Annotated in this window: 118 protein-coding genes (2 of these 118 only partly in view); 45 read left to right on the top strand and 73 right to left on the bottom strand. The window is 67.8% G+C overall.

From position 1 onward, the window contains the following. Positions 1-186, bottom strand: partial view of a pantoate--beta-alanine ligase gene (gene panC / locus AC07U0_RS16390; protein ID WP_494721187.1) — the start only. It extends 672 nt beyond the left edge of the window; the window shows 186 of its 858 coding nt (coding positions 1-186); the start codon lies at positions 184-186; the stop codon falls past the left edge of the window. Between the two features lie 111 nt (positions 187-297). Between panC and AC07U0_RS16395 the strand changes: the two genes are divergently transcribed. The 4 genes from AC07U0_RS16395 to AC07U0_RS16410 all read left to right on the top strand — a co-directional run bounded on the left by AC07U0_RS16395 (position 298) and on the right by AC07U0_RS16410 (position 2,676). Continuing rightward, complete coding sequence (locus AC07U0_RS16395; protein ID WP_494721047.1) at positions 298-975, top strand: SPOR domain-containing protein; 678 nt, start codon at positions 298-300, stop codon at positions 973-975. 116 nt (positions 976-1,091) lie between these two features. Beyond that, complete coding sequence (locus tag AC07U0_RS16400) at positions 1,092-1,934, top strand: division plane positioning ATPase MipZ (RefSeq protein ID WP_494721048.1); 843 nt, start codon at positions 1,092-1,094, stop codon at positions 1,932-1,934. A gap of 9 nt (positions 1,935-1,943) precedes the next feature. Then, on the top strand, positions 1,944-2,387 hold the full coding sequence (locus AC07U0_RS16405; RefSeq protein ID WP_494721049.1) for a J domain-containing protein: 444 nt from the start codon (positions 1,944-1,946) through the stop codon (positions 2,385-2,387). A gap of 79 nt (positions 2,388-2,466) precedes the next feature. Further along, on the top strand, positions 2,467-2,676 hold the full coding sequence (locus AC07U0_RS16410) for a hypothetical protein (RefSeq protein ID WP_494721050.1): 210 nt from the start codon (positions 2,467-2,469) through the stop codon (positions 2,674-2,676). A 102-nt stretch (positions 2,677-2,778) separates the two neighbouring features. On the opposite strand, the gene AC07U0_RS16415 is transcribed toward AC07U0_RS16410, so the two are convergent. Beyond that, positions 2,779-4,314: a D-alanyl-D-alanine carboxypeptidase gene (locus AC07U0_RS16415; protein WP_494721051.1), complete on the bottom strand. Its 1,536-nt coding sequence runs from the start codon at positions 4,312-4,314 to the stop codon at positions 2,779-2,781. Positions 4,315-4,669: 355 nt separating this feature from the next. On the opposite strand from AC07U0_RS16415, the gene AC07U0_RS16420 reads away from it, so the two are divergent. Further along, entirely contained in the window at positions 4,670-5,140 is a 471-nt protein-coding gene (locus tag AC07U0_RS16420) for a phasin family protein (RefSeq protein WP_494721052.1), read from the top strand. Between the two features lie 66 nt (positions 5,141-5,206). On the opposite strand, the gene AC07U0_RS16425 is transcribed toward AC07U0_RS16420, so the two are convergent. The 5 genes from AC07U0_RS16425 to AC07U0_RS16445 all read right to left on the bottom strand — a co-directional run bounded on the left by AC07U0_RS16425 (position 5,207) and on the right by AC07U0_RS16445 (position 7,607). Continuing rightward, positions 5,207-5,737: a nuclear transport factor 2 family protein gene (locus AC07U0_RS16425; protein WP_494721053.1), complete on the bottom strand. Its 531-nt coding sequence runs from the start codon at positions 5,735-5,737 to the stop codon at positions 5,207-5,209. 124 nt (positions 5,738-5,861) lie between these two features. After that, positions 5,862-6,584, bottom strand: a complete 723-nt coding sequence (locus tag AC07U0_RS16430) for a DUF4386 domain-containing protein (RefSeq protein WP_494721054.1) — start codon at positions 6,582-6,584, stop codon at positions 5,862-5,864. A gap of 36 nt (positions 6,585-6,620) precedes the next feature. Next, positions 6,621-7,067, bottom strand: a complete 447-nt coding sequence (locus tag AC07U0_RS16435) for a hypothetical protein (protein ID WP_494721055.1) — start codon at positions 7,065-7,067, stop codon at positions 6,621-6,623. Next, on the bottom strand, positions 7,067-7,282 hold the full coding sequence (locus AC07U0_RS16440; RefSeq protein ID WP_494721056.1) for a hypothetical protein: 216 nt from the start codon (positions 7,280-7,282) through the stop codon (positions 7,067-7,069). Before AC07U0_RS16440 ends, AC07U0_RS16435 begins: the two co-directional genes overlap by 1 nt. Before the next feature lie 10 nt (positions 7,283-7,292). Then, a complete protein-coding gene (locus AC07U0_RS16445; RefSeq protein ID WP_494721057.1) occupies positions 7,293-7,607 on the bottom strand; it encodes an ArsR/SmtB family transcription factor in 315 nt (104 codons plus the stop codon). Positions 7,608-7,829: 222 nt separating this feature from the next. Here AC07U0_RS16445 and clpS point away from each other — a divergent pair, with 222 nt between their 5' ends. From clpS to AC07U0_RS16460, 3 genes are all read left to right on the top strand, one after another. Further along, entirely contained in the window at positions 7,830-8,162 is a 333-nt protein-coding gene (clpS, locus tag AC07U0_RS16450) for an ATP-dependent Clp protease adapter ClpS (RefSeq protein ID WP_207932384.1), read from the top strand. 12 nt (positions 8,163-8,174) lie between these two features. Continuing rightward, a complete protein-coding gene (gene clpA, locus AC07U0_RS16455; protein ID WP_494721058.1) occupies positions 8,175-10,484 on the top strand; it encodes an ATP-dependent Clp protease ATP-binding subunit ClpA in 2,310 nt (769 codons plus the stop codon). Positions 10,485-10,626: 142 nt separating this feature from the next. Further along, a complete protein-coding gene (locus AC07U0_RS16460; protein WP_494721059.1) occupies positions 10,627-11,535 on the top strand; it encodes an intradiol ring-cleavage dioxygenase in 909 nt (302 codons plus the stop codon). Between the two features lie 57 nt (positions 11,536-11,592). On the opposite strand, the gene AC07U0_RS16465 is transcribed toward AC07U0_RS16460, so the two are convergent. Then, entirely contained in the window at positions 11,593-11,901 is a 309-nt protein-coding gene (locus AC07U0_RS16465; protein ID WP_494721060.1) for a CsbD family protein, read from the bottom strand. A gap of 128 nt (positions 11,902-12,029) precedes the next feature. On the opposite strand from AC07U0_RS16465, the gene AC07U0_RS16470 reads away from it, so the two are divergent. The 3 genes from AC07U0_RS16470 (at position 12,030) to AC07U0_RS16480 (ending at position 14,471) form a co-directional block, all read left to right on the top strand. Further along, on the top strand, positions 12,030-12,383 hold the full coding sequence (locus AC07U0_RS16470; RefSeq protein WP_494721061.1) for a phage holin family protein: 354 nt from the start codon (positions 12,030-12,032) through the stop codon (positions 12,381-12,383). Positions 12,384-12,386: 3 nt separating this feature from the next. Beyond that, positions 12,387-12,959: a DUF4287 domain-containing protein gene (locus AC07U0_RS16475; RefSeq protein ID WP_494721062.1), complete on the top strand. Its 573-nt coding sequence runs from the start codon at positions 12,387-12,389 to the stop codon at positions 12,957-12,959. Between the two features lie 78 nt (positions 12,960-13,037). Further along, on the top strand, positions 13,038-14,471 hold the full coding sequence (locus AC07U0_RS16480) for a M20/M25/M40 family metallo-hydrolase (RefSeq protein ID WP_494721063.1): 1,434 nt from the start codon (positions 13,038-13,040) through the stop codon (positions 14,469-14,471). A 49-nt stretch (positions 14,472-14,520) separates the two neighbouring features. Here the strand turns inward: AC07U0_RS16480 and AC07U0_RS16485 are convergent, their stop codons facing one another. Beyond that, the gene (locus tag AC07U0_RS16485; protein WP_494721064.1) at positions 14,521-15,825 is read right to left on the bottom strand and encodes a UDP-glucose dehydrogenase family protein; all 1,305 of its coding nucleotides are present in this window, start codon (positions 15,823-15,825) and stop codon (positions 14,521-14,523) included. A gap of 144 nt (positions 15,826-15,969) precedes the next feature. Here AC07U0_RS16485 and AC07U0_RS16490 point away from each other — a divergent pair, with 144 nt between their 5' ends. Then, positions 15,970-17,757, top strand: a complete 1,788-nt coding sequence (locus tag AC07U0_RS16490; RefSeq protein ID WP_494721065.1) for a copper resistance system multicopper oxidase — start codon at positions 15,970-15,972, stop codon at positions 17,755-17,757. After that, positions 17,757-18,743 (top strand): copper resistance protein B, encoded by a 987-nt coding sequence (locus AC07U0_RS16495; protein ID WP_494721066.1) that lies wholly within the window; start codon positions 17,757-17,759, stop codon positions 18,741-18,743. Before AC07U0_RS16490 ends, AC07U0_RS16495 begins: the two co-directional genes overlap by 1 nt. On the opposite strand, the gene tipF is transcribed toward AC07U0_RS16495, so the two are convergent. Next, on the bottom strand, positions 18,740-20,014 hold the full coding sequence (gene tipF, locus AC07U0_RS16500) for a flagella assembly cyclic-di-GMP phosphodiesterase TipF (protein WP_494721067.1): 1,275 nt from the start codon (positions 20,012-20,014) through the stop codon (positions 18,740-18,742). The genes AC07U0_RS16495 and tipF overlap by 4 nt on opposite strands. A 157-nt stretch (positions 20,015-20,171) precedes the next feature. Between tipF and AC07U0_RS16505 the strand changes: the two genes are divergently transcribed. Both AC07U0_RS16505 and AC07U0_RS16510 read left to right on the top strand, forming a co-directional pair. Beyond that, positions 20,172-20,942 carry an SDR family NAD(P)-dependent oxidoreductase gene (locus tag AC07U0_RS16505; protein WP_494721068.1) on the top strand — a complete coding sequence of 257 codons (771 nt, stop codon included), beginning with the start codon at positions 20,172-20,174 and terminating at the stop codon, positions 20,940-20,942. Positions 20,943-20,991: 49 nt separating this feature from the next. Continuing rightward, positions 20,992-21,861 carry a lysophospholipid acyltransferase family protein gene (locus AC07U0_RS16510; RefSeq protein WP_494721069.1) on the top strand — a complete coding sequence of 290 codons (870 nt, stop codon included), beginning with the start codon at positions 20,992-20,994 and terminating at the stop codon, positions 21,859-21,861. On the opposite strand, the gene AC07U0_RS16515 is transcribed toward AC07U0_RS16510, so the two are convergent. The 4 genes from AC07U0_RS16515 to xseA all read right to left on the bottom strand — a co-directional run bounded on the left by AC07U0_RS16515 (position 21,858) and on the right by xseA (position 25,075). After that, positions 21,858-22,355 carry a response regulator gene (locus AC07U0_RS16515; protein ID WP_494721070.1) on the bottom strand — a complete coding sequence of 166 codons (498 nt, stop codon included), beginning with the start codon at positions 22,353-22,355 and terminating at the stop codon, positions 21,858-21,860. The genes AC07U0_RS16510 and AC07U0_RS16515 overlap by 4 nt on opposite strands. 113 nt (positions 22,356-22,468) lie before the next feature. Further along, positions 22,469-23,338 carry a M23 family metallopeptidase gene (locus AC07U0_RS16520; RefSeq protein ID WP_494721071.1) on the bottom strand — a complete coding sequence of 290 codons (870 nt, stop codon included), beginning with the start codon at positions 23,336-23,338 and terminating at the stop codon, positions 22,469-22,471. After that, positions 23,335-23,541 carry a DUF2093 domain-containing protein gene (locus AC07U0_RS16525; protein WP_494721188.1) on the bottom strand — a complete coding sequence of 69 codons (207 nt, stop codon included), beginning with the start codon at positions 23,539-23,541 and terminating at the stop codon, positions 23,335-23,337. Before AC07U0_RS16525 ends, AC07U0_RS16520 begins: the two co-directional genes overlap by 4 nt. A 49-nt stretch (positions 23,542-23,590) precedes the next feature. After that, entirely contained in the window at positions 23,591-25,075 is a 1,485-nt protein-coding gene (xseA, locus tag AC07U0_RS16530) for an exodeoxyribonuclease VII large subunit (protein ID WP_494721072.1), read from the bottom strand. Positions 25,076-25,116: 41 nt separating this feature from the next. Between xseA and AC07U0_RS16535 the strand changes: the two genes are divergently transcribed. After that, complete coding sequence (locus AC07U0_RS16535; RefSeq protein WP_494721073.1) at positions 25,117-25,293, top strand: hypothetical protein; 177 nt, start codon at positions 25,117-25,119, stop codon at positions 25,291-25,293. Positions 25,294-25,362: 69 nt separating this feature from the next. Next, entirely contained in the window at positions 25,363-26,640 is a 1,278-nt protein-coding gene (gene purD / locus AC07U0_RS16540; RefSeq protein ID WP_494721074.1) for a phosphoribosylamine--glycine ligase, read from the top strand. Positions 26,641-26,643: 3 nt separating this feature from the next. Here purD and AC07U0_RS16545 read toward each other — a convergent pair whose 3' ends face one another. After that, the gene (locus tag AC07U0_RS16545; protein ID WP_494721075.1) at positions 26,644-27,294 is read right to left on the bottom strand and encodes a murein L,D-transpeptidase catalytic domain-containing protein; all 651 of its coding nucleotides are present in this window, start codon (positions 27,292-27,294) and stop codon (positions 26,644-26,646) included. Between the two features lie 168 nt (positions 27,295-27,462). Between AC07U0_RS16545 and AC07U0_RS16550 the strand changes: the two genes are divergently transcribed. Continuing rightward, on the top strand, positions 27,463-28,779 hold the full coding sequence (locus AC07U0_RS16550; RefSeq protein WP_494721076.1) for a metal-dependent hydrolase family protein: 1,317 nt from the start codon (positions 27,463-27,465) through the stop codon (positions 28,777-28,779). On the opposite strand, the gene lpxK is transcribed toward AC07U0_RS16550, so the two are convergent. From lpxK to AC07U0_RS16580, 6 genes are read right to left on the bottom strand one after another with little or no spacing between them, the layout of a single operon-like run. Further along, on the bottom strand, positions 28,764-29,771 hold the full coding sequence (gene lpxK / locus AC07U0_RS16555; RefSeq protein WP_494721077.1) for a tetraacyldisaccharide 4'-kinase: 1,008 nt from the start codon (positions 29,769-29,771) through the stop codon (positions 28,764-28,766). The genes AC07U0_RS16550 and lpxK overlap by 16 nt on opposite strands. Next, positions 29,768-31,057, bottom strand: coding sequence for a 3-deoxy-D-manno-octulosonic acid transferase (locus AC07U0_RS16560; RefSeq protein WP_494721078.1), 1,290 nt, complete (start codon positions 31,055-31,057; stop codon positions 29,768-29,770). Before AC07U0_RS16560 ends, lpxK begins: the two co-directional genes overlap by 4 nt. Next, entirely contained in the window at positions 31,054-31,749 is a 696-nt protein-coding gene (locus AC07U0_RS16565) for a lysophospholipid acyltransferase family protein (protein WP_494721079.1), read from the bottom strand. The genes AC07U0_RS16560 and AC07U0_RS16565 overlap by 4 nt, the downstream gene beginning before the upstream one ends. A 1-nt stretch (position 31,750) precedes the next feature. After that, positions 31,751-33,586 carry an ABC transporter ATP-binding protein gene (locus AC07U0_RS16570; protein ID WP_494721080.1) on the bottom strand — a complete coding sequence of 612 codons (1,836 nt, stop codon included), beginning with the start codon at positions 33,584-33,586 and terminating at the stop codon, positions 31,751-31,753. Between the two features lie 49 nt (positions 33,587-33,635). Further along, on the bottom strand, positions 33,636-34,205 hold the full coding sequence (locus AC07U0_RS16575; RefSeq protein ID WP_494721081.1) for a COG3650 family protein: 570 nt from the start codon (positions 34,203-34,205) through the stop codon (positions 33,636-33,638). Further along, entirely contained in the window at positions 34,202-34,852 is a 651-nt protein-coding gene (locus AC07U0_RS16580) for a hypothetical protein (protein WP_494721082.1), read from the bottom strand. The genes AC07U0_RS16575 and AC07U0_RS16580 overlap by 4 nt, the downstream gene beginning before the upstream one ends. A gap of 92 nt (positions 34,853-34,944) precedes the next feature. Between AC07U0_RS16580 and AC07U0_RS16585 the strand changes: the two genes are divergently transcribed. Both AC07U0_RS16585 and AC07U0_RS16590 read left to right on the top strand, forming a co-directional pair. Continuing rightward, the gene (locus AC07U0_RS16585; protein WP_494721189.1) at positions 34,945-35,610 is read left to right on the top strand and encodes a fused DSP-PTPase phosphatase/NAD kinase-like protein; all 666 of its coding nucleotides are present in this window, start codon (positions 34,945-34,947) and stop codon (positions 35,608-35,610) included. An 80-nt stretch (positions 35,611-35,690) separates the two neighbouring features. Continuing rightward, a complete protein-coding gene (locus AC07U0_RS16590; RefSeq protein WP_494721083.1) occupies positions 35,691-36,086 on the top strand; it encodes a hypothetical protein in 396 nt (131 codons plus the stop codon). An 18-nt stretch (positions 36,087-36,104) separates the two neighbouring features. Here the strand turns inward: AC07U0_RS16590 and AC07U0_RS16595 are convergent, their stop codons facing one another. The 5 genes from AC07U0_RS16595 to AC07U0_RS16615 form a co-directional block, all read right to left on the bottom strand. Next, positions 36,105-36,347 carry a hypothetical protein gene (locus AC07U0_RS16595; RefSeq protein WP_494721084.1) on the bottom strand — a complete coding sequence of 81 codons (243 nt, stop codon included), beginning with the start codon at positions 36,345-36,347 and terminating at the stop codon, positions 36,105-36,107. Then, a complete protein-coding gene (locus tag AC07U0_RS16600) occupies positions 36,344-36,679 on the bottom strand; it encodes a hypothetical protein (RefSeq protein WP_494721085.1) in 336 nt (111 codons plus the stop codon). Before AC07U0_RS16600 ends, AC07U0_RS16595 begins: the two co-directional genes overlap by 4 nt. Before the next feature lie 81 nt (positions 36,680-36,760). Continuing rightward, positions 36,761-37,006: a DUF4170 domain-containing protein gene (locus AC07U0_RS16605; protein WP_207932357.1), complete on the bottom strand. Its 246-nt coding sequence runs from the start codon at positions 37,004-37,006 to the stop codon at positions 36,761-36,763. 27 nt (positions 37,007-37,033) lie between these two features. Continuing rightward, a complete protein-coding gene (locus AC07U0_RS16610) occupies positions 37,034-37,828 on the bottom strand; it encodes a 3'(2'),5'-bisphosphate nucleotidase CysQ (protein ID WP_494721086.1) in 795 nt (264 codons plus the stop codon). Then, positions 37,825-39,168: a TldD/PmbA family protein gene (locus AC07U0_RS16615; protein ID WP_494721087.1), complete on the bottom strand. Its 1,344-nt coding sequence runs from the start codon at positions 39,166-39,168 to the stop codon at positions 37,825-37,827. Before AC07U0_RS16615 ends, AC07U0_RS16610 begins: the two co-directional genes overlap by 4 nt. A gap of 127 nt (positions 39,169-39,295) precedes the next feature. Between AC07U0_RS16615 and AC07U0_RS16620 the strand changes: the two genes are divergently transcribed. Beyond that, positions 39,296-40,783 carry a DUF1254 domain-containing protein gene (locus tag AC07U0_RS16620; RefSeq protein ID WP_494721088.1) on the top strand — a complete coding sequence of 496 codons (1,488 nt, stop codon included), beginning with the start codon at positions 39,296-39,298 and terminating at the stop codon, positions 40,781-40,783. A 113-nt stretch (positions 40,784-40,896) separates the two neighbouring features. Here AC07U0_RS16620 and AC07U0_RS16625 read toward each other — a convergent pair whose 3' ends face one another. The 4 genes from AC07U0_RS16625 to AC07U0_RS16640 all read right to left on the bottom strand — a co-directional run bounded on the left by AC07U0_RS16625 (position 40,897) and on the right by AC07U0_RS16640 (position 46,282). After that, complete coding sequence (locus AC07U0_RS16625; RefSeq protein WP_494721089.1) at positions 40,897-41,532, bottom strand: hypothetical protein; 636 nt, start codon at positions 41,530-41,532, stop codon at positions 40,897-40,899. Positions 41,533-41,574: 42 nt separating this feature from the next. After that, a complete protein-coding gene (locus tag AC07U0_RS16630) occupies positions 41,575-44,049 on the bottom strand; it encodes a TonB-dependent receptor (protein WP_494721090.1) in 2,475 nt (824 codons plus the stop codon). Positions 44,050-44,249: 200 nt separating this feature from the next. Beyond that, on the bottom strand, positions 44,250-44,906 hold the full coding sequence (locus AC07U0_RS16635) for a DUF2306 domain-containing protein (RefSeq protein WP_494721091.1): 657 nt from the start codon (positions 44,904-44,906) through the stop codon (positions 44,250-44,252). Next, positions 44,903-46,282 (bottom strand): alpha/beta hydrolase family protein, encoded by a 1,380-nt coding sequence (locus AC07U0_RS16640; RefSeq protein ID WP_494721092.1) that lies wholly within the window; start codon positions 46,280-46,282, stop codon positions 44,903-44,905. The genes AC07U0_RS16635 and AC07U0_RS16640 overlap by 4 nt, the downstream gene beginning before the upstream one ends. Positions 46,283-46,425: 143 nt before the next feature. On the opposite strand from AC07U0_RS16640, the gene AC07U0_RS16645 reads away from it, so the two are divergent. Together AC07U0_RS16645 and AC07U0_RS16650 are read left to right on the top strand one after the other, a co-directional pair. Then, complete coding sequence (locus AC07U0_RS16645; protein WP_494721093.1) at positions 46,426-47,169, top strand: LytTR family DNA-binding domain-containing protein; 744 nt, start codon at positions 46,426-46,428, stop codon at positions 47,167-47,169. Between the two features lie 121 nt (positions 47,170-47,290). After that, entirely contained in the window at positions 47,291-48,595 is a 1,305-nt protein-coding gene (locus AC07U0_RS16650) for a cation:proton antiporter (protein WP_494721094.1), read from the top strand. On the opposite strand, the gene AC07U0_RS16655 is transcribed toward AC07U0_RS16650, so the two are convergent. The 15 genes from AC07U0_RS16655 to folE form a co-directional block, all read right to left on the bottom strand. Beyond that, positions 48,592-48,930 (bottom strand): hypothetical protein, encoded by a 339-nt coding sequence (locus AC07U0_RS16655; protein ID WP_494721095.1) that lies wholly within the window; start codon positions 48,928-48,930, stop codon positions 48,592-48,594. The two genes, AC07U0_RS16650 and AC07U0_RS16655, sit on opposite strands and share 4 nt — an antisense overlap. A 299-nt stretch (positions 48,931-49,229) precedes the next feature. Continuing rightward, entirely contained in the window at positions 49,230-49,640 is a 411-nt protein-coding gene (locus AC07U0_RS16660) for an MAPEG family protein (RefSeq protein WP_494721096.1), read from the bottom strand. Positions 49,641-49,642: 2 nt separating this feature from the next. Next, positions 49,643-51,424, bottom strand: a complete 1,782-nt coding sequence (locus AC07U0_RS16665) for a M14 family metallopeptidase (RefSeq protein ID WP_494721190.1) — start codon at positions 51,422-51,424, stop codon at positions 49,643-49,645. 128 nt (positions 51,425-51,552) lie between these two features. After that, complete coding sequence (locus AC07U0_RS16670; protein ID WP_494721097.1) at positions 51,553-52,185, bottom strand: hypothetical protein; 633 nt, start codon at positions 52,183-52,185, stop codon at positions 51,553-51,555. Further along, a complete protein-coding gene (locus tag AC07U0_RS16675; protein ID WP_494721098.1) occupies positions 52,182-52,811 on the bottom strand; it encodes a hypothetical protein in 630 nt (209 codons plus the stop codon). The genes AC07U0_RS16670 and AC07U0_RS16675 overlap by 4 nt, the downstream gene beginning before the upstream one ends. Before the next feature lie 86 nt (positions 52,812-52,897). Continuing rightward, positions 52,898-54,427 carry a UbiD family decarboxylase gene (locus AC07U0_RS16680; protein WP_494721099.1) on the bottom strand — a complete coding sequence of 510 codons (1,530 nt, stop codon included), beginning with the start codon at positions 54,425-54,427 and terminating at the stop codon, positions 52,898-52,900. Between the two features lie 108 nt (positions 54,428-54,535). Further along, a complete protein-coding gene (locus tag AC07U0_RS16685; protein ID WP_494721100.1) occupies positions 54,536-54,682 on the bottom strand; it encodes a hypothetical protein in 147 nt (48 codons plus the stop codon). Between the two features lie 30 nt (positions 54,683-54,712). Then, on the bottom strand, positions 54,713-55,360 hold the full coding sequence (locus tag AC07U0_RS16690) for a Pr6Pr family membrane protein (protein ID WP_494721101.1): 648 nt from the start codon (positions 55,358-55,360) through the stop codon (positions 54,713-54,715). Further along, complete coding sequence (locus AC07U0_RS16695; protein WP_494721102.1) at positions 55,360-55,608, bottom strand: helix-turn-helix domain-containing protein; 249 nt, start codon at positions 55,606-55,608, stop codon at positions 55,360-55,362. The genes AC07U0_RS16690 and AC07U0_RS16695 overlap by 1 nt, the downstream gene beginning before the upstream one ends. Positions 55,609-55,655: 47 nt before the next feature. Beyond that, positions 55,656-56,504, bottom strand: a complete 849-nt coding sequence (locus AC07U0_RS16700; protein ID WP_494721103.1) for an aldo/keto reductase — start codon at positions 56,502-56,504, stop codon at positions 55,656-55,658. Positions 56,505-56,546: 42 nt separating this feature from the next. After that, positions 56,547-57,428 carry an alpha/beta hydrolase family protein gene (locus AC07U0_RS16705; protein WP_494721104.1) on the bottom strand — a complete coding sequence of 294 codons (882 nt, stop codon included), beginning with the start codon at positions 57,426-57,428 and terminating at the stop codon, positions 56,547-56,549. 51 nt (positions 57,429-57,479) lie between these two features. Further along, on the bottom strand, positions 57,480-57,833 hold the full coding sequence (locus tag AC07U0_RS16710; protein WP_494721105.1) for an MmcQ/YjbR family DNA-binding protein: 354 nt from the start codon (positions 57,831-57,833) through the stop codon (positions 57,480-57,482). Position 57,834: 1 nt separating this feature from the next. Next, positions 57,835-58,251, bottom strand: a complete 417-nt coding sequence (locus AC07U0_RS16715) for a biopolymer transporter ExbD (protein ID WP_494721106.1) — start codon at positions 58,249-58,251, stop codon at positions 57,835-57,837. Between the two features lie 124 nt (positions 58,252-58,375). Further along, positions 58,376-58,825: a biopolymer transporter ExbD gene (locus tag AC07U0_RS16720; RefSeq protein WP_494721107.1), complete on the bottom strand. Its 450-nt coding sequence runs from the start codon at positions 58,823-58,825 to the stop codon at positions 58,376-58,378. A 148-nt stretch (positions 58,826-58,973) separates the two neighbouring features. Beyond that, positions 58,974-59,591, bottom strand: a complete 618-nt coding sequence (folE, locus tag AC07U0_RS16725) for a GTP cyclohydrolase I FolE (protein WP_494721108.1) — start codon at positions 59,589-59,591, stop codon at positions 58,974-58,976. A 132-nt stretch (positions 59,592-59,723) separates the two neighbouring features. On the opposite strand from folE, the gene cysS reads away from it, so the two are divergent. Then, positions 59,724-61,133, top strand: a complete 1,410-nt coding sequence (cysS, locus tag AC07U0_RS16730) for a cysteine--tRNA ligase (protein ID WP_494721109.1) — start codon at positions 59,724-59,726, stop codon at positions 61,131-61,133. A gap of 167 nt (positions 61,134-61,300) precedes the next feature. Here cysS and AC07U0_RS16735 read toward each other — a convergent pair whose 3' ends face one another. Both AC07U0_RS16735 and AC07U0_RS16740 read right to left on the bottom strand, forming a co-directional pair. Next, a complete protein-coding gene (locus AC07U0_RS16735) occupies positions 61,301-62,296 on the bottom strand; it encodes an SPFH domain-containing protein (RefSeq protein WP_494721110.1) in 996 nt (331 codons plus the stop codon). 24 nt (positions 62,297-62,320) lie between these two features. After that, positions 62,321-62,560, bottom strand: coding sequence for a hypothetical protein (locus AC07U0_RS16740; protein WP_494721111.1), 240 nt, complete (start codon positions 62,558-62,560; stop codon positions 62,321-62,323). 209 nt (positions 62,561-62,769) lie between these two features. On the opposite strand from AC07U0_RS16740, the gene AC07U0_RS16745 reads away from it, so the two are divergent. The 3 genes from AC07U0_RS16745 to AC07U0_RS16755 all read left to right on the top strand — a co-directional run bounded on the left by AC07U0_RS16745 (position 62,770) and on the right by AC07U0_RS16755 (position 66,100). Further along, the gene (locus tag AC07U0_RS16745) at positions 62,770-63,465 is read left to right on the top strand and encodes a hypothetical protein (protein WP_494721112.1); all 696 of its coding nucleotides are present in this window, start codon (positions 62,770-62,772) and stop codon (positions 63,463-63,465) included. A gap of 83 nt (positions 63,466-63,548) precedes the next feature. Further along, positions 63,549-65,456 carry a S9 family peptidase gene (locus AC07U0_RS16750; protein WP_494721113.1) on the top strand — a complete coding sequence of 636 codons (1,908 nt, stop codon included), beginning with the start codon at positions 63,549-63,551 and terminating at the stop codon, positions 65,454-65,456. A 41-nt stretch (positions 65,457-65,497) separates the two neighbouring features. Continuing rightward, positions 65,498-66,100: a hypothetical protein gene (locus tag AC07U0_RS16755; RefSeq protein ID WP_494721114.1), complete on the top strand. Its 603-nt coding sequence runs from the start codon at positions 65,498-65,500 to the stop codon at positions 66,098-66,100. On the opposite strand, the gene AC07U0_RS16760 is transcribed toward AC07U0_RS16755, so the two are convergent. Both AC07U0_RS16760 and AC07U0_RS16765 read right to left on the bottom strand, forming a co-directional pair. Then, entirely contained in the window at positions 66,097-66,441 is a 345-nt protein-coding gene (locus AC07U0_RS16760; RefSeq protein WP_494721115.1) for a hypothetical protein, read from the bottom strand. The genes AC07U0_RS16755 and AC07U0_RS16760 overlap by 4 nt on opposite strands. 58 nt (positions 66,442-66,499) lie before the next feature. Next, positions 66,500-66,670: a hypothetical protein gene (locus AC07U0_RS16765; RefSeq protein WP_494721116.1), complete on the bottom strand. Its 171-nt coding sequence runs from the start codon at positions 66,668-66,670 to the stop codon at positions 66,500-66,502. Between the two features lie 217 nt (positions 66,671-66,887). Here AC07U0_RS16765 and AC07U0_RS16770 point away from each other — a divergent pair, with 217 nt between their 5' ends. Then, on the top strand, positions 66,888-67,442 hold the full coding sequence (locus AC07U0_RS16770) for a GNAT family N-acetyltransferase (protein WP_494721117.1): 555 nt from the start codon (positions 66,888-66,890) through the stop codon (positions 67,440-67,442). Positions 67,443-67,711: 269 nt separating this feature from the next. Here AC07U0_RS16770 and AC07U0_RS16775 read toward each other — a convergent pair whose 3' ends face one another. Beyond that, positions 67,712-68,986 carry a lytic murein transglycosylase gene (locus AC07U0_RS16775; RefSeq protein ID WP_494721118.1) on the bottom strand — a complete coding sequence of 425 codons (1,275 nt, stop codon included), beginning with the start codon at positions 68,984-68,986 and terminating at the stop codon, positions 67,712-67,714. A 382-nt stretch (positions 68,987-69,368) separates the two neighbouring features. On the opposite strand from AC07U0_RS16775, the gene AC07U0_RS16780 reads away from it, so the two are divergent. The 4 genes from AC07U0_RS16780 to AC07U0_RS16795 all read left to right on the top strand — a co-directional run bounded on the left by AC07U0_RS16780 (position 69,369) and on the right by AC07U0_RS16795 (position 70,985). After that, a complete protein-coding gene (locus AC07U0_RS16780) occupies positions 69,369-69,842 on the top strand; it encodes a hypothetical protein (RefSeq protein ID WP_494721119.1) in 474 nt (157 codons plus the stop codon). A 140-nt stretch (positions 69,843-69,982) separates the two neighbouring features. Beyond that, positions 69,983-70,108, top strand: coding sequence for a type B 50S ribosomal protein L36 (gene ykgO, locus AC07U0_RS16785; protein WP_008263184.1), 126 nt, complete (start codon positions 69,983-69,985; stop codon positions 70,106-70,108). 179 nt (positions 70,109-70,287) lie between these two features. Next, positions 70,288-70,563, top strand: coding sequence for a nucleoid-associated protein GapR (gene gapR, locus AC07U0_RS16790; protein WP_492032370.1), 276 nt, complete (start codon positions 70,288-70,290; stop codon positions 70,561-70,563). Positions 70,564-70,721: 158 nt separating this feature from the next. Continuing rightward, entirely contained in the window at positions 70,722-70,985 is a 264-nt protein-coding gene (locus AC07U0_RS16795) for a hypothetical protein (RefSeq protein WP_494721191.1), read from the top strand. Between the two features lie 38 nt (positions 70,986-71,023). Here the strand turns inward: AC07U0_RS16795 and AC07U0_RS16800 are convergent, their stop codons facing one another. From AC07U0_RS16800 to AC07U0_RS16895, 20 genes are all read right to left on the bottom strand, one after another. Beyond that, complete coding sequence (locus AC07U0_RS16800) at positions 71,024-73,666, bottom strand: TonB-dependent receptor plug domain-containing protein (protein ID WP_494721120.1); 2,643 nt, start codon at positions 73,664-73,666, stop codon at positions 71,024-71,026. A gap of 212 nt (positions 73,667-73,878) precedes the next feature. Then, a complete protein-coding gene (locus AC07U0_RS16805; protein WP_494721121.1) occupies positions 73,879-75,348 on the bottom strand; it encodes a sigma-54-dependent transcriptional regulator in 1,470 nt (489 codons plus the stop codon). Between the two features lie 123 nt (positions 75,349-75,471). Continuing rightward, positions 75,472-77,319: a DUF4153 domain-containing protein gene (locus tag AC07U0_RS16810; RefSeq protein ID WP_494721122.1), complete on the bottom strand. Its 1,848-nt coding sequence runs from the start codon at positions 77,317-77,319 to the stop codon at positions 75,472-75,474. Between the two features lie 48 nt (positions 77,320-77,367). Then, positions 77,368-77,787, bottom strand: coding sequence for a DUF1801 domain-containing protein (locus tag AC07U0_RS16815; protein ID WP_494721123.1), 420 nt, complete (start codon positions 77,785-77,787; stop codon positions 77,368-77,370). A 33-nt stretch (positions 77,788-77,820) separates the two neighbouring features. Further along, complete coding sequence (locus AC07U0_RS16820) at positions 77,821-78,990, bottom strand: acyltransferase family protein (RefSeq protein ID WP_494721124.1); 1,170 nt, start codon at positions 78,988-78,990, stop codon at positions 77,821-77,823. Further along, entirely contained in the window at positions 78,965-80,551 is a 1,587-nt protein-coding gene (locus AC07U0_RS16825; RefSeq protein WP_494721125.1) for a GMC oxidoreductase, read from the bottom strand. Before AC07U0_RS16825 ends, AC07U0_RS16820 begins: the two co-directional genes overlap by 26 nt. A 10-nt stretch (positions 80,552-80,561) precedes the next feature. Then, positions 80,562-81,386 (bottom strand): SDR family NAD(P)-dependent oxidoreductase, encoded by an 825-nt coding sequence (locus AC07U0_RS16830; protein ID WP_494721126.1) that lies wholly within the window; start codon positions 81,384-81,386, stop codon positions 80,562-80,564. 71 nt (positions 81,387-81,457) lie between these two features. Then, positions 81,458-81,877: a cupin domain-containing protein gene (locus AC07U0_RS16835; RefSeq protein WP_494721127.1), complete on the bottom strand. Its 420-nt coding sequence runs from the start codon at positions 81,875-81,877 to the stop codon at positions 81,458-81,460. A 32-nt stretch (positions 81,878-81,909) separates the two neighbouring features. Then, on the bottom strand, positions 81,910-82,605 hold the full coding sequence (locus tag AC07U0_RS16840) for a hypothetical protein (RefSeq protein ID WP_494721128.1): 696 nt from the start codon (positions 82,603-82,605) through the stop codon (positions 81,910-81,912). A gap of 83 nt (positions 82,606-82,688) precedes the next feature. Continuing rightward, the gene (locus AC07U0_RS16845) at positions 82,689-83,585 is read right to left on the bottom strand and encodes an alpha/beta hydrolase (protein ID WP_494721129.1); all 897 of its coding nucleotides are present in this window, start codon (positions 83,583-83,585) and stop codon (positions 82,689-82,691) included. Positions 83,586-83,656: 71 nt separating this feature from the next. Beyond that, the gene (locus AC07U0_RS16850) at positions 83,657-84,703 is read right to left on the bottom strand and encodes an alpha/beta hydrolase (RefSeq protein ID WP_494721130.1); all 1,047 of its coding nucleotides are present in this window, start codon (positions 84,701-84,703) and stop codon (positions 83,657-83,659) included. A gap of 32 nt (positions 84,704-84,735) precedes the next feature. After that, entirely contained in the window at positions 84,736-86,151 is a 1,416-nt protein-coding gene (locus tag AC07U0_RS16855) for an NAD(P)(+) transhydrogenase (Re/Si-specific) subunit beta (RefSeq protein WP_494721131.1), read from the bottom strand. 46 nt (positions 86,152-86,197) lie between these two features. Beyond that, positions 86,198-86,485, bottom strand: coding sequence for a hypothetical protein (locus AC07U0_RS16860; protein WP_494721132.1), 288 nt, complete (start codon positions 86,483-86,485; stop codon positions 86,198-86,200). Position 86,486: 1 nt separating this feature from the next. Beyond that, entirely contained in the window at positions 86,487-86,780 is a 294-nt protein-coding gene (locus AC07U0_RS16865; protein ID WP_494721133.1) for a hypothetical protein, read from the bottom strand. After that, the gene (locus tag AC07U0_RS16870; protein ID WP_494721134.1) at positions 86,780-87,118 is read right to left on the bottom strand and encodes a proton-translocating transhydrogenase family protein; all 339 of its coding nucleotides are present in this window, start codon (positions 87,116-87,118) and stop codon (positions 86,780-86,782) included. Before AC07U0_RS16870 ends, AC07U0_RS16865 begins: the two co-directional genes overlap by 1 nt. Next, positions 87,118-87,369: a hypothetical protein gene (locus tag AC07U0_RS16875; RefSeq protein ID WP_494721135.1), complete on the bottom strand. Its 252-nt coding sequence runs from the start codon at positions 87,367-87,369 to the stop codon at positions 87,118-87,120. Before AC07U0_RS16875 ends, AC07U0_RS16870 begins: the two co-directional genes overlap by 1 nt. Beyond that, positions 87,366-88,499 carry a Re/Si-specific NAD(P)(+) transhydrogenase subunit alpha gene (locus AC07U0_RS16880; protein WP_494721136.1) on the bottom strand — a complete coding sequence of 378 codons (1,134 nt, stop codon included), beginning with the start codon at positions 88,497-88,499 and terminating at the stop codon, positions 87,366-87,368. The genes AC07U0_RS16875 and AC07U0_RS16880 overlap by 4 nt, the downstream gene beginning before the upstream one ends. Before the next feature lie 156 nt (positions 88,500-88,655). Next, positions 88,656-88,913, bottom strand: coding sequence for an aa3-type cytochrome c oxidase subunit IV (locus AC07U0_RS16885; RefSeq protein ID WP_494721137.1), 258 nt, complete (start codon positions 88,911-88,913; stop codon positions 88,656-88,658). 90 nt (positions 88,914-89,003) lie between these two features. Next, positions 89,004-90,809: a M3 family oligoendopeptidase gene (locus AC07U0_RS16890; protein ID WP_494721138.1), complete on the bottom strand. Its 1,806-nt coding sequence runs from the start codon at positions 90,807-90,809 to the stop codon at positions 89,004-89,006. Between the two features lie 42 nt (positions 90,810-90,851). Continuing rightward, complete coding sequence (locus AC07U0_RS16895; RefSeq protein WP_494721139.1) at positions 90,852-91,088, bottom strand: hypothetical protein; 237 nt, start codon at positions 91,086-91,088, stop codon at positions 90,852-90,854. Positions 91,089-91,204: 116 nt separating this feature from the next. Between AC07U0_RS16895 and AC07U0_RS16900 the strand changes: the two genes are divergently transcribed. Together AC07U0_RS16900 and AC07U0_RS16905 are read left to right on the top strand one after the other, a co-directional pair. Then, positions 91,205-92,191 carry a helix-turn-helix transcriptional regulator gene (locus tag AC07U0_RS16900; RefSeq protein WP_494721140.1) on the top strand — a complete coding sequence of 329 codons (987 nt, stop codon included), beginning with the start codon at positions 91,205-91,207 and terminating at the stop codon, positions 92,189-92,191. Between the two features lie 95 nt (positions 92,192-92,286). Further along, complete coding sequence (locus AC07U0_RS16905; RefSeq protein ID WP_494721141.1) at positions 92,287-93,726, top strand: hypothetical protein; 1,440 nt, start codon at positions 92,287-92,289, stop codon at positions 93,724-93,726. On the opposite strand, the gene AC07U0_RS16910 is transcribed toward AC07U0_RS16905, so the two are convergent. After that, entirely contained in the window at positions 93,723-95,165 is a 1,443-nt protein-coding gene (locus AC07U0_RS16910; RefSeq protein WP_494721142.1) for a helix-turn-helix domain-containing protein, read from the bottom strand. The two genes, AC07U0_RS16905 and AC07U0_RS16910, sit on opposite strands and share 4 nt — an antisense overlap. Before the next feature lie 153 nt (positions 95,166-95,318). Between AC07U0_RS16910 and AC07U0_RS16915 the strand changes: the two genes are divergently transcribed. Next, complete coding sequence (locus AC07U0_RS16915; protein ID WP_494721143.1) at positions 95,319-95,537, top strand: hypothetical protein; 219 nt, start codon at positions 95,319-95,321, stop codon at positions 95,535-95,537. Positions 95,538-95,612: 75 nt separating this feature from the next. Here the strand turns inward: AC07U0_RS16915 and AC07U0_RS16920 are convergent, their stop codons facing one another. After that, on the bottom strand, positions 95,613-97,895 hold the full coding sequence (locus AC07U0_RS16920; protein WP_494721144.1) for an ATP-binding protein: 2,283 nt from the start codon (positions 97,893-97,895) through the stop codon (positions 95,613-95,615). Between the two features lie 199 nt (positions 97,896-98,094). On the opposite strand from AC07U0_RS16920, the gene AC07U0_RS16925 reads away from it, so the two are divergent. From AC07U0_RS16925 to AC07U0_RS16955, 7 genes are all read left to right on the top strand, one after another. Continuing rightward, on the top strand, positions 98,095-99,498 hold the full coding sequence (locus AC07U0_RS16925; RefSeq protein WP_494721145.1) for a sensor histidine kinase: 1,404 nt from the start codon (positions 98,095-98,097) through the stop codon (positions 99,496-99,498). Between the two features lie 146 nt (positions 99,499-99,644). After that, positions 99,645-101,081, top strand: coding sequence for a phosphate ABC transporter permease subunit PstC (gene pstC, locus AC07U0_RS16930; RefSeq protein WP_494721146.1), 1,437 nt, complete (start codon positions 99,645-99,647; stop codon positions 101,079-101,081). Further along, positions 101,074-102,375: a phosphate ABC transporter permease PstA gene (gene pstA / locus AC07U0_RS16935; protein WP_494721147.1), complete on the top strand. Its 1,302-nt coding sequence runs from the start codon at positions 101,074-101,076 to the stop codon at positions 102,373-102,375. Before pstC ends, pstA begins: the two co-directional genes overlap by 8 nt. 4 nt (positions 102,376-102,379) lie before the next feature. Next, complete coding sequence (gene pstB, locus AC07U0_RS16940; protein WP_494721148.1) at positions 102,380-103,321, top strand: phosphate ABC transporter ATP-binding protein PstB; 942 nt, start codon at positions 102,380-102,382, stop codon at positions 103,319-103,321. After that, a complete protein-coding gene (gene phoU, locus AC07U0_RS16945) occupies positions 103,318-104,049 on the top strand; it encodes a phosphate signaling complex protein PhoU (protein ID WP_494721149.1) in 732 nt (243 codons plus the stop codon). Before pstB ends, phoU begins: the two co-directional genes overlap by 4 nt. A 40-nt stretch (positions 104,050-104,089) precedes the next feature. After that, positions 104,090-104,779, top strand: coding sequence for a phosphate regulon transcriptional regulator PhoB (phoB, locus tag AC07U0_RS16950; RefSeq protein WP_492948245.1), 690 nt, complete (start codon positions 104,090-104,092; stop codon positions 104,777-104,779). A 145-nt stretch (positions 104,780-104,924) separates the two neighbouring features. After that, positions 104,925-105,212: a hypothetical protein gene (locus tag AC07U0_RS16955; RefSeq protein ID WP_494721150.1), complete on the top strand. Its 288-nt coding sequence runs from the start codon at positions 104,925-104,927 to the stop codon at positions 105,210-105,212. Here AC07U0_RS16955 and AC07U0_RS16960 read toward each other — a convergent pair. After that, positions 105,209-106,132, bottom strand: coding sequence for an Hsp33 family molecular chaperone (locus tag AC07U0_RS16960; RefSeq protein ID WP_494721151.1), 924 nt, complete (start codon positions 106,130-106,132; stop codon positions 105,209-105,211). The genes AC07U0_RS16955 and AC07U0_RS16960 overlap by 4 nt on opposite strands. 143 nt (positions 106,133-106,275) lie before the next feature. On the opposite strand from AC07U0_RS16960, the gene AC07U0_RS16965 reads away from it, so the two are divergent. The 3 genes from AC07U0_RS16965 to AC07U0_RS16975 all read left to right on the top strand — a co-directional run. Then, positions 106,276-107,730, top strand: a complete 1,455-nt coding sequence (locus AC07U0_RS16965) for an SDR family oxidoreductase (RefSeq protein WP_494721152.1) — start codon at positions 106,276-106,278, stop codon at positions 107,728-107,730. Between the two features lie 59 nt (positions 107,731-107,789). Next, positions 107,790-109,682 (top strand): phosphoglycerate dehydrogenase, encoded by a 1,893-nt coding sequence (serA, locus tag AC07U0_RS16970; protein WP_494721153.1) that lies wholly within the window; start codon positions 107,790-107,792, stop codon positions 109,680-109,682. Between the two features lie 95 nt (positions 109,683-109,777). Then, on the top strand, positions 109,778-110,166 hold the start of the coding sequence (locus AC07U0_RS16975; RefSeq protein WP_494721154.1) for an autotransporter domain-containing protein. Its footprint extends 1,417 nt past the window's final position; 389 of the gene's 1,806 nt are visible here — the first part of the coding sequence; its start codon is at positions 109,778-109,780; its stop codon lies off the right edge, out of view.

Here is a 110,166-nt window from a genome sequence, read left to right on the forward strand (position 1 = left end):
GAATTGGGTCGGATTGACGAAGACGCTGGTCACGACGCGATCGGTGCGGCGCAGCGCTTCCTTCACCAACGTCAGGTGGCCCTCGTGCAGGGCGCCCATGGTGGGAACCAGACCGACCGTCAGACCTTCCTTGCGCCAGCCCCGCACAACAGCACGCAATTCACTCACAGTGCGGATGATCGGCAGGGTCTCAGGGTTTTCGGGGATGGTTATGACGTTAACCCTTCGCTTTAAGCGTGTTCGTGAACGGCGTTTCAAAGCCTGTTTTGTAGGGTTGCGCTTATGACGCCCAGCAGAATGCTTCGTCCAGTCCTGGTTTCGCTCGCCCTGTCGGGTGTCGGTCTCACGACCGCCTCCTGCGGCATGGTGGATGCAGACCCGCACCGGTTTGAGTCCATGGCCCAGAAGGTCGCCGACATCCGTCTGGATGGATCGGAGGCCCCGGCTTCGCCGACACCGGCTCCGGCGCCCCTGACGGGAACCGCCGCCGCCTCCGGGCTTCGGTCCGGCCTGCGGGTCGAGGTCATGGATCCGCATGAGTTGTGGGACGCCCGCGACGGCCTGACCCATGCTGTCCGGCAGGAGAGCGCCGCCGTCGTCGAGGCCGCCGCGCCCGTTGTGGCGCATGCGGCCATGGGCGCTGTCGTGCAGCAGGTCTCGACCCGCGCCGCCGAGGTCGCCCGTCCGGCCCGCACCGACGGTCTGCGTTCAGGCCTCGCCGCCGCTCCGGCCGCCACACGCACCACCATCCAGCTCGGCGCCTATTCCAGCGAGGCCGCGGCGCGGTCGGCCTGGAGCACGGTCAAGGCCGGCGCCGCCCGCAACGCCCTGACCGGCCTGTCGCCGGTGTTCGAGCGGGTGACGGTCAACGGCCGGGCCCTGACGCGGCTGAAGGTCGCGGCCCCCACGGCCGCCGCCGTCGCCATCTGCCGCGCGGCCCAGGTCAGCGACCCGTGGTGTGCGCGTCAGGCCTGAGGCCCTCGTCCACAGCTACGCATTAACCCTTCATTGACGTTCGTCGGAAGGCGCCCGAGTCTGCAAGCCATTGACGACGCGTGAGTGAGTCGTCGCCAGCATCGGGTCATCGCAACATGGCGCAGCCTCAGGTCGTCGTCGTCGGCAATGAAAAGGGCGGGGCGGGCAAGTCCACCCTGGCCATCCACATCGTCGTGGGTCTGCTTCACGCGGGCCACAAGGTGGCGATCATCGACCTGGACCTGCGCCAGCGGTCCCTGTCCCACTTCTTCGCCAACCGCGCCGCCTGGACCGCCGCCAACGGCCACAGCCTGCCCATGCCGATCGAGCCCGATCTGGGCGACGGCAAGGCGCTGGCCAAGGCGTCCGAAGACGACCAGATGGCGATCTTCGAGGCCGCCTACGCCCAGTGCGGCGAGGTCGACATCATCCTGATCGACACCCCCGGCGGCGACACCGCCCTGTCGCGCGCTGCCCACGCCCGCGCCGACCAGATCGTCACCCCGATGAACGACAGCTTCGTCGACTTCGACCTGCTGGGTCAGGTGGATCCGGTGACGCTGGAGTTGCTCAAGCCCTCCATCTATTCCGAGAGCGTCTGGGAGGCCCGCAAGCAGCGCGCCATCAAGGAAGGCCGCCACGCCGCCATCGACTGGCTGGTGGTGACCAACCGCCTGGCCGTCGCCGAAGCGCGCAACCGCCGCCGTCTGGAAGAGCGGATGGCCAAGCTGGCCAAGCGCGTAGGCTTCCGCGTCGGGCCAGGCCTGCGCGATCGGGTCATCTATCGCGAGCTGTTCCCCTTCGGCCTGACGGTCGCGGACCTGTCCAACGACGTGCGCCCCGTCGCCGTGTCGCTGGCCCACGTCGCGGCGCGTCAGGAGATGCGCAACCTGATGCTGGCCATGGGTCTGGATCAGGCCTCGCTGGACAATCTGTCCGCGCTGGACGCGGCGGCCTAAGCGAACCTTATGGGCCTGATCTGGCTGGCTCTGGCGGCGATCGCCGTCTGGGCCCTGGTCCGGCTGGGCCGACAATCCGAGAGGCTGACCCGATCCGGTCGGGCCGGGGGGCAGTGGCGTATCGCCGCGACCATCCTCGGCGCCGTCCTGCTGGCCGGGGCGGTTCTGGCGGGTTCGCACGGAGCCTGGTTGGCGACGGCCGGGATGGTGGCGGCGGGCGCCTATCTGATTTTCAGCTCCCGCATCCGCCCGGCGCCCCCGAGAGCAGCGAAGTCCGAGCCGCTGTCGGAGGCCGAGGCGCGGGCCATCCTAGGCATCGGTCCGACTGCGTCAAAGGCCGAGATCAACGAGGCCTGGCGTCGCCTGATGGGCCGCGCCCATCCCGATCAGGGGGGCACCGAAGGGCTGGCCGCGCGGGTCAATGCGGCGCGGGATCGGTTGCTGAAGCGCTAGGGGCATTCGGCCGGGAGCGGACGTTTCTAACGTCGCCCAAGGGTGGGAAGCAGAGCTTTTACGTGGGATAGCAAAGGCCATGAAAGCCAAAGAACGCTCCGTCTTTCTTGACCCGTGGTTCCTCGGCCTATCCGTGGCGACCGTGCTCTGTTTTTTGGTGTGGCTTTTGATCGACTTCCACATTTTGCCGGTGACTTTCGACATCGCCATTTACGCAGCAAAGCCCCTCGCCCTTTTCTCGCTCTCTCGGTTGGTGTGGGTCTGCCGAGGCATTTTTGGCAAAAGCTAACCTGCGAGCTAATGTCCGCAACGGGTCGTAAGCCCGCGTTGAACGTTATGCGGGAACCGGACGTACAGGCCCGTCCCTTCAATGCGGCCGAGCGACCGCCCGCTATGCCCCCGGGCGGATCACCGAACAGGTCACGCGGCGCGCGGCCAGGGCCTCGCAGGCGTCTTGCGCCTTTGCTTCGGTCATGCCGGTGAAGCGCGAGCGGAACCAGCCGTCGTTCGACTGCACGGCGCGCTCGGCGTCGGTGAACTGGGCGCGGAAGCGGCGGTTGACCTCGGTCAGCCAGTCGCGGGCGACGGACTCGCTGCGGAAGGCGCCGACCTGAACGGCCCAGCGGCCTGCGGGCGCGCGCGCCGGGGCGGCGGGACGCGTCGCGGGCGGAGGCGTGCGGGCCGGGGTGGTCGTGCGGGGCGCAGCGACCCCGCCGTTCAGCGAGGCGGTCAGATTGGTCGGATCGTTCGCGACGGCGCGGTTCTCGGCGCGGGGCGCGGGAACCGGCGGCGGCTGGTTGGCGACGGCGGCGTAGCTGCGGGCGGTGGCGGATGGTGCGACTTCCGGTGAGGAGACCGGGACGGTCGGACGCGGCTGCGGACGCGGGGGCAGGGCGGTATAGGCCACAGCCGTGCCACCCTCGCCGTCCTCGTCGTCACGCACCGGAGAGCCGCGCTCGCCGTTGAGCGAGGCGTAGGCGATGGGGGCCGTGCCGTCGGACAGACCCGCGCCGTCGACGCCGAAGCCGCGCTGTTCGAAGAAGGTCTGGGCGACCTGGATGTTTTCGCCCTGGGCGCGGCGGTTCTCGACCTCGAAGCCGGTGTTCATCAGCTCGGCGACGTGGGCGTTGCGGGTGGCGCTGGAGCGGCCGCCCATGACGATGACGATGATGCGGCGATGGTTGCGCACGGCCGAGGCGGCGAGGTTGTAGCCCGAGGCGTTGGTGAAGCCGGTCTTGATGCCGTCATAGCCTTCGCCGCCCAGCAGCAGGCCGTTGGTGTTGCGATAGTCACGGCCCTGGAAGGCCCAGTCGTGCAGGCCGAAGTAGCTGTAATACTGGGGGTAATCGCGCATGATGGCGCGGGCCAGGATGGCCAGGTCGCGGGCCGAGGTGACCTGGCGGCTGTCGGGCAGGCCGTTCGGGTTGACGTAATTGGTCTGGGTCATCCCCAGCTGGCGGGCCTTCAGCGTCGCCATGGCCGCGAACCGGGCCTGGGAGCCGCCGACGTGCTCGGCCAGGACCATGGCCATGTCGTTACACGAGCGGACGGTGGTGGCGCGCATGGCGTCGTCGAAGCGGATGGTCTGGCCGGCGGCGAGGCCCAGCTTGGACGGCGGCTGGGAGGCGGCGAGGGGAGAGACGGTGACGATGTCGTCCAGCTTGACGCGTCCGGCCTCCAGCGCCTCGAACGTCAGATACAGGGTCATCATCTTGGTGACCGAGGCGGGATAGCGCGGGCTGTCGGCGCGGCGCGCGAACAGGACCTCACCCGTCTGGGCGTCGACCACGATGGCGGCGTAGCGGGCGTTGTCCGACGACTGCGCCTCGACCATCGACGAGATCGGCGACAGGGGCGAAACCGAGACGGCTGTCACCGCCAGAACGGCCATGACGCCGACGGCGATGCGACGGAAGAAAGCGGTCATCGGCAACCGAATAGCCTCGTAACTGTGACGTCCCTGTGGCCAGAGACGCAACGCGAATGTTGGGCGGCCCCCCGGCGCGACGGGTAGGAGCCTAGCATGCGAGTTTCGGGTTTCACGGTGGTTAACGAGGTCTCAACGGAGATTTGAACGTTTCGCCCCTGAAGCGAAAGCTTAGCCGTTTTCGTCGCTTGTCAGGTTATCGGCGTTCATATTGTGCGCTGCACAAAAATCCTTGACCCGTGTTCGCACATGCACCATATGAGCCCTGTCGCGAGGGAGTATTCCGTCGCGAGAGCAATCATCACGGGTCCGTCGAAATGAACGGGGCCCGATCACCGGGTTCAGGAGACTTCACATGGCCGACACCGCCGAAGCCGTCAAAAAGACCGTCGAACAAACCGCCGCCAGCACCAAGGCCCAGGCCGAGAAGGTCCAGGCCGCCGGCGCCCAGGCGTTCAAGGACGGTCTGGAAAAGACCACCGCCTCGCTGACCGAGCTGGGCGCCCAGTCCAAGCTGAACCTTGACGCCGTGGTCGCCTCGACCACCGCCGCCCAGAAGGGCGCCGAGGCCCTGTCGGCCCAGGCCCTGTCCTACGGCAAGTCGAGCTGGGAAAACGGCGTCGCCGCCGCCCAGACCTTCGCCAAGGCCCGTTCGGTCCAGGAACTGATCGAGCTGCAGACCAGCTTCACCAAGTCGGCCATGGAGGTCTACATGGCCGAAATGACCAAGATGACCGAGACCCTGACCTCGTCGGTCAAGGACAGCTTCAAGCCGATCAACGAGCGCGTCACCGCCTCGGTCGAAAAGTTCCAGGCCGCCCGCTAAGCGACCTGACACTGCAGTAGCGTACCATCAGGGTCCGGCGCGAAGGCGCCGGGCCCTTTTGCTTGTTCAGTTGGCAGGCGGGGGTTCCGACGCTGCCGCATGGTCGATGCTGAAGGCGCGCGACAGCCGCCACTGGCCGTCGGCGTCCAGCTTCCAGAACATCGAGAACCGCGCCCGGCCGACCAGCTTTTCGGGCCCATCGCCCTGGCGTTCGTAGAAGAGGTGGGTTCCTTCCTCGACGGCGCCCGCGCCGGGGATGGCGTAGACCCGCATCGAACCGGGTACGAGCACGCGCCGTGAGCGATATGCGTCAGAGGCCTTCTTCGCCTCGCAGCCCTTTTGATAGTCCGCGACGAAGGCCGTCCGCGTCGACATCAGCCCGCCGCGGTCGTGGTAGAATTCGATGTCGTCGGTCACCAGATCGGCCAGGGCCGCCGGGTCGCACTCGTCGAACATGACACGGAACAGGACGGTGTCGCGCTCGCCGATGGCGGCGCTCAGGGCCGGCTCGGCCGGGACGGTTACGACCGCAGTCGTGAGGGTTTCCTGACCGGGCAGGGCAAGCGTCAGGGCGAGAAAAACAGTGGCAATGGTCATCGGTTCGTCTCCGCCGTCGCAGCTCCCGGCCAGACTCACGATGTGTCCGTGGGGCGCCGGAGTCCCGTGAATCTTTGGTCATGGCCGGCCCTGGGGGCGACCTGAGCGTGACCTCGGCCCGCCGTCAGGCCTGGCCGCGCACGATCGAGTCCTGACGCTCGTTCCACTTGCGGACGTTCACGCCGCGGATCAGCAGCCACAGGCAGAAGCTCGTCTCACCCACCAGGACGGGAAGCAGGATGGCCGGGCTGATCATGCGGGCGAACGACGGCGCCAGCAGTTCGGCGAAGGACGCGACGAGGTAGCAGAGACCGGCGACCTGCATCAGGACGCCGATGAACCGCGGCAGATAGCCGGACCGCCAGATCAGCGTCCCGCTGACAAGACAGGCCGCGCCGAAGAAGATCAGGGCGATGTTGAACGCCACGCCGTGGGCGGTCAGGGCGAAGGTCGCCATGGCTTCGGACAGGGCGCCGCCGGGGCCGCCTGAGGCGAGCGGCAGGACCATCAGCTGGAACATCTTGCTGACCGCCTCCACCGCGAGGGAGGCGAGGTTGAGGAGCAGGAACAGCAGGGCAAGCCCCCGCCCTGCCGGCCGAAGCAGCATGTATTCGATCCAGAGCTGGACCACGGCGATCAGGGGGATGACGAGGTTCGCCGCCAGCCCCCAGGTCCAGAGCGAGGAGTGGGCGAGAATCGCCCGGATCGTCCCGGCGTCGTCGCCCGGAACTGTCACGGTGTTCATGACGATGCCCTCGGCGAGCGCCCCCGCCACGATGACGACGAGATAGATGGCCCCGGCGAGGCGGGCGTAGGCGAGCGGACGGGTGCGGATATCAAAGGGCATGAAACGGTCCGGATCGGGGAGGCGGCGGGGTCTGGCTCAGCGCCAGCGGTCGCCACGCGCCGTGATGAAGAGGGAAACGACCCGGGGCCAGGGCGTCACGATGGGGAAGACGACGACCAGCAGACAGGCCGACAGGGTGGACCAGGCGCCGTCGTCCATCCGGCCCTCGATCAGGCGTGGGGCGGCGACGAAGCCCAGCCAGAGCGCTTTCCAGAGCATCTCGAAGAACAGAAGCGGCAGCATGCGGACGGGGTAGCGAAGGCCGAGAAGCGCCAGCAGGCCGATCGCGCCCAGCATGCACTGGACCACGCCTTCCATCAGCTCCCAGTCCGAATGGTCGGTCAGGATCCCGGGCCAGACCTGAACGCCCAGTCCCACCGCAAGCAGCAGATAACCGGCGCGCAGTCCATATAGCCGCCAGAGGGGCAGGGGCGCGTCTTCAGGGCGGGCGACGGCGCCGGGCGCGACAGCGGCGTCGGTCACTATTCGACGTCCTTGAGGATCTTCTCGATGCCCTCGAGTCGCGCCTGCATCTCGGCCAGGGCGGCGCGGGTGCTCTCGGCCAGGGCCCTGTAGGCCTCGTCCTGATCCGTCTTCGCCTTGGCTTGGCGGACCAACGCGAGATAGCGCATCCCGAACACCAGAAGGATGGTGCCGAGCGGCAGGCAGATCGTCAGGAGGTAAAGATCTTCCGACACGGGTGGTCTCCTATTTTTCAGTCTTGGCCGTCAGGGAGGCGGCGGCGTCCACGATGGACAGGGGTGTGATTTCCAGGTGGAAGGGCGCGATCTCGAAGTAGTTGAGCGCCTTGCCCTCCGACGAGAGTTCGAGGTGGCTCTTCACGAGGCCGGCGTCTTCCAGCTTGTTCAGATGCAGATGCAGCAGGGGGCGGCTGATGCCGATCTCCCGCGCCAGCTGGCTGACATAGTTGCGGCCCCCGGCCTGCAGGGCGGCGAGCACCCGCAGCCGGTGCGGGTTGTCCAGTGCCGACAGGACGGCCAGCAAACGATCACCAGGGGTCATAAGATTGTCCGTCCTTTCACGTGTAAGAAATACCTGACGCATGAAAGGTGTCAAGCGGCTTTCGGGCGCTCGGCATCAGTGGGGGGAGGGTCCGCAGGACACGCCGGCGGGCGAGTTTCAGGGCCCTGAAGGGTGTTCACGAAACCCGTGACTGGACGAGGCTTAAAAACCGTCGAACACTGCCTATCTAGTGTTTCGACTCCCCGAAACTCCGGAATGCGAATGCCGTCACAAAGGCCAGGTGATCAACAGGGTGGAGGCCTCGGCGCCACCACGATCACCGAAACAAAGCCCAAGCTTCAGAAGCCCTCGCTCTATCGGGTGCTGATCCTGAACGACGACTACACGCCCATGGAATTCGTCGTCTATGTGCTGGAGCGGTTTTTCCAGAAGAGCCGCGAAGACGCGACCCGCATCATGCTGCATGTGCACCAGCATGGCGTCGGGGTGTGCGGCGTCTTCACCTACGAAGTGGCCGAAACCAAGGTCGCCCAGGTGGTCGAGACGGCGCGCCGTCACCAGCATCCGCTGCAATGCACGATGGAAAAAGACTGAGAGGATCTCCCCATGCCCTCATTTTCACGTCCTCTCGAAGACACGCTGCAACGTGCCCTGGTTTACGCCAACGAGCGCCGTCATGAGTACGCGACGCTCGAGCACCTTCTGCTGGCGCTGATCGACGACCCCGACGCCACGGCGGTGATGTCCGCCTGCAACGTCGACCTCAAATCCCTCAAGACCGCCCTGACGCTCTACGTCGACACCGACCTGGCGGCGCTCGCCACCTCGGACGGCGACGACGCCAAGCCGACGGCCGGCTTCCAGCGCGTGATCCAGCGCGCGGTGATTCACGTCCAGTCCTCGGGCCGCGAAGAAGTGACCGGCGCCAACGTCCTGGTCGCCATCTTCTCCGAGCGCGAAAGCCACGCCGCCTACTTCCTGCAGGAGCAGGACATGACGCGGTACGATGCGGTCAACTTCATCGCCCACGGCATCGCCAAGAAGGCCGGGTCCGCCGAGGCCCGTCCGAACAAGGGCTCCTCACCCGAGGAGGCCGAGGACGCGGCCGCCGTCAAACAGGGGGGCGAGGCGCTGGAAGCCTATTGCGTCGACCTCAACGAGAAGTCGAAGAAGGGCAAGATCGACCCGCTCATCGGCCGTCACGCCGAGGTCGAACGCGCCATCCAGATCCTGTGCCGGCGCACCAAGAACAACCCGCTGCTGGTCGGCGAACCCGGCGTCGGCAAGACCGCCATCGCCGAGGGTCTGGCCCGCAAGATCGTCAACCACGAGGTCCCGGCCGTGCTGGAAGGCGCGACCATCTACAGCCTCGACATGGGGGCCCTGCTGGCCGGGACGCGCTATCGCGGCGACTTCGAGGAGCGGCTGAAGCAGGTCGTCAAGGAACTCGAGAACCACGAGAACGCCATCCTGTTCATCGACGAGATCCACACGGTGATCGGCGCCGGCGCGACCTCGGGCGGGGCGATGGATGCGTCCAACCTGCTGAAGCCCGCTCTGGCTTCGGGCAGCCTGCGCTGCATGGGCTCGACGACCTACAAGGAATACCGCCAGCATTTCGAGAAGGACCGGGCCCTGGTCCGGCGCTTCCAGAAGATCGACGTCAATGAGCCGACGGTCGAGGACTCGATCAAGATCCTGCGCGGCCTCAAGGCCTCGTACGAGAGCCACCACAAGCTGCGTTACACCGAGGCGGCCATCCGCTCGGCGGTCGAGCTGTCGGCCCGCTACATGACCGACCGCAAACTGCCGGACAAGGCGATCGACGTCATCGACGAGGCCGGCGCCTCGCAGATGCTGCTGGCCGAGTCCAAGCGGAAGAAGGTCATCGGCCAGAAGGAGGTCGAGGCCGTCATCGCCAAGATGGCCCGCATCCCGCCGAAGTCGGTCTCCAAGTCCGACGTCGAGGGCCTGCGCGAGTTGCAGACCGATCTGAACCGGGCCGTCTTCGGTCAGGACGCGGCGATCGAACAGGTCTCCTCGGCCATGAAGCTGGCGCGGGCCGGTCTGCGCGATCCGCAGAAGCCCATCGGCTCCTTCCTGTTCGCCGGCCCGACCGGCGTGGGCAAGACCGAGGTGGCCAAGCAGCTCGCTTCGACCCTGGGCATCGAGATGCTGCGCTTCGACATGTCCGAGTACATGGAGCGGCACACCGTTTCGCGTCTGATCGGCGCCCCTCCGGGATACGTTGGCCATGACCAGGGCGGCCTGCTGACCGACGCCGTCGACCAGCACCCGCACGCCGTGGTCCTGCTGGACGAGATCGAGAAGGCCCACCCCGACGTCTACAACATCCTGCTTCAGGTGATGGACAACGGGATGCTGACCGACGCCATCGGCAAGAAGGTCGACTTCCGCAACGTGGTCCTGATCATGACCACCAATGCGGGGGCCGCCGACAACGCCCGGGCCTCGATCGGCTTCGGCCGCGGCAAGGTCGAGGGCGAGGACGACAAGGCCATCCAGCGCCTGTTCGCGCCGGAGTTCCGCAACCGTCTGGACGCCATCGTCAGCTTCAAGCCGCTGCAGCCCGAGACCATCCGTCAGGTGGTGACCAAGTTCGTCCTGCAGCTGGAAGCCCAACTGGCGGATCGCAACATCACCATCGAACTGTCGGACGACGCGGCCGACTGGCTGGCCAAGAACGGCTTCGACGAACTGTACGGCGCGCGCCCCCTGGGCCGGGTCATTCAGGAGAACATCAAGAAGCCGCTGGCCGACGACATCCTGTTTGGACGCCTCACCCGCGGCGGCCACGTCAAGGTTCTGCTCAAGGACGGCAAGATCGCTTTCGACATCGCCTCGGCGAGCGGCGAAGCGGTCAAGGAAGCCGCCGACGAGGAACCGGCGGTCTAGGGACCGTTACAGGCTGAAAGTTGAAGGCCCCGGCGGAAACGCCGGGGCCTTTTTCTTCGTTTGTCGCGGGCGTTTCAGCGCTGAAACACGCGCGGCTCGCAGGGTCTTTAAGGCTCGGGTCCTTGCCGTGAGAGAGACGCCCGTGCCTGAAGAGACGAAGATCAACATCGCCCTGTCCCGCCGTCACGCCCTGACCGCCGGCCTGTTCGGAGGGCTCGCCGTCGTCGCCGGGCCGGTGAGCGCGCGCACGCCGACAGCCGCCGGCGAGGTCTGCCTGATCACGCCCCAGGCGACCCAGGGACCCTACTGGTTCGATCCGAAGCTGGAGCGGGCCGACATCACCGAAGGCCGCAAAGGTCTGCCGCTCAGGATCGCGATCAGGGTGCTGGAGGGTGCGACCTGCGCGCCGATCCGGGACGCCCGCGTCGACGTCTGGCACTGCGACGCGCAGGGGATCTATTCCGGATACGAAGGGCAGGGGCCGACGGGGACGACCAGGGGCGAGACCTTCCTGCGCGGGCATCAGCCGACGGGCGCGGACGGCGTGGCGAAATTCCTGACCGTCTATCCGGGCTGGTATCAGGGCCGCACGCCTCATGTGCATGTGAAGGTGTTTCTGAATGAGGAAGGGACCACCAACGTCCTGACCTGTCAGCTCTTCTTCCCCGACGCGCTCAGCGAATGGCTGTTCTCAAACGCGCCGGACTATGTGCGCGAGGGCCAGACGCGCGACACCCTGAACCGCACCGACGGCATCGCCCAAGAGCAGGGGTATTCGACCTTCGGCGCCATCAGCGAACAGGCCGACCACTATGCGATGACGGTGACCCTCGGCGTCGACCGCGCAGCGCGGTCGGAGGAGACAGGCTTTGGTCCCGGCGGTCCGGGCGGTCCGCCGCCGGGAATGATGGGGCCGCCTCCGGGCACGAATGGCCGCCCGCTCGGTCCGCCGCCCGGCGGCTTTGGCCCCGGCGGTCCTGACGGCCCGCCGCATCAGGACATCCTGACCGGCGCCGAACGGACCGCGGCCATCCTTCCGAAGAGGGCCTGAAACGCAAAAGGCCCGGACGTCGCCGTCCGGGCCTTTTCTCGTGTCTTCAGACAGACCCTAGCGGCGACGGCGGCCCGCGCCGGCCAGCAGCAGGCCGATGCCCGCGACGATGGCGGTGGTCAGGAAGGGCTTGCGGCGCGCGAAGTCGAGGCCGACGCGAGCCGGCTCCTGCAGGTCGCTCGGAGCCTTGCCGACGAAGCCGTCCAGGCCGTCGATGACCTTGCCGTAGCCGTCGAGGTATTTGCCCTTCACCTGATCCAGCTTGCCGTCGAGTTGCAGTTTGGAATCGCCGGTCAGCTTGCCCAGACCTTCCTGCAGCTTGCCGCCGAGGTTCGAGAGGCCGCCGTTGATGCGCTGATCGGTCATGGGACTGTCCTTTGGGAGAGAGGGTTCGCACCCATAGTGCACGTGAACGGTCGCGGTTCCAGCGCCGGTGAAGACGCCGCACGAGATCGGTGGCAAAGTGTCGGAACCACCACAGACAGGCGCCTTCCATGCTGCGTTTCATCGCCCAGTTCCTCGTAACCGCCCTCGGCCTCTGGCTGGCCTCGCGGATCGTGCCGGGGGTCGAATTTACCGACACCGGAACCCTGCTGCTGGCGGCGATCCTGCTGGGGATCGTCAACGCCATCGTGCGGCCGATCCTGACGGTTCTGACCTTCCCGATCACCGTCATCACCCTGGGCCTGTTCCTGCTGGTCGTGAATGCGGCGATGATCGGCCTGGTGGCGGTGCTGCTGAACGGCTTCGTCGTGAATGGCCTCGGCGCCGGGATCGGGGCGGCGATCATAACCGGCATCGTCAGCTGGCTGGCCGGCGCCTTCATTGGCGACGACCGGAAGGCCTGAGCCATGGCCGCCGTTCTGACCGAACGCCAGCAGAAGTGGTTCGCCACCGTCCGCGAGAATTTCGAGAAGAACACCGGCAGGCCCATGGCCGAATGGCTCGAGATCATGAAGACCTGCCCGGAGACGAAGCCGAGGGCGCAGATGGCCTGGCTGAAGGCCGAGCACGGCGTCGGCCAGAACGGCGCGGCCTTCATCCTAGACAGCATGAAGCCTGAGCAAGGCATGGGCTGGGACGAGCCCGACCTGCGCGCGGCCCTGTGGAAGGAGCCCGGCTCTCTGACGGTGCTCGAGGCGATCGAGGCCGTGGCGGGCAAGCTGGAGGGCGTCATCTCGGGCCAGAGGAAGAGCTTCACCAGCTTCTCGCGCACGGTGCAGTTCGCCGCGGCGCGGCCGCTGAAAGGCGGCGGCCTGGTGCTGGGGCTGAAGCTCGACCCCGCCCTGTCGCCGCGCCTGTCGGCATCGGTGAGGAAGGAAAGCTGGTCCGAGCGGCTGTCGGCCGTGGTCGAGCTGACCGCGCCGGATCAGGTCGATGCGGAGCTGGCTGACCTGTTCGGACAGGCTGCTGACAACGGCTGACACCGGCGGCGTTCGGACGCCTTGCCGGATGCGGCTGAGCCGTTAGGGTCACGCTTCCCGTTTGTCCGGAGTCGTCCCATGTCCCGCCGTCTGCTCGCCGCCAGCGCCCTTGTGCTTGCCTTCGCCGCCGCCCCCTTTGCGGCTTCCGCACAGGACGAGGCGACCATCCGTCAGGCCGAGCAACTGCGCGACAAGGCGATGTCGTCCAACGTCGCCCTCGACTACGTCACCCAGCTGACGACCCGGTTCGGACCGCGCCCGGCGGGCTCGCATTCGGAACAGGCCGCCGCCGCTTGGGCCGCCGACTATCTGAAAAAGCTGGGCTTCCAGAACGTCCACATCCAGGAATTCCCGCTGGTCGGCTGGGAGCGGGGGCAGGACAGCGGCGCCATCCTCGGCGACAATCCGCAGCCGCTGGCCGTCGCCGCGCTCGGCCATTCGCCCGCCACCCCCGAGGGCGGGATCGAGGCCGAGGTGGTGCGCTTCACCAGTTTCGAGGCCCTGCAGGCCGTTCCCGACGGCTCGCTGGCTGGCAAGATCGCCCTCGTCGACGTGGGTCAGATGCACGCCATGCAGGACGGCTCGGGCTATGGTCCCCAGACCCGTATCCGCGGCGCGGGTCCCGATGTGGCGGCGAAGAAGGGGGCTGCGGCCTTCCTGATCCGTTCGGTCGGCTCGGATGAGAACCGCCTGCCGCACACGGGCACGACCCGCTATGTCGACGGCAAGGTGGCTATCCCGGGCTTCGCGGTCTCGGCTCCCGACGCCGACCAGATCGCTCGCCTGATCGCGCTGGGCCAGACGGTGCGGGTGCATCTGTCCTCGACCGCCCATCTGTACGAGACCCACTCCCAGAACGTCATCGCCGACCTGCAGGGCCGGACGCATCCGAACGAGGTCATCGTTCTGGGCTCGCACATGGACAGCTGGGATCTGGGCACGGGCGCCATCGACGACGGCGCGGGCGGGGCCATCACCCTGGCGGCGGCCAAGGCCATCGCCGAGGGTGGTCAGCGCCCCGAGCGCACCATCCGCGTGATCCTGTACGGGTCGGAAGAAGTGGCCCAGCCGACCAACACCGGCAACGGCGGCGGCGCCTATGTGCGCGATCAGGGCGAGGCGAAGGTCGCTGACCACATCATCGCGGGCGAGAGCGACTTCGGCGCCGACCGCGTCTTCGCCTTCGCCCTGCCGCCAGGCTCACAGGGGTCGGAGTTCCAGCGGATCGCGGCGCGCGTCCTCTATCCGATCGGCGTCCTGACCTCGGCGCGGCCGGAGACGGAGGGCGGTTCTGACATCGCGCCCCTGGCCGAGGCGGGGGTGCCGGTGTTCGGCCTCAAGCAGGACGGGACCCGCTACTTCGACCTGCACCACACGGCGAACGATACGCTGGACAAGATCGACCCGGCCCAGCTGAACCAGAACGTCGCCGCCTGGACGGCGCTGGTCTGGCTGATCGCCAATTCGAACGTGGAGTTCCGCTCGGCCATGCCGAAGCCGACCGCGCAGTAAGGCTCGCGATCTCAGACCGGCCTGCGACGGGCCGGTCTGAGGGCTGGGCTCAGGCCCGGCCGATCGACGAGTATTTGAAGCCGCGGGCGCGCATGTCGTCCGGGCGATAGACGTTACGCAGGTCGACGACGGTCGGGGTCTTGAGCAGCAGCTTGACCTTGTCGAGGTCCAGGGCGCGGAACTGGTCCCACTCGGTCAGGATGACCAGGACGTCGGCGCCGGTGATGGCGGCGTAGGGGTCGTCCTTGAACTCGACGCCGGTCAGCATCTTGCCGGCCTCATGCATGCCTTCCGGATCGAAGGCCTGGACCGTGGCGCCGGCGGCGATCAGGGCGGGGACGACGTCCAGCGACGGGGCGTCGCGCATGTCGTCGGTGTTCGGCTTGAAGGTCAGGCCCAGGACCGCGACGGTCTTGTTCTTCAGATCGCCGTCCAGCGCCTTCTCGACGCGGCCGGCCATGGCCTTCTTGCGCGCGTCGTTCACGGCGACGGTGGTCTCGACCAGCCTGACCGGGGTGCCGGCGTCGCTGGCCGTGCGGACCAGGGCGAGGGTGTCCTTCGGGAAGCAGGAGCCGCCGTAGCCCGGGCCGGCGTGCAGGAATTTCGAGCCGATCCGGTTGTCCAGACCGATGCCGCGCGCGACCTGCTGGACGTTGGCGTCCACGGCCTCGCACAGGTCCGCCATCTCGTTGATGAAGGTGATCTTCAGCGCCAGGAAGGCGTTGGCGGCGTATTTGATCAGTTCCGATGTGCGGCGCCCGACGAACAGCAGCGGGCTCTCGTTGAGGTTCAGCGGGCGATATATCTCGGCCATGACGGCGCGGGCGCGGTCGTCCTCGACGCCGACCACGACGCGGTCGGGGCGTTTGAAGTCGTCGATGGCGGCGCCTTCGCGCAGGAACTCGGGGTTGGAGACGACGGCAAAGTCGGCGTCGGGGCGGATCTCGCGGATGATGCGTTCAATCTCGTCGCCGGTGCCGACCGGCACGGTCGACTTGGTCACCACGACGGTGAAACCGTCCATCAGCTCGGCGACCTCTTTGGCCACCGCATAGACGAAGCTCAGGTCGGCGTGGCCGTCGCCGCGGCGCGAGGGGGTGCCCACGGCGATGAAGACAGCGTCGGCGGCCTTGATGGCCTCGCTGCCGTCGATAGCGAAGGACAGGCGTCCGCCGGTGACGTTGGTCTCGACCAGACGGTCCAGGCCGGGCTCATAGATGGGCATGATGCCCTGGTGCAGGCGCTCGATCTTGCCCGCATCCTTGTCGATACATGTAACGTCATGACCGAAGTCGGCGAAACAGGCTCCGGACACCAGACCCACATAGCCGGTGCCGATCATCGCAATACGCATCGAGACTTCCCCTCCTGAGACATCAGGGACTTAGCCCGACCGGTTTTGCAGTGCAACAAACTGGCCATGGAGGACACGGTCAAGGTGCGTTACGTCCCATGTCCGGGACACCTATAGTCTCCGGCGGGGTCAGGCCCGTCGTTTGTGAACAAGGCTCGTGAATTGGCGTCTCCTGGTGGTCTGAATCGTCGTGCGGCTCTTCGGGGAGGGTTGCTGGGCGGCGGTCTTCTCGCGCTTCAGGGCGCGACGCCGGCCTGGGCGAGGACGATTTCGGCGGGTTCGACCCGCGACATGTCGTCCCGGGATGGGACGCTGAGCGGCCCCGATATCGCGCTCAGCATCGGGCATCAGATGTTTTCGGCGGGTGGCAAGACGGCCCATGCGGTGACGGTCAACGGCAGTCTGCCGGCGCCGTTGATCCGGCTGCGCGAGGGTCAGACGGCGCGGCTGTCGGTGACCAACACCCTGGACGAGGACACCTCAATCCACTGGCACGGCCTGCTGCTGCCCTTCCAGATGGACGGGGTGCCGGGGATCAGCTTCCCCGGCATCAAGCCGCGCCAGACCTTCGTCTATGAGTTCCCGGTCCGCCAGCACGGGACCTACTGGTATCACAGCCACTCCAACATGCAGGAGGCGATCGGCCTCTACGGCCCTCTGATCATCGACCCCCTGACCCCCGATCCGGTCGAGTACGACCGCGAGCATGTGCTGGTCCTGTCGGACTGGAGCGCGCTTCATCCGCACCAGATCCTCGACCGGCTCAAGAAGAGCCCCGGCTATTTCAATCACCAGCGCACGACGCTCTCGGGGCTGATCGATGGCTCGGACCGGATGGATCTGGCCGAGCGGCGGATGTGGGGATCGATGCGGATGGATCCGCGCGACATCCTCGACGTCAACGGGACGACCTACAGCTATCTGATCAACGGCCATGCAACGGACCAGAACTGGACCGGCCTGTTCAGGGCGGGGGAGCGGGTGCGGCTGAGGATCATCAACGCCTCGGCCATGTCGATCTTCAACTTCCGGATTCCCGGCCTGCCGATGACGGTGGTGTCCGCCGACGGCTGCGACGTGCGCCCGGTCGAGACTGACGAGTTCCAGATCTCGGTCGCCGAGACCTATGATGTGATCGTCCGGCCGACGGAGGACCGCGCCTTCGCCCTCGTCGCCGAGGCCATCGACCGGTCGGGCATGGCGGTGGCCACGCTCGCACCCCGTGCCGGGATGCGGGCCGAGGCGCCGCCGCTGAGGCCGGTTCCCAACCTGACCATGAGGGACATGGGGATGGGCGGTATGGGCGATATGGCCGGCATGGACCACTCCGGCATGGCGGGGATGGATCATGGCGCGATGAACCATTCGCCCGGCGCCATGCGCGATCCGGACAACGCTCCCGCAGAGATGGCGGTCGGGGTCGGGGTCGACATGATCGCGCCCGATCCGGCCAACCGGCTGGGCGAGCGGCCGCTGGGACTGGCGGACGTCGATCACCGGGTGCTGGTCTATACGGACCTCGTCGCCCTGACCGCCAACCGGGACCAGAGGCCGCCGTCGCGGTCGCTGGAAATCCACCTGACCGGAAATATGGAACGGTTCATGTGGGGCTTCGACGGGCGGAAATTCTCGGAGCTGGTCGAACCGATCCGGTTCGAGCGCAACGAGCGGGTGCGGGTGACCCTGGTCAACGACACCATGATGTCCCACCCGATCCATCTGCACGGCCATTTCTTCGAACTGGTCACCGGCGGGCCGCGCGGGCGTCAGCCGCTCAAGCACACGGTCAATGTCGCGCCGGGATCGAAGGTGACCTTCGACCTGACCGCCGACGCCCCCGGCGACTGGGCCTTCCACTGCCACCTGCTGATGCACATGCACGCCGGGATGTTCAACGTCGTCACCGTGCGGCCGCTGGAGGGAGAGGCCTGATGCGCGCCCTGCTCCCGATCCTGCTGCCACTGGCGGTCGCGACCCCGGCCTTGGCCCAGACGGCCGATCCCCATGCGGGTCATGACATGAGCGGGATGACGATGGCCCCCGCGACCCAGACGCCCGCCCAAGCCCCGGCCAAGCCGGCACAGGCGGATCCTCACGCCGGTCACGACATGAGCGGGATGAGCATGCCCGGCATGACCATGGGCCCGCCCGACGTCCCCACCAGCGCCGACGACACCGGGCGTCCGCCGCGTCAGCTCACCCCGGCCGCCGCCCTGACCGGCCCGGCTCATGCCGCCGATCGCTACTTCGACCCGGCAGCCATGGCTGAGGCGCGCGACGCCATGCTGGCCGAGAATGGCGATGTGCGCACCACCGGGGTGGTCATCGACCGGCTGGAGGCCGGTTTCGGCGATGGGCAGACGACATACCTCTGGGACGCCCAGGGCTGGACCGGGGGGGACCTCAACCGCTTCTGGTGGAAGTCGGAGGGGGAGGGCGGTTCGAAGCTGGAAGAGGCCGAGGTTCAGGCCCTTTACAGCCGCGCCATCCGGCCCTTCTGGGACCTGCAGGCGGGCGTGCGTCAGACCTTCAGGCCCGATCTGAAGGACACCACCGACCTCGTGCTCGGCGTCCAGGGCCTCGCCCCGCACTGGTTCGAGATCGACGCCGCCGCCTTCCTGTCGACCGAGGGCGACCTCTCGGCTCGGATCGAGGCGGAGTACGATCAGAGGCTCACCCGGCGCTGGATTCTGCAGCCGCGCGCCGAGGTCACCCTGGCGGCGTCCGACGTGCCGGAAATCGAGGTGGGATCGGGCCTATCCTCGCTCGAACTGGGTGTGCGCCTGCGCTACGAGATCACCCGCGAGTTCGCGCCCTATGCCGGCGTCGAATGGACACGGCGCTTCGGAGAGACGCGCGATTTGACGGGGGAGGCGGACGAGGTTCGCTTCGTCCTGGGCCTGAAGGCCTGGTTCTAGGCGAACCGGCGACGCTTCTCGGCCGACAGCAGGGTCGAGCGGACGAAGTCGGCGGGCGGGTCGGTCTCGGCCAGCACCTGCTCCTTGATGGCGCGCGGCTCGCCGAACAGGTGGCCCTGGCCCATGGAGATGTCGAGCTCGAGGATATCGACGATCTGGCGCTCGTTCTCGCACTTTTCGGCGATGACCTCGATGCCGTAGCGGCGGGTCAGATGGGCAAAGTCGGCGGCCTGGATGTCGCGCAGGCTCGGGATGGGCGAGCCGCCGTCCAGATCCAGCAGCTGTTCGATCAGCAGGTCGGCAGCCACCTTTACGAAGCGGACGTCGGAGCGCTGCAGGTCGTTGAAGTCGAGATCCAGGGTCTGGACCTTGTCGATCGAGAAGCGGAAGCCGAGGTCGGCCAGACGGGCCATGTTGCGGGCCTCGACCGCGCCGCGCGCGTCGAAATTGGCCTGGCCCAGTTCGAAGATCAGGGCCTGGTTCAGGTCGCGGTTCTCGGACAGGAAGTCGAGGAACTGCGGGAAGAAGGTCTCGTCGCCCAGTGACGACAGGGCCACGTTGCAGAAGACGCCGACCTTGCGGTCCTGACGCGCCAGCCGGCGCACGATCTGGGCGCAGCGGAACAGCAGCAGGTTGTCGATGGCGGGGACCAGACCCTCACCCTCGGCGATCGACAGATATTCGGCCGGCATCATGACGCGATCGGTGGCGTCGCGCAGGCGGGTGAAGCTCTCGTAGAAGATGGTCCGGCGCTGCGGCAGGCTGACGACCGGCTGGAGGTAAAGGTCGACGCGGTTCTCCGACAGGGCGTCGTGAACGGTCTTGAGAAGGATATTGCCCTGCTGGCGGCGGATGGCGTCGGGGCTGTCGGGCGCGACCATCGGGGTGACGGTCAGCCGCTCCTCGATGGACTCGCTCATCTGCTGGATCAGGCCTTCGAGGATGCGGACCTCGCCGGTCAGTTCCTCGGTATTGGTCAGGGCGCCGGCCTCGATGGCCTGGGCCAGTTCGGTCAGGGCGCCTTGGGTCGACTCCATCGCATCGGCCAGCAGGCGGTGCGCCTCACGGACCTGGGCGATCTCGGCGCGCAGGGCCTTGCGCTGCGATCCGCCGGTCAGGAACAGGTGCATTGTCCCCAGCAGGCCGAGGGTGCCGACAGCCGCGGCGAAGGCCGAGCCGCCGCCCAGACCCAGTCGCCACAGGAAGGCGCCCACCGTCATCGCCAGGAAGACGTAGCCGAAGAACAGGAAGGCGGTCGTCAGTGCGCGCATCGGCTGCCAGACTGGGGAGCCCCGACTTGAGGGTCAGGCGAGGTTCCGGGTGGAATCGCCCGAGTATCAGGGTATCAGGACGGAACGGCTAGAGCGTCGCGGAAAGAAACCCGGGACGAAGCCCGCAAACGACAACGAAAACTCAAGGGGATACGCGATGGAACTGTTCGATCTGACCGGCAAGGTCGCGATCATCACCGGCTCGTCCAAGGGAATCGGCAAGGCCATCGCCGAGCGGCTGGCCGAGCACGGGGCCAAGGTGGTCATCTCCTCGCGCAAGGCCGGGCCCTGCGATGAGGTCGCCGGGGCCATCAACGGCAAGTACGGGGAGGGCACGGCCATCGCCGTCCCGGCCAACATCGCCTCCAAGGAAGACCTGCAGCGGCTGGTCGACGAGACCAACTCGGCCTTCGGCAAGGTCGACATCCTGGTCTGCAACGCCGCCTCCAACCCCTATGCCGGGCCGATGGCGGGCATCGCCGACGAGCAGTTCGAGAAGATCTTCCACAACAACGTCCTGGCCAACCACTGGCTGATCAACATGGTCGCGCCCCAGATGCTGGAGCGGAAGGACGGGGCCATCCTGATCATCTCCTCTATCGGCGGCTTGCGCGGCAACGCCCTGATCGGCGCCTATAATGTCTCCAAGGCCGCCGACATGCAGCTCGCGCGCAACCTGGCCGTCGAGTTCGGGCCGTCGAACGTGCGGGTCAACTGCATCGCCCCCGGCCTGGTTCAGACGGACTTCGCCAAATACCTGTGGGAGAACCCCGAGATCCTCGAAAAGACCGTCGAGCCCAATCCGCTGAAGCGGATCGGCCAGCCGGACGAGATCGCCGGCACCGCCGTCTATCTCTGCTCCCCGGCGGCGGCCTATGTGACGGGCCAGACCCTGGTCGTGGACGGCGGACTGACGATTGCCTGGTGAAGACCACAGGATTCCGCTCGGGCAAGACATTGTCTGGCGGATCGAGGCCGTGGCGTTCGCGGCCCTCTTCGCTCTGCTCAGGGCGTTGGGGGTCGAGCGCGCCTCGGACTTCGGCGGCTGGCTGCTGCGGTCCCTCGGGCCGCTGGTCGGCACCCACAAGATCGTCCGCCGCAATCTGAAGATCGCCTTCCCCGACATGCCCGTCGCCGAGCGTGACCGGCTGGCGGTCGAGCAGTGGGACCGGACCGGTCGGACCTTTGCCGAGCTGGCCGTCATGGACAAGCTGACGCCCGAGGGCGGTCGGGTCGAGGTCTTGGGCATCGAGCGGCTGCACGCCGTTCGCGATTCAGGACAGCCCGTGGTGCTGATCTCGGGCCACCTGGCCAATTTCGAAGTCATGGCTGCGGTGATCATGTCGGCAGGCGTGCCGTGCCAGGTCACCTATCGCGCCGCCAATAACCCTTACGTCGACGCCCTGATCCGTCAGAGCCGCGAGCGCTACGGCATCCGCCTGTTCGCGCCCAAGGGCGACGGCACGCGCGAGCTGATGGCCGGGATGAAGCGCGGCGATTCCATCGCCCTTCTGGTCGACCAGAAATACAATCAGGGGCCCGAGGTCCGGTTCTTCGATGAACCGGTCAACGCCTCGCCGGGCGCCGCTCGTCTGGCCCTGCGATTCGGCACGGTGATGCAGCCCCTGTCGGTGGTGCGCCTGCCGGGCGTGCGTTTCCGCGTCACCGCCCATGAGCCGATCGAGGTTCGAGACACCGGCGACAAGACCGGCGACGTCCTGCGCGGCATCCAGGCGGCCAACAGCTTTGTCGAGGACCGGGTGCGCGAGGTCCCAGAGGACTGGTTCTGGGTCCACAAACGCTGGCCCGACAGCGTCTATCAGGCGCTGGGGCCGATCGACGCCTAAGCCTGTTTGCCGTCGGTGATCCGGCGGAATGGCCCCGCATAGCCCGCAGCATTGGCGCGTCGGCGGTCCGGGCCGAAATAGTCGTCGGTCTTCACAAAGGCGCGGGGACGCACGATCACGGCCTGGATGCGGTCGAAGATGGCCTTGGCGGTGATCGGCTTGACCACGAATTCGGTCACCCCGGCATCGCGCGCCGCCATGACCTTATGCCGCTCCGAATGGCCGGTCATCATGATGATCGGCAGATAGCGGTTGGGGCTGTCCGGGCTGTTGCGGACCAGACGCGTGAACTCGACCCCGTCCAGCGGAAACATGTTGAAGTCGACGATGGCGATATCGACCGGCGCCTCGCGCAGGGCCTCGAGCGCGGCGGCGCCGTCGCCGACCTCGCGAATCTTGCGGATGCCGGCGGACTGCAGGATCGCGGATGCGATGGTGCGCATAGGGGCGTTATCGTCGACCAGCAGGACGCTGAGCGCGTTAAGAGATGACATTGAGCTTATTCTGACCGTAGCGCCGAATCCGGCACGCACAGCTGTATGTTAGGCGCCTTAGACGGGCCCGGTCCATCGGGTTGAGAATTCTCAACTCGCTACGGTTAAGCTTCCTAACTCAAGGTTGTGGGCGCCGAGGCCCCGACCATCTGGGACGGGTCCATGTTCCGGTCGCGCCATTTCATCCGCCAGCACAGGTGCGGGCCGGTGGCGCGGCCCTCCATGCCGACCCGACCGATCTCCTGACCCCGCGCCAGCCTCTGGCCCACGGCGACGTCGATCTGCGACTGATGCAGGTAGCAACTGACCAGACCCTGGCCGTGGTCGATCAGAACCAGGCCGCCCTCGAAATGCATGCCCGAGCGGCTGAAGGCCACGACGCCGTCGGCGGGCGCGCGGATCGGCGTGCCCTGGGGCGCAGCCAGATCAATGCCGTAGTGGGGCCGGGCCGGGGTGCCGTTCAGGATGCGCTGCGCGCCCCACAGGCTGGAAATCCGGTAGGTTTCCAGCGGCCAGACGAAGCCGTCGCGGAAGTCGTCGGTGTCGGCCTTGCTGGCGAAGCCCACGGCCTTGAGCGCCGCCTCTTCCTTGATCCGTTCCAGCAGGGCGGGGTCGGTCGGCTCGACCGTCGCGGGCGGCAGGCCGTCGATCCAGCTCTCGGGGAAGGTCCCGGGCGCGATGTCCAGGGTCCGGCTGAGGCTGGTCAGGGCCGAGCGGGCCTCGATGGTGGTCGAGGGGCCGGCGTCGCGGTCGAAGCCGACCACGAAGAGCCCATGCTCCGATGCCGCCGTCAGGGGCTCGCCGTCGACATAGATGGCGGCGCGGGGCCAGGTGCGGCCGAAGGCGAAGCCGCCCTGCTTCCACTGGCCGTTCAACGTCAGGCTGGGTTCGTCGGCGAAGACCGGCGGCGCGACGCCCAGAACCGTGGGGGCCAGCAAGGCCGACCCGGCGCCGACGATCAGACCCCGACGGCTGGGGGTCACTTCCCGGCGACCATGCGGGTCAGGGCCTCGGCGGGACTGGCGTAGGGCTCCTGCCGTTCCGCCGACCAGTAGCGCAGCGCCTCCAGCGGAATGGTTTTGCCCGACACGGCGCAGAGCACATAGGGCCCGGGCTTGAGCACGGCGAACTCGCCGTCGCCGTAGTGGAGTGTGGCCGGGCCGGAGGAGGGATCGATGGCGTTCATGACCGGAAGATAGCGCGGGTCGGAGACCTTCGCCATCAAGACTGCGTCACTAGAACAGGTCGCCCTGATCCGCCGGCGGGACCTTGGGCTTCGGCGCCGGACGGAGAGGGGCCGCGCGGACCGGCTCAAGAGCGGGCGCATCGCCACCGCCGTCGATCCGCGCGCCCTTCGACCCATCGGGGAAGACGAGCGTCACGGCCTGACCCGGCGACAGGGCGGCGGCGCTGGCGATCATGCGGCCGGTATCGTCGTCGATGCGGGCGAAGCCCGGTTTGGGCTTCTTCGGGTCGAGGCTGGCGAGCGCCCGCGACAGGCCGTGCAGTCGGTCCTGCGCCCGCTCGATCCGGCGTGGGATCGGAACCGCCAGTCGGGCGGCGACGCCTTCCAGCCGGTCGCCGCGCCGTTCGATGGCCCGGTCCAGCAGGGCGCGGCTCAGGCGGCCGCCGACGGCGACCAGTCGCCGCTCGTGCAGGTCCGCATTCCTCTGCAGACCCGAGGCCAGACGGCTCGAGGCGTGATCCAGACGCTGTTGGGCCAGGGCCACCAGCTCTTCCGGACGGGCGGGCAGGCCGCGCGCCACGGCGCGGAGACGGGTGCGCCGGTCCTCCAGCAGTCGCGATCCGGCCCGGTCCAGCCGCCGCTCCAGATCGGCGACGGCGAAGCGCAGGTCGGCCAGCACAGGGGTGGCGATCTCGGCCGCGCCTGTGGGCGTCGGCGCCCGCCGGTCCGAGACGAAGTCGATCAGGGTCGTGTCGGTCTCATGCCCCACTGCCGAGATGATCGGGATGGAAGCCGCCGCCACCGTCCGGGCCAGACCTTCGTCGTTGAAGCACCACAGGTCCTCGACCGAGCCCCCGCCGCGCGCCACGATCAGCAAGTCCGGGCGAGGGATGGAGCCGTCCGGCGTCATGGCGTCGAAACCGCGAATGGCGTTGGCGACCTGACCCGACGCCGCGTCGCCCTGGACCACCACCGGCCAGACGACGACCCGACACGGCCAGCGCTCGGCGATGCGATGCAGGATGTCGCGGATCACGGCCCCGGTCGGGCTGGTGATCACCCCGATGGTCGCGGGGAAGGTCGGGATCGGCTTCTTGCGCCCGACGTCGAACAGGCCTTCGCCGCTGAGCTTGACCTTCAGCCGCTCCAGCTGGGCCAGCAAGGCGCCCGCGCCCGCCGCCTCCATCGATTCGATCACGATCTGATAGGACGACCGCGCCGGATAGGAGGTGATCTTGCCGGTGACGATGACCTCGAGCCCCGTCTCAGGCCGCACGCCCAGACCGCGCACCGAACCTTTCCAGATCACGCCGTCGATGGCCGCCTTGTCGTCCTTGAGCGTCAGATAGACGTGGCCTGAGGCGTGGAAATTGACCTTGGACACCTCGCCGCGCAGCCGGACGTGACCGAACCGGTCCTCGAGCGTGCGCTTCAGGGCGAAGGCCAGTTCCGAAATGGTCTGGGGCGGATTGTTGTCCCGCGCGGGTTCGGGCGCCTCGGCCGGACCTTCAAAAACATAGGAGTCGTCGCTCATCGCGACACACTAGCGCGGTCGTGTGATTGGCGGAAACGGCGATGACCGACTATCCTCAGCCCATGGCCGATCCCCCCGGAACCGATCCCGACGACCGCGACCCCTATGAGGAAGAACTGGAGCGCCGCAGCGATGCGCCCGCCGTCAGCCCGTGGCTGATCATCGGCCTGATCCTGATGCTCGGGGTGCTGGTCTATGTGGTGTCGGCGCTCCTGTAACGCCTCGTAAACCCAGTCAGGGCCTGGGGCCCGCTTGACCGAAGCGCCTCAGACGGTCATTGCCCCCGCATGAACATCCTGCTTGTCGGATCGGGAGGGCGCGAACACGCCCTGGCCTGGAAAATCGCCGCTTCGCCGCTGACGAAGCGACTGGTGATCGCGCCCGGCAATCCGGGGATGGAGAAACTCGGTGAGCTGCGCGGCGACCTGAAGGCGGACGACGCCGACGGCCTGGCCGCCCTGGCGCGCGAGATCAAGGCGGATCTGGTCGTGGTCGGCCCGGAAGTGGCGCTGGCCGCCGGTCTCGCCGACCGTCTGGCGGCGGCGGGCATCGCCTGTTTCGGCCCGACCCAGAAGGCGGCCCAGCTGGAGACCTCCAAGGCCTTCTCCAAGGGCTTCCTTGAGCGGCACGAGATCCCGACGGCCGGTTACGGCGTCTATGACCGCGTCGCCGACGCCCGCGCGGCGCTGAACGTCTTCAAGCCCCCCTATGTGATCAAGGCCGATGGTCTGGCCGCCGGCAAGGGCGTGGCCATCAGCCCCGACAAGCCCGACGCCGAGGCCGAGATCGAACGCATGCTGGGCGGCCGCTTCGGCACGGCCGGCGCCCGCGTCGTGATCGAGGAGTTCATGGACGGGGAGGAGGGCTCTCTCTTCGCCCTGTGCGACGGCCAGCGCGCCGTGCTGTTCGGCGGCGCCCAGGATCACAAGCGCGCCTTCGACGGCGACATCGGCCCCAACACCGGCGGCATGGGCGCCTATTCGCCCGCGCCCGTCTTCACGCCCGAGCTGGTCGAGACGGTGGAGCGCGACATCGTCGCCCCGACCATGACCGGCATGGCCGCCGAGGGCGCGCCCTATCGCGGCGTCCTCTACGTCGGCCTGATGGCCACGGCCGAGGGCCCCAAGGTCGTCGAATACAACGCCCGCTTCGGGGATCCGGAGTGCCAGGTCCTGATGATGCGTCTGGCCGGGGACATCGTGCCGGTGCTGCTGGCCTGTGCGCGCGGCGATGTGTCGAAGGTCCAGCCGCCCGCCTTCAAGCCCCAGACGGTGATCTGTGTGGTCATGGCCGCCAAGGGCTATCCCGACAGCCCGCTGGAAGGCTCGATCATCCGCGGCGCCGAACAGGATTTCGGCCCGCACGTCCAGGTCTTCCACGCCGGCACCAAGCGGCGTCCGGACGGCCAGCTGGTCGCCGCCGGGGGGCGCGTGCTCAACGTCTGCGCCGAGGGCGACGACATCGCCCAGGCCCGCGAGCGCGCCTATGAGGCGGTCCGCAAGATCGACTGGCCGGGCGGTTTCAGCCGCTCCGACATCGGCTGGCGCGCGTTGGATAGAGAGTAGAGCCTAGGCCCAGGCGAACAGCAGTCGGCCCGTGCCCATACGCTCGCGCAGGGTGGGCAGGTCGGTGTGGGCGGTGGAGAAGCAGCCGTAGCTGCGGCCCAGCTTGCCTTCGCGAGCCAGGAAGTCCGGATCGGCATAGTTGGCGCCGTGGACGATGATGGCGCGCTCGCGGGCCATATTGTTGGTGTACTCCAGCCCGTCCAGCAGGACGTTCGGGCCCTGGGAAGCGCCCCAGCTGGCGCCGGCGGTCGCATAGGCGCCGACCGAGGACATGTAGCTTTCCGGAGTGTTGGAGAAGTTGCGGGCGTAACCCGAGTGCTGGGGGTCCGAGCCGCGGCCGTGGCAGGTGCGGAAGGCCTTGACCTGACCGCTGTACAGATCGACCTCGTACAGCCGCTCCTCGCCCGAGAATTTCTGGAAGTCGACAAGATACATGCGGTCGCGCAGGGGCAGGCGGTCGTGGTGAACGTCCAGGGCCTGCATGGCGCGCTGCATCAGCTCGGGCCGGACCTGACGGTAGGGATCCAGCGGCGGCGGCGTGTACTGCGTCTGCTGGACGACCACGCGCTGCGCGGGAGGCGGAACCGGGACGGAGGCCTGTGCGAGCTGAACCGGGGCCTGAACGGCCTGGTTGGTGGCGCAACCGGCGAGCATCGCCGATCCGCCCAGAATAAGGCCTCGTCTCGAAAGCCGCATGCGACGCCCCTCGCGCGGTTGATGTTACGCCCTAACGTGTCTCATGAAATTACCCCTCGTCCAACCTTGGCCTTGGCTCGGGAACCATTCCGCCTATGGTGAAGCCGCTGTTTCCGGGAGGGGTTTATGACCAAGGTGAGCGTAGCCTTAGGGCTAATGTGTCTGGCGTTTGGCGGAAGCGTGGCCGCGCAAACCCCCACGGTCGCGGCCAATTCCCCCGATACGGGAACCACGTTCGTTCAAGTCGGGCGGCTTTTGGCCGATCCGTCCACCGGTGTTGTGCAGCGCGATAAAACTCTCGTGATCGCAGGGAACAAAGTCGTCGAAATCCGCGACGGCTTCGTGGGTGAGGGCCATATCGTTGATCTGCGGGACGAATTCGTCCTGCCGGGACTCATCGACAGCCACGTCCATCTGACCGGCCAGCAAGGCTCCAACAGTCGGCTGGATGAGGTGACCCGGTCCAACGCGGATCAGGCGATGGTCGGCGCCGGATATGCGCGCAAGACCCTGATGGCCGGCTTCACCACGGTCGCGGACCTCGGCGCCTCCAACGAGTCCATCTTCGCCCTCAGGGACGCCATCAAACGCGGCGACGTGCCGGGACCGCGCGTGATCGCCGCCGGGTCGGCGGTGTCGATCCATGGCGGCCACGGCGACGTCAACGGCTTCAGCGACGACGTCATGCATCTGCTGTCGCCGGAAAGCGTCTGTTCGGGCGCCGACGACTGCATGCGCGCTGTGCGGCTTCAGGTGCGGTCGGGCGCCGACATCATCAAGATCACCGCCACGGGCGGGGTCCTGTCCAACACCGCCGCGGGCCTGGCCCAGCAGTTCACTGAGGCCGAGCTGGCCGCCATCGTTGAGTCCGCCCACCGCATGGGCCGCCAGGTCACCGCCCACGCCCACGGTACGGACGGCATCAACGCCTTCCTGCGCGCCGGCGGCGACTCGATCGAGCACGGCACCTATCTGGACGATGAGTCGATCCGTCTGTTCCATCGCGAGGGCGTCTGGCTGGTCCCGACCCTGCTGGCGGGCGACTTCGTTTACCGGATCGCCTCGGGCCCCAACAATTTCCTGACCCCGGCCCAGACCGCCAAGGCGCTGGAGGCGGGGCCGAAGATGCTCGACATGGCCCGCCGGGCGCATGAGGGCGGGGTGCGGATCGCGTTTGGCACAGATACGGGCGTTTCGGCGCACGGCGATAATGCGCAGGAGTTCGCGCTTCTGGTCCGGGCCGGGCTGACGCCGCTGGAGGCGGTGCAGGCGGCGACGGTCGGGGCGGCCGAGCACCTGCGCATCTCGAACGAGGCTGGCAGGATCGCGGTCGGCATGCCGGCGGACATCGTCGGCGTCCACGGCGACCCGCTGACCGACGTCACGACGCTGGAGCACATGGCCTTCGTGATGAAGGGCGGGGTGGTTTACCGCGAGGACTGAAGCAGGAAGGCGGCGAAGCCCGCCTCGTCCTCGAACCGCGCCACGACGGGCCAGGAGACGACCCTGATCCGCCATTCGGGGCTGAGGCGGACCCAGTCCTTTTCCGTGGTGACCAGACCCGCGCCGTGCAGTTCGGCCCGCTCGGCGAGGAAGCGCAGGTCCTCGGGGCGGTAGTCGGCGTGGTCGGGGAAGGGGGCGAAGTCGACCAGGTCGCAGCCCGCCGCGATCAGCGACCGCTCGACCTTCCACGGCTTGGCGATGCCCGCGAAACCGACCTGCGGTCCCGAAGGCGGCGGCCCCGCGGGCTCCAGCCGGGCGATGAAGACGGGCAGGCCGCCGAACGTGGCGACCAGCTCCGGATCGGCCTCAGGCAGATCGGCGGGCAACAGAACCACCACGGCGTCGGCGCGGGCCAGACCGGCGTTCAACGGCTCGCGCATGGGCCCCGACGGGAAGACCGAGCCGTCGCCGAACGGCCATTCCTCGCCGCGCGTCTCGCCGTCCACGACGATCAGGCTGAGCGTCTTCTTCAGCTTCATGTTCTGGTGGGCGTCGTCGAGGACGAGCGCCTTCGCCCCCGCCGCCACAGCGGCCTCGGCCCCCGCGACCCGATCGGCCGAGATCCAGGCCGGGCTGCCGATGGCCAGCATCAGCGGCTCATCGCCGACGTCGGCGGCGGTGTGGACGGCCGGATCGACCCGCAGCGGCCCCGTCAACGTTCCGCCATAGCCGCGCGACAGGGCGGCGGCCTCCACCCCCGCCGCGCGCAGCAGCCGCAGGGTCTCGCGCGCCACCGGCGTCTTGCCGGAGCCGCCGACCGTCAGATTGCCGATGGAGACCACAGGCACGCCCGGATCGACCGGCGTCGCCTTGGCGATCCGCCGGGCGGTCACGGCGGCCCAGAGCCACGATGCAGGCTTCAGCAGGGTTCGTGTGACGCGGGCGTGGTTGCTGTCCCGGATATACCACCAGCGGGGTGTCGACAGCTTCACGGGCGACCTCCCGACGGAGGCAGCAGCGGCTGCAGCGCGTCCCACAGCCGGTCGAGGCCCGCACCCGCGTCGGCTGCGGCCTTCTTCGCTCGCTCGCCCATGGCCCGGGCGGCGGCGGGATTGTCCAGCAGCGGCGTGATGACGTGGGGCAGGTCGGCCGGGGCCGCGACCACGGTCAGACCGCCCGCCTCATGCAGGGCCTCGGTGACCTCGACCCAGTTGGGATAGTCGGGCCCCGACACGGAGGGCTTGCCCAGCCGCGCCGGCTCCAGCGGATTGTGCCCGCCGACCGAGGCCTGACCGATGGCCGGGCCGAAGCTGCCGCCCATGACCACCACATCGGCCAGCCGCAGGAACAGGCCCAGCTCTCCCAGGGTGTCGGCGACATAGAGGTCGGTGCCGCCGTCCAGCTGACCGCCGCGCGACCGCATGACGAAGCGATAGCCGTCGCGGGTCAAAAGGCCGGCGATCTCAGCCGCCCGTTCCGGATGGCGTGGCACAATGACCAGACAGACCCGCACGGGCAGGGCGTCGAGCGCGTGGACGATGGCGATCTCCTCGCCCTCGTGGGTGCTGGCCGCGACGATCACCGGCCGGTCGCCGATGGCGGCGCTCAGGCGACTGAAAGCGGCCGTGTCATGGGGCAGGGGGGCGCCCGAGAGCTTGAGGTTCACCAGCCCGTCGACGCGCGCGCCCAGCTGTTCCAGTCGCAGCGCAGAGGCCTGATCCTGCGGCAGGATACGGTCATAGCTCGACAGGATCTGGCGGATCGCGCCGGGGAAGCGGCCCCAGCCCTTCGCCGTCTTCTCGGTGATCCGGGCGCTGACGAGGGCCAGTTTGACGCCCCGCGCCTTGGCCGCCGCGATCAGATTGGGCCACAGCTCGCTCTCGACGAAGACGCCCAGCGTCGGCTTCCAGTGATCGAGGAAGGCGGCGACGGCCTGCGGTCCGTCCACCGGTGCGAACTGGTGGATGACGCCCGTCGGCAGCCGTTGGGCCAGCAGGGTCGCGGAGGTCAGGGTGCCCGAGGTGACCAGCACGGTCAGCTCGGGCCGCGCCTTGCGAATGCGTTCGACGACCGGCAGCAGGGACAGGGTCTCGCCGACGCTGACGCCATGCAGCCAGACGAGGTCGCCCTCGGGCCGCGCCATGCGGGTCAGACCGAGGCGCTCATCGACCCGGACCGGGTCCTCCTTGCCCTGTTTGACCCGCGCATCCAGCAGGCGCGGCGCCAGAGGCTCCAGCATCCGGGTCAGCAGGCGGTAGGCGAGGAGGGCGGGGCTCATGCTTCCGCCGGGGCCGTCAGACCCGTGATCGCGTCCGCCCGCGCCTCGACCGCGTTCAGCCTCGCCGTCCAGTCCAGCGCGACCTCGGCCAGATCGCCGTCCGCCGGGAAGCGGTCGATGTCCCAGACGATGGCGCCCTTGGCGAAGGGCAGGGGCAGGATGGCCTTGTCCCAGCTCTTCAGCCGGATCGCGGGGCTGCAGCTCATGCCGATGAACAGAACCGGCGCCTTCGACAGTTTCGCCATCAGGGGCAGGCCTTCGGCCATCTGGCGGGCCGGGCCGCGCGGGCCGTCGGGGGTGATGGCCAGGGCGCCGAGCTTCAGCTGCTTCAGACCATCGCGCAGGGCCTGGGTCCCGCCCTTGGCCACCTCCGCCTTGTCCTTGTTGGCCGAGGAGCCGCGCACGGCGGGGAAGCCCTGCAGGGCCACCGCCTTGGCGATGAACTGGCCGTCGGGCGACAGGGAGATCAGGGCCTTGGCCGGCTGGGCAACGTCCAGCGGCCAGCACGATGGGCTGAGGCCGATACGCGAATGCCAGAAGGCGCACAGCACCCCGCCGCCCTCGGCCCAGACGCCCTCGGCGACGCCGCGGTTCTCATACGTCCAGCGGATGGTGCGGAAGCAGAACGACATCCAGCCCGCCAGCACATGGGACAGGATCGACTGGATGACGGGATTGCGGAGCGGTCTCACCTCAGGCGACCGTTTCCACCGCCGGCGTCCCGTCCAGCGACTGCTGCTTCGCCAAACGGGCGTAGAGGCCGCCCTTCCTGACCAGCTGCTTGTGGGTTCCGGTCTCGACGATACGGCCGGCCTCCAGCACATGGATGCGGTCGGCATTCATCACGGTCGACAGCCGGTGAGCGATCATCAGGGTGGCGCGCCCCTGCATCAGCCGCTCCAGCGCCGCCTGGACCAGGGCCTCGCTCTCGGTGTCCAGCGCCGAGGTGGCCTCGTCGAGCAGCAGGATCGGGGCGTTCTTCAGGAAGGCGCGGGCGATGGCGATGCGCTGGCGCTGGCCACCAGACAGCCGCATCCCGGCCTCGCCCGCCCGGGTCTGATAGCCCTGCGGCAGGGCGGTGATGAAGTCATGGGCGGCGGCGGCGCGGGCGGCGGCCTCGATCTCGTCCTGGGTTACGCCCTCGCGGCCATAGGTGATGTTGGCGGCGATGGTGTCGTCGAACAGGAAGGGCTCCTGGGTCACCAGGGCGATGCGATCGCGCAGCTCCGGCAGGGCCAGGTCGCGGATATCGACCCCGCCCACTGTCACCGACCCGGCCGTCACGTCATAGAAGCGCGGCAGCAGGCTCAGGATCGTCGACTTGCCCCCGCCCGAGGGCCCCACCAGAGCTACGGTCTCGCCGGGCTTCACGGTCAGGGACACGTCGGACAGGGTCGGGGCGATGCCTTCCTGCAGGCCTCCGTAGGCGAAGGACACGGCGTCCAGCGCCACGGTCAGCGGTCCTTCCGGCAGAGCGTGGGGATCGGTCGCCTCCCGGATCTCGGGCTGGATGTCGAGGGCGGCGAACAGGCGCCGCGCGGCCGTCAGGCCTTCGGCCATGACGGTCTGCAGATTGGTCACCTGCCGCAGCGACTGGCCGGCGGACATCAGCAGGCCGATGAAGGCGGCGAACTCGCCCACGCTCATATGGCCTTCGCGGGCGCGCCAGCCGGCATAGGCCATGACCGCCGCCACGATCACCATGGCGAAGAAGTTGGAGAAGGGACCGGCGAAGGCTCTGGAGTCCGCGCTCTTGATCACATGGCGCTGACGGCGGCCAACCACCTCGCCGACGCGGGCCTCCTCGGCGGCTTCCTGGTTCTCGATCTTGATCAGCCGGACGCCGTCGAGGTTCTCCATCAGGGCGGTCGACAGGTTCTCGGTCTCCAGCATGGCTCCGGTCGTGGCCTTGCGCGTCCGCTTGGAGAAGCGGCGCAGCACATAGGTGATGGCCGGCACACCCAGCAGGACGATCAGCGTCAGCTGCCAGTCGCTCCAGGCCATGAAGGCGATGACGGCGATCAGGGTCAGGCCGTGCTGGGTGTAGTTGACCACCCCGTTGGTGAAGGCCTCGCGCACCAGATTGGCGTCGAACAGGACGCTGGAGACGAAGGCGCCCGAGTGCTGGCTGCGCAGCCGGGCCAGATCGGCGCGGATCATCGCTCCGAACAGGCGCACCTGAATGTCGCCGACGATGCCGTGGCCCAGTCGGTTGACCAGCGCCGCCTGACCCAGAGCCGCGATGGTCCAGATCACCGCCATACCGACGATGAAGGCCGGGATCGCCCACAGGGCCTCGGACGGCGGGATGGGGAACAGGCCCCAGATCTTCACGGGCGTGCGAAGGAACAGGCCGTTGATCGCCGGCTCAAGCAGTTGCAGCACGGTCGCGGCGACCACGCCAACGATGGCCGCGCAGAGGATGGAGGCGAACAGGGCCGTCTTGTGCCGCGAGAGATAGTCGCGCCAGATCCGCGCCAGCAGCGGGCGCAGGCGTTCGTCTTGATCGGGCAGGGCAGGCGTCGTCATCGGACGGAGGTCGGACGGACGGCCCGGCAAGTCAAGCGCGGCGATCCTGTTACTCGCGGACTGTGACCTTCGGGGTGTCGTCGGTGATCAGGGTCAGGCCCGCCGCCGCCCCCTCGACTGGCCTGGCCGGCGCGACGGTCGGGTTGGAGGCGTAGCGGCTGCCGTCGAACGGAATCAGGGCCTCATGCGGCGTCGCGCCGCCGCCAGAGACCCCGACCGCCAGATCGGGCAGATCGTGACTGCGGCTCTCCAGCACCCGGATCGGGGTCCGGGTCACGGTCAGCCGCCCGACCCGCTCGAAACCGGCCTCTGTCTTGAGCGCCACCAGCAGGACGCAGCCGCCCGAGCCGCAATAGTCCCCGCCCGTCAGATACGCGAAGCTCAGGCCGTCCGGGCCCGCCGCGGCAGCGTACTGCAGAGGCATGCCGCCGTCCTTGACCTGATCCCGGACCCAGGCGTCGAAGGCCGGATCGACGGTCGGGGCGGCGGTCGGAGCGGGAACCGCCGGAGCGGCCGCCGCGGTGGCCAGCGCCTCGGCGGGCGTCTTCTCCGCAGGCGCGGGCGAACATGCGGTCGAGGCCAGGGCGGCGAGGACGGCGATGGGGGCGAAGGTCTTCATGGGCGGGGCTCCTCTGATGCGGGGGAGTGTGACGCAGGCGGCAACGGCAAATCCTCAGCCGTAATCACCACCGTCCCCGCCGGGTTCCCCGAGGGCCGCGCGCCGTAGTCGGCCGGGGCCCCGACATAGTGGTCGTTGAGGAAGGGTAGCAGGACCTCGTTCGGCGCATGGGGCGCGCCGCCGCCGACCTTGGAGCCCGAGCCGCCGTCCACCGTGACCGTGATCCCCAGATCGGGCATGCCGTTGGTGGTGCTGGCCAGAAGCCGGATCGGGCGCTGCACGAAGCCGATGTCGCCCACCTGTTCGAAGGCGTCTCCGGTGCGGCGGAAGACGAAAAGGTCGCAGCCTTCCGGGATGCACAGGCCGTCGCCGACGACATAGAGCAGGGTCAGGGTCTGGCCCCCGGCCTGAACCGTCTTGCCGATGAAGCGGGCGTTGGACCGGGCGGGCTCGTCCAGCATCGCGCGCACGGCGGCGAGGGTCGGATCGTCCGGCGCGACCGCCGTCAGCACAGGCGCCGGCTGGTCGGCGGGCACGGGCACGGAGGGCGGCACGGGTGGCTGGCCGGGGTGGCGCTCGGAGGATCGGGAACAGCCGGCCATGCCGAGGATCAGCGCCAGACCCACAATCCCGAGGCGCGCCTTCATCTGTGTCTCTCCCGGTTCGGTCGCAACCTAAAGCAATTCCCGCCGGCCTGTCGCCTGATGACGCGGCGGCTTTGAACCTCTATCTGCGCCCCATGCCGCGTTTCGACCTTTCCACGCCCGCCGGCCGGTTCCACGCCGGCTGGGACTATTTCTGGAGCGACCACGCCTTTCTCAGGCTGGCCTTCTCGAACGCGCACTGGCTGGGCCCGGATCTGGTCCGCACCAACCAGCCCTCGCCGCGCCAGCTCAAGGGCTGGGCCGACCGGGGGATCAGGACGGTCATCAACCTGCGCGGCGAGCGGGACGAGAGCTATTACTGGCTGGAGAAGGCGGCGTGTCAGGCCCTGGGCCTGACCCTGATCGACGCCCCGCTGGATTCGCGCGACGTGCCCGAGCCCTATCGCATCCACCGCGCCATCAAACTGTTCCAGACCATCGAATATCCGGTCCTGATCCACTGCAAGTCGGGGGCGGACCGGGCCGGGCTGATGGCGGTTCTGTATCGCCACTTCCACCTCGGCGAGCCGATCTCGGTCGCCATGGAGCAGCTGTCCAAGAAGTATCTGCACAGCCGCGAGGGCCTGACCGGCGTCCTCGACTATTTCCTTGAGAAGTACGTCCGCGAGATCGAGCCGACAGGGATGAGCTTCCTCGACTGGATCGACAGCCCCCTCTACGACCCCGAGACCATCAAGGCCGAGTTCAAGGCCGGCTGGTGGGGGACGCTCCTGACCGACAAACTGCTGCGGCGGGAGTAGCGACAGGCTTGACTTCGCAGGTTTGCAAATGTCGGTAGTCGACCTGTTACGAAGACGGAGGGTAGAGCTTGGGAGATCTGATGATCATCGCCACGATGCTGTTGGGTCTCAGCCAATCGGGGCTGCTTGCTCCAGCACGGCCTGAACCTGTCGTTTGCGAGCGATCCGAACGCGATCCAACGACCGGGTCTAGGCTCTGGTGCCCCGGCGAGGCTCGGGGGCTACGCGTGCCGCAACGCCTGCTCACGACCATGCCCATCGATGGCGTGGGCAAGGGATGGGCGCTGTTGAAATGCGATCTCGGCGAAGGTGGCGCGACGACGGCGTGCAGCCTTGCCGATGAGTCGCACCCGGGGTCTTCGTTCGGTGTCTGGGCGGCGCGAGTTCAGCTGAAGGCGGTTGTGCTGGAAGCCGATGACGATGTTCCTGCGCCCGGCGATAGCTACTACGCCTTCGCGCGATGGGAAGTTCGCTAGCGTTCGCTGGTTCAGTCGTCAGCCCCAGGGGCCGCGCTTCTGCCCGGTCGGGGGCGGCGACGACGCCTCCCCCTGACCATCAGCCTCTTCCGCCGCGATCTCCGCATCCCGCCGCGCCTTGCGGTCGGCTTCCCATTTGCGGAACACGGTCAGGGCGCCCTGTTCGCGGCGCAGGGCGACGATCCAGAACAGCAGCAGGGCCAGAAGGCTGACCAGCGCGCCGATCTGCTCCGCATCCAGGGTCTTGCCGAACAGGGTCAATGTCTCGTCTCCGCTTGAGGAAGGCCGCCGACCTCCGACAGGTCGGATACGGGCGGGGCATGGGCGAAGGGATCGTTCGAGGCGGCGGGTGCGGGCGCCGCGGCGGGGGTCTCGACGAACACCGAACGGGAAAGCGGGGCGTCTGCGAAGGCATCAGGCTCGGCCGGACAGGCGGGCTCCGCAGACGGCCTGATTGCCGCCTTGCCGGCCCGGGTCAGAGGTGGCTGGGGCAGCAGGTGGGCGACGAAATGCCACCAGGTTTCACGGGTGTGCCAGGCGACGATCGCCACTCCCAGCAGCAGCAGGCTGAGGATGACGAGGAAGGGGGCCATGGAACACTCCGGTACGAACGCCCGTCCTGACTACACGAAGCGTGCCAGAACGGGGGCTCGTTCCCTCATCGGGGGTGCGACTTAGTGATCGCCGCGCGGGTCGATCATCTTGTGGGCGTGCAGGATGAAGAAGCGCATGTGGGCGTTGTCGACGGTGGCCTGGGCGCGGGCCTTCCACGCCTTCTTGGCTTCCTCGTAGTTCGGATAGGCGCCGACGAACTCGACCTGCGACAGGTCGCGGAACACCGGGGCGTCCAGATGGCGCAGCTCGCCGCCGATCACGAGGTGGAGCAGTTGCGGGGTTTCGACTTCGGTATGGGCGCTCATCGGGGATCCTTGAAGGCGGGGAGGGGGCTATGAGGCCAGCGGGATAGGCGCTGTGCGCCGGATGATCAACGGGTGCAGGGCCGGAGCGCTGCAAACCAGACTGGCCTGACGCGGATCCGGGCGGTTGAACAGCCACGGCCGGCCCTTGTGATCCGACACCTTCGCCCCTGCCTCGGTGGCGATCAGCCAGCCCGCCGCGACGTCCCAGTCCCACTTGGGACCCATGGCGATGGCGGCGTCGAAGGCCCCGGCGGCCACCAGGGCCATGCGATAGGCGAGGGCGTTGCGCTTCTCATATCGCATCGCAGGCCAGGGCTCGGGCCACTCGGGCCGCTCCATCAACTGGGCGTCGGCCAGTACCGAGGCGTCGTCCAGACTGTCGGTGTCGGCCGGGGCGATAGGCCGCCCATTGCGCCGCGCCCCGCCACCCGTCGTGGCCACATAGGTCTCGTCCAGCTGAGGGGCATGGATGACGGCGGCGACCGGCAGGCCGTTCTCGACCACGCAGATGGGCACGCACCACCAGGCCGCGTTCTTCATGAAGGCCCGGGTGCCGTCGATCGGATCGACGATGAAGATGCGTTCGCGGCTCAGGCGCTCGCTGGAATCCGCCGTCTCCTCCGAAAGCCAACCGTAATCCGGACGGGCGGTTAGCAGCATGTCCTTCAGTAATGCATCAACCGCCAGATCGGCGCTGGTCACCGGCGAACCGCCCGACTTGGACCAGACCTTGATCCCCTTGTCCCGCTCCGCCAGGGCCAGGTCGCCGGCGGCGACCGCAGCGGCGCGGATCAGTTCGAGGTCGGCGTCCAGGTCGATCATTTGCCCGCGATGGCCACCGCGTCGAACAGCAGGGACGGGCTGTTGAAGGCCGAGCGGAACTCCAGATCCGAACCCGGGACCATCCGCGTCCACAGGGCCTTCAGATTGCCGGCCACGGTGACTTCCGAGACCGGATAGGCCAGTTCCCCGTCCTCGAACCAGAAGCCGGACACCCCGGCGGACCAGTCGCCGGTATTGCCGTTCAGCGAGGGGCCGAACATGGAGGTGACCAGAAGCCCGGTCCCGGCGTCGCCGATCAGCCCGGCCTTGTCGCGCAGACCCGCCGTCAGATGCAGGTTGTGGGTCGAGACGCCCGGAGGCCCCGCCAGACCACGCGAGGCGTGGCCCGTCGAGCGCAGGCCCAGCTGCTTGGCCGAGCCCGAGTTGAGCAGCCAGGTCATCAGGGCGCCGTCGTCGACAATATATTGCTTCTCGACCGTCACCCCCTCGTCGTCGAAGGGGGTGGAGCCCAGGCCGCGCGGCCGGAACGGGTCGTCGATCAGGCTGACGCCCGAGGGCAGCAGTTTCCTGTGCAGATCGTCCTTCAGGAACGACGTGCCGCGCGCGATGGAGGGGCCCGAGATGGCGCCCAGCAGGGGCGACAGGATCTGGGTCGCGACCCGGTTCTCGAAGATGACGGGGGCGGTGGTCGAGGCGATCTTGCGCGGACCGGTGCGGGCCACGGCCTTGCGCCCGGCCTCGGCGCCGATGGACTGGGCGTCCGGCAGGTCGGAGAAGTGGCGCGTCGTCCGGCTCTCCCCGCCGCGCTCCATGCCGCCGTCCTTCTCGGCGATGACGCCGACGCCCAGCGAGAAGGCGCTGCCCTGATAGCGGCCGTCGAAGCCGTGCGAGGTCACCAGTCGCCATTCGCTGGACGAGGTGGAGGCGTAACCGCCCTCCGACCGGACCACGCCTTCGACGGCGAGCGCGACGCCCTCGGTCTCGGCGGCCGCAGCCTCCAGCTCGGCGGCCGAGCGTTCGGTGGCGTCATAGAGGTCGAGGTCGCGGTGCGGTCCCATGTTCAGCCGGTCCTGCGGGGCCAGCATGGCGTAGGGATCTTTGGGGGCCAGCTTCGCCATCGCCACGACCCGCTCGACCAGCCGGTTGCGGGTGGCCTCGGACAGGTCCGAGGCCGAGACCGAAGCCTGCCTCTGGCCGACGAAGACGCGCAGGCCCAGATCGCGCGATTCCTCGCGCTCGACCTCTTCCAGCGCCCCGTTGCGCACCCCCACCGACATAGAGCGCCGTTCGGACGTCACCGCCTCCGCGGCGTCAGCCCCCGCCTTCAGGGCGGCGGCGATCAGATCATGCAGAAGTTCAGGCGAAGCAGCATCGGACATGCCCCGATATGGCCGACCGGGGCCTGCGCCGCAATGTCGGGAGGGGAATGGACGCCGGGGTTTGTCCCGATTTTCGGCCGGTTACGTCCCTCATAGCCTGCGCCTCCCCACCCCGGAGGTCCTGCCCATGCCGTCCATCCCCTATGTCGCGCGCCAGTTCGACGCCGCCCATCCGCATCTGGCCAACTCCGCCGGAACCGCCGCCCAGCTCGCCAACGAGAGCTATATCGACGCCCTGGCCAAGCTCGTCTTCTACTGGGGCTATCCGGCGGTCGACGGCTTTGGCCGAACCAGCGGGTGGGAGGTGATGAAGGACGGACCGGGCGCGACCATGGGCCTGTTTCCCGGCGCGCCGAAGAACACCATGGGATACCTCGACGACTATATCCCGCCGGCCCAGCGCAGGGTCGTCACGCCCAACAACGACACCATCTATGGCGCCGGCTTCGCGGATCTGGCCGTCGACGCGGTGGTGATCCAGACGCCGACGAACGCGCCCCCGGGCCACTACTGGACGATCCAGATCGCGGATCTCTTCACGACCGTGATCCATCAGCTGGGTTCTGCGTCGGGCACGCCGGGCGGCAAATTCCTGCTCGTCGGGCCCAACTGGAAGGGCGAGACGCCTGACGGCTTCATCGAGGTTCTGCGCTCGCCCACCAATGTCACGGGCCTGTTCGGCCGCAGCTTCACGGCCCACTCGGCGGACTCGAAGGCCGAGGCGCGCCGGGTTCTGAACCAGATCGGCGTCTATCCTCTCAGCCAGAACACGCCGGAGCTGAAGACCTTCGACTGCGAAGCGATCGCCGCCAACAAGGTCTATCCCGCCGGTCTGACGGCCGAGATGCTGAAGGCCGATCCCGATCTTCTGCGCGTGCGGCCGGTCAATGTCGTGACCTTCTGGGACGATCTGCGCCGGGCTCTGGACGCCAATCCGCAGGTTTCGCCGGACGATGCGCCCATGGCGGATCAGGCGCGCACCCTGCTGGCCCTGCGCGACAGCAGTCCGGACTGGAAGGCGCGGATCGACCGCGCCGCGATCCTGGCCGAGGCGGAGCTGTTCGAGACGGCGAAATACCACCAGATCGGCGTCGCCGCGGGCGGCGGCTGGCAGCGTCAGGAAAACGGCGGCCTCTGGGGCACGGACTGGTTCGGCCGGGCGCTCGCCGCCGTCATCTACATCTACGTCAACGACTACCACGAGGCGATCTACTTCGTCCGGGGCACGGACTCCGAAGGCGCCCTGCTGCAGGGGCGCTACGCCTACGCCGTGACCTTTCCGAAGGACGGTTTGCCGCCGGTGGACCGGTCGCGCGGCGGCTTCTGGTCCCTGACGATGTACGACGCCGACTACTACATGCGCCCCGACAGCCCGAACGGCCGGACCAACCTCGGCACGGTCAATATGGACGCCGACGAACTTGTCTTCGCCCCGGACGGCTCCCTGACCCTGACCCTGTCGAACCGCGAGCCCGATGACGCCACGGCCCGCGCCAACTGGCTGCCGGCGCCGGATGGGCAGTTCGCGCTTCTGGTCCGGACCTATGTGCCGACCGAGGCCGTATTGAACGGCGCCTACAGCCTGCCCGAGGTGGTGCGTCTGTCAGGGCGCTGAACGGCGCTATCGGATGTCATGGCCGTCGCAGCACCGAGGTCGTGGCCTTGACCGCATCAGGCCGACAGACAGGGGAAGGCGCAATGAAGGGGCGTGGGGAAGCTTGATGCCTCTCAGCGGCGCGGCCGCTTCTGTCTGGGCCACAGCAGAACCACCCCGATGCCGATGCTGCCCAGAAACGCGACCCCGTAGGGCAAGACCTGAAACCAGTGAATGTCGCTCGAGCCTTGCGGCAGCTCCGGCGAAAGGCCGAACAGTTCACGGATCTCGTTCGCCGATCCGCTTCCTTTCGGGAAAACAAAGGCGCCGCTACAGACGCCCTGGAGAATAATGTAGTCCGCAGGGCCGTTCCAGGAGGGTGGCTCGTCGTTCTTCATGAGAACGAAGACGTAGTCGCCGTCCAGCGCCTCCGGCACGTTGATGTTGGTCGACCGCTCCCATGCCACCGTGATCCTTCGGTCTGGATCGCCCGACAGGACCCGCGTGACCGAGACGGAAAAGGGTTTGTAGCGGTCTTCCCCTCTCTGATAATTTTTCACCCGACCGCTAACCACCACGTCGGCTCGCAAGGCGAACGCCGGATCGGTAGGGGAGCCTAGGGCACAGGCCTCGGCAGAGCTGGCCAAGACCGTCGCCGCGATCGCGGCGATACAGGAGATGACAAGTCTGCGCCTCATGAACACACCCGCTTCTGGTGCGAATGGGTATGCAAGAGCGAGCTTAAGGAGTGGTGTGGCGATCGGCTTCACGCCGGGCCGATGGTCGCCCACCGGCCCGGCGCGTCCGTTTCCTCAGAAGGCGTAGCGGATCGAGGCCTGCATCGTGCGCGGGGCGCCGGTGGAGGCGTAGAGGCTGGAGCTGGCGCTCGTCCCCGTGCCCAGCGAGCCGTAATACTGCTCGTCGAACAGGTTGAGGATGTTCAGCTGCAGGGAGGTGCCCTTCGCGCCGAAATAGCCCAGGTCGAAGCGAGCGTCGGCGTTGACGACCGTGTACGAGGGCACGGCGACGTCGTTCAGGTCGGTCAGCCAGCGCTCGCCGACGTATTTGGCCTGGATGCCCGCCTGGAGCGGACCGGCCTCGTACTGGACGCGCAGGCCATAGGTCCAGTCCGGCACCTCGACCAGGCTCTTGCCGCCGACCGCGACCGTGGCGCCGCTGTCGATGTAGTCGCTCTTGATCTCACTGTCGTTGTACGAGGCCGTGGCGTAGATCGACAGGGGCTCGATCGGCGAGAAGCCGACCTGGAAGTCGACGCCCTTCAGATCCACGTCGCCGACGTTACGGTCGGCGCTGATGCCCGTTTCCTGGTCATAGGTGGTCAGGATGCGGTTCTGGAACTTGGTGTACCAGACGCTGGCCGAGGCGATCAGGGTTCCGGTCTGGTAGCGGTAGCCCAGATCGAAGGTCTTGCTCTTCTCGGGATTGGCGATCGGGCTGACCAGCTCGCCTGAGCTGTTGTAGCTGACGGTGTAGAGGTTGTCCGTCCGCGGCAGGGTCAGGCTCTCGGCATAAGAGGCGTAGACGCTGCTGGTCCCGTCGAAATTCCAGCTCGCATTCAGGTTCGGAAGGATGTCGTTGAACTCCTTCGTGCGGCTGTAGGGGGCGATGTAGTCGACCGTGCTCGTGCCGAAGCGATACAGGGTGTAGGCGCTGGTCGAGTTGGGCGAGACGGTTGCGGTCTGGCTGGTGCACAGCACCGTGCTGGAGCCGCTGCGCGAATAGCAGTTCTGGTTCATCTCGCGCTTGAAGTAGGGGGCGCGCAGGCCGGCGCTGACGCGCAGCTTGTCCTCGAAGAACTTGCCCCGATACTCCAGCGCGAACTGGTTCAGGATGGCGTAGGACAGGCGGTCGCGCGAGCGCAGGTCATAGCCGTCGAGGTTGGTGACGCGGTTGCTCTCGTCCTTCAGCCCGCCCCAGATGTCGACGAACTCCGGCGCGGTGGGATCGGAGAAGTCGATATAGCCGTACTGGCCGGTCTGGCGGTGGCGCGCCCAGTCCAGCGTGTAGGCGGCGCGGATCGACTGGTTGTCGCTCAGGTTCCAGATCAGCGACGAGTTGATGCCGTAGCGCTGGGTGTGGGTGTTGGACGGCGCCATCACGCGCACGGTGTCGAGCGTGTCGCCGTCGCCGTTCAGGTCCACGCCGCCGGTGGTCTTGGAGCCGCGCAGCAGGGCGTTGGTCTCGGTCAGGGTGGTCTGCTGCGAGCCGCCGTTGGCCAGGACGTACTGGAACGACGGGTCGAAGGTGAAGATCAGCCCCTTGGCCAGGGTGAAGCGCGACTGGGCGCGGATATTGCCCGTGTCCGACGGATTGATCCGCAGGCCCCAGTAGCTGGTGGAGTTCGAGTCGACGTCGGCCGTGCCGTTGCGGAAGGTCGGGGCGGTATAGGTGCGGTTATAGTCCACGCCCCAGCCGAACGGGCTGGTGTCGACGTCCGAGGTGATGCCGCCGTTGCCGTCGGAATAGAGGTAGGGGCCGTTGTAGTTGTTGTTCCGGTTGCGGTTCCAGTGGAAGGCGATCGAGACGAAGTCGCCGTTGTCGCGCAGGGGCTGGTAGATCTTGGCGTTGTACTGGGTCTTGTGCAGGTCGCCGAGGCCCTTGAACTTGTCATAGGACTGGTCCGAGTAGGCGAACCAGGCGCGCGTGCCCCAGGGACCGACGGCGCCGGTGTTCACCAGGGCCATGATGCGGTTGTAGTCGAAGTCGCCGATCGAGCCCTGGATCCAGCCGCCGAAGTCCTGCGTCGGGGTCAGGGACGAGATGTTGATCGTGCCGCCCGTCGCCGAGGCGGTCGGGCTGTCGGCGTCGGTCGAGCCGGTGTTCACCGAGGCCTTTTCGATCAGCTCGGAGTCCAGCTGCTGGTTCGTATAGAGCGAGTAGTTGCCCGAGTCGTTCAGCGGCATGCCGTCGAAGGTCTGGGCGATGCGCGCGCCGTCGAAGCCATGCAGGCGGATGTTGCCGCCCGACGATCCATAGGGGTCGTTGTTGGTGAAGTTCATGCCGGGGACGAGGTTCAGGACCTCGTTGATCGACTGGCCGGCGGCCTGGGTCGAGATGAACTCCTGGGTGACGGTGGAGCGGCTCTTGCCGACCGTCTCGGCCACGATGACCCCGTCGATGGTGCGCGGGCCGCGGTGGCCGGTCACGACGACCTGTTCGACTTCCACGGCCTCGGTGCCCGTGGACTGTGCGAAGGCGGTCGGCGCGATCATCAGGCCGCCGAACAGGGCGGTGGTCGCCCAATAGAGCCGTTTTCTCTGCAGCATGTTCTTCAAATCCCCATGAAGCGGCCGCCGGGCGTGTTCCCTGTTTCGGCCAATATTCGCTGCATAGGTTCGGCGATTGAGAGATTTGAATATATTTTGTTAAACTAATACGACGATCAAGGTTACAGGGACATATTGCTTCAGTTCTGAAAAGTAACTCTACAACGAAGTCGATTTTGTAACTCTGTATTTCATTGCTGTTATAATGTCTCTGCTTTGTGTTGGGTGAGCGATGTTGTGCGGCGTCTGAGCCAGAGCTCCGCTGCGATCAGGTTCGGGACCCAGCACAGAAAGGAAATCGCGCGGTACCAGGGCAGGAAGTCGAGGCCGAAGATCTGCACCAGCGGCAGGTAGATCCGGAGCGTCACGGCAGCCAGGGTCAGGGCCCAGGAGCGGATCATCCAGCGGCGGTGGTCGGAGATGCGCCCCTGAACTGCCGCGCGCCAGCCCAGCAGCGTCGTCGCCAGCCAGATCACCGCCAGGCTGCCGAAGCCCGCCGTGGCGATGGGCCCGGCGCTCGACCGGCTCGACAGGATCAGCCCGGCCACGCCGCCGACCAGCACCCCCAGCACATAGACCCGCCCGACCCAGCGGTGCGGCGGCGTGCGGCCTTTCCGCCATGCCGGGATGAACTGCACCGACCCCAGCACCAGCGCGATCACCGCCCCCGCCACATGGATGATGAGGAAGGGCACGCCCAGCGGATTGCCCAGCGCCTGCTGTGGCGTCTGCGGCGGATGGATCAGATATTTCGACGCATAGCCCGCGATGCCGAGGCACATCAGGGCGATCAGCAGCCAGCCGATACGGGTGGGCCAGGACATCTTCTGAAGAGCGTATGGAGGAAGAGCGGTCATCGCGTTCCCTCCGCCTTGGCCAGCAGGCGGCCGTCGCCATAGTCGCCGTCCAGCCGCCCGGTCTTCGCCCAGTCCAGCACGGCCTGATAATAGCCGGGCGCATAGCCCAGCGAGGTGCGGCGGCCGTCCGGACCGGTCTCGAACCGGACGATGCCGTGATCGGTGTCGGGATATTCCAGCAGGGTGATCGGCCGTCCGTGCGCCGACAGGTCGATCAGGCGGCGGCGGGTGGCGTCGGGCGGGGCGCCGGTGTCCTTCTCGGCCTGGATCCACAGCATCGGCGTGTTCAGGCTGCTGAGGACGGGCAGGGGATCATAATCCCACGAGGTCCCGGCATCCATCTGCGGCGCCATGGCGATGATCTGGTCGTTGGGCGCGTTCAGCAGCAGGCCGGTGAACTCCCCCTTGATGTCGGCGAACCAGGGCTCGGCGCGATAGCGGGCGCGTACGGCCTCCAGACCCCCGAAGCCGACCGCGCCCCGCGAGGCCACGAAGGCGCCCGTGACGTCGGTGATCTTCCTCGCCTCTTCCAGAACCTCGGGGCCCCAGCCCTTCGCCTTCAGGTCCAGCATGACCTGATCGCTGTCCTCGGCCAGAACCCCATAGGCGAGACCGAAGCCGACGGTGACGAAGTCGACCGGCGTCAGGCTGGCGGCCAGCGGCGCCACCCAGCCGCCCTGGCTGCCGCCGTGCAGACCGACCCGGCCCGCCCGGGCGCCCGCCAGCCGGCGCGCCTCGATCACCGCCGCCGCCGCGTCTTCGGCGAGGACGTGGAAGTCCTGGGTGTAGCGGCCTTCCGATCCGCCCGAACCGCGCTTGGCATAGACGAAGACGCCGACGCCCGAGGCGGGGGCGAACCGCTGGAAGGCGTTGAAGTCCAGCGCATTGGCGCCTTCCGACCCGTGCACCTCGACCATGATGGGGACCGGGCCTTCGCCGGGCGGCAGGACCAGCCGTCCCTTCAGGCGAACGCCGCCGTGACCCACGAAGGTCGTCTCCTGCGCGTTCAGAACCACCCGTTGGCCGGGATGACCATCAAAGACGATCCGGCCGTCCTCGCAGGTCCCGAGCTGGGGTTGCGGACCCTCGACGCGGCGGGTCGAGCCCAGGGTGCTGACCCAGCGGCCGTCCGCGCCGAACATCATCCGCGAACTGGATCCATCCAGCCGACGCCAGTGCAGCCCCGCGTTCGCGGTCGGCGCCATATCCACCCAGCTGCCGTCGTCCAGCCGATAGACGCCGACATGGCAGACCACCGCGGGATCGGGCCGGTCATTGACGTCAGAGCCGGGAATCTGCGCCCGGGCGGGCAGGGCGAACAGGGATGCGGCCGCGAGAGCGGCGGCGACAAGGGGCGAGAAGCGGTAATACGACACGGGGTTTCCTGTTCGGGCAAATGCGTTTCGACGACCGCCATTGCCGGTCGCCCGACGGCTCGCTAGGCCTGACTGCGCGAACGGCGCCCAATCTGCGTGAATGGGGGTGCGCGAACGGGGCGGCTTTGACGATGAGGGGGACGATGAGCGGAAGGCGGTGGGCGATCGACCTCGGCATCCTGATCGCCATGGGCCTGCTGATGGGGTTCATGGGGCCGTTCGATTCCGAGCACAGGCCGGCCCTGCTCCTCTATGGCTACTGGCTGATCTGCATCGTCGGCGGCGGGCTGATCGGAATTGTGCTGGACCATTGGCTCAGCCGGTTCATTCCGGGGGTCTGGTGGCGGGTTGCGGCGGTTTCGGTGCTGATGACGCCGCCCGTGACCCTGCTGGTCCTGGTCACCCAGGTCGTCCTTATGGAACAGCCCTTTGGATGGTCGCCCTGGCTGAATCTGCTCTGGCAGGTCTGGCCCATCGTTCTGGCGGTCATGGTCGTGCGCGCCCTCGCGTGGCGGCGTCTGCCGGCTCGCGTCGAGACCCGCACCGTCGTCGCCGCACCCTTGCCGGAAGCCGAGGCCGCCTTCCGCCGCCGCCTGTCCGCCAAACGTCGCACCGCCCGCCTGATCGCGGTTGAGGCGTACGACCACTATCTGAAGGTCCATACCGATGCGGGCGAGGAGCTGATCACCCTGCGCTTCGCCGACGCCCTCGAGGATCTCGCTCTCGCCCACGGCTGGCGCGTCCACCGTTCCTGGTGGGTCGCCGCCGACGCCGTTGAGGCCGTCCGCTGGCGCAAGGGGGCAGGGGAGATCCAGCTGGCCGGCGGCCTGACCGCCCCCGTCAGCCGCAGTCACGCCCCGGTGCTGCGCGAGGCCGGCTGGTTTTGAGCGGCTCAATCCTTGTGAACGCTCTCAATTTTTCATTGCCAGCCGGAACGAAGTTCGCCTAGCCTGACCCCAAATGGACCGGGCCTGAAGGCGCGGCCGACCCTTTGGGAGGGATTTCGAGATGACGCCAGCGCAACTCAGCGTGGCCTTCTTCCTGCAGATGGCCGTGATCATCGCCGCCTGCCGCGCCGTCGGCTGGCTGGTCAAACGCTACTTCGGCCAGCCCCAGGTGGTGGGCGAGATGATCGCCGGGGTGATCCTCGGCCCGTCCCTGTTCGGCCTGCTGGCGCCGGATATCCAGGCCTTCATCTTCCCCAAGGACTCGAAAGAGGTCCTGTTCGTCGGCGCCCAGTTCGGCATCGGCCTCTATATGTTCCTCGTCGGCCTCGGCTTCCGCGGCGACCACTTCAGGACCAATGCGGCCAGCGCCGCGGCGGTGTCCCTGTCGGGGATGGCCGCGCCCTTCCTGATCGCCGCCCTGATCGCGCCCTGGCTGATGAGCCACAACCTGTTCGGCGAGGGCATCAACAGCCTTCAGGCCTGGCTGTTCATGGGCGCGGCCATTTCGATCACCGCCTTCCCCATGCTGGCCCGGATCATCCATGAGCGGGGCCTGAGCAATACGCCTCTTGGAACCATGGCGCTGTCGGCCGGGGCGATTGACGACGCCGGCGCCTGGTGCGTGCTGGCCGTGGTCCTGGCCACCTTCGGCGACGGCGCGCCCGTGGCGATCAAGGCCATCGGCGGCGGCGTGGCCTTCGTCGCCTTCATGCTGACCGTCGGCCCACGCCTGCTGGCGCCCCTGGCCCGGATGGCCGAGCGCGAGCAGCGGGTCAGCCCGACCATCCTCGGCATCGTCCTGATCCTGTTCCTGCTCTGCGCCTTCTTCACCGACGCCATCGGCATCCATGCGGTCTTCGGCGGCTTCATCCTGGGCGTCGTCATGCCGCGCGGCGTGCTGAGCCGCGAGCTCAAGCGCCAGCTCGAGCCCTTCGCCCTGGTGGTGCTGGTGCCGATGTTCTTCGCCTATTCGGGGCTGAACACCCAGCTGACCATGGTCAACAGCCTGGGTCTGGTGGCCATGGCGGCGGTGATCCTGATCGCCTCGGTCGCGGCCAAGGGCGGGGCCTGCTGGGCCGCCGCCCGCGTCACCGGCCAGGACAACGCCACCGCCATGGGCATCGGCGCCCTGATGAACGCCCGGGGGCTGATGGAGCTGATCATCATCAACATCGGCCTGCAGCGCGGCATCATCGGCCCGGCCCTGTTCTCGATGCTGGTGCTGATGGCCATCGTCACCACCCTGATGGCCTCGCCCCTGTTCGAGCTGGTCTATGGACGCAAGGCCCGCGCCCGCGGCGACCTCGGCGCCCTGAACGAGCTGGAAGAGGACGAAGGTCCGGCGGCGGGGGCGGTGACGCCTTAAGCCCGGATGTCGGCGAGGAGGCCGGTGGCTCCGGTCTTGCGGGCCGACTCCTCGACCGTCTCCTTGATCTTGGCGGCGATCTTCTCCTCCATCGCCTTGCGCTCGTCCGGCGACATGGCGGCCAGCTGATCCTCGCTGACGCCCATCTGCTGCAGGATCGCCGCCCGCATCCGCTCGGCCGGGCTCATGGCCGCGAACTTCTCGAATTCCTCGCGGGCGTTCGAGGCGGGGGGAGAGGCCGACAGGCTGTCGCTGGCGCCCACGTCGGGCTTGCCGAGCGTCGCCCGGGTCTGGAGGAGACCGAGGGGCAGGCTGGAGGCGGCGGAAACGGTCATGGCGCTCTTCCCGGTGGATGCGCCATCGCTCAAGCAAACGCCGTGCTAAGAACGGCCTCGCGAATTCAACGGCTTGGCTTCACCGCTGAAACAGAACTCAGCAAAGCTTGCCGGGCAGGCGGCGCCAATGGCCGCCGGCGCGGTGGGCGATCTCCGGGATGTGACGAGGTTTTACAGTGTCCGCCAAGGACCGGTGTTAGGTCTGCCCTTGTCAGGCGGGTCCGTTCTACGACCGCGGTCGTCTGACGGCGGCCCGGCCTATTTCCCCCCTCCGGACCGGGTCGCCACCCCATCTCTTCCTAGAGCGAAGAGGCAAAGCCCCAGATCAGCGCCCCGGCCGCGCCCAGCAGCGGGACATAGGTCAGCAGCATCCCGAACATCCGCTGCGCCGCAGGCGGCTTGCCCTCTCGGGTCACGAACATCCCCCAGGCGTGCAGGAGGCGGCCCACGAAGAACGACCCGCCGACCGCATGGATCGACCAGACGGGGAAGCCGCCCAGCGCCATCAGGGCCAGGGCGATCAGGGCGATGGGCATATATTCGGCGGCGTTGCCGAACGCCCGGCTGGCGGCGGCGACTTCCGCCTTGCCACCGTCGCCGAGGGAGACCTTGTGCTTGCGCCGGTTTGCCGAGGTCAGGGCCGACAGGACCAGCAGCAGCAGGACGCAGAGTCCGGTCCACAGGCCCGCCGCATGGATTGCGCCGCTCATACTCAGTCCTCCCGCCCGACCGGATACAGCCGATAGCGCTGATCATAGAACGGCGTCCGCTCGTAGAACCAGCCCAGGCGCGCGTCCGGAGCGGCGGCGAAGGCGGGCTCGGCGGCCAGCCTGGCCTCGAACTCGGCCTTCAGGGCCGGGTCGGCAGCCAGCATCTTCTCGGCCATCGGGGCGATGGCGTAGCCCTCGATATATTCGACGCGGTTCAGGATCTCGGGGAACATGCCCCAGGCGAAGAAGCTCTCCGACGACTGCGGCTCCAGCAGAAGCACGACGATGTCGCCCATCGGCTGGTCCGTCGGCACCCGCACCGAGCCTGCCGGATACACCCAGTCGTGGCGCTCGGCCTCGACCGTCTTCACCGAAATCTGGACGTGGCCTTCATTGGTGCGGGGCGCGACGACCGGATCCTCCAGCCGCAGCAGATCGACCGACACGGTGCGCGGCGCCGTCAGCGTCTCCATCTGGACCCCGTGCATCTTCAGCCGTTCGATCACGTCGGTCCGGTACGACGGCACCCAGTAGGCGGTCGGCCGGTTCAGCGTCAGGGTCGGATGCGACGCGAAATACGGCACCTGCCACAGGACCGGATCGGGCTGGCCGAGCCAGCGCAGTTCCTTACCGCCCGAGGCGACGCTGTCGTAGGTCTCGTACAGGATGCCCTTGAACGCCCGGGTGTAGGACGGCTTGTCGTCGGGGGCGAAATTGGCGGGGATTTCCGTCGGGCGCAGCGCCTTGTCGGCGGCGATGGCGGCCTTCAGATCGGCGCCCTTGTTCGCCAGCAGGGTCAGGGCCTCTTCCAGGAAGACATAGGTCCCCAGCACCCGCTGCTCATGCGGCTTCAGGCTATGGTTCTCGATCAGGATGGTCGGGACGTGGGCCGCCGAGCCCCAGCCGTTGGAATAGCGCTCGGCCAGACCGCCGTCGTTCATCCCGGCCTTGGGATTGCGGTCGTCGATGGCGAAGACCAGCTCGCCCGGGATATGGCCCTGGGCTTCCAGCGCCCCGTTCATGGCCGGCTTCAGCGTCCCGTCCAGCCAGGCCGAGATGGCCGGCGAACGCGTATAGCCGCCGTTCTCGCCGTTGAAGCCGTAGGTGACGTCGTACTGGTAGTCGATGCCGTCGGTGACGTGGATATCGACATACAGGGTCGGGTCGTACTTCTCGATCAGCCCCATGACCGCCTGCATCTCGGTCTGGTCCAGCTTCATGAAGTCGCGATTGAGGTTCTGGTTGGTCGCGGTGTGACGCCAGCCCTGGATGCGCGGCCCGCGCTGGTTGGGGCGGCTGTAGGCCGAGGCCCGCTCGTGCCCGTCGACCGACAGGATGGGGATCAGGATCAGATTGACCTTGTCCAGCAGTCCGTCCTTGCCGTTGAAAGCGATGTCCCTGAGCAGCATCATCCCGGCGTCCTTGCCGTCGATCTCGCCCGGGTGGATGCCGGCCTGGGCCAGCAGCACGGGCTTCGACGGATCGAAGGTCGCGCCGTCCTTCGAAGCGATGACGGCATAGATCGGCCGGCCTTCCGGCGAGACGCCGAACTGTTCGATGCGGATCAGGTCCGAGGCCGCGTCCAGCCGGTCGAACCAGGCGCGGGTGTCGGCGTAGTTGGGCGAGAAGTCATGCTCCGGATCGGCCTCGAAGCCGCTGGCCCAGGGATCCGAGGCGGGCCGCAGCAGGGCCTTCGACGCTCCGTCCCAGGCGGGCGCGGGCGGCAGGAAGGGCTGATCCCACGGGGCGACGTTGGACACGGACGCGGGCGGGGTCTGGGACATGGCGAAACTCGGGAACAGGGCCGCGCCCAACACCACCAGAGAGGCGGCGATCAGGGGCTTGGCAGGCAGACGGGGGAAAGGCATGGCCCGGATTGGTCTCCTGATCCGGCTCCGATGGCAAGTCCGGCTCAGCCCTTTGGAGCAGGGGCCGTCGCTGAGGCCGCCACACCGGCCTTGGTCGTCTGCGGAGCGCCGAACCCCGCCGGCATACAGGCGATGGCGAGGTAGATGATCACATGCAGCCCCACCGTGATCGCGAACAGCCGGGGCTTGCGCGCCAGGGCCGCCGGGACGATCAGCGCCACATACAGGAGGAAGGACGCCGCATAGTTGATGACGATCATCATGGCGTCGGGCCGTCCGAGGATTTGCGCCATGCTGAACACCACCATCATCAGGTTGGCGGCGACGGTCAGCAGCAGGACTACCTTCTTGTTGGCCCAGAAATACTCATCCAGATCCATGCCGTCACGGATGCTGTGCGGGAACACCAGCGAGGCCGCGATGAAATAGACCAGGGCGATGGCCAGGCCGATCACCAGCATGCCGTAGCTGAACGGCGCGTCGCGGAACATGTGCCAGGCCGCGTCCCAGAAGGTGGCGATATCCAGTGACACGAACAGGGCCAGCAGCAGGGTCAGCCAGCCGATGCGGATCGACTTGCGATGCTGGATCGAGGTCGCCAGCCCGGTCGCGATCACCGCCACGGAAAGGCCCAGCACCATGCCGTAGAAGCTGAAGAAGAACTCGAACGCGCTCATTTATCGGCCTCCGGACTCGCGGGCGCCCGCACCGACCAGCCGCCCGTGGCGACCAGGGCCGTGACCGAGCGGCCGATGGTGTAGCTGTGATAGGCCAGCAGGATGGCCAGGGCCGCGATGACCACCTTCTTGCTGCGCGCGAAGGCGGCGACCAGGGTCAGGGTCGTGAACAGGGCCAGGCCGTAGAGAACGACTGGCTTGATCACGAGCGAGAACTCGCCGGTGGCGGTCGTCACGATCATGAACAGGGTCGCCATGATCAGATTGGCGCTCAGCACGCATAGCAGCACGATCCGGCGCTGCCCCCAGAAGTGGTCATCCATCGACTGGCCGGGCGCGAGCTTGTTCGGGAAGGTCAGGGTCGCGGCGACATAGAAGATCCCCGCCACGAACAGGCCCAGGATCAAGAGGGCGAAACTGTAGGGCGCGAACCTCAGGATCACCCAGGCCTGGTTCCAGAAGGTGGCGATGTCGATCGCCACGAAGATCGCCAGCATCGGCGTCAGCAGGCCGAAGCGGATGTCCTTCCTCTGGTGCAACAGGCGGGTGAAGCCGCCCACCAGCTCCGCCGCCGAAAAGCCCAGCAGCAGGCCGTAGAAGCTGAAGAAGAACTCGAACGCGCCCATAGGACCCCCGGGTGAACAAGCGTCACCTTAGGCGGGCGTTCCGATTCCGTCACCCGTGGCCGATCACGCGGACGGGCGCGACGAGCCTATTTCCAGATCGGCGTCCCGTCGCCGGGCAGGCCCAGCCGGTCCCACAGGTCGTTGACCCGTTCCACGACCGCTTCGTCCATGCGGATTTCCTCGCCCCATTCGCGCTTGGTCTCGGGCGGCCATTTGTCGGTGGCGTCCAGGCCGATCTTGGAGCCCAGGCCGCTCTCGGGGCTGGCGAAGTCGAGGTAGTCGATGGGGGTGGATTCGATGACGGTGATGTCGCGCGCCGGGTCCATCTTGGTCGAGATGGCCCACATGACGTCCTTCCAGTCGCGGGCGTCGATATCGTCGTCCACGACGATGACCCACTTCGTGTACATGAACTGGCGCAGATAGCTCCAGACGCCCAGCATCACCCGCTTGGCGTGGCCCGGATAGGCCTTCTTCATCGACACCACGGCGATGCGGTAGGAACAGCCCTCGGGCGGCAGCCAGAAGTCGGTGATCTCAGGGAATTGGGCGCGCAGCAGGGGAATGAACACCTCGTTCAGCGCCTCGCCCAGCACGCTCGGCTCGTCCGGCGGCCGGCCGGTGAAGGTGGTCAGATAGATCGGGTCCTTGCGCATGGTGATCGCCGTCACCTGGAAGACCGGGAAGGTCTCGACCGAGTTGTAATAGCCGGTGTGGTCGCCGTAGGGGCCCTCGGGCGCGTGCTCGTCCAGCAGGACATGGCCCTCCAGCACGATCTCGGCATTGGCCGGCACCATCAGGGGCACGGTCTTGCAGGCGACCAGCTCGGCTTTCTGGCCGCGCAGCAGGCCGGCGAACTGATACTCCGACAGGGTGTCCGGCACCGGCGTCACGGCCGCCAGGATGGTGCCCGGATCGGCGCCGAGCACCACGGCGCAGGGCAGGGGCTCGCGCTTCCCGGCCTTCTTGTGCCGCTGATAGTGCTGGGCCCCGCCGCGGTGGGCCAGCCAGCGCATGATGGCCTTGTCCTTGCCCAGCACCTGCATCCGGTAGATGCCCAGGTTGAAATCGTCCTCGGCGCTGTCCGACGGACCCTTGGTGACCACCAGACCCCAGGTGATCAGCGGCGCCGGCTCACCGGGCCAGCAGCCCTGAACGGGCAGGGACGTCAGGTCGATCTGGTCGCCCTTCAGCACCACCTGCTGCACCGGCGCGGTCTTCACCACCTTGGGACGCATCGACATGACCGTTTGGGCCAGCGGCAGCATCTCCATCGCGTCGCCCAGACCGCGCGGGGGCGTCGGATTGCGCAGGAAGGCCAGCAACTCCCCGACCTCGCGCAGCTCCATGGCGGTCGTGCGGGTCTTCTTCTCCATGGTCACGCCCATGGCCACGCGCTTCACCGTGCCGAACAGATTGGCCAGGGCCGGGATCGGGCTGATGGAGCCGTCGGGCATCACCGGCTTTTCGAACAGCACTGCCGGCCCGCCGTTCCTCAGCAGCCGTGTCTGGATCTCGGTCATCTCCAGATGGGTGGAGACGGGCTCCGACACCCGCACCAGCTCGCCCTCGGCCTCCAGCATGGCCATGAAGTCGCGCAGGGATTTATAGGCCATGGGGTCTCGTCGGCGGGAGTCGATCTCTGGCCGAGGCTTAGGCGGCTGAGACGCCGGAGTCACCCTGTCCCATTGTCCAACCGGGGGGCGGCCCGACTTTACAGTCTTTTACTCGGGCTTTCCGCAGACCCGGGTTACGCCTTCGTCCATGGAGAAGACGCGGATCATCATGAAGGCGGCGGTCAGGACGGTCTGGGTTCGCGGCGCCGTGCTCGCGGCTTTTGGCCTGTCGTCGCTGGTCTGGTGGGCGCTCATCGACCTGATCCGTGCCTTGATCTTCACGGGCTAGGCCGGGGCAGCGGACCGGGTCTTGCGGCCCAGCGTCTTGTCCAGCCCGACAATCGCCAGTCCCACGATCAGGAAGAAGATCAGCAGGCCCGCATAGTTGATCAGCGCCCGGGTCCAGCCCAGCTTGTCGATGTCGATGAAGAAGTAGGGATACCAGTCGATCAGGGCGCCGTGGATCACGGTCCAAAGCCCATAGACCAGCGGAAACGCCAGCCACTTCACCGGATCGATCCAGCGCAAGCGCCCCTTGGGCGTGAACAGCAGCCAGTCCAGCACCACCGCCGCCGGCATCACGTAATGGACGACCCAGTTGCCTACCGCCGCCAGCCCCTCGGGCTTCCACGTCGCGCTCAGGATGAAGTGGAACACCAGCCCGACCACGGCGATATACATCGCCACCGCCGCCCGCACGCCTTCGCTGGCGGCCCAGCGCCCGATCCGCGCATTCGGCGCCAGAACCGGGGCGAGGAAGATCAGATTGGCCAGCACATTGGTCTGGGTGGTGAAGAAGCTGAAATAGACGACCGTGCTGCCGAGCGGAGAGGTGCTCATTCCCGTGACGACCGCCGCCCACCACTGATAGGCGATGGCCGTGCAGCCGATGGCCGCGAAGACGATCCGCCAGATCCGCGCGGCGTTACCCATCAGTAGGCGGGGACGTCCGACACCAGCGCCCAGAGCGGCAGGTGCAGGGCCCGGGTCGCCGCTTCCAGCTGGGCGCTGTCCAGGCGGCTGCGACCGGCCTCGCACCGGCGGATGACGTCAGGGCTGGCGTGGATGGCCTCGGCCAGGGCCTCGATCCCGACGCCACGCTGCTCGCGCCATCGCTTCAGCCGCCGCCCCGCCGATTGAAAGCGGGGATCGGCCTCGGGAAACTCCAGCACGACGCCCATCACGGACCTCCTCGGCGACTTCCTCGGCGCGCCTTCCGGAGGCGCGTTCAGCCAGTCTGATCCCATTTGAAGTCGGGGTCCAGCCAGTCGCCGAGCCGGCCGTCGGGCCGGGCCAGGGCGTGGATCTGCGCCATTTCGTCGTCCGACAGCTGGAAGTCGAAGATGTCGAAGCTCTCCTCGGCGCGGCTCACCTTGGTCGTGCGCGGAATGGCGATGACGTTCTGCTGGATCAGCCAGCGCAGGGTCACCTGACCGGCCGACTTGCCGTGGGCGCGGCCGATGGCGTTGATCACCGGATCGTCGGCGATCTTGCCTTGGGCCAGCGGCGACCAGGCCGTGATTGTGGAGCCCAGCTCATCGGCCGCCTTCAGCAGGGGGCTGAGGTTCAGATAGGGATGGTACTCGACCTGGTTGGTCACCAGCTTTGCCTTCGACAGCCCCTGCGCCTGCCGGAACTCGGCCGAGGGGAAGTTGGACAGGCCGATCGAACGCGTCAGGCCCTGATCCTTGGCCTCATTGAGCGCACCCAGGGTCTCGGCGAAGGTCGGGGTCTTCTTGGGCCAGTGCAGCAGCAGCAGGTCGGGGGTGAAGCCCAGGCTCGTCGCCGACTCCTTCGCCTGGGCCAGCAGGGCGTCGTGATGGAAGTGGGCGACCCAGATCTTGGTCGTCAGCCAGACCTCGTCGCGGGTCACATGACCGGCCTCGATGGCGTCGCGGATGCCGTCGCCGACCGCCGCCTCGTTCTTGTAGATCCAGGCCGTGTCGATGTGGCGATAGCCGATGCGCAGGGCCTCGGCGACCATCCGCCGCGCGTCCTCGGGCTCCAGCATCCAGGTGCCGAAGCCCAGCAGGGGAATGGACAGGCCGTCGATGTCGATGCGGGATTGTTCGGTCATGGCGCGCGCCTGTTCTGCAGAGGTGACCGCCTACCTATGCCGTCAGGCGGCGGGCGCAACCAGATCGTCGAAAATCTCGTCCCACAGCGGCTCCATTCCGGCCCGGAATGCGCCCTCATGCCCGATGCGCTTCACACCCTGTTCCGCCGGGGTTCGCGCCACGATCGTCTTCGGCGCATTCGGATAGACCCTCAGCAGCCGCTCGGCCGCTGCCGGCGTCGCGATCGGATCGTCGGTGAAGATCCAGGAGGTGATCGGCGCCGTTACAGTGTCGAAGGCGTTGGGCCTCAGCCGGTCGCCCAGCTCGTTCTCGAAATATTCGGGCTTCAGGCACCAGCGCTTCCAGGTCTCGAACACCCCGCGCGGCAGGTCGGTCCCGGCCCACAGGCCGCCGCCCTTCACATAGCCGTGCCGCCTCAGGCTGTGCGGCCCGAAACCGTGCCAGAAGAACAGCTCCAGCGGATTGTAGCTGCGGTGATGCAGGCCCCAATAGCCGACGCCCACGCTGACGAAGGCGTGGCGGGCGATGCGGTTCGGCTCGGGCATGAAGCCGACGAAATGGCCGCCGACGCTATGGCCCACGTGCAGGATAGGCAGGTCGGGCGCCGCGGCCTCCAGCGCCTCCACCGCCGCCGGCATGTCCCATCGGCCCCAGTCCGGATAGTCCATGACCATGGCGCCCAAATCTTCGGGCCGCGACCCGGCGATGCCCCGGAAGTCATAGGTCAGGACCGCCGCCCCTTTCGCCGCCAGATGCCGCGCGAACCGCTCGTAGAACCGCTTGGGGAAGCCCGTTCCCGACGACATCAGCACCGCATGCTTCGGCTCCGGATGCGCGATCAGCCGCATCGACAGCGGATAGCCGTCCACCGCTTCGTGGACGAAGTCGCGGATAGTCAGGGCAGGGGAGGGAGAATCGCTCACGAGGTCAGTCCTGTTTCAGGACGGACGATGACAGCTTGACCCGAGGTCAGGTCAAGCCTCTCCCGGGATCTTCGCATGCGCCTTCGACAGGCTCCGCGGCGCCTGCTTCCGCCACCGTCGCGCCAGCATCACCTTCAGCCAGTCCGGATCGACCGTCGCGATCCGCGCCAGCACCAGCGGGTGATCCCTGTAGTGGTCGGTGAAGTGAAACGTCGCCGGGTCCATCTCGATCAGCAGCTCGCGCTCGTCGAGGCTGTCCAGATGGACGACGATGCTGTCGTCGAGCTGCGGCCGGATCCAGGTCAGGAACTTGCCCGCCACCTTGAACGAGGGCTCGCCATAGGATGGGCCGTCCTCCACGCCCGGCAGGGCGAACAGCAGGGCGCGGAGTTCGGCGTGTGTCACCCTATTCGATGTCCTCGTTCAGCAGCCCGACCTTGTCGAAGCCGTGGGCGTGCAGGTCGTTCATCACGGCCATGAAGCTGCGATAGGAGGTTTCGGCCTCGCCGCGCACGAAGACGCGCTCGCTCTGGCAGGCGCCGCCGCCCAGGGCTGCGCAGACATCCGCCGACACGGTCTGCATCGACGAGGCCCTGTCAGCCACGAAGACGGCGCCCGAGGCCTGGACGCTGACATAGACCGGGTCCTTGTACGGCATGGGGGTTGTGGTCGGCGGCGGCAGGTCGAGCTTGAGGGATACGGTCGCCAGCGGGGCGGAGACCATGAAGATGATCAGCAGCACCAGCATGATGTCCACGAACGGCGTGACGTTGATGTCGGCGTTCTGGTCGGCGGCCTTCGGAGCCTGAAAACGCATAGCCATGGCGATCTCCCTCTCGTTGCTTGGCGGAACCCTGTTCCGCCCGACGATCTGGAGCCGGGATTTGGTCAAAGAAAAGGCCGCGTCCCGGAGGGCGCGGCCTTGGTCTTCCGGAATGGGGCGAACCCTATTCGATGTCTTCGTTCAGCAGGCCGACCTTGAAGAAGCCGTTCTTCTGCAGGTCGTTCATGACTTCCATGAACTGGTTGTACTTCACTTCCGGCTGGGCGCGGATGAAGACGCGCTCTTCCTGGCAGCCCTGACCGGTGGGGTTGCCCACGGCGGCGCAGACGTCGTTGGCCAGGGTTTCGATGGTGGTCTGCTTGTCGGCGATGAAGATCGAGCCCGACTCCTGGATGGAGATATAGGTCGGCTCTTTCTGCTTTTCGGCGTTGGTCGGCGGGGTCGCCGGCGGCAGGTCCAGCTTGATCGACACGGTCGCCAGCGGGGCCGAGACCATGAAGATGATCAGCAGCACCAGCATGATGTCGACGAACGGCGTGACGTTGATGTCCGAGTTCTGTTGGATCGTCTTGCCGCCCGAGGCGCCGACGGGGCCCGAAACTTTGCCAGCCATACTTACTTGTCTCCGTCGAGGCCCGCCGCGCGGCGGACTGCGGTTGAATGTTCAGACCGGTGTCTTGGCGTCCCGGGCGTCGCTTGTAAAGCGGTCTCGACGCTCAGACGGTTCCCTCGCGTCGCTTTTCGCGCGCCGGGCGAAAGGTTCAGCCCCGCGCCAGTTTCAGGAAGCGCTCAACCAATGCCGGATCGGACTTGAACGCGCCGGTGAAGCGGGTCGTGATGGTTGAAACGTGGCGGTGATGCACGCCCCGGGTGGTCATGCACTGGTGCTCGGCGTCGACCAGCACGGCCACGCCCTTGGGCGACAGGTGCGATTCGATGGCCTCGACGATGTCGTTGGTCAGGGTTTCCTGGTTCTGCAGACGCTTGGCGAAGATCTCGACCACGCGCGCCAGCTTGGAGATGCCGACCACCTTCTCGCCCGGCATATAGGCGACGAAAGCCTTGCCGATGAAGGGCGCCATATGGTGCTCGCAGTGGCTTTCGACCTCGACCTGGCGCAGCACGACCATGTCGTCATAGCCGGTCACGTCCTCGAAGGTGCGCGACAGCTCCTTGGCCGGATCGGCGTCATAGCCTTCGAACCATTCGGAATAGGCGTCCACGACCCGCTTGGGCGTATCCACCAGACCGGGGCGCGCGGGATCGTCGCCGGCCCATGCGATCAGGGTCCGCACGGCCTCCAGCGCCTGCTCGCGGCTGGGCCGGACAACCTGGTCATTCCCCGGGACGAGGACGGGTTTGGTGGGCGTCGAACTCATGAAATCGGTCTCAAACGAACGGGGAGGCGACGAAGACGGCTTCATTCGCCTTCGGACACTGTTTAACAGCTTCGCGGCTATATGGGACGTTCAGTCCGTACTGCAAGAAAACCATCAAGGCCGCCCCACAAGATGACGCTCTCACTCTACGACACCCTGCACCGCGAAAAGCGGGTGTTCACGCCGCGGAACCCCGAGCGCGTCACCCTCTATGTCTGCGGCCCGACGGTCTATGACTTCGCCCATATCGGCAACGCCCGCCCGCCGGTGGTGTTCGACGTCCTTACGCGGCTCCTGCGTCGGGAATACGGCTCCGACAGCGTGATCTACGCCCGCAACGTCACCGACGTGGACGACAAGATCAATCAGAAGGCCTTCAAGGAGGGCGTGGAGATCGGCGAGGTCACCGCCCGCTACGAGGCCGCCTATCTGGCCGACATGGCCGCGCTGAACGTCACCCCGCCCGACCTGACCCCCCACGTCACCGACCATATGGACGCCATCGTCGCCCAGATCGGCCAGATCGTCGACGCCGGCTGCGCCTATGCGGCCGAGGGCCATGTGCTGTTCGACGTCTCGGCCTATCCGGCCTATGGCGCGCTTTCGGGCCGCAACCTCGACGACATGATCGCCGGCGCCCGCGTCGAGGTCGCCCCCTACAAGAAGAACGCGCACGACTTCGTCCTGTGGAAGCCCTCGAAAGAAAACGAGCCCAGCTGGCCGTCGCCCTGGGGCGCGGGCCGTCCGGGCTGGCACATCGAATGCTCGGCCATGATCGAGGAAACCCTCGGCCTGCCGATCGACATCCACGGCGGCGGCATCGACCTGGTCTTCCCCCACCATGAGAACGAGATCGCCCAGGGCGTCTGCGCCCACGGCCACGCCCATGCCGACCAGGCCCCGGCCGAATACAGCCGCTACTGGATGCACAACGGCTTCCTGACCGTCGACGCCGAGAAGATGTCCAAGTCGATCGGCAACGTCCTGCTGCTCCACGATCTGGTGCAGCACGTCCCGGGCGAGGTGGTCCGCTGGGCCCTGCTGTCGGCCCACTATCGCCAGCCGCTGGACTGGAACCAGTCGCTGCTGGACCAGTCGAAGAAGAACCTTGACCGCCTCTACGGCGCCCTCCGTCGCGCCGCCGACGTCGAGGCCAAGGGCGACATGCCGTCGCCCGAGTTCCTCGAGGCCATCTCCGACGACCTCAACACCCCCGGCGCCATGTCCAAACTCTTTGCCCTGTCCAGCGAGATCGAGCGCGCCATGACCGCCGGCGACCATCACGCCGTCGCCATCGCCAAGGCCGAACTGCTGGCCTCGGGCGCCATCATGGGCGTGCTGCTGTCCAGCCCGGACCAGTGGTTCGAAGGCGGCGCCGACGACGCCCTCAAGACCGAGGTCGAGGCCCTGCTGGCCGAACGCGTCACCGCCCGCGCCGCCAAGGACTGGCCCGCCGCCGACCGCATCCGCGACCGCCTGACCGAACTCAACGTCGTCGTCATGGACGGCCCGACGGGCGCCACCTGGCGGTTGAAGGAGTAAGGGGCTTCCTTCTCCCCTTGCGGGAGAAGGTGGCTCGCGGAGCGAGACGGATGAGGGGTCACGCTGACATCTGAAGTCTGCGTGTGAAAGCCGTCACCGGTCAGGCCACACGACCCCTCATCCGCCCCTCCGGGGCACCTTCTCCCGCAAGGGGAGAAGGCTCCTGATTACTCCGCCTGCTGACCCGTCGCCGGGATCATCGTGGTCGGCGTCTGGCCGATGATGCAGGTCGAGGCGCGGGGCGGGCAGAGGCCCTGCGAGCGCTGGGCGTAAATCTGGTCGATCAGCTGCGGATTGGCCCGCAGCGCCTCACCGCGCAGGCGGATCGATTCCGCCTCGCCGCGCGCCGTCTCGATCTGGGCGTTGGCGTTGGCGCGGGCCTCGGCCTCCTTCTGCTGGGCCGCCAGCGTCCGCTGTTCCGTCGCTGTGCGCGCCTGAATGGCCGTGGTGATGCTCTCCGGATAGCGGATGGTGCCGACCCACTGCAGGTTCGAGATTTCCACCCCCTCGACCGCCCACTTCCGCTGCAGATTGGTGAAGGCGCGCTGGATCACTGCCTGACGGCCGGCGCCCATCAAACTGCCGGTACAGACCGCCGCGGGGGCCTGGCTATTCGGGGTCTGGGCGCTCAGCTCGACCGGCTGCTGGGCCTGCAGGTTGCAGGACACCGGCACCTTCTCAGCCTCCTGGGCGATGAAGGAGCGGACGTCGTTGCGGATCGGATTGTCTAGCAGGTCGTCGAAGCTCAGCCGGTATTTGGCGTAGAGGTCCGCCGCCTTGTTGTCCGCCACCTTGACCGTCATGTTGACGTCGGCGGTCATCGGCAGGCCGGTCTGGTCGGCGAAGCCGATCTCCTCATTCTCCTGTCCGTCGGCGTTGCCTTCGCGGGTGTAGGAATAGACCCGCTGGCGCGTCGGATATTTGATGATCTTCTCGCCCAGGCCTTCCCAATGCCAGCCGGGCCGCAGCTCGGTCGGCTGGACGCCGGGGTTGGGTCCGAATTTGGTGGTCTTGATGCCGGCCTCGCCGCTCTCGACCGTCACGCTGCACGAGGTCACCGCGCAGCTACCGCCTGCCAGCACCAGCCCCAGCACGGCCACCGTCGCGACCAGTCTCCAGGCGCGCGCCGAAGCGCCGCCGAAAGCGTTCCCCTGAAACGTCATTGCATCCCCCTCGAACTCTGAAATCTACGAACGGATCATCCGGGCGACCCGTCTGAACAGAAACACCGCCAGCACCCCCAGCCCCAGGGTGCCGAACAGGCCTGTGACCGAGGCCACGAAGACCGATCCGAAGAAGTGCGCCTCCAAAATCAGCGGCACGATCACCCGGAACAGGGCGAAGGCCGCCATCAGCACCAGGCCGATCGACAGGAAGGCGAAGAAGCCGGCCAGGATCGCCCGATCCGGCTTGTCTTCGGATTTCACAGGCAACTTCACAGGCTCGTTCATCGCGCCCTCCGTTTCCCGCCGGTCGCCCGGCCCGTTTCGATCATAGCGGGAACCGCGTCGCCCGCGCCACAGAAAGCGGCGCCCTGCGACAAGCGCAGCCGTGAGACTGTCGGGACTCGAAGACCCGTGTTAGCCAAGGCGGGCGGGGCGTGCGGGCTCCGTTTGCCGGTTCGGGGGGAACAGCCGTGAAACATCTCTTCTGGGCCTTCGTTCTGGCCCTGGTCGTCACCGTGTTCGGCTTCTGGCCGACGACCGTGGGCGCCTTCGGGCCGCCGGACACGCTGCGCATCGTCCATGGTCTGTTCGCCGTCGGCTGGATGGTGCTGCTGATCGTGCAGAGCTGGCTCATCGGTCATCGCCAGAACCGCACCCACCGCTGGATTGGCTGGTCGTCGCTGATCCTTGCGCCGGGTCTGGTAATCAGCGCCCTGATCGTGGTCCTGACCTCGCAGGGGCCGAAGTCGCACTTCCCGCCCGACCTGCTGCTGATCCTCGACTGGATCGATCTCTGGTCGCTGGCCCTGTTCGCCGTCCTTTATGTCGCCGGCATCCTGAACCGCCGGGTCATGTCCCTGCATTCCCGCTATCTGGGCTCGACGGTCTTCGTCGCCCTGATCCCGGCGCTGGGCCGCGCCTACGGCATGAATATCGAGGCCATCGGCGGCCTGCGCGGGTCGCTGCATCCTTCCTACTGGACGGTCGAGATCATCATCGTCGCCCTGATCGTCCGCGACGCCCTCAAGCACGGCGGCTTCAAGGCCCGCTATCTGACGCCCTATGCCGTGACCCTGGCGGGCCTGCTGGCGATGGAGTGGACCATGTTCGCGGTCCCGCACTGGAAATGGTTCGCGGACTTCATGGGCCTGATCAGCGGAACCTGAGGCCAGCCGGCCTGCGACAGCTTGCCACAGCCGCCGGACCGTAGTTTGTAACACCGCGCCCGATCCGGAGCCGGAGTTCCCCCATGTTCGCACCTCTCGCCGCCGCCGCCCTTCTGGCTTCCCAGGCGGGCGCGGTCCCGCCGACCCTGTTCTCCTACTCCGGCGTCACCCTCGATCCCGCCGGCCGGACGATCGCCTCGGTCGATTCCAGCCAGGCCCAGGGCGCGGCCGGGACCCACGGCGTGATCGTCCTGCGCGGTCTGGACGGCAAGGTCTCGGGCACGATCGACCCGTGCGCGGCCTGCCGCTACAGCGCCCCGACCTGGTCGCCGGACGGCTCGAAGCTGGCCTTCCTCGCCAACGGCGCGGACGGCGTGACCCTCTATGTCTCACAGGCCGGCTTGCCCCGCGCCGTGACCACGGTCCAGGGTCTGGTCTCCACCCCGCGCTGGTCGCCGGACGGCCAGTCCATCGCCCTGCTGATCACCCTCAACCCGTCCAAGGAGACCGGCGCCACCCAGGCCGGCGCCCGTCAGGTCGGCGAGATCGGCAGCCTGTCGCTCGACAGCCAGCGCATCGCCACTGTGCCGCTCACTGGCGGTCAACCGCACATGGTCTCGCCCGACGGGACCTTCGTCTATGAGTACGACTGGACGCCGGACGGGCAGGGCTTCGTCGCCACCGCCGCCGAGGGCAATGGCGACAACAACTGGTGGGTCGCCTCCCTGCGGGCCTTCCCGATGACCGGCGCGCCCCGGATCATCGCGGCCCCGCGCTACCAGATGAACATCCCGCGCGTGTCCCCGGACGGAAAGACCGTGGCCTTCATCGGCGGCGTCATGAGCGACTTCGGCTCGGTCGGCGGCGACGTCTACACGGTGCCCTTCGAGGGCGGTGTCCCGACCGACGTCACCCCCGGCTATCGCGGCACCTTCACCTCCGTCGCCTGGCGTGGCGCGAAACTGGCCTCGACCCTGATCGTCGGCGGCGAGACGGGCACGGCCATGGTCGATCCCGCAGCGAAGACCGTCTCCGACGTCTCCACCGCCCCGGTCTCCATCTCGGCTGGCGACGGCAAGGCCGCCTTCGACGCCCGCGCCCGCACGGTGGCCTATGTGACCCAGACCTTCGACCGCGCCCCGCGCATCGAGGTCGGGACGCCCGGCCATATGCGCGCGATCACCCTTGACAACGACGGCCTGGCTCCCACGGTCTCGGCCCACAGCATCAGCTACCAGTCCGAGGGGCAGACGGTTCAGGGCTGGGTGCTGCAGCCGCTCACCCTGACCCCCGGCGTCAAATATCCGATGGTGGTCCAGGTCCACGGCGGCCCGTCCTCGGCGGCCCTGCCGAACTTCGTCTTCGGCGGCACGGTCGCCGATCTGGTCAAGGCCGGCTACTTCATGTTCCTGCCCAATCCGCGCGGCTCCTACGGTCAGGGCGACGCCTTCGAGCGGCTGAACTATCAGGACTTCGGCGGCGGGGACCTCAAGGACATCCTCGCGGGCATCGACTTCATCGAGACCGAGTCGCCGGTCGATGACGCCCGCCTCGGCGTCTATGGCCACTCCTACGGCGGGTTCATGACCATGTGGACCGTCACCCACTCCCAGCGCTTCCACGCCGCCGTCGCCGGCGCCGGCATCGCCAACTGGGGCAGCTACTACGGCCAGAACGGCATCGACCAGTGGATGGTCCCCTTCTTCGGCTCGACTTTCTATGACGACCCCTCGGTCTATGACCGCCTGTCGCCGATCCGCTCGATCAAGGACGCCCACACCCCGACCTTCATCTATGTCGGCGAGCGCGATCTGGAGACCCCGGCGCCCCAGTCGATGGAGTTCTGGCACGGCCTCGTCGCCAACGGCACGCCGACCTCGCTGGTCATCTATCAGGACGAGGGCCACGGCATCCGCCAGCGCGAACACACCGAGGACCTCTCGCGCCGCATCGTCGGCTGGTTCGACCGGTATCTGAAGCCGGCGAGCTGAGAGGGCAGGGAACGCGGCGGGGCGCTGACCGTTCAGGCGGCATGAAAGCTCCGAGCTCGCGCATCGCGCCCGCCTTCGCCGCCGTTTCCCTGATCGCCCTGCTGGCCGCCTGTGGTCCGGCGCCGGAGAAGACCTCCGAGCCCGCGCCGCCCGCGGCGACCGCGCCTGCAACGGCCCCCACGCCCGCGCCTGCTGCGACCCCGTCCGCTCCGACAAAGGTCATCGGCCTCGAAGGCCTCGGCGATCTGAAGATCGGCCAGCCCGTCCCCGCGGGCGGAACCTGGGCCGAGCGGGGCGCCCAGACGGGTGACGCCTGCCGCACCGTGTCTTCGCCCGACTATCCGGGCGTCTACGCCATCGTCGAACAGGGCAAGGTCCAGCGCATCACCGTCGGCCAGCGCTCGGACGTGAAGCTGGTCGAGGGCGTCGGCGTCGGCTCGACCGAGAAGGACGTGAAGAGCTGGTTCGGCGGCTTCCGCGAGGAGCCCCACAAATACCAGGACGCCCCCGCCAAATATCTGACCGCCCCCAATGCCGCGAGCGGCGATCCCGCCGTCCGCTTCGAGATCGGCACGGACGGCAAGGTCAGCCTGATCCACGTCGGCGTCATGCCCGCGCTGGGTTATGTCGAGGGCTGCGGCTAAGGGCGACAAGGCTCCGGAACCGGGGCCATATCGTAGGTCGGTCCGATGAGGTTGTGGTTGCGCACCAGAGAAATCTGGCTGCCCGTTCGACAGCGCGGAGTCTCGGCAAGGCGGATTTCCGCGCGTCGGCCGTCCACCTGAACTAAGGCGATCGGATGAGATCTTCGGCCGACCGAATTCCCGAATCCGGTGATCCGGCCTGTCACGGCCTCGGTGCGGCCGTACGGACCTCGCCACACGATCAGCGCGCCCCCGATCATCGCGGCGATCAGTATGGAGACCAGCAGCCCGATCACCGCCGTCCGGTGGAATTCCCACCACCCCTGAATGGACCACCACATCGCGTCAGCCTTCTGATCGAAGGTCCATCATGGCCAGCCCGCCCGGAGTAATCCAGCCTCAGGCGCCCAGCCGTTCGCGCGTCTCGACGAACTGCCGGAACCGCAGCGCCTGTTCCCGGTCGGCGATCTGAACCGCCTGGAACAGCCGCAGATGATGGATGCCCTCGGCGTTCAGCCAGTCGAGGGCCCGGCGGCGTTCGGCCGCGTCCTTGGGCAGGGAAATCAGCATGCCTCCCTCTAGCGCTGCCGTGCGAAGCCAATTGTAAAACGTTGTAAGATCGCCGTGAATCCCGGTGCCGGTTTCCCGGAGTGGTGGCAAAAGAGCGTTGGGGTGTTCCCTGACAGACATCCCATGACCGGCCCGGCGATTAACACCAGTCAACCTGCCGGGCCGGTCAGCCCTGCCACCCATTGCGCGGTCAGGGCGCCGTCCGCATCATCGCCCGATGCGCGCCCCCGACACCTTCCAGACCGACCGCCTGACGCTGCGTCCCGTGACCCGGGCCGACGCAGCGGATGTCTTCGCCTATGCGGGCCAGGCCGCGCCGACGCGGTTCATGCCCTTCGTGCGCCATCGGGAACTGGCCGAGAGCCTCGCCTTCGCCGTGCGCTGCGAGGAGGCCCGGGTCTCCGGCGCGGCCTTCCCCTGGGCGATCGTGGAGCGGGCGACCGGCGCGTTCACCGGCGTCATCGAGTTGCGGCTGAGCCCGCCCAAGGCCGACTTCGGCTATATCCTCAACGAAGCCGCGTGGGGCAGGGGCGTGGCTTCCGAGGCCGCTTCCGCCATCGTCACCTGGGCCATCGCCCAGCCACAGATCCATCGCGTCTGGGCCACCTGCCACCCGGACAACGCAGCCTCCGCCGCGGTCCTGCAGAAGGCGGGGCTCAGCTACGAAGCCACTCTGGCCAACTGGGAGGCCCGCCCCCAGCTCGCAGAGGCGGCGGGGCCCAGCTGCGTCTACGCCCTGACGAAGCCTGCGCAGCAGCCCGAGTTCGCATAGACGCCGGAGCCGCCGCCAACGAAGTCAGCGGCTTGCGCCTGACCCACCCCATTCGGCCCAGCAGACTTTCCGGCGGGGTTAGACTGCCCGTCCGGTCTTTGACATCGCCAACCGCCGCAGAAAGCCGCCTGTACGCGAATGCAAGCCGAGTGCAGCGAACGGCGTCAGAAAATACGACGAAGTTTCAGCAGTCTGTCAGCCGTTCCTGATCTGCGGTCTCACCGATTGCACTTTTTGCACCCACTCTTTTTCGAGTGCAAAACGCCCGGTCAGCGGCTCATCAGCTCGTTCGCTAGATCGGCGGTCAGATAGCCGTCGGCGATGCGGCCGTTGGCGGCCTGCCAGCGCTTCAGGGCCGCGCGGGTGTTGGCCCCCACCACCCCGTCGACGCCGCCGGTGTCATAGCCCATCCGCGTCAGGGCCGCCTGGGCGCCGACCCGCTGGTCGCGCGACATCGGAGCGTCCGTCGGCCAGCTGGCCACGAGGCCCGGCTTGCCCGCCACCCCGTCCGCCGTCAGGCCGATGGCCAGGGCGTAGGAGACCGAGTTGTTGTAGCGGCGGATCACGAAGTGGTTGGGCAGGCCGATGAAGGCCGGGCCGCGCGCGCCCTGGGGCAGCAGCAGGGTGGCGTTCTCGGCGGCCTCGGCGTCGGTCATCGCGCCGCCGCGCGCCAGGGTCACGCCCTGCTGGCGCCAGAAGCTCCACGGCCGCGACGGGCCGTCGGCGAGGCTGTAGTCGAAGCCCTGTGGGATCACGACCTCATAGCCCCAGGCCTGACCGCGCTTCCACCCGGCCTGGGCCAGCAGATTGGCGGCGGAGGCGAGGGCGTCGACGTCCGAGCCCCAGATGTCGACCTTGCCGTCGTCGTTCTGGTCGACGCCCAGACGCAGATAGTTGTCGGGCATGAACTGGGTCTGGCCCATGGCCCCGGCCCAGCTGCCGGTCAGGCCCGCGCGGGTGCGGCGGCCGTCGATGACGATGTTCAGGGCGTCGCGCAACTGGCCTTCGGCCCAGTCGCGGCGGCGGCCTTCATAGGCGAGGGTGGCCAGCGAACGGATCACGTCCTTGTTGCCCTGGACCTGGCCGAAGCTCGATTCCTGGGCCCAGATCGAAACCAGGATCTCGGCCGGCACGCCGAAGCGCTGGGTCACGCTCCACGGCACGATATCGACCTTGCGGCGGGCCTCGGCGACCCGCGACGCCGAAACGGCGTTGGCGACATAGGCGCCGGCGGGGCGGCTGAACTCGGGCTGGTTGCCGTCCAGACGGATGACCTCCTGATCGGGCGTCAGACCGGCCAGTTGCTGCTCGTATTCCGCGCGGCGGGCGCCGCCCATCCTGTTCAGGAAGCCCTGCTTCCAGCCCTCGAAGCCCGGCTGGTCATAGACCGGCTGGGTCGGCTGCGGCCCGGGCCGGGGCGGCTGGATCTGAGGCTGCGGCTGGGGCTCCGGCTTCGCCGGCGGCAGCACGGTCTCCGGCGGCGGCAGCATGGGGGCGCAGGCTGCGACGGACAGGATCAGCAGGAGGCGGGCGGAAAGGCGCATGGGGGACAGGCTAGGGCTCCGGACGACGTTCAGGCAATCACAAGCGCGCGAGACCGGCGAGCGTTGCAGTTCAGCGTCACTCTGCCTCAACAGGGTGAACAGGCCGTTCACCGCGTTCGTTTCCGAAATCTCAAACCGGGTGCGACATTCTGTCCATCGACCCTGATGCGGCCTGGTGGCGGAGGGGCTACGCGATGGGCCCGAAAGCCCATAGACCCTCCGTTCAACTCGGAGGCCAGGCCTCCATCCTTTTGGCGCTATCGCTCGCCGCGCGGCGGCTCGCTGCTTGAGCGCGGAACTCTCACATTCATCGTGATCCCTTGTATGGCCTGGGTTGCGGCCTGAAGGTCGGCCGATGAAAGCTTTGGCGTCCTCGTCCCTGTTGCTGTTGGCCGCCTGCTCGGCCCCGGCCGATCAATCGACTGCATCGACGCCCAAGGATGAAGGGCGAACCTATCTCGCCTCGATTGTCGACTTCCCGCTGAGGAAAGACGATGCCATCCAGACCTTCGCCTTCGCGACCTGGGGCGTGAAGATCAACGCGGTTTGCCACCTGCCTTATGGCTGGATGATCAAGGCCGGGAGTGGCGTCACCTCGGCGGGCGTGCTGGAAGGTGAGGGCAGCAACGGGGTCAGCTGGCCCCGCGAGCGCAGTCCCGAGGGCTTCCGGTCGCTGGTGTTGCTGACCCTCTACGGCCCGGTTCAGCACGATGACGTTCGGGACACAGGTGGCAGCGTGATTATGCCGGCGACTTTCGGCGGGCACGTTCATGTCGTGGGCATGGATGACGAGCGGGACATTCCCCTGACGACCCGAAACGTGCGACTGGTCCCGGCGGTCGCTTGTCCTCCCTGAGCGCGTCCCTATCTGCCATTCAGCGTGATCGACGTGCCTGAACCGGTTGACTTGGGCCTCCCGAATCTCTACATGCACCGCTCCGCCGCAGGTTCGCCCCGCGGCTCTTTTATTTTTGATTTGCCTCAGGACGCCCGACCATGAAGGTCCGTAGCTCGCTCAAGTCGCTCAAGACCCGTCACCGCGACTGCAAGGTCGTTCGCCGCAAGGGCGTCGTCTTCGTGATCAACAAGACCGACCCGCGCTTCAAGGCGAAGCAGGGCTAAGCAGGCGCTTACGGCGCCCGCGAGGTGATCGCGGACGCCTAAGTCTCTGAAATGTCTTGGCTATCGAGGGCTGTGGGCAATCTGTCCGCAGCCTTTTTCGTGTTCGTGGTTGAGCCTGCCGCGCCGACGTGGTTAGCGTCTCGCCTCCTTCAAGTCCGCCTTCCTCCGGAGTGCCTCCCATGACCGACGCCGCCGCTTCCTTTGACAGCTCGGACGTCCTGACCTCGGCGGCCCAGGGCCGTCTGCGTTCGATCATCGAGCGGATCGAGCGTCTGGAAGAGGACAAGGCCGCGATCATGGCCGACCAGAAGGAGGTCTTCGCCGAGGCCAAGGGTGAGGGCTACGACGTCAAGATCCTGCGCAAGGTCATCCGCATCCGCAAGCAGGACAAGGCCAAGCGCCAGGAAGAGGACGCCATCCTCGACCTCTACCTCTCCGCCCTCGGCGAGATCTGAGCCTGAAGCGGACGCCCATAACGGGCGGTCCGAAAGACCCTTCGGGGTCGCTCAAGCGCTCGACCGGGCTCAGGCCCGGCTCGGGCTTCAAGAACAAGACAGACAAGCCCGCGCCCAGCCCCTTCGAGGTCGAGCGCGAGGCCGCGCGCCGCAAGGCCCTGAACGCGCTCAAGCGCGCCAAACGCGCCGCCGACAAGGCCGGCATTCCCCTGTCCGACTGGGAGGGGGAGTTCATCGAGGGTGTCTCCGACCGCATCAGGACCTATGGCCGCGCCTTCGGCGACCCGGAGAAGGGCGCGCCGGGCCAGGCCCTATCGGCCATGCAGGGCAGGAAGCTCAAGGAGATCACCGCCAAGGCCAATGGCGAGGAGCCCAGGCGCCGTTGGGGCCGCCGGAAGCCCCCCGAAGGCCAGTCCGAATGAAAGAGGCCGGCGGAGCGATCTGCCGGCCTCTTCGTCTTCTAGAACAGCACCTTGCGGTAGTTCAGCCGGATGACCCGGCCCGTCGGGTCGAGGTAGTCGGGCTGGTAGTTGACCGGCAGGCTGCCCGCCGAGGTGGTGACCACCGTGCGGGTGTCGAAGATGTTGTCGAAGCCCAGGCTGATCCGGGCGCCCTTGAGCAGCCAGGGGGCCTTCTTCACCCAGTCCGGGCGCTGGTTCATATCGACGAACATGTTCAGCCCGACCGTGGTCTGGTGCGAGAAGTTCAGGTCCGCCCCGGTGCCGCCGTCGACGTTGGTGGCCTCGCGCCAGTTGGCGTTGATGAAGGCGCCGAAGCCGTTGCGGAAGGCGCCGCCCTGGACCTGGATCTCCTGCTGGGGCGTGCCGCCCCGGCCGCTGGTGGCGCCGCCGTTCAGCTGGTCGATGACCGGCAGGCCGTCGGCGATGACGATCTCATCCTGGAAGCGGTAGGTGTGATAGACCGACAGGTTGAAGACGCCCTGGCCCGGCTGCATCGGGGTGCCGCCACGGCCGCCGCCACCGCCCATGCGCGGACCGCCACCGCCGCCGCCGGGGCCCCCGGCGCCGCCGCCTTCGCCGCCACCGGACGGACGCGGACCGCCCATCATCATCATGCCGCCGGGTCGGGGCCCGCCCGCCGCCGCATTCGGCTTGCCGAACGGACGCGAGAAGGTGAAGCCCGTGCGCAGGTCCTGACGCTCGGTCCTGGCGTAGTTGAGCGGACGCGCATCGACCGACAGCAGGTTGCCGTCGGCGTCGCGCACGAACCGGCCGGGCAGGGCCGCTTCCAGGGCCGGGGTGATGGTCGGGAAGGCGCTGATGGCGTCGTCGGTCCGGCTCCAGGTGTAGTTGGAGCTGAAGTTGAAGTTGACGCTCTGGAACGGGGTCAGGTTGAAGCCCAGCTTGACCACCGAGCGGTCGTCGGAGCCCAGGTTGCGGTTGCCGCCGGTGATCTGGGTAATGTTGACCGTCTCGCCGTTGGCGCCGGCCTTGAAGTCGAACACCGCCACGTTCGAGGTGTTGATGACCGGGTCATTGACCTGGTTGATGGTCGGGGCGCCCTGTTCCTGGGTGTAGCTGACGACGAAGCCGATCTTGCCGTTCGGCGCCCAGTTCAGGCCGCCGCCAAGGGTGGTCAGGCCGCCGAAGTCGGACAGGTCGTCATAGCCGCCGTTGAAGTTGAACGACAGGTCGCCGACCTTCGAGAGGAAGTCCCGGCGGGTGCTGGTCAGCGGCATGTTGATGTTGAAGCTGCCATAGACACGATCGCGCTGCAGCGAGCTCTCGGTGTGGCCGACGACGGTGCGGTCCGACTCGGAGTCGAGCGTCCGGGTGTCCAGGCCGAACTTGACGGTCGAGCGCAGATTGCCCGCCGGGCCCTCCCACACGGTGCCGTTCAGCGTCGATTCCAGGTTGCCGCCGCTCGAGACCGAATGGGCCGTGTCGGAAGCCGGGCGCAGGAGGGCAGGTGGAATGACCCCGAACGGGTTGACCGCCGGATTGTCGGCGTCGAGCTGGTCCTGGACCGGCAGGACTTCATAGCCGCGGCCGGTCGTGGTGTCGGTCTCGGTGCGGTCGTAGGTGGCGGTGACGGTGTAGCGCCACTCCTTCAGATAGCCGTCCACAAGCAGGGCGGCCTTGCCGGTCAGGGTGTCGTTGTTGCGCAGCATCGTGCCGGGATCGGCGAGGTAGCGCTGCAGCCGCACATCGCTGGCGCTGGTCGAATAGGGGTTCCCGGCCGGCAGGGTCAGGTTCAGCGACGGCAGGCCGCCGTAGCCGCTGGTGGACGAGTCCTCCAGGCTGAAGCTGCCCGTGGCCTTGGTCGTGGCGTTCAGGTCGTGGGCCAGCGAGCCGCGGATCGTCGTCCGGTCGCCGCGCGACTGCAGGGTGCGCCAGGCCGACAGCTCCTCGGGCGTCGCGACTGCGCCGCTCGGGCCATAGGTGTTGGCATTTACCGGGCGGGTGATGTCACGCTCGCTCTCGAACAGGGCCGTGTCGTGCTGCTGCTCGATGTCGAAGTTCCAGCGGTCGCCGGTCTTGATGGTGAAGGAGTTGCCGTCGACCTCGGTGGTGGTGCGGCCGCCCTGGGTCGGGCCGCGCGTCTGCAGGGTGGCGGTGCCCTGGCGGAACTGCAGCTTCAGGACGAAGTTCACCACCCGCTGGTCGGCGCTGTAGCCGTAGTTGAGGGCGACTTCCTCGGGCAGGATCTCGGTGCGCTCGATGGCCTCGACCGGGATGCCCTGGATCTCCTGGAAGCCGGAGATGCGGCGGCCGTTGAGCAGCAGGACCGGGCCGGAGTCCGAACGACCGCGGCTGGAGCTGGTCAGGGGCTCGAGCCGTTGCAGCAGTTCGGCGATATTGCTGGCGCCGTAGGCCTTGATCTCTTCGGCGCTGAGCGTGACGTCCGGCGGGATGTCGCCCTCGACGCTGCCGCGCGGCTTCACGCCCGTGACGGTGACGGTGCCCAGGTCATAGGCGTCGGCCGTGGCAGCGCCACGCGGCAGGGCGTCGTCGTCCTGGGGCGGCGCGGAGGCCGGATCCTGTTGCGGCGGAGCCGTCGGGCCCGTTGCAGGCGTGGGCACAGGCGCAGTCTGGATCGCGCTGGAGGCAAGCGCGGACAGAATGGCGACGGCTATCGTCATGGAGGGTCTTCCGAAATCATCAGTGGCGTGGCGACGTCTGCGACCGGCGGTGGAACGACTGCGCGTCCCTTCAACCCCCGGCCATGCGCCGCTTCATGAGCCTCTAACGCACGCTTCCGCGACCTCCGTCGGGCGGATGCGTTAAATTTCAGACAGATTCCGGCAAAGCCGTGAAATGTTGCCCCGAAACGTCAGCATCCGGGGCGGGTTCCTCAGATCGCTTCCTTCAGGGCGCCTTCCAGCCCCTGTTCGCGGACCTTGCGGTACAGGGTCGAGCGGCCGATGCCGAGGCGACGGGCGATCTCGGACATATGGCCGGCATAGACCTCGATGGCGTGCTGGATCAGGTCGCGCTCGATGTCCTCCAGCGTGCGCAGATGGCCTCGGTCGTCGAGGATGCGGATCGGCTGGTCGGGCAGGGGCGGCAGATCGACTGACAGGCCGCCTGCCGACGGATGCGAGGCTTCGGCGGGCGCGAGGCCACCTTCGGCCTGGGCCAGCGGCATGGCGACGCCCGAGATGGCCGGGAAGTCGTGCGGCTGCAGATAGGGGGCGTCGGCCAGGACGAGGGCGCGATAGACGCTGTTCTCCAGCTGGCGGACGTTGCCGGGCCAGTCGAAAGCCGACAGCAGGGCCATGGTTTCGGCCGAGGCGCCGGCGACGCGCTTGCCCTCTTCGGCGTTGAAGCGACCGATGAAGTGGTCGACCAGGGCCGGGATGTCCTCGCGGCGTTCGCGCAGGGCCGGGGCCTCGATAGGGAAGACGTTCAGGCGGTAGTAGAGGTCCTCGCGGAAGGCGCCTTCCTTGACCTGCTGGGCCGGGTCGCGATTGGTCGCCGAGACGATGCGGACGTCGACCTTGACCGAGCGCTTGGCGCCGACCGGGTCGACCTCGCCCTCCTGCAGGGCGCGCAGCAGCTTGACCTGCATGTCCAGCGGCAGTTCGCCGATCTCGTCGAGGAACAGGGTGCCGCCCGAGGCCTCCTGGAACTTGCCGAGGTGCTTGTCGTGGGCGCCGGTGAAGGCCCCCTTCTCGTGCCCGAACAGGATCGACTCGACCAGGTTGGCGGGCAGGGCGCCGCAGTTGACCGCGACGAAGGGCTTGCCGGACCGATCCGAGGCGCCGTGCAGGGCGCGGGCGATGACCTCTTTACCCACGCCGCTCTCACCGGTGATCAGGACCGGGATGGACGACTTGGCCGCGCGGGCCCCGAAGGCCTTGACCAGACGCATCGGCGGGCTGTCGCCGACCAGATCGTCGAACGAGGTGCGACCCGCGACGTGCTTCTTCAGACGGCCGACCTCGCGGGTCAGCTGGGTCATCTGCAGGGCGTTGCGGATGCCGACCAGGATGCGTTCCGGGCTGGCGGGCTTGATGAAGAAGTCCTGGGCGCCGGCCTGCATGGCCTTGACCACGGTGTCGATGCCGCCGTTGGCCGTCAGGACGATGACCGGGGTGGTGACGCCGGCGGTGCGAATCTCGGCCAGAGCCTCCATGCCGCTCATGCCGGGCATGACCATGTCGAGCAGCACGACATCCGCGCCGCCGCCCTTGGTCAGGCGATCGATCGCCTCGCCGCCGTTCTCGGCATGGACGACGGCATAGCCTTCGCGATCCAGAACCGCCTGAACGAGGCGGCGCTGGGTCGGATCGTCGTCGACCACCAGAACGGTCTTGGCCATGGGGAGCACACCTTCGTCATCACCGTGAAGGCCGCCGCGTCTTGAAGCGCGACTGACCCGTTTCGGGACGTTTCTACGCCCGATGCGGTGAAGATCGGGTTGGTGGGCGTGGTGTGCGGGAGGTTAACGGGCGGGCGGCGGATCAGCAGGTACGGAGGCTTCAAGGGCACCGAGAGTGGGCTGGCAGCTTTGGCGTTCGGTGAACCGCCAGTCCCGGCCGCCAGCGCCCTTCAGACTGGGCCACCGGGGCTTTGCGGGCTCGAATGCGCCGCGTCTCACGATCTCACGGCCGTCTGGCCTTTGCCCCTCCGCAGTACAGCTCAGGATCTGGTACGCGCCTTGATCGGTCCATGCGCGGTCCTTGCCGAGCGCGAAGACGGTGATCGCGTATTGGCGAGCGATCAGGATCTCGGGCTGGCCATCGCCATCGACATCCGTGAACCGCCCGACGCAGTTGTCCTCGTATCTGCACTCCCCCAACAGGTCGCTCTGCCTGACAGCGGCATCAAAGTTGGAAGGCAGGGCGGTTCCGGCCGGGAGCATCTCGATCCTCATGTGGAAGGACTCCACGCGCTCCGCCTCGACGAAGCGATCATTCGATCCCTGTATCTCGAGGGCGCGGCCCGCGATCTGCTGATCGGTAGACCGTGTCAGCCTGACCAGCGCCTTTTCGCCCTCCTTGCCGCTTTCGAAACGCAGGAACCGGAAGTCGAACTTGGCCGGCGCGACCTTGCCCGCCTCCAGCCGCTTGACCTGATCGGCGACCGACAGCCGGGCAGGGTCGGCCAGCGGGCTGAACAGGGCGAGGATGACGGCGACGGCCAGGACGCCCGCGGCCAGATTGGTCGCCTCCAGCGCCTTCATCCAGCCGGAGCCCTTGCGGACGAGAGGCACGACGGCGGCGAGGCCGTATCCCGCCGCATAGACGGCGCCGACGAGGGCGCAGGCGGCGGCGATGATCCGGTCGGGCGTCAGGCCGTACTGGCCGATCCGCAGCATCAGGCCCCAGACGGCCAGCCCGATCAGGGGCGTCAGCAGGATGGAGGCCACCTGGACCGCGATGCGCAGCACCAGGGGCGGCCGGTTGTCGGGACGGCCGTCCTGATAGGCGGTGTTGATCAGGATGATCAGGGCGGCGGCCGAGGCCAGAAGCAGGGCGGTCGCGCTGCCGGTGTCCCAAAGGCCCTTGAGACCCGTGAAGGGCAGGGCGGCGAGGAAACCCGCCGCCAGAACCGTCATCACCAGCAGCAACCAGGACAGCAGCATCAGGGCCACGGCCCGCACGCCGCGGATCAGGCCGTCGCGGACGTCGGTCAGTTGAACCGCCGTGGCGAAGGCGAGGCCGGTCATCGGAAAGGCGAACCAGCTCTTGCCGATCAGGTCGCCGAGGAAGCTCAGGCCGATCACCTTGAACAGGGCCGCGCCGAGGAACAGCAGGATCCAGAAGGCGCCCGCGAAGCCGATCGACAGGGCCAGCTGGACCCCGGCCATCCAGGCTGCGTCGAAATAGGCGGGGTAGGGGGCGACGAGCCTGCGCTCCCGGTCGGCGGGCACGATCAGATGGTGGGTGATGAACAGGGCCACGGCCGTGAAGGCCACGAAGACCGGCGACAGGACGGTGTCGTCCAGCGTCACCCCCTGACGGTCGATGTCATGGAAGGCCAGGGCCGCCATGACCGCCCCGGCGATCCCGCCCCAGACGATCAGGGTGACGGGCCTCAGCCGCCCGACGCCCGCCAGCAGCACCACGGGCAGGAAGGCGAAGACGAGGAACAGGCAGCCGAACAGCCAGGGATCGGTCGCCGGCCAGGCCGGGCGGAACGCACCGGGCCAGGATCGCGTCAGCCACCACAGGGCCACGCCCTGGATCAGGCCGATGGCAAGGCGCACCGCGGCGGTCGCGCGCCGGTCGCCCTCGCGCGCCAGTCCGGAACGGCCGGAGGCGGCGTGATCGTCGTGGCTGATGGTCATGGTTGTCTCCCCGACCCATCTGAACCGAAAGCTGCGCCGTTGGGAAGCTCAGTCGGGGTACTTCGCCTTGATGGCCTTGTACGAGACGGCGGCCAGTTCGCGCAGGACGTCGATATCCACGTCCGCCAGCCGCTTCACATAGATGCAGCCGCCCTCGGTCTTGTGCTTGCCCAGACGCGGCAACAGGGCGTCGCGGGCCTCTCCGGCGTGCAGATAGAGGACCAGATGCGGCTTCCTCGGCGAGAAGGCGATGGCCGGGGCGTCGCCCTGTCGGCCGCTGTCGTAGACGTAGTGGTACGCCCCGAAGCCGACGATGGACGGACCCCACAGGGTCGCCGGCTGGCCCGTGACCTCGGCGAACAGGGCGGCGACCGCTTCAGCATCGGCGCGGCGCACTGGATCGGGCACGGTGGCGATGAAGTCGGCGACGCTGATGTCGGTGGGTTTGGTCTTCGCTTCGGCGGCCATGATCGCTCCCCTTCGCGGGGACGATAACACGGTTCAGGCCGCGACAGGCTTCGGCTTGGTCCAGCGGTCAATCAGTCGCTGGGCCGGGCGTTCGACGGCGTTGTGGGCGATGACCGCCAGACCGACGATCAGGGCGAAGATGGCGATGGCGAACAGGTCATTCAGCCAGACCGAGCCGAAGTCGATGCGGCGTCCGTTAGGCAGCCAGTGCAGCTTGCGCGCGATGATCAGCATCACCGTCAGCACGAACATATGGACCATGTAGATGGCGAACGACCAGCGGCCGAGGGTGACCAGGGCCGGGTGGTCCAGCAGGCGCGACACCGCACCGTCCTCACCCGCGAAGACCCAGACCACGCCGATGAAGACCAGGGTCACCGCGACCGTCACCGGTCCCTCGGCCCAGGCGATGAAGAGGCAGCACAGGGCGACGGTCACGACTTCCAGCACCGTGGCGGCGCCCGACTTCAGGCGCGGGATCCGCGTCCAGAGGCCCTGCAACAGGCAGCCGAGGAAGAAGCCATAGACCGCGCGCGGCACGGCGAAGTCATAGGTGGTGTTCATCCAGCGCCTGGCGAACTCGACCACCATGAGGCCGCCGATGACGGCCAGAACGGCCCCGAGCCAGCGGAACCGCTTCGGCGCGATCAGCACCAGAACCGCGAAGATCAGATAGCAGGCGACCTCGGCGCTGAGCGTCCACGAGGGGCCGTTCCATGTCAGGTAGGGGTGGATATGCCAGGCCTGGATCAGCAGCAGATTGGTCCAGATCGCCTCGACCGACCGGTCGCGCGTGAACGGCGTGGCGGCGTCGAAATGGAACCAGACCCTGCACAGCTCCAGCCCGACGAAACAGGCCAGGATCAGGACATGCAGGGGCCAGACCCGGCCCAAACGGCGCACCATGAACCGGCCCGCGTCGCGCGGGCTCTTCAGCCGCTCGGCATAGGCGTGGGCGATGACGAAGCCCGACAGGACGAAGAAATAGTCGACGAACAAGTAGCCGTGCTGGATCAGCGGCCAGTCGCGCCAGTGGCTGGCGACCGGCATGTGGAACATGAGCACGAGGATGGCGCAGACTCCCCGCAGGGAATCCAGAGCCTCGAACCGATGTACGCCTGCCGTTTTCACAGACGCGTGATAACGGGTTCCCCGGCAGGGCGATAGAGGGCGCGGATCAGCCGGTGGTTGAGGCGCTCGCACCCAGCCGTTCGATCAGATGGTCGCCGATCCTCAGCGCATTGGCGACCACGGTCAGGGTCGGGTTTATGGCGTTGGCGGAACAGAAGAAACTGGTGTCGACGACATAGAGGTTGTCGAGCTCGTGAGCCTTGCAGTTCACATCCAGCACCGATGTCGCAGGGTCGGTCCCGAACCGGGTCGTGCCGCACTGATGCGCGGTTCCATAGAGCGGCAGCAGGGAATCGAACTGGAAGTGATGCTGGGAGATGGGGTGGGCGTGGTCGACGAACCCATCGAGCGAGGCCTTCAGGGTCTTCACCAACCGGTCGTGCCCCTCGAGGTTGCCGAAGGTGTAGTTGAGGTTCACCCGGCCGTCGGATCCGACCGTCACCCGGTTGTCAGGCATGGGCAGGTCCTCGGAGATGACCAGCATCGACAGCATCCGCTCGGCCGCCGCGCCGGACAGGGCGTCGGGGATCAGGGCCGGGGGCAGCCAGTCTTCGATCTGACCCTCCAGCGTCTGGCCGGACATGTATTCCAGCAGTTGGATATGGCCCATGGGGAAGTCGTAGCCGCCGGCCGGATCGCCGAAATAGAAGTCATTGACCGCGAGCGTCTTGGGGAAGGTCACCGTCTGGTGCGCTGCCGTCAGGGAGACCATGGCTGTCGAGTTATGGAACATATAGTTCCGCCCGACCTGATCCGAGCCGTTGGCCAGACCCTTCGGATGGGCCGCGTTGGCGGAGGACAGCAGGATCACCGCCGTCGGCGCCGCGCCCGCCGCCAGGGCCACGATGTCGCCGCTCCAGCGCTCTTCGCCCTCGGCCGTTTCGCAGACGATCTCGGTGACGGTCCGGCCCGTGGCGTCGGTCTCCAGCCGCAGCACCTTGCGGCCGGTCAGCAGGGTGACATTGGGCAGGCCCATGATCGGCTCGATGGCCAGGGTCCGGGCATCGCATTTGGCGCGCAACAGGCAGGGATAGCCGCCGCAAGTCTTGCATTTGATACAGGTCGAGGTGACCGGATGGGCCTGATCCAGCTTGACCCCCAAGGGTAAGGAGAAGGGCCTCCACCCCTGCATCTCCCAATGGCCCTTCAGCGCCGCCACGCCGGGGTCGTGGTGCACCGCCGGATACGCGTAGGGCGGTTCATTCCCGACCTCGGTCGGATCGTCGCCGCGATGGCCATGGACCTGCCACAGGGTCTCGGCCTCGGCGTAGTACGGGGCGAGGTCGTCGAGGGTGATCGGCCAGGCCGGGGAGATCCCGCCCGCGTGCTGGACCGTCTCGAAGTCCCGCTTGCGCATCCGCATCAGGGCGGCGCCGTAGAAGGTGGTGTTGCCCCCGACCCAATAGTGGGTGTTGGGGATGAACGGGTGGCCATTCCTGTCGTACCAGTGGTCCTTCGTGCGGTAGCGACGCTCGATGAAGACCGCCTTGGGGCTCCAGTTCTCGGCCTCACGCGGCAGGTGCTCGCCACGTTCGAGGATCAGAATGGACTTGCCGGTCGGGGCCAGTCTCTGGGCCAGGGTCGCGCCGCCCGCGCCCGAACCGATGATGACGACGTCGAAGCGGGAGGTCATGCGTGCACGCTCAGTCCGAGGCCAGATGATACTTCGCCGAGCCCTTCATCAGGGCCCAACGCACGAGACCCTGCGGCAGGGCGCGCATCAGGGCGGCGGCCAGGGCATTGTACCAGCCGGGCACGACGATGACCCTGCGCCGGTCATTGGCCTTGAGCGCCGCCTCGACCACCTGTTCGGGCGTGAGGAACAGCCGGCGCGGAGCCTCGGCCATGACCACGTCGGTGCCGTTGGCCGCGGCGAACCCGGTGGAGACGAAGCCCGGGCTGACCGCCGTGACGCAGATCCCCTTGTCGCGATACTCGGCGTCCAGCGCCTGACAGAAGCTCATCATCAGGCTCTTGGCCCCGGGATAGAGGGTGTGGCCCGCCACGCCGGGGGCGAAACCCGCCAGAGAGGCCGTGGCGATGATCCGCCCGCCGCCGCGCGCGACCATGCCGGGGATGACGCCGTGGGCCAGACCGCAGGCGTTGACGACCAGGGTCATCAGGAAGTCCTGCTGGGCCTTCCAGGGCACGGCGGCGAAGCTCTGGGGGATGGAATAGCCGGCGTTGTTGATCAGCACATCGACGTGGAGGCCCATGGCGTGGACCGCCTCCAGCACCCGGTCACAGGCGCCGAGCTCCGACAGGTCCATCGGCAGGACATGGGCCTCGACCGCATGGTCGCGGGTGATCTTCGCCGCCAGATCCTGCAGCCGGTCAGCGCGCCGGGCGACGAGGACGACGTCATGATCACGCTCGGCCAGGGCGCACGCGAAGGCCTCGCCGATCCCCGACGACGCCCCCGTGATCAACGCCAGGGGCCTGCGGTTCAGGGCGTCTTCGAGGGACATCAGGCGAGCTCCGGCGCGGCCGTATCAGGAGGGCGATTCGACTGTGTCCGCACGGTGGCGCGTGTGCGTGTTCAGCCCGGCTGCCACCCGGATGGGGCCATCTCGAACCCCTCGAACTCGAAGCCGGGCGCCACGGTGCAGCCGACCAGGGTCCAGGCGCCCAGCGACTTGGCCGCCTGCCAGGCGCCGGTCGGGACCACGGCCTGCGGCTGTTCGCCGGCCTTCAGGTCATTGCCCAGTTTCACCAGCCGCCGGGTTCCCCCCGAGGCGATCTCCAGCGCCAGCGGCGCGCCCTCGTAGAAATGCCACAGCTCGGCCGCGTCGACCGAATGCCAGTGCGACTGCTCGCCCTCGGCCAGAAGGTAGTAGATCGCCGTTCCCACCGAACGCCCGTCGACCTCGCGCGGATCGCGGAAGGTCTCACGATAATGCCCGCCCTCCGGATGGGGCTGGAGTTCGAGCATGGCGATGACTTCGGCGGCGGTGAGCATGGGGTGTGAATAGCCGAGTCGCGGCCAAACGCTCAGCGCGGCGTCATGTCGATGACCAAGGCGTCTGTGGCCCCCGGCGCGGGAGCCGGTCGCAGCTCGACCATTTCCGGGCTGAACAGGGCGCCGATGCGGGGTGCGTCTGCAGGGCCCAGCCGATCCTCCATCCTCCGGACGCAGCGGTCCTCGATCCGCCCCGAGCGGCGATTGCCGTGGTGGACCAGGAAGATGTCGAGCCGCTCGGCGAAGTCGAGGCCGGCGCGGGTCGAGCCCGGATTGGCGGCTCTGGAGGTCAGGCGTTCAAGCTCGAGCTCTCGTCCGTCATGGAACCAGACCCAGAGCGACGGATAGATTCTGCCCTTGCTGCCTGTCTCGCAGGAGGCCGTCATGCCGGCGGCGTTGTCGACGCGGTAGAGGACGTCGGCCTCGCCCCAGCGGTCAGAGGTGATCCGGATGTCGTTGGCGCGGACCTCTATCCGTGAACGGCCGCCCCAGAACAGGAGGGAAGCGGCGATGGCGAGGGTGACCGCGCCGACCCACAGTATGGTCCGGTTCGACTTGCCGACCGAGTAGCACCAGACGGGGGCGAGGACGGCGAAACAGAGGGCTCCGACGCCGATCCAGTGCCACAACCCGTCAACAGGCCACCAGCCCAGCACGTCAGTCCGGCCCATCGCCCACGGCGCCGCGAAGAGGCGGGAGAAGGGGGTGAACTGAAGGACAACGACCACCGCGATCGCCGAAACCATCGGTCCGAGCAGGGCTCGCCTTTCAGCCTCCAGAGAACCACCGCCAGTGTTCCATCGCGTAGAGATCATGGCGCGCTCGTTACCTCGACAGCCGCCCTGTGCCCGGTCTCCGCCGTCGAGGCGGAGAGGGGCAGGTTGAGGAAGGTCCAGATCTGGTCATAGAGGCCGTCGCGGGTCAGGGTGGCGTGGTTGGAGCCGATCATCTTCACCAGCCACCGGGGCGTGTGGGCCAAGTCATAGAGGGTGCGCCCCTGTTCGAAGGGAATGACCTCGTCGGCGCTTCCGTGGACGATCAGCAGGGGGATGGTGACGCGGTCGATGATGTCACGCGACCGGTACTGGTCCAGCATCAGCCAGCGCACCGGCAGGAACGGGTAAGCCTTGGCCGCGATGTCGGCGGTGGAGGTATAGGGCGCCTCGAGGATGAGGGCGCGGGCCGGGCGTTCGATCGCCAGCCGCGTGGCCACGCCGGTGCCCAGAGAGAAGCCGTGCAGGACGATGTCTTTCGTCGGCGTCGTTCGAGCCAGCCAGTCGTAGGCCGCGCGGGCGTCGGTGTGCAGCCCTTTCTCCGAGGGCTTGCCGGTAGAGCCGTCATGGCCGCGATATCCGAGGGCAAGGAAGCCGACGCCCTCGTCCGCCATGCGCCGCCAGCGCCCCGACTGGAACGACAGCCCGCCGCCCTGACCGCCCATGAAGAGGATCGTCGGCCGCCCCGGCTTCGGCGCCAGAGACCAGGCGACCAGCCGCTCATGATCAGGGGTGTCGATATGGACGACGCGGATTGGCGGGCCGTCGGCGTCGGGCGTCGGGCTGCCGTGAATGATCGGATAGAGCATCTCCCTCTGGCTGAAGAAGACCGCGCCAACGACGACGGCATAGGCGACTACGACGACGCCAAGCAGGATCGCCCCGGCGCGCAGCCACCACTGCGATCGTTGTGGCGAACCACGGGTCGAGGCCACTCAAATCATCCCTGTACGAGTCATCCCGCGCCGACCTTAGCCGTATTTCACGTCGGCGCGACCGGGAGTTGTCACAGGACGCCGAGCGACCGCAGCCACTGCTCGACCTGTCCCGGCCATTCGCGCGTGATCGGATCGGTGGTCGGTCGCAGGCCGAAGGCGTGGCCGCCCTTCGCATAGAGGCGCATGTCGACCGGCACGCCGGCGTCGTTCAGCGCCAGCGCATAGGCCATGGCCTGACGAACGTCATCGACGGGATCGTCCATGGCGTGGAGGATGAGAGTCGGCGGCGCGTTCGGGCTGATCTTCACCCAGGGCTGGAGTTCGAGGGCGTTGCGGCCCTTGCTGTCGTCCAGGACCCGCGCGGTATAGGCGACAATGGCGAAGTCCGGCCGCAGGGACTGGCGATCCGCCGCATCCGTCACCGGCCGGGTGCGGGCCCCGGTGTTGCTCATGGCCGTCACCAGATAGGCGCCGGCGGAGAAGCCGATGACCCCGACCTTGTGCGGATCGACGCCCCAGGCGCCCGCCTGTTCGCGAAGCAGCCCTATCGCGCGCTGGGCGTCTTCCAGACCCAGGACGACGTCAGGGCGTCGCTGGCGACCGTTCACTTTCGGCCAGACCTGGGGCGTGCGGTATTTGACCATGACGCAGGTCATGCCCTGTCGGACGACCCAGTCGCAGACCTCCGTGCCTTCAAGGTCGGTCGCCACAGCGGCAAAGCCACCTCCGGGCAGGACCAGCATGGCGGCGCCCGTGTTGTGACCCCTGGGCCGATAGACGGTCATGGTCGGGCGGGTGACGTAGCTTGCCCAGTGCCACGGCCGTCCGCCGACTGTCGGCGACCCGTTGCCGGTCGCCTCGGGATGATCGCCGGTGTCGGGTTTGGCGAGCGGGACGTTGTCCGGCCAGAGCGGGATCTGGGTTCCGCCCGCGGTCGGCTGCCACACGCCCTCGCGCTCGACCTTGGGAATTTCGACGCGGACGGAGGAACCGGGGACGGCGTCGCCCTGATGGGTTTGACTGCCCGGGGCAGGCGCGTCGCCGGGATCGGCCCGCTGACAGGCGGCAGCCGCCAGACAGGTCACCATGAGGAGAGAGACGAGGGGGCGTCGCAACGCAATCATCTCGTCTCTCCCCGGGGCGTGATCTAGAGCGCCTTCACGATGCCCTCGACCATCTTCTTGGCGTCGGCGAACAGCATCATGGTGTTGTCGCGGAAGAAGAGTTCGTTCTCGACGCCAGCGTAGCCCGCCGCCATGCCGCGCTTGATGAACAGGACGGTGCCGGCCTTTTCGACGTCGAGGATCGGCATGCCGTAGATGGCCGACTTGGGGTCGGTCTTGGCGGCCGGGTTGGTGACGTCGTTGGCGCCGATGACGAAGGCGACGTCGGCGGTGGCGAACTCGGCGTTGATGTCCTCCAGCTCGAACACCTCGTCATAGGGGACATTGGCCTCGGCCAGCAGGACGTTCATGTGACCCGGCATCCGGCCCGCGACGGGGTGGATGGCGTATTTCACCTCGACGCCCTCTTCCTTGAGCTTGTCGGCCATTTCGCGCAGCGCATGCTGGGCCTGGGCGACGGCCATGCCGTATCCGGGGACGATGATGACCTTGGAGGCGTTCTTCATGATGAAGGCGGCGTCGTCGGCCGAGCCCTGCTTGACCGGACGGGTCTCGACGCGGGCCTCGCCGGCCGGACCGCTGTCGCCACCGAAGCCGCCCAGGATGACCGAGATGAAGCTGCGATTCATGCCCTTGCACATGATGTAGGACAGGATCGCGCCCGAGGAGCCGACCAGGGCGCCGGTGATGATCAGGGCGATGTTCTCGAGCGTGAAGCCGAGCGCCGCGGCGGCCCAGCCCGAGTAGGAGTTCAGCATCGAGACCACGACGGGCATGTCGGCGCCGCCGATGGGGATGATCAGGGTCGCGCCCAGCACCAGGCTGATAGCGAAAATGCCCCAGAAGGCCCAGGTCGTCGTGCCGCCCGAGCCGACCATGATCCCGATCAGCAGGACCAGAACCAGCGCCAGGGAGATGTTGATCAGGTGCCGGGCGGGCAGGATGATCGGGGCGCCGGACATGTTGCCGTTCAGCTTGGCGAAGGCGATGACCGAGCCGGTGAAGGTGATGGCCCCGATGGCGACGCCGAGGCTGAGTTCGATGATCGACTGGACCTTGATCCCGCCCAGACCGTCCGAGATGCCAAAGGCCTCTGGCGCATAGACGGCGCCGACGGCCACCAGACAGGCGGCCATGCCGACGAGACTGTGGAAGGCCGCGACCAGCTGGGGCATGTCGGTCATCTTGACCTTGCCCGCGATCAGGGCCCCGCCGCCGCCGCCCACGATCACGCCCCCGGCCAGCAGAGCCAGGGTGATCGGGTCCAGCGCCCCGGTGAAGCCGAGGGTGAGCAGGGTCACGGCGACGGCGATGGCCATCCCGATCATGCCCATCGTATTGCCCTGACGGCTGGTCTCCGGGCTGGAGAGGCCGCGCAGGCTGAGAATGAAAAGAACGCCTGCGACCAGATAGGCCAGCGCCGCTATGGATGCGTTCATCGCATTCCCCCGAAGTCTCTTGTTTGTCTTGTTGTTTGACCGGTCGTCACTCGTAGTCCCCCGGGCAGGCCGTCCGCGCCAGCCGCCACAGCGCGGCGACGATGAAGAGGGGCGACAGGAAAACCAGGGTCCAGTCGACGGCGTTCATCGGCCGCTCCTGGGCCACGACGCGCACCAGAACGGCCGAGAAGATCAGCACCACGCCGCAGTCCAGAAAACGCAGCTTGCGGATGGCGTTGGCTTCACGAAAGAAGCTCCACGCCCACAGGCCCAGCCCCAGCCCCGTGGCGATCCACGAGACCAGATTGGCCAGATGTGCGGGCGACAGGGTCATGTCAGGTGCGCGTCCCGTCAGCGCGGACGGGGCGCCGCCACAGGCGCAACCCGGTCAGGGCGGTGATGCCGATCAGGGCGATGCTGCCGAAGACCCAGACCCATTCCCCGTCTGCGAAGGCCTGCACGCCCCGCCATACCCACAGCAGGCCGGCGGCCGGTATGACGACCAGAAGCAGGGCGCGCTCCAGCAGGCGGCGCCGCGCCGGCGACAGGGAGCCGCTGAGCACGATCAGGCCGACGACCAGCATCAGACTGAGCGGGATCAGGGCCGTCAGGATCCAGGTGGCGTTCATCAGGCCGCCTTCGCCTCAACGGGCTTGGGTTTTTCCTTCTTCTTGTACATGGCCAGCATGCGTCGGGTGACCATGAAGCCGCCGAAGATGTTGACGCTGGCCAGGGTCACGGCCGCGACGCCGGCGCCCTTGGCGATCCAGGGCGTGGCCCCGGTGTCACCCGCGGTCGCCGCCGCCGCGATCAGGCCGCCGACGACGATGACGCTGGAAATGGCGTTGGTCACGGCCATCAGCGGCGTGTGCAGGGCCGGGGTCACCGACCAGACCACATAATAGCCGACGAAGATCGCCAGCACGAAGATGGCCAGTCGGAATACGGTGGGATCGACGTGTTCCATCAAGATTTTCCTTCGAGCCTTTCGAGGCGATCATCGATGCTGAGCAGAAGGCGCAGCACGGCGCCGATCAGCAAACTCCAGAACAAGACATACAGACCCAAGGTAATCCCGACGCCGGCCTGAGCGAGACGATCTGAAAAGCCCATTGCGCCCGTTGCGCCTGCAATGATCATCAGGACCGCCAGCAGGGGGCCGGCGAACAGAACGATGCCAGCTATGAGCCGCAGGAACCCCTTCAGGAACGGGCTCATCCCCGCACGCCCTCGTGCACAACGGCGCCGCCGTTGGTGACCACGGCCGCCTGGAGGATTTCGTCTTCGAGGTCGAGGCCGACCGCGCCGTCCTTGAGGAACAGGCCGACGAAGGCCAGCAGGTTCTTGGCGTACAGGCTGGAGGCGTCCGAGGCGATACGCCCCGGCAGGTTGGCGATACCGACGATGGACACGCCGTTGGGGGTGACCACGGTTTCGCCGACCCTGGCGCCCTCGACATTGCCGCCAGCCTCGACGGCCAGATCGATCAGGACCGAGCCGGGCTTCATCGTGCCCACCTGTTCGGCGGTGACCAGCACCGGCGCCGCGCGGCCCGGGATCAGGGCCGTGGTGATGACGATGTCCTGCTTCCTGATGTGTTCGCCGGTCAGGACCGCCTGCTTGGCCTGGTACTCCGCCGACATCGGCTTGGCGTAGCCTCCGGCCGTCTGGGCGTTTTTGAATTCCTCGTCCTCGACGGCGAGGAATTTGGCCCCGAGGCTCTCGACCTGTTCCTTGGTGGCGGGGCGGACGTCGGTGGCGGTGACGACGGCGCCGAGGCGACGGGCGGTGGCGATGGCTTGCAGGCCCGCGACGCCGACGCCCATGACGAAGACCTTGGCCGGGGCGACCGTGCCTGCCGCCGTCATCATCATCGGGAAGCCGCGCCCATAGGCCGCCGCCGCCTCGATCACGGCGCGATAGCCGGCAAGGTTGGCCTGGGACGACAGGGCGTCCATGACCTGGGCGCGGGTGATGCGGGGCACGAACTCCATGGCGAAGGCTGTGGACCCGGCACCGGCCAGAGCCGCGACGGTGTCCTTCTCGCGGTAGGCGTCGAGCAGGGCGACGACGATGGCGCCGGGCTTGAGGGCGCTGATCTCCTGCGCCGTCGGGCCGCGCACCTTGAGCAGGATGTCGGCGCCTTCCAGCACTGCGCGGGTGTCGGGTTTCACCACCGCGCCGGCGGCGACGTATTCGGCGTCGGGGAAGGACGACCCGGCGCCCGTTCCCGCCTCGACGGTCACGGTCGCGCCCAGGGCGACGAATTTCTTCACGGTCTCGGGTGTGACGGCGCAGCGCGTTTCGCCTTCACGGCGTTCGCGAGTCACGGCGATGGCGACGGCCAAACGAATCTCCCCAAGTCTTGTTCTTGGAAATCACGTTAGGCTGGAATGGATTGGTCCGTCAAAGCGCGAAAACGGCCTTCCGTAGCGAAAGGCGTGCGCGAAACCCGAGTTGACCGGCAGGACTTGCCGATCGAGGCAGGCCGCTGCGCCTAGGCCTCAGTGGGCCTTCTTCGAGCCCGACTTCAGCCAGAAGGCGCCGGCCGTGAACAGGATCACGCCGAGGATGAGGCCGACCAGGATGTTGCCGCCCGGACGGAAGGCCATGACCAGGGCCAGCAGCAGGGCCGCGATGCCCAGCGAACCCCAGCTGAACATGGCCTGGACCAGCTTCCAGGTCGCGGCCTGTTCGCCGATGGCCATGGAGCCGTGCTGATAGGCGTCAGCGCCGTGGTCGTCGTGATGCGGGTCGGCCATGAGGTCTGCGTCCGGAAGAGTCGGTGGTTTCCGACTTATAGCGCGGCTTGCGCCGGGCTCAAGCCACAGTCTCGCCATGCCCCCTGACGGTCAGAAGGTCGCCTCGAACTGATCGACCAGCCGCTCCAGCCGGCCGCAACCGATGGTCCAGAAGGCCGGGTCGCGCGGATTGAGGCCGAAGGGCTTGAGCGCCTCGTCATAGGTCCGGGTCCCGCCGCCGGCGAGGAGCTCGCGGTACAGGGGCGTGAAGGCGGCCGGGTCCTTGCGCCGCGTCTCCATCAGGGCCGCCACCAGCAGGTCGCCGAAGGCATAGGCGTAGACGTAGAAGGGCGAGTGGACGAAGTGGCTGACGTAGGACCACCAGTGCTCATAGCCGGGGTTCAAGATCACCGCCGGGCCCAGTGACGCGCTCATCTCCTCGAGCCAGATCTGGCCGATGCGATCTGCCGGGACCTCGCCCGAGGCGCGCTCGTCGTGGAAGCGGGTCTCGAAGCGGTGGAAGGCGATCTGGCGGACCACGGTGTTCAGCCCGTCCTCGATCCGCCCGGCCAGCAGACCGCGCTGCTCCGACTTCGGGGCGGTCGCCAGCAGCCGGTCGAAGGTGAGGCCTTCGGCGAAGATGGAGGCGGTCTCGGCCAGTGTCAGGGGCGTATCGGCCAGAAGCGTGCCCCTGTCGGCCGCCAGGGTCTGGTGAATGCCGTGGCCCAGCTCGTGCGCCAGGGTCAGGACGTCGCGCCGCTCGCCCATCCAGTTCAGGAAGACATAGGGGTGGCGGTCGGCGGTGACCGGGTGGGCGTATGCGCCCGACTGCTTGCCGGGGCGGGCGCGGCCGTCGATCCACGGATTGTCGAAGAAACGGTTGGCCCGGTCGGCGAACTCGGGGCCGAGATCGCCGAAGCTGTCCAGCACCATGGCCTTGCCCTGCAGCCAGTCGAAGCCGCGGGGGGCAGAAGTGTCGAGCGGGGCGTTGCGGTCCCACTGGTCCAGCGTCGCCTTGCCCATCGCCTTGGCCTTCAGCGCGTAATAGCGGTGCGAGAGATTGGGATAGGCGGCCGCGACGGCCTCGGCCATGGCGTCGACCGCCTCACCGTGAACCTCATTGGCGAGGTGGCGGGCGTCGGCGGGGCGTTTGAAGCCGCGCCATTTGTCCTCCAGCGCCTTGTCGGCTGCGATGGTGTTCATGACCAGGGCCATGGTCGAGGTGCGGGCCCCGAGCGCCTCGCTCAGCCCCTCCGCCGCCGCCTTGCGCTTCGCGGCCTTGGGATCGGACAGCCGGTTCAGGGCCTCGGCCAGGGTCAGCTTCTCCTTGCCGACGTCAGCCCTCAGCGCGGCCAGGGTCTCGTCGAACAGCCGGCTCCACTGGGTGGAGATCGGGCCGTGCTCGGCGAGGTAGGTTTCCAGCTCCTGCGACAGCTCGTGCGGCTTCATCGCCCGCACCCGCCGCAGCCAGGGCCGCCAGTTCGCAGCGCCTTCATCGGCGAGAAGCGCGGCCTCGATCTCCGCATCCTCCAGCTGGTTGATCTCCAGCGTCAGCCAGACCGTGGGGGTAGCGATGGCGGTCATCTTCTCGCGGATATCGGCCTCGAAGCCGTTGGCCTCGGCGTCGTCGCGCGCCGTCGAGGCGGCGAGGAAGGCATAGGCGCCCAGACCGCCCAGAGCGTCGGTCGCCTGTTCATAGAGGCCAATCGCCTTGTCCAGCAGGCCGCCCAAGGCCTTGGGCTCGGCGCGCGCCGCGATCAGCGTGCCCTGCAGGGCGTTCAGCTCCGCCACGGCGGCCCGTCCCTTGTCGAGGTCGGCGCCGATGCGCGTGTCCGTCCGTGAGGAATAGAGGTCCGACAGGTCCCAGAGCGGGGCTTCGGTCGAGGGGGCGGCGGGAGTTTTGAAAGGCGCGTTCATGCCTTCAACAGTGGGGACGTCCGCCGCCCGAGGCAACCGTCCTCAGGCCGCCATTCGCCACAGCAGGCTGTCGTCGGTGGCCTCGGAGAAGCTGCGGGCCTCGTCCCACATCGCGTCTTCCTCGGAGTAGCGGGCGCTCGCCGAGGCGGAGATGACGTCGATGACCTGTTCTTCCAGACGGTCCCAGATGATGGCGAGGTCGCCGCAGCCCTCGGCCTCGCACGGGACGATCATGTAGCGGCTGGCGTTGACGGCGGCGTGAGGAGCGAAGTGGGCCATGGTCGTTTCCTTTGAGCGTTGCCCTGAGGGCGGTGTCTGAGGGGCGGTGTCTTGCCGATGATGGACAATGCAACGGCGTTGCGCCAAAATCGGACGTATCGTTCAGGAGGCCCGCGATGCGACACGACAAGGCGATGATGGTCATCGAACTGGCCCGGCGCATGGCCGCCTCGGCGGAGGGGCTGACCCTCGACGAGATGGCGCGCGAGAGCCGGGTCGGGCGGCGTACGGCCGAGCGGCTGCGCGACGCAGTGTTGATGCTGTTCCCGGCCGTAGAGGAGGTCAGCGACCCGCCGACCAAGCGCTGGCGCATCCGCGGCGGTCTGTCGGCCTTCGAACAGGCGCCGACCACGACTGAGCTGGTCGAGCTGACCAAGGCCGCGCAGGGGCTGAGGGCGACCGGGGAGGCGGGCCGGGCGATCGCGCTGGAAGGTCTGGAGCGCAAGCTGAAGTCGGCCATGCGCTCGACGACCCTGAACCGGCTGGCACCCGATCTGGAGGCGCTGGTGCGGGCCGAGACCATCGCGGTGCAGGCAGGTCCGCGCCCTTCGGCGGACGAGAGCGTGCTGGCCACCATCCGGGGCGCGGTGCTGGCGCAGCAGCCGCTGGGCTTTACCTATGCCCGCCCGGGCGCCGAGCCGCGCCGGCGCAGCGTCGCCCCCTGCGGCGTGATGTTCGGCCGCGCCAACTATCTGGTCGCAGCGGATCGGGAGAGCGGGCGCATCCAGACCTTCCGGCTGGACCGGATGAGCGCGGTCGAGGCCCAGGACGGCGTCGCCCCGCCGCCCGTCGACTTCGACCTCGCCGTCTTCGCCAGCCAGTCCTTCGGCATCTATCAGGACGAGATCGAGGAGGTGGTGCTGCGCGTCTCGCCCGCCGGCGCCGCCGAGGCCCGGTCGTGGCGCTGGCATCCGACCCAGACGCTCGAAGACCAGCCGGACGGCGGCGTTATCGTGCGGTTCCGCGCCTCGGGCATGCGCGAACTGGCCTGGCACCTCTTCACCTGGGGCGAACAGGTCACGATCGTCGCCCCACAGCGGCTGAAGGCGACCATGGCCGGGGAACTCGCGGCGGCCCAACGGGCTTTGGAAGCCGCGCCCTGATCAACCGGCCTCGTTCCGGCCCCGGGGATTAGCAAAGCTTAAGGTGACGGTTCGTGAGCGCGCCGGTATCCGCGTTATCGACCCTCGGAGGCCCCATGCGATCCATCGCCGCTCTCTCTGCCTTGATACTCCTGACAGCCGGTTGCGCCGCCGCGGCGCCCGCGTCCGCTCCGGCCGCCCAGGGTATGATCACGGAGCCGGTCAGGGCCTCGGTGCTGCGCGACGGCGACCGCTGGACGGTCGACTATCAGTTCAACGACAGCGCGCCGGTCTGGGTCTTCCAGCGTTCGGCCCTGCTGCGCGTCGGCCGTCAGCCCTGGCGGCCGCAGTGGTGGTCGGTGGAGACGCCCGGAGTCGTGCTGGAGCGTCAGGGCCGCTATGACGTGCTGCGCATGGCGAACGGCGGTCCGGTGCCGCGTGAGGTCCGCATCGTCATGCATCCGCGCGCCGGGGATCTTGAGGCCGACTACGACCCGGCCCTGATCTTCACCGACGGCACGGTCGCCCTCTATTCCGGCCAGTTCGACGTCATGCCCATGGCCTCGGTCGAGGCCGTCCGCGCCCTGCCGCTGGATCTCAACGGCGTCGACCTGCCCAACAGCGATCCGGCAGAGGTGCGCTGGAAAGATGCGGCGGGCCCGGTCCTGTTCAAGGGGGAGCGGGTGAACGCCCCCGTCGCGGCCAAGGCCGACACCTATGTCCTGTTCGGCGAGGCCAGCATTCGCCAGAACACGGGCGTCACCACCGTCATCGATCCGGGCCTGCCGCACTGGCTCGGCGAAGAGCTGGGCCGGTTCACGCCGCAGGTCATGCAGGTCTATGAGCGGCGGCTGGGGGAGAGCCGGGGCGGCCTCCCGACCCTGATGGTCAGCTGGACCGGGCCGACGGAGCACGTCTCCAGCATGGGCGGCAGCGTCCTGCCGGGGCTGATCTCGATGAATTTCGAGGGGGAGGGGGTGCTCGATCCCGACGCCGCCGCCCTGTCGCGCGCCCGCTGGTTCATCGGCCATGAGAGCGCCCACTTCTGGCTCGGCTCCAACGGGCTGAAGTATCAGTTCGCCCGCGAGGCCTGGATCACCGAGGGCGGCGCCGATCTGATGGCCGTGCGCGCCATCCAGTCCATCGATCCGACCTATGACTCCCGCGCCGAGCTGCAGCGCGAGGTCGACGACTGCGTGCGGCTGGCCGCCGGCAAGCCCATCGCCACGGCCGGCGAGCGCGGCGACAACCGCGCCTACTACGCCTGCGGGGCTGTCTGGAGCATGGCCTATGAAGCGGCGCGCAAGGCCCGGCGCGGCGGCGACTTCATCGATGTCGTCGCCGACTTCCAGCGCGATTACGGCGAGGACGGAACCCTGACCCGCGAGGAGTGGCTGTCCGGCCTGACCCGCGTCGCCCGCGATCCGTCCCTGAGGCTCAGCATCGAACAGATGCTGGATCAGGGCGTCGCGGATCCCACGGTTCCGATCGGCCGGTTGTTCGACAGGACGGGCGTGGCCTACCGGCTGGTGGACGGAAAGATCGTGCTCTCCTAGGCGCCGGAGAACGGATAGGGGCTAACCGACTTTGACCAGTCGTCCACTGTCAGGGGGCGATCGACCGGCGGGGCGGCGCGTTCGGCGCAGGGGTGGCGGTGGCACAGGCGGCAGGCCGGGCCGATGGGAGTGACCTCGGGATTCTGCAGGTCCAGGCCCCGGGCGTAGATCAGCCGGTGGGCGTGGCGCAGTTCGCAGCCCAGGCCGACGGCGAGGTCGGCGCCCTCGGAGAAGGCGTCGTGGCCCTGACGGTCGACGGTGCGCGCCAGGGTGAACCAGCGGCCGCCGGGTTTGCCGTCCTGGGGCGGGGTCTCGATGATCTGGGTGATAATCCGGCCTGGCGTGCGGAAGGCCGAATGCAGCCGCCAGCGCGGGCAGGCGCCGCCAAAGCGCGAGAAGGGAAAGCCCGCCGCAGCATAGCGCTTCGAAATATTGCCCGCCTGATCCACCCGCATGAGGAAGAAGGGCACGCCCCGCGCCGTCGGCCTCGAGAGCGTCGTCAGCCGATGCGCCGCCTGTTCGAAGCCGACGCCGAACCGCGCCTGCAGTCGGGCGAGGTCATAGCCGGTCTCCTCCGCCGCCCTCTGGAAGGGGCCGTAGGGCATCAGAACGGCGGCGGTCAGGGTGTTGGTCAGGGAGACCTTGAGCAGATCGCGGCTGACGGCGTCGGGCATGTCTGCGGCGTCGGCGATCGCGGCGAGTTCGGCCTCATGCTCGGCCAGGACCAGCTGATAGACCACGGCGAAGGCGCGTGAGGCGGGGCCGAGGGTCTCGGACACCAGCAGCCGACGGCGGTGCGGGTCGAAGCGGCGGGTCCATTCGACCATGACCTCGGCCGGCATGACCTTGACCGTCAGATTGTGCCGCTCGGCCAGCCGGGCGCGGGCCAGGATCTCGACGCTGTCGCCGGTCGCATTGGCCGTCAGGGCCGCGTGCAGGGCCTCGCCCAGCGTATCCAGCTCCGGAAAGTGGTTCTGACGGGCCTGGATCCAGTCGCGGACCCGATCGGCGGGCGTGTCCTCCAGCCCCGCGCCGCCGCGCTCGGCCTCGATGCGGTCGCGGGCGCGGCGGTCGGCGAAAGCACGGTAGAGGCGCAGCATGGCGTCGGCGGCGGCGGGCGCCTCGTCGGCCAGTTGCAGGATCTCGTGACGCGGCACGCTGAGGCCCAGAAACAGGGGATCGGCCAGAAGCTCGGTCAGCTCGGCCTCGGAGGCATGGCCGTCCGGCGAGTTCAGCCGGCGCAGGTCGACGTCATAGGTATCCGCCAGACGCAGCAGCAACTGGGCCGAAACGGGCCTCTGGTTGCGCTCGATATGGTTCAGATAGCTGGGCGAGACGCCGAGGTCGGCGGCCATCGCCGTCTGGGTCAGGGCGAGCTCGCGCCGCAGCCGCTTCAGCCGGCCGCCGAGGAAGAGTTTGTGATCGACCGCGGCGTCCATCCGCGCAGGATGTCACATCATGACAGAAAGGCAAGAGTCACATCATGACAAGATGACTTCGCTATGACTGGTGCGGCGGTATCAATATGACTTCTGGCGTGTTGATGTCGGGTCAGGGCAGCGGGCCTTCCGCTGTCGCAAAGGAGACCCGCCATGGAACCCCTCAGCCGCCCGCAGGCCATCATCGATTTCTGCCTGGCACCGCTGGACCTCGATCCGTCCTCGACGGGCGCCGTGGAGACGCGCCGCCGTCTGGAGCATGTGATCAAGACCTTCCAGTCGAAGCTGGCGGTGGCTTCCAGCCCGATCAGCGTCGATTTCTCGAACATGCCTTCGCAGGTCATCAACGAGGCGGCCCACGGCTACGAATAGGTTTTCGCTGTACCGGCGCTCAGATGCCGGACGGTGTTTCCCCGGCTCGGGAGGGGAAGAGAAGGGCGTTGGGGCCTAGGCCGCCAGCGCCCTTTGCTGTTCGCCCAGGTCGCAGACGAGTTCCAGCAGTTCGGCCGCGTTGAACGGCTTGGCCAGATGGCGGTCGGCGCCGGCGGCCTGACCTGCGGCGACATGCTCGGCCAGGGCGTTGGCGGTCAGCATGACGATCGGCGTGCGGTTCAGGCCCATGGCCGTCTCGTGCAGGCGGATCTCGCGCGTGGCGGTCAGCCCGTCCATAACCGGCATCTGCATGTCCATCAGCACCAGGTCGTAGCCGCCGTCGCGATAGGCGGCGAGGGCCTGTGCGCCGTCCTCGACCGAGGTCATGTCCACGGCGGCCTGGGCCAGGATCAGTTCGACCACGCGGCGGTTGGTGGGATGGTCATCGGCCAGCAGCACGCGGACCCGGTAGGGCTCAAGGTCGTCGACGTCGGACTCGGCCTCGGCGACGGCCGCAGGTTCCTGGGCCTCGATCATGGGCAGGGTCAGGATGAAGGCCGAACCGCCGCCGGGCTCGCTCTCGCAATCCAGATCGCCGCCCATCATCTCGGCTAGCTGGCGGCAGATTGCCAAGCCCAGGCCGGTGCCGCCGAAGCGGCGCGTGATCGTGCCGTCGGCCTGTTCGAAGCGGGTGAACAGGCGGTCGCGCGCCTCGGCGTCGAAGCCGACGCCGGTGTCCTCGACAGTGAAGCGCAGCATGGCCGAGCCGTCGGCGCGCTGGCCGCGGCAGGCGGTCAGGCTGACGAAGCCCTGATCCGTGAACTTGACGGCGTTGGAGACCAGATTGGTCAGCACCTGTTTCACACGGACGACGTCGCCCCGGACCCAGGCGGCGGCCTCGGGCTCGATGTCGACGAAGAAGGACAGACCCTTTTCGGCGGCGCCGGCGGCATAGAGCTGGGCGGCTTCTCGCACGGCGCGGCCAAGGTCGAACGGCTCGTCGGCGATCTCCATTCGGCCGGATTCGACGCGGGCCAGATCGAGGATGTCGCTGAGCAGGGTCTGAAGGGTGTGGCCGGAGGACTGGATCAGCTCCAGCATCTCGGTCTGGTCGGGCGTCAGCTCCGTGCGGGCCAGGGCCTGGGTCAGGCCGATGACGCCGTTCAGCGGCGTGCGGATCTCGTGGCTCATATTGGCCAGGAATTCGGACTTGGCGCGGTTGGCGGCCTCGGCGGCGTCCCGGGCCTCGGCGAGGGCGCGGCTGTCGCGCTTCAGGTCGGTGATGTCGTTGCAGACCGTGACCATGCCGCCGGCGGCCGTGCGTCGGTCCTGGACGCGCAGCCAGCGATCGTCCTCGACGTGCTGTTCCAGTGTGCAGGACAGGGCCTTGCGCGCGGCCAGACGTTCGGCGATCCACGCCTCTTCGTTACCGGCAGCCTCGGTATAACGACCGGCGGCGACGCCGATACGGATGATTTTCTCGAAAGACATGCCGACCGTCAGGGCGGCGGCGATCTCGGGGTTCACCTCGGCGTAGCGGGCGTTCCAGACCACAAGCCGCTCATCGGCGTCAAAGAAAGCCAGGCCGTCCGGCATGGCGTCGACCGCCTCGCGGATCTGGGCCAGGGCGTTGTTACGCGACCAGGAGGCGACGCCGACCACGAAGGCGGCCATGGCGATGATCACGGCGACGCCTGTGGCCAGCCAGAACAGCAGGCCTGTCTCGCTCATGCCACCGGTCAGAACGACGCTGGGGTCAGGCACGATGTCGATGGCGGCCATCGAGCCGAAATGCAGGACGGAGACACTCATCAGGGCGAAGAAGGTGACCAGCGGCAGCCGCCAGCGCGAGGTCGTCTGGGCGGGCACCCCGGCCAGCACGCCGAAGCCCAGGCTGATCAGCACGGACACGGCGGCGATCGCGGGATGATGCACGAACCGCGCGCCTTCGAAGGTGACGGCGGCGACGCCGATATAATGCATGGCGGCGACCGAAGAGGCGCCGGTCACGGCTCCGATGATGCGTCGGCTCCGGTCGACGCCACCGCGGCCCAGGACCACGCACGCCGACAGGCCGATCACGGCGATCAGCAGGGAAAAGAGCGTGCCCGCCGGGTCATAACGGACCGCGAAGCCGGGGTTGTAGCCGACCATGGCGATGAAATGCGTGGCCCAGATCGACAGGGCCAGGACCAGTGCGCCGGATAATTTGTACAGACGGCGGGCCTGTGGCGCTGCGGCGCGGCCCAGGCCGACCAGGGTGATGGCCGTCGCAATCCCGCCCGCGCACACCACCGCCGCCAGCAGCACGAAGCGCCAGTCGTGTTGGGTCGTCAGGCAGTAGATGATGCGATGCACCGGTTCGGAATCCCCCTTCAGTGGGCGCACTGTCGGCGAAACAGGTAAAGAAACCGCCCCAAAGGCCACGCTTTTCGGCGTGAGGCGTTCATTTTCCTTGATGTGACGACCGTCGTCATCCGGACGTGTCAGGACGATGCTAGGACTCGACGAATCAACCGCTCGATCTGACTCACCGCCGCCGCGAGACGATTCACCCATGGCTTTCGATCCGTCGCCTTCGCCCGTCGCGCCCATGGCGTCGTCGCGGCTGTGGACGGCCGGGACGACCGGCGGCCTGGCGGTGGTGGTCATTCTGATCTTTGCGGCCTTCCGCACCGAACTGGCCCCCTGGCTCATCGGTCTGGCCCTGCTGGTCGCGGCCGCCACCTGGTTCGCCAGCCGGCCGGCGAGCGGGCCAGCGGGAGCGGTCCTGCCCGGAGCTGTCGCCGCGCCGACCTCGATCGCGGCCGCCGCGCCGCTGCTGGACAATGTGTTCGAGGCGCTGAACGACCCTGTGATGATCATCAGCGGCGGAGAGGCCGACGACATCGCGGGCCGCCGCATCGTCATGGCCAACGCCGCCGCGCGCGATCTGCTGCGGATTCCGCGCGAGGGCGCCCTGCTGGTTTCAGCCATGCGCGACCCGGGCGTGCTGGAGGCGGTCGATGAGGCCCTGTTCGGGGAGGTCACCAAGACCACCGACTATTCCGCCGGCGGGGCGCGGGCGCGGCACTGGCGGGCCTGGGTCCGGCCGTTGCCGTCGCCGCCCGAGGCCCCCCTGGCCATTCTGGCTCTGCGCGACGAGACCGACGTGCGGCGCATGGAGCTGATGCGTGTCGACTTCCTGGCCAACGCCAGCCACGAACTGCGCACGCCCCTGGCCTCGCTCAGCGGCTTTATCGAGACGCTGAAGGGGCACGCCAAGGACGACCCGGTCGCCCGCGACCGCTTCCTCGACATCATGGCCACCCAGGCCGAACGGATGAGCCGTCTGGTCGCCGACCTGCTGTCGCTGAGCCGGATCGAGCTGAACGAACACATTCCGCCGTCGGGCCGCGTCGATCTGGCGCGAGCGGCCTCGGACGTGGTCGACGCCGTCAGCGTCCTGTCGCAGGAGCGAGGCGTGGTCGTCACCCTTCAATCGGAAGGCGGCAAGATCAACATTGACGGCGACCGCGACGAGATCATCCAAGTGATCCAGAACCTCGTGGACAACGGCATCAAATATTCGGCCGCCGGTCAGTCGGTGGAGATCGTCATCCGCCGCGACCTTCACATCGACGCTGCTCCGGGGCCGCGCACCGACGGCCTCACACGCCTGCCGCTCCTGACCCCGGATCGCGAGGCGGGGGTCCTCTATGCGGCCGTCACCGTGCGCGACCACGGTCCGGGCATCGCCCGCGAGCATTTGCCGCGCCTGACCGAACGCTTCTATCGGGTCGAGGGTCAGAAGAGCGGGGGAGAGCGCCCCGGGACGGGGCTCGGCCTCGCCATCGTCAAACACATCGTCAACCGCCACCGCGGGGGTTTGACGGTGGTCAGCGCCCCCGGCGAAGGCGCGGCGTTCAGCGCCTATTTCCCGATGTCGGCGATCCGCTCCGAGACCTCCGACGCCATCTGAAACAGGGCAAAAACGGGCGGACCTGCGCCGTTACAGAACTGTCACGGATCAGTCGTAATCCGCTCGCCAATAAAAGGCAGTTTCCCGCCTCACCGAGCCGACCTCCCCACCGGCTCTGAAACCCTGGCGATTCTGTTCGGACCTCGATGATCTGGTTCTTCCTTCTGGTGGTTATCGCTCTGTCGGCGCTCGCCTTTATCGGCGGCCGCGCGCTGGCGGTGCGGCGCGCCGCGTCCAAAGGCGTCAAGGCCCACTCGCGCCCCGCCCAGCATGGCCTCTACGCCCTGATTTGGGTCGGCGCGCCCTCGCTGCTGGTTCTGATCCTCGCCGGGGTCTTCTCGGACGGCATCGCCCACCAGGCCCTGATCTCCGGCGCCTCGCCGGAAGTCGAGCAGCTTGAGCCCTTCCGCCGCGAGGCCTTCTTCTCGGACGCCTATCTGGTCGGCGCGGGTCAGCCGGCCCAGCAGATCTGGCCCGCCCCCCTGACCGAACAACTGACGGTTCAGGGCCGCCGCGCCGCCGAGATCCGCATGACCCTGTCGATCGGCACGGGGATCGCCGCCCTGATCGCCGCCGTTCTGGGCGGTCTGTTCGTCTTCATGCGCATCCGTCCGGACCTGCGCGCCCGCAACCGGGTCGAGGACTGGATCGGCGCCCTGCTGTTCGCCTGTTCGGCCGTGGCCGTCCTGACCACCATCGGCATCGTCTTCTCCCTGCTGTGGGACTCCTTGCGCTTCTTCCAGTCGGTGCCGGTCGCCGAGTTCCTGTTCGGGACCAAATGGTCGCCCCAGATCGCCATCCGCGCCGATCAGGTGGGCTCGTCGGGCGCCTTCGGGGCCGTGCCCCTGTTCGCCGGCACCTTCCTGATCATGATCATCGCCATGTGCGTCGCCGCGCCGGTAGGCCTGTTCTCGGCCATCTATCTGTCGGAGTACGCCAGCCGCGCGTCGCGCGCCGTGGTCAAGCCGGTGCTGGAGATCCTCGCGGGCGTCCCGACCGTGGTCTACGGCTTCTTCGCCGCCCTGACGGTGGGGCCGGCGCTGCGCGTCTTCTTCAACTCCATCGGCGACGTCCTGATCGGCACGCCGCTGAACGACCTCGGCCTCTACCTGTCGCTGGTGCAGAACCAGATGGCGCTCGTCGCCGGCGCCGTGATGGGGATCATGCTGATCCCGTTCGTGTCGTCCCTGTCGGACGACATCATCAACTCCGTGCCCCAGACCCTGCGCGACGGCTCCTACGCCATGGGCGCGACCAAGTCCGAGACGGTCAAGAAGGTGCTGCTGCCGGCCGCCTTGCCGGGCATCGCGGGCGCCCTGCTGCTGGCTATGTCGCGGGCCATCGGCGAGACCATGATCGTGACCATGGCGGCGGGCCTGGCGGCCAAGCTGACCCTCAATCCGCTGGACACCGTGACCACCGTCACCGTCCAGATCGTCACCCTTCTGACCGGCGACCAGGAGTTCAACAGCCCCAAGACCCTGGCCGCCTTCGGCCTCGGCCTGACGCTGTTCCTGGTGACCCTGGTGCTCAACATCGTGGCCCAGCGCATCGTCCAGACCTATCGGGAACAGTATGACTGACGCCACTCTTTCCAAAGGTGTCGGCGCCGATCCGGCGCGCGTCAGCCGCCTGCAGGCCGGGATCAAGAAGCGCTACGCCAAGGAGGCGCGCTTCAAGCTCTACGGCGTCCTGGCGGTCTCGGTGGCCGTCGGCTTCCTGCTGCTGCTGCTCGGCCGGATCATCGAACAGGGCCACACGGCCTTCTACGCCCACGAGATCACCCTGCCGGTCTATATGGACCCGGCCCGGATCGACCGGACCTATCCGCAGGGCACCAATTTCGAACTGCTGGTCGCCGAGCAGGAACTGGTGCGCCTCGGCGTCCAGGACGACGAGCAGGGGATCAAGGCCCGTGCCATGCGGTCGCTCTTCTCGTCGGAGCTAAAGTTCCGCGCCGCCGCCCTGGTGCGCAACAATCCGAACATCATCGGCCAGACGGTGACCATCGCGGCGCCGGCCTCGGACGAGGCGGACCTGTTCTACAAGGGCGAAATCTCGCGCGACACGCCGTCGGACCAGCGCCGCATCTCGGACCAGCAGATCGTCTGGCTGGACCAGATGAAGGCCTCGGGCGCGGTTCGCACCCACTTCAACGGCGCCCTGTTCACCAACGGCGACTCCACCGAGCCGGAGCTGGCCGGCGTTCTCGGCGCCGTGGTCGGTTCGGCCCTGATGCTGCTGGTCACCGCCCTGATCGCCATCCCGATCGGCATCGGCGCGGCCGTCTATCTGGAAGAATTCTCGCCCCGGAACCGGATCAGCGACCTGATCGAGGTCAATATCAACAACCTCGCGGCCGTGCCGTCGATCGTCTACGGCCTGCTGGGCGTGGCCCTGTTCATCAACTGGATGCACCTGCCGCGCTCGTCGCCGCTGGTCGGGGGTCTGGTTCTGGCCCTGATGGCCCTGCCGACCATCATCATCGCCACGCGCTCCTCGTTGAAGGCCGTGCCGCCGTCTATCCGCGAGGCCGCCCTGGCCATGGGCGCCAGCCGCACCCAGACGGTGTTCCAGCACGTCCTGCCCCTGGCCATGCCGGGCGTCATGACCGGGACCATCATTTCCATGGCCCACGCCCTTGGCGAAACTGCGCCCCTGCTGCTGATCGGCATGGTCAGCTTCGTGCCGGGCATCCCGCATTCTGCGGTGGAGCCCACGGGCGCCCTGCCGTCGCTGGTCTATATCTGGGAGAACGCCTCGGAGCGGGCGTTCCACGAGCGCACGGCCGCGGCCATCCTCGTCCTTCTCGCCTTCATGATCGTCATGAACGCCGCCGCGATCCTGCTGCGCCGGCGCTTCGAACGCCGGTGGTAAACGTATGAAATTCCCCTTCTTCCAGTCCCCGGTGAAGGCTGCCGACGGCCATGAGGGCGGCCCGGTCGACCCGACCGTCAACACGCCTGCCGGCGCGCCTCCGCTCGCTCCGGAGGTCGGCGGCGACGTCGCGAGCCACAGCGCGCACAGCCAGGCCCCGACCGTCACCGCGCCCAACTTCCCGGCCGGCCCGACCAAGATCGCCGCCCGCGACGTCTCGGTCTTCTACGGCGACAAACAGGCCCTGTTCGACGTCTCGCTCGACATCCCGGACAAGACGGTCACCGCCTTCATCGGTCCGTCGGGCTGCGGCAAGTCGACCTTCCTGCGCACCATGAACCGGATGAACGACACCATCCCGGGCTGCAAGGTGACCGGCAAGATCGACATGGACGGTCAGGACATCAATGCGAAGGCCGTCGACCCGGTGCTGCTGCGTGCCCAGGTCGGGATGGTGTTCCAGAAGCCGAACCCGTTCCCCAAGACCATCTACGAGAACGTCGCCTACGGTCCGCGCATCCACGGCCTGACCTCCAACAAGGGCGAGCTGGACGGCATCGTCGAGGCCTCGCTGAAGCGCGCCGGCCTGTGGGACGAGGTCGCCGACCGGCTGCACTCGGCCGGCACCGGCCTGTCGGGCGGTCAGCAGCAGCGTCTGGTCATCGCCCGCGCCATCGCGGTCAATCCCGAAGTCATCCTGATGGACGAGCCCTGTTCGGCTCTGGACCCCATCGCGACGGCCAAGATCGAGGAGCTGATCGACGAGCTGCGCGAGCGCTTCTGCATCGTCATCGTCACCCACTCGATGGCCCAGGCGGCCCGGGTGTCGCAACGTACGGCCTTCTTCCATATGGGCCGGCTGGTCGAGCACGGGAACACCGAGGAAATCTTCACGAATCCCCGGGAACGGCGCACCCTCGACTACATCACGGGACGCTTCGGTTGAACACGCATACCGTCAAGGCTTACGGCGACGAACTGAACCAGCTGACCGCCGAGGTCGCCCGCATGGGCGGTCTGGCCGAGGCCCAGGTCGCGGACGCCGTGGACTCTGTCGCTCGCCGCGATATCGCCCTGGCGCGCGCGGTCGTCGACCGTGACGTCAAGCTCGACGCCATGCATCGCGACATCGAGAAGAAGGCCATCCGCCTGATCGCCCTGCGCCAGCCGGTCGCCTCCGACCTGCGCAAGACCCTGTCGGCGATGAAGCTGTCGGTCGATTTGGAACGCACCGGCGACCTGGCCAAGAACATCGCCAAGCGCGCCCTGGCCGTCGCCGAGACCGAGCCGATGCAGCCCCTGACCCGCTCGATCGAGCGCATGGGCCGTCTGGTGTCGATGCGCCTCCGTGACGTGTTGGACGCCTATACCTCGGGCGAACTGGACGGGGCCCTGGCGGTCTGGGCCTCGGACGACGAGGTCGACGAGCACTACAACGCCCTGTTCCGCGAACTGCTGACCTACATGATGGGCGATCCGCGCACGATCAACGCCTGCACCCATCTGCTGTTCATGGCCAAGAACCTCGAGCGGATCGGCGACCACGCGACCAACATCGCCGAGACCGTCCACTACGAGATCACCGGCGACGAGATGATCGGCGAGCGCCCGCGCGGCGCGCCCGGCGCCTCGGACACCGGCCTGACCCATACCCACACCTTGCCCGAAGCCTGACCTCCCGCAGGCGAGCCGCAAGACATACGGAGAGACCGACGTGCAGCCCTACATCCTGGTGATGGAAGACGAGGACGCCCTGGCCACCCTGCTTCAGTACAATCTGGAGAAGGAAGGCTATGACGTCGTCATCGCTTCGGACGGCGAGGAAGGCCTGGTCCAGGTCGATGAGCGCCAGCCCGATCTGGTCCTGCTGGACTGGATGCTGCCCAAGGTCTCCGGCATCGAGGTCTGCCGCCGCCTGCGCGGCCGGGCCGAGACGCGCAACCTGCCGATCATCATGCTGACCGCGCGCGGCGAGGAATCGGACCGCGTCCGGGGCCTCGACACCGGCGCCGACGACTATCTGACCAAGCCCTTCTCGATGGTCGAGCTGATCGCCCGCATCCGCGCCGTGCTGCGCCGGATCCGTCCGGGCCTCGCCGACGACCGCGTCGGCCATGGCGACATCATCATCGACCGCGTCGCCCACCGCGTGCGCCGCAACGGCACCGAGGTCCACCTCGGCCCGACCGAGTTCCGCCTGCTGGATCACTTCATGCGCCACCCGGGCCGGGTGTTCAGCCGCGAACAGCTGCTGGACGCCGTCTGGGGCTCGGACGTCTATGTCGAGGCCCGCACCGTGGACGTCCACGTCGGCCGCCTGCGCAAGGCGCTCGACGTCGGCGAAAGCGCCAACCCGATCCGCACCGTCCGCTCGGCCGGCTATTCGCTGGATCTGGAAGGCTAGGGCGCTGTCAGGGGAGGGGGCAGGCGTCGATCTGACGGGCCGCTGGACCGGGATCTACTTCTACCCGACGGACTCGATCTACAATCCGTTCGACAGCTTTCCGCCCACGCCGTTCGAGGCCGAGCTGACGCAGGCAAGCGGCCGGGTGTCAGGCCGTACGCTGGAGCCGGACACGCTCGGCGGCGCCGACGCGCCGGACATCCCGGCCGTTCTGGAGGGTCACTTCGCGGACGGGGTTCTCGTCTTCACGAAATTCTCCGAAGGCGGCGGCCACATCGACCCGATCCACTACGAGGGTCTGGTTTCGGGGGACGGCAATGACATCGCCGGAACCTGGACGATCCAGGACGATTGGTCGGGGTCGTTCCGGATGCAGCGCCGCGTCGTCACCGCCGAAAAGACAGTTGAACGCGACGCCGCGATCCGGACCTAATCCGCCTTGGCGGCCACATCCTCGGGCGAGAGCTCATAGACGGTCGAGCAGTATTCGCAGGTGACGCGGATCTTGCCGTCGTCCTCGATCATGCCCTCGCGCTCCTCGTCCGAGAACGAGCCTAGGACGCCGACGATCCGCTCTTCCGAGCAGCGGCACAGGGCCGACAGGGCCAGCGGCTGTTCCAGCCGTACGCCGTCCTCGTGGAACAGGCGGAACAGCAGGGTCTCGGGCGAAACCGTCGGGTCGATCAGTTCGTCGTCGCCGAGCGTCTGGAACAGGGCGCGGCTGCGGTCCCAGACGTCTTCGGTCGAGCCACGCGCGGCGTCGCCGGCGACCATCTGGATCATGGCCCCGCCCGCACGCCAGGCCGTGCCGGCGTCGGTCGAGACCTGACCCACGGCCAGACGGACCTTGGTCGGCACCTGTTCCGACTGGGCGAAATAGTGTTCGGCGCACAGCGACAGGCTTTCGCCCTCGATCGGGGTGATGCCCTGGTGGCGGTCGAAGTCCGGGCCCTGGTCCAGGGTCATGATGAAGACGCCCTTGCCCAGCAGGGTCTGGGCGCCGGGCCGGGCGAAGCCGGTCGAGGCTGCGGCGACCTCTTCGGGGTCGAACCGGCAATAGCCGCGCAGGGTCCCGGAGGTGTCATAGTCGGCGACGACATAACGGACCGGACCATCACCCTGGGCCTGGACGATCAGCCGGCCCTCGAACTTCAGGCTGGAGCCGACGAGGGCCGCGAGGGCACAGGCTTCGCCCAGCAGGGCCGCGACGGGCTCCGGATAGTCGTGGGCCTTGATGATGTTGTCGACGGCCTCGCCCAGACGCACCAGGCGGCCGCGCACGGGCCAGCCCTCGATCTGGAAGGCGGCGGCGAGGTCGTCGGTCGGCGTGGCGGCGGGCGCGGAATGGGGCACGGGTCTTGGGATCCGGTAAGGGAATGTCTGGAAGGGCGACAAGATAGGCGCCTGAGGTCGCCATGGTAAGGGGCGTGTGATCTAAGGTCGGAACCCGGGACTCGCTGAGGCCGTTCCGGAACCGGGCGCAAGTCGAGGCAAGCATGGCGAAACCCACCCTGAAACCGTTGAACCGGCAGTCCATCGTGATCACCGGCGCCACGTCCGGCATCGGTCTGGCGACGGCGCGGCGCGCGGCGCGGGGCGGGGCCTGCGTCTTCCTGATCGCGCGCGGCGAGAAGGATCTTCGGCTGCTGTGCGAGGAGCTTCAGGGGACCGGCGCCCGTGTCGCCTGGGCCTCCGCCGACGTCGCCGACTATGACGCCCTGGCTGAGGCGGCCGACAAGTGCCGACGTCTGTTCGGCGGCTTCGACACCTGGATCAACAACGCGGGGGTCTCGGTCCTCGGTAGCGTGCTGGAGACGACGCTGGAGGACCAGCGCCGTCTGTTCGAGACCAACTACTGGGGCGTGGTCAACGGCTCGACCATCGCGGCGGAGCATCTGCGTGGCCGCCCCGGCGGCGGGGCCATCGTCAATGTCGGCTCGACCCTGTCGGACGCCCCGTCGCCGATCCGGGGCGCCTATTCGGCCTCCAAACATGCGGTGAAGGGCTTCACCAACGCCCTGCGGATGGAGCTGATCCGGGATGCGCGCAAGGGCGGCGCCCCGATCTCGATCAGCCTGGTCAAACCGGCGGCGGTGGATTCTCCCTACGACCGCCATGCCCGCAACCTAGCCGGCTATGCGGCCAACATCCCCCAGCCCGTCTATGCGACCCACGTCGTCGCCGACGCCATCCTGTGGTGCGCGACCCATCCGCTGCGCGAGATCACCGTGGGAGGGGGAGGGCGGCTGATCGCCTCATTCTATTCGGCCCTGCCCGGGATCGCGGAACCACTCTTCGCCCGGTTCGCTCCTGTCCTGAAGCGGGACAGGGGTTCCGACTATGAGCCGTACGAGGATGGTCTGTATGACGCGTCCGACGACGGTCTGGATGAAGAGGTCTATTATCCGATGGTTCGACAGTTCAGCGTCCTGGCGGAAGCCCGCAAACATCCCGGCATCACGGCCGGATCGGTCGCCCTGGTCGCTGTGGCGGCCGTCGCCACCGTTCTCCTGACCCAGCGCACCGGCCCGACCCGCTATCGGGTGATCCGCGACAAGCTGGATCCGCGCGGCTGGATCGACGCCGAGGCCCTGCGCCATCGGTTCGAGGATCTCTCGCGCGGCCTGAGCGACAGCGCCGAGGACTTCGGTCACCGCGCGGAAGAATTCGGCGACGACGCCCGCCATCAGGCCCAGAAGCTGTTCAAGCGCGGCAAGAAGGCGATCTCGCCGAACAAGCGTGCCAAATACGCCAAGGCCGCGCGGGGTTATGCCGAAGACGCCGGACGCAACGCGCGCCGCTATGCCGAGGCCGGCGGTCAGTACGCGAAGGACCACGCCCGCGAAGGCGGCGCCCTTCTCGCCGTGGCCACGATCGCGGCGGCCATCGGGGCGGCGGCGCTGGAAAGCCGTCGGCCGGACAGCCGGGTGCGCCGGTTCGCGAAATTCTAGGCTCTCAGCTTAGCAATCATCGTTGCTGCGCCTGCGAATGAACGGGTAGACAACGCGGCATGACCGCGACCCCGACCTTCGTCTTCGACTTCGATTCGACTCTCGTCCGCATCGAGACGCTGGAGGCGCTCGCCGACATCGCGCTCGCCGGTCACCCGGAGGCGGATGTAGTCAGGGCCGAGATCGCCAAACTGACCGATCAGGCGATGTCGGGCGAGGTCGACTTCGGGACGGCCCTGCGCCGCCGTCTGGCGCTGCTGCCGCTGACGCGCGCCCATGTCGAACAGCTGGCCGATCGTATCCTCGACGAAGGCACCTGGTCGGTGCGGCGGAACCTGCGCTTCTTCCAGGAGAATGCGGACAAGATCGTCATCCTGTCGGGCGGCTTCCGCGAGATCATCGCCCCTGTCGCCGAGCGGCTGGGCGTCGCACCTGAGCGGGTGCTGGCCAACGATCTCGTCTATGACGCCGACGGTCGGGTCACGGGCGTCGACGATCAGAACCCCCTGTCCTACGACAATGGCAAGCCCAAGGTGATCGACAGCCTCGGGCTGGCGCGGCCCATCGTCATGGTCGGGGACGGCTGGAATGACGCCGAGGTCAAGCTGGCCGGGGCCGCCGACCGCTTCTACGCCTTCACCGAGGTCGCCCGCCGCGACAAGGTCGTCGCCGTCGCCGACGCCGAGGCGCCCTCGATGGACGAGTTGCTCCACGCCGAGGGCATGGCCGGCCGCTGGTCCTATCCGCGCGCGCGCATCAGGATGCTGCTGCTGGAGAACATCCATCCGGCCGCCGTCGAGCGGCTGCAGGAAGCCGGCTATTCGGTCGAGACCCTGAAAGGCGCGCTCGACGAGGACGACCTGATCGAGAAGATCAAGGGCGTCCATGTCCTGGGCATCCGCTCCAAGACCAACGTCACCGCGCGTGTTCTGGAGGCGGCCGATCGTCTGATGGCCGTTGCGGCCTTCTGCATCGGCACCAACCAGATCGATCTGGACGCCTGCGCCGACCATGGCGTCGCGGTGTTCAATGCGCCTTACTCGAACACCCGCTCGGTGGTGGAACTGGCCATCGGCCTGACCATCACCCTGATGCGCGACGTCGTCGACAAGTCTGCGGGGATGCATACGGGCAAGTGGAACAAGTCGGCCGACGGCTCGCGCGAGCTGCGCGGCAAGACGCTGGGCATCGTCGGCTACGGCGCCATCGGCAGCCAGCTGTCGGTCCTGGCCGAGGCGCTGGGCATGCGGGTCATCTTCCATGACCTGTCCGAACGGCTGGCGCTGGGCAACGCCCGGCGGATGCGCAACCTCGACGCCCTGCTGGCCGAGGCCGACGTCGTCACCCTGCACGTCGACGGGCGCAAGGAGAACACCAATCTGATCGGCGCGGCCCAGCTGCAGCAGATGAAGGAGGGCGCGCTCTTCCTCAATCTGTCGCGCGGCCATGTGGTCAACATCGGCGCCCTGTCGCAGGCCATCCAGGGCGGGCGTATCGCCGGGGCCGCGCTCGACGTCTTCCCCGAAGAGCCGCGCACCAACGCCGACCCGTTCGACAGCCCGCTGATGGGGCTGAAGAACGTCATCCTGACCCCGCACATCGGCGGCTCCACCGAGGAGGCGCAGGAAGCCATCGCCGAGTTCGCGGCCGAGCGGTTGCTGGGCTATCTGAACCGCGGCGACACCACCTTCAGCGTCAACCTGCCGAACGTTCAGCTCTCCGAGGTTTCGGGCGGCCACCGCATCCTGCACATCCACAGGAACCAGCCCGGCGTCATGGCCGCGCTGAACCGGGAACTGGCTTCCGCAGGCCTCAACATCCTCGGCCAGCACCTGAAGACCGACGAGCGCACCGGCTATGTGATCACCGACGTCGACCGTGACTACGACCCGGAAGCGCTCAAGGCCCTGAAGACGCTGGACGGCACCCTGCGCTTCCGTTTGTTGCATTAAATCGACCAAGGCTTCCCTAGCGACATCTTGCGCTCCCGTGAAACGGGAGCATTCTCCGCATAACGACCGCATTCTGACGGTCGAGGGAGGAAAGTATGTCGGGATTTCATCGGGGTACGGCTCTGGCCGTGCTCGCCGCCGCTGCGACTCTGGCCGCCGCGTCCAGCGCTTCGGCGCAAACCTACAACCGTCTCGTCGTCTTCGGCGACAGCCTGAGCGATAACGGCAACCTGTCGGCCGTGACCGGCGGCGCCGCGCCCGGACCGGCCTATTATCAGGGCCGGTTCTCCTCGGGTCCGACCTTTGTGGAGCTTCTGGGCTTCACCCTCGGCCGCCAGACGGCGGGATCGCCGGTAACGGGCAGCATCGACTACGCCTACGGCGGCGCCCGGACCGACAGCTCGGCCTCGCCTCCCGGCATGCGAGTCCAGCTTCAGGCCTATACCGCCGCCGGCGGCAAGTTCGGAGCGACCGATCTGGTCAG

Source organism: Brevundimonas sp. GW821-FHT02A10 (assembly GCF_059422025.1).

Bases quoted from the DNA above. Each gene is read 5' to 3' on its own strand.
- AC07U0_RS16420 (WP_494721052.1), top strand. From the start codon at position 4,670: ATGGCCGACACCGCCGAAGCCGTCAAAAAGACCGTCGAACAAACCGCC.
- AC07U0_RS16645 (WP_494721093.1), top strand. From the start codon at position 46,426: ATGAGCGGAAGGCGGTGGGCGATCGACCTCGGCATCCTGATCGCCATG.
- AC07U0_RS16575 (WP_494721081.1), bottom strand. From the start codon at position 34,205: ATGAAGACCTTCGCCCCCATCGCCGTCCTCGCCGCCCTGGCCTCGACC.
- AC07U0_RS16650 (WP_494721094.1), top strand. From the start codon at position 47,291: ATGACGCCAGCGCAACTCAGCGTGGCCTTCTTCCTGCAGATGGCCGTG.
- AC07U0_RS16620 (WP_494721088.1), top strand. From the start codon at position 39,296: ATGCCGTCCATCCCCTATGTCGCGCGCCAGTTCGACGCCGCCCATCCG.
- AC07U0_RS16475 (WP_494721062.1), top strand. From the start codon at position 12,387: ATGGCCGCCGTTCTGACCGAACGCCAGCAGAAGTGGTTCGCCACCGTC.
- AC07U0_RS16695 (WP_494721102.1), bottom strand. From the start codon at position 55,608: ATGGGCGTCGTGCTGGAGTTTCCCGAGGCCGATCCCCGCTTTCAATCG.
- AC07U0_RS16775 (WP_494721118.1), bottom strand. From the start codon at position 68,986: ATGCGCCTTTCCGCCCGCCTCCTGCTGATCCTGTCCGTCGCAGCCTGC.
- AC07U0_RS16590 (WP_494721083.1), top strand. From the start codon at position 35,691: ATGATCATCGCCACGATGCTGTTGGGTCTCAGCCAATCGGGGCTGCTT.
- AC07U0_RS16675 (WP_494721098.1), bottom strand. From the start codon at position 52,811: ATGGGCGCGTTCGAGTTCTTCTTCAGCTTCTACGGCCTGCTGCTGGGC.
- AC07U0_RS16815 (WP_494721123.1), bottom strand. From the start codon at position 77,787: ATGGCCGCCGAAGCGAAGACCAAACCCACCGACATCAGCGTCGCCGAC.
- clpA (WP_494721058.1), top strand. From the start codon at position 8,175: ATGCCCTCATTTTCACGTCCTCTCGAAGACACGCTGCAACGTGCCCTG.
- AC07U0_RS16715 (WP_494721106.1), bottom strand. From the start codon at position 58,251: ATGGCTATGCGTTTTCAGGCTCCGAAGGCCGCCGACCAGAACGCCGAC.
- AC07U0_RS16895 (WP_494721139.1), bottom strand. From the start codon at position 91,088: ATGGCCCACTTCGCTCCTCACGCCGCCGTCAACGCCAGCCGCTACATG.
- AC07U0_RS16400 (WP_494721048.1), top strand. From the start codon at position 1,092: ATGGCGCAGCCTCAGGTCGTCGTCGTCGGCAATGAAAAGGGCGGGGCG.
- AC07U0_RS16860 (WP_494721132.1), bottom strand. From the start codon at position 86,485: ATGACCCTGTCGCCCGCACATCTGGCCAATCTGGTCTCGTGGATCGCC.
- AC07U0_RS16630 (WP_494721090.1), bottom strand. From the start codon at position 44,049: ATGCTGCAGAGAAAACGGCTCTATTGGGCGACCACCGCCCTGTTCGGC.
- AC07U0_RS16605 (WP_207932357.1), bottom strand. From the start codon at position 37,006: ATGAGCGCCCATACCGAAGTCGAAACCCCGCAACTGCTCCACCTCGTG.
- AC07U0_RS16465 (WP_494721060.1), bottom strand. From the start codon at position 11,901: ATGACCGATCAGCGCATCAACGGCGGCCTCTCGAACCTCGGCGGCAAG.
- AC07U0_RS16655 (WP_494721095.1), bottom strand. From the start codon at position 48,930: ATGACCGTTTCCGCCGCCTCCAGCCTGCCCCTCGGTCTCCTCCAGACC.
- AC07U0_RS16965 (WP_494721152.1), top strand. From the start codon at position 106,276: ATGGCGAAACCCACCCTGAAACCGTTGAACCGGCAGTCCATCGTGATC.
- AC07U0_RS16915 (WP_494721143.1), top strand. From the start codon at position 95,319: ATGGAACCCCTCAGCCGCCCGCAGGCCATCATCGATTTCTGCCTGGCA.
- AC07U0_RS16535 (WP_494721073.1), top strand. From the start codon at position 25,117: ATGACCGACTATCCTCAGCCCATGGCCGATCCCCCCGGAACCGATCCC.
- AC07U0_RS16395 (WP_494721047.1), top strand. From the start codon at position 298: ATGCTTCGTCCAGTCCTGGTTTCGCTCGCCCTGTCGGGTGTCGGTCTC.
- AC07U0_RS16485 (WP_494721064.1), bottom strand. From the start codon at position 15,825: ATGCGTATTGCGATGATCGGCACCGGCTATGTGGGTCTGGTGTCCGGA.
- AC07U0_RS16890 (WP_494721138.1), bottom strand. From the start codon at position 90,809: ATGAACGCGCCTTTCAAAACTCCCGCCGCCCCCTCGACCGAAGCCCCG.
- AC07U0_RS16570 (WP_494721080.1), bottom strand. From the start codon at position 33,586: ATGACGACGCCTGCCCTGCCCGATCAAGACGAACGCCTGCGCCCGCTG.
- AC07U0_RS16515 (WP_494721070.1), bottom strand. From the start codon at position 22,355: ATGTCATCTCTTAACGCGCTCAGCGTCCTGCTGGTCGACGATAACGCC.
- AC07U0_RS16610 (WP_494721086.1), bottom strand. From the start codon at position 37,828: ATGATCGACCTGGACGCCGACCTCGAACTGATCCGCGCCGCTGCGGTC.
- AC07U0_RS16905 (WP_494721141.1), top strand. From the start codon at position 92,287: ATGCGATCCATCGCCGCTCTCTCTGCCTTGATACTCCTGACAGCCGGT.
- AC07U0_RS16445 (WP_494721057.1), bottom strand. From the start codon at position 7,607: ATGACCCCTGGTGATCGTTTGCTGGCCGTCCTGTCGGCACTGGACAAC.
- AC07U0_RS16585 (WP_494721189.1), top strand. From the start codon at position 34,945: ATGCCGCGTTTCGACCTTTCCACGCCCGCCGGCCGGTTCCACGCCGGC.
- AC07U0_RS16550 (WP_494721076.1), top strand. From the start codon at position 27,463: ATGACCAAGGTGAGCGTAGCCTTAGGGCTAATGTGTCTGGCGTTTGGC.
- AC07U0_RS16415 (WP_494721051.1), bottom strand. From the start codon at position 4,314: ATGACCGCTTTCTTCCGTCGCATCGCCGTCGGCGTCATGGCCGTTCTG.
- AC07U0_RS16900 (WP_494721140.1), top strand. From the start codon at position 91,205: ATGCGACACGACAAGGCGATGATGGTCATCGAACTGGCCCGGCGCATG.
- AC07U0_RS16425 (WP_494721053.1), bottom strand. From the start codon at position 5,737: ATGACCATTGCCACTGTTTTTCTCGCCCTGACGCTTGCCCTGCCCGGT.
- pstB (WP_494721148.1), top strand. From the start codon at position 102,380: ATGAAATTCCCCTTCTTCCAGTCCCCGGTGAAGGCTGCCGACGGCCAT.
- AC07U0_RS16855 (WP_494721131.1), bottom strand. From the start codon at position 86,151: ATGAACGCATCCATAGCGGCGCTGGCCTATCTGGTCGCAGGCGTTCTT.
- AC07U0_RS16885 (WP_494721137.1), bottom strand. From the start codon at position 88,913: ATGGCCGACCCGCATCACGACGACCACGGCGCTGACGCCTATCAGCAC.
- AC07U0_RS16635 (WP_494721091.1), bottom strand. From the start codon at position 44,906: ATGACCGCTCTTCCTCCATACGCTCTTCAGAAGATGTCCTGGCCCACC.
- AC07U0_RS16760 (WP_494721115.1), bottom strand. From the start codon at position 66,441: ATGTGGTGGTCCATTCAGGGGTGGTGGGAATTCCACCGGACGGCGGTG.
- AC07U0_RS16480 (WP_494721063.1), top strand. From the start codon at position 13,038: ATGTCCCGCCGTCTGCTCGCCGCCAGCGCCCTTGTGCTTGCCTTCGCC.
- AC07U0_RS16910 (WP_494721142.1), bottom strand. From the start codon at position 95,165: ATGGACGCCGCGGTCGATCACAAACTCTTCCTCGGCGGCCGGCTGAAG.
- AC07U0_RS16545 (WP_494721075.1), bottom strand. From the start codon at position 27,294: ATGCTCGCCGGTTGCGCCACCAACCAGGCCGTTCAGGCCCCGGTTCAG.
- folE (WP_494721108.1), bottom strand. From the start codon at position 59,591: ATGAGTTCGACGCCCACCAAACCCGTCCTCGTCCCGGGGAATGACCAG.
- AC07U0_RS16665 (WP_494721190.1), bottom strand. From the start codon at position 51,424: ATGTCCCAGACCCCGCCCGCGTCCGTGTCCAACGTCGCCCCGTGGGAT.
- AC07U0_RS16810 (WP_494721122.1), bottom strand. From the start codon at position 77,319: ATGACCATCAGCCACGACGATCACGCCGCCTCCGGCCGTTCCGGACTG.
- AC07U0_RS16580 (WP_494721082.1), bottom strand. From the start codon at position 34,852: ATGAAGGCGCGCCTCGGGATTGTGGGTCTGGCGCTGATCCTCGGCATG.
- AC07U0_RS16870 (WP_494721134.1), bottom strand. From the start codon at position 87,118: ATGGAACACGTCGATCCCACCGTATTCCGACTGGCCATCTTCGTGCTG.
- pstA (WP_494721147.1), top strand. From the start codon at position 101,074: ATGACTGACGCCACTCTTTCCAAAGGTGTCGGCGCCGATCCGGCGCGC.
- AC07U0_RS16410 (WP_494721050.1), top strand. From the start codon at position 2,467: ATGAAAGCCAAAGAACGCTCCGTCTTTCTTGACCCGTGGTTCCTCGGC.
- AC07U0_RS16755 (WP_494721114.1), top strand. From the start codon at position 65,498: ATGAAAGCTCCGAGCTCGCGCATCGCGCCCGCCTTCGCCGCCGTTTCC.
- AC07U0_RS16720 (WP_494721107.1), bottom strand. From the start codon at position 58,825: ATGGCTGGCAAAGTTTCGGGCCCCGTCGGCGCCTCGGGCGGCAAGACG.
- xseA (WP_494721072.1), bottom strand. From the start codon at position 25,075: ATGAGCGACGACTCCTATGTTTTTGAAGGTCCGGCCGAGGCGCCCGAA.
- pstC (WP_494721146.1), top strand. From the start codon at position 99,645: ATGATCTGGTTCTTCCTTCTGGTGGTTATCGCTCTGTCGGCGCTCGCC.
- AC07U0_RS16750 (WP_494721113.1), top strand. From the start codon at position 63,549: ATGTTCGCACCTCTCGCCGCCGCCGCCCTTCTGGCTTCCCAGGCGGGC.
- AC07U0_RS16560 (WP_494721078.1), bottom strand. From the start codon at position 31,057: ATGAGCCCCGCCCTCCTCGCCTACCGCCTGCTGACCCGGATGCTGGAG.
- AC07U0_RS16830 (WP_494721126.1), bottom strand. From the start codon at position 81,386: ATGTCCCTCGAAGACGCCCTGAACCGCAGGCCCCTGGCGTTGATCACG.
- AC07U0_RS16495 (WP_494721066.1), top strand. From the start codon at position 17,757: ATGCGCGCCCTGCTCCCGATCCTGCTGCCACTGGCGGTCGCGACCCCG.
- AC07U0_RS16805 (WP_494721121.1), bottom strand. From the start codon at position 75,348: ATGGCCAAGACCGTTCTGGTGGTCGACGACGATCCGACCCAGCGCCGC.
- AC07U0_RS16925 (WP_494721145.1), top strand. From the start codon at position 98,095: ATGGCTTTCGATCCGTCGCCTTCGCCCGTCGCGCCCATGGCGTCGTCG.
- AC07U0_RS16600 (WP_494721085.1), bottom strand. From the start codon at position 36,679: ATGGCCCCCTTCCTCGTCATCCTCAGCCTGCTGCTGCTGGGAGTGGCG.
- AC07U0_RS16800 (WP_494721120.1), bottom strand. From the start codon at position 73,666: ATGACGATAGCCGTCGCCATTCTGTCCGCGCTTGCCTCCAGCGCGATC.
- AC07U0_RS16875 (WP_494721135.1), bottom strand. From the start codon at position 87,369: ATGAGCCCGTTCCTGAAGGGGTTCCTGCGGCTCATAGCTGGCATCGTT.
- AC07U0_RS16680 (WP_494721099.1), bottom strand. From the start codon at position 54,427: ATGGCCTATAAATCCCTGCGCGACTTCATGGCCATGCTGGAGGCCGAG.
- serA (WP_494721153.1), top strand. From the start codon at position 107,790: ATGACCGCGACCCCGACCTTCGTCTTCGACTTCGATTCGACTCTCGTC.
- cysS (WP_494721109.1), top strand. From the start codon at position 59,724: ATGACGCTCTCACTCTACGACACCCTGCACCGCGAAAAGCGGGTGTTC.
- AC07U0_RS16735 (WP_494721110.1), bottom strand. From the start codon at position 62,296: ATGACGTTTCAGGGGAACGCTTTCGGCGGCGCTTCGGCGCGCGCCTGG.
- AC07U0_RS16670 (WP_494721097.1), bottom strand. From the start codon at position 52,185: ATGAGCGCGTTCGAGTTCTTCTTCAGCTTCTACGGCATGGTGCTGGGC.
- AC07U0_RS16765 (WP_494721116.1), bottom strand. From the start codon at position 66,670: ATGCTGATTTCCCTGCCCAAGGACGCGGCCGAACGCCGCCGGGCCCTC.
- purD (WP_494721074.1), top strand. From the start codon at position 25,363: ATGAACATCCTGCTTGTCGGATCGGGAGGGCGCGAACACGCCCTGGCC.
- AC07U0_RS16835 (WP_494721127.1), bottom strand. From the start codon at position 81,877: ATGCTCACCGCCGCCGAAGTCATCGCCATGCTCGAACTCCAGCCCCAT.
- tipF (WP_494721067.1), bottom strand. From the start codon at position 20,014: ATGCGCGCACTGACGACCGCCTTCCTGTTCTTCGGCTACGTCTTCCTG.
- AC07U0_RS16865 (WP_494721133.1), bottom strand. From the start codon at position 86,780: ATGAACGCCACCTGGATCCTGACGGCCCTGATCCCGCTCAGTCTGATG.
- clpS (WP_207932384.1), top strand. From the start codon at position 7,830: ATGCCGTCACAAAGGCCAGGTGATCAACAGGGTGGAGGCCTCGGCGCC.
- AC07U0_RS16770 (WP_494721117.1), top strand. From the start codon at position 66,888: ATGCGCGCCCCCGACACCTTCCAGACCGACCGCCTGACGCTGCGTCCC.
- AC07U0_RS16690 (WP_494721101.1), bottom strand. From the start codon at position 55,360: ATGGGTAACGCCGCGCGGATCTGGCGGATCGTCTTCGCGGCCATCGGC.
- AC07U0_RS16700 (WP_494721103.1), bottom strand. From the start codon at position 56,504: ATGACCGAACAATCCCGCATCGACATCGACGGCCTGTCCATTCCCCTG.
- AC07U0_RS16525 (WP_494721188.1), bottom strand. From the start codon at position 23,541: ATGAACGCCATCGATCCCTCCTCCGGCCCGGCCACACTCCACTACGGC.
- AC07U0_RS16685 (WP_494721100.1), bottom strand. From the start codon at position 54,682: ATGAGCGCCCACCAGACCAGCGACGACAGGCCAAAAGCCGCGAGCACG.
- AC07U0_RS16430 (WP_494721054.1), bottom strand. From the start codon at position 6,584: ATGCCCTTTGATATCCGCACCCGTCCGCTCGCCTACGCCCGCCTCGCC.
- gapR (WP_492032370.1), top strand. From the start codon at position 70,288: ATGACCGACGCCGCCGCTTCCTTTGACAGCTCGGACGTCCTGACCTCG.
- AC07U0_RS16405 (WP_494721049.1), top strand. From the start codon at position 1,944: ATGGGCCTGATCTGGCTGGCTCTGGCGGCGATCGCCGTCTGGGCCCTG.
- AC07U0_RS16825 (WP_494721125.1), bottom strand. From the start codon at position 80,551: ATGACCTCCCGCTTCGACGTCGTCATCATCGGTTCGGGCGCGGGCGGC.
- AC07U0_RS16470 (WP_494721061.1), top strand. From the start codon at position 12,030: ATGCTGCGTTTCATCGCCCAGTTCCTCGTAACCGCCCTCGGCCTCTGG.
- AC07U0_RS16505 (WP_494721068.1), top strand. From the start codon at position 20,172: ATGGAACTGTTCGATCTGACCGGCAAGGTCGCGATCATCACCGGCTCG.
- AC07U0_RS16615 (WP_494721087.1), bottom strand. From the start codon at position 39,168: ATGTCCGATGCTGCTTCGCCTGAACTTCTGCATGATCTGATCGCCGCC.
- ykgO (WP_008263184.1), top strand. From the start codon at position 69,983: ATGAAGGTCCGTAGCTCGCTCAAGTCGCTCAAGACCCGTCACCGCGAC.
- AC07U0_RS16660 (WP_494721096.1), bottom strand. From the start codon at position 49,640: ATGAGCGGCGCAATCCATGCGGCGGGCCTGTGGACCGGACTCTGCGTC.